General features: G+C 64.1%; 117 protein-coding genes (2 of these 117 running past the window's edge). 68 read left to right on the top strand and 49 right to left on the bottom strand.

Annotation, left to right across the window (positions count from 1 at the left end; all coding sequences use genetic code 11):
* On the bottom strand, window positions 1-683 hold the beginning of the coding sequence (locus SLT36_RS01690; protein ID WP_432285537.1) for an autotransporter-associated beta strand repeat-containing protein. The gene continues 8,977 nt to the left of window position 1, outside the view; 683 of the gene's 9,660 nt are visible here — the first part of the coding sequence; its start codon is at window positions 681-683; its stop codon lies off the left edge, out of view.
* Between the two features lie 300 nt (window positions 684-983).
* Entirely contained in the window at window positions 984-1,826 is an 843-nt protein-coding gene (locus SLT36_RS01685) for a hypothetical protein (protein ID WP_432285536.1), read from the bottom strand.
* Between the two features lie 364 nt (window positions 1,827-2,190).
* Between SLT36_RS01685 and SLT36_RS01680 the strand changes: the two genes are divergently transcribed.
* The 4 genes from SLT36_RS01680 (at window position 2,191) to SLT36_RS01665 (ending at window position 9,008) form a co-directional block, all read left to right on the top strand.
* A complete protein-coding gene (locus tag SLT36_RS01680) occupies window positions 2,191-3,357 on the top strand; it encodes an efflux RND transporter periplasmic adaptor subunit (protein WP_432285534.1) in 1,167 nt (388 codons plus the stop codon).
* The gene (locus tag SLT36_RS01675; protein WP_432285532.1) at window positions 3,354-6,437 is read left to right on the top strand and encodes an efflux RND transporter permease subunit; all 3,084 of its coding nucleotides are present in this window, start codon (window positions 3,354-3,356) and stop codon (window positions 6,435-6,437) included. The genes SLT36_RS01680 and SLT36_RS01675 overlap by 4 nt, the downstream gene beginning before the upstream one ends.
* A 227-nt stretch (window positions 6,438-6,664) precedes the next feature.
* Window positions 6,665-7,726 (top strand): GNAT family N-acetyltransferase, encoded by a 1,062-nt coding sequence (locus tag SLT36_RS01670; protein ID WP_432285531.1) that lies wholly within the window; start codon window positions 6,665-6,667, stop codon window positions 7,724-7,726.
* Between the two features lie 151 nt (window positions 7,727-7,877).
* Window positions 7,878-9,008 carry a glycoside hydrolase family 3 protein gene (locus SLT36_RS01665; RefSeq protein ID WP_432285529.1) on the top strand — a complete coding sequence of 377 codons (1,131 nt, stop codon included), beginning with the start codon at window positions 7,878-7,880 and terminating at the stop codon, window positions 9,006-9,008.
* A 15-nt stretch (window positions 9,009-9,023) separates the two neighbouring features.
* Here SLT36_RS01665 and SLT36_RS01660 read toward each other — a convergent pair whose 3' ends face one another.
* Window positions 9,024-9,995 (bottom strand): bile acid:sodium symporter family protein, encoded by a 972-nt coding sequence (locus tag SLT36_RS01660; protein WP_432288212.1) that lies wholly within the window; start codon window positions 9,993-9,995, stop codon window positions 9,024-9,026.
* Between the two features lie 152 nt (window positions 9,996-10,147).
* Here SLT36_RS01660 and SLT36_RS01655 point away from each other — a divergent pair, with 152 nt between their 5' ends.
* Together SLT36_RS01655 and SLT36_RS01650 are read left to right on the top strand one after the other, a co-directional pair.
* Window positions 10,148-11,044, top strand: a complete 897-nt coding sequence (locus SLT36_RS01655; protein ID WP_067955049.1) for a LysR substrate-binding domain-containing protein — start codon at window positions 10,148-10,150, stop codon at window positions 11,042-11,044.
* Window positions 11,045-11,119: 75 nt separating this feature from the next.
* Window positions 11,120-12,367, top strand: a complete 1,248-nt coding sequence (locus SLT36_RS01650) for a flavin-dependent oxidoreductase (RefSeq protein WP_432285528.1) — start codon at window positions 11,120-11,122, stop codon at window positions 12,365-12,367.
* A 700-nt stretch (window positions 12,368-13,067) separates the two neighbouring features.
* Here SLT36_RS01650 and SLT36_RS01645 read toward each other — a convergent pair.
* Complete coding sequence (locus SLT36_RS01645; RefSeq protein WP_432285527.1) at window positions 13,068-13,250, bottom strand: hypothetical protein; 183 nt, start codon at window positions 13,248-13,250, stop codon at window positions 13,068-13,070.
* 236 nt (window positions 13,251-13,486) lie between these two features.
* On the opposite strand from SLT36_RS01645, the gene SLT36_RS01640 reads away from it, so the two are divergent.
* Window positions 13,487-14,125 (top strand): class I SAM-dependent methyltransferase, encoded by a 639-nt coding sequence (locus tag SLT36_RS01640; RefSeq protein WP_432285526.1) that lies wholly within the window; start codon window positions 13,487-13,489, stop codon window positions 14,123-14,125.
* A gap of 22 nt (window positions 14,126-14,147) precedes the next feature.
* Here the strand turns inward: SLT36_RS01640 and maiA are convergent, their stop codons facing one another.
* Window positions 14,148-14,789 (bottom strand): maleylacetoacetate isomerase, encoded by a 642-nt coding sequence (gene maiA, locus SLT36_RS01635; protein WP_432285525.1) that lies wholly within the window; start codon window positions 14,787-14,789, stop codon window positions 14,148-14,150.
* Between the two features lie 11 nt (window positions 14,790-14,800).
* Window positions 14,801-15,169, bottom strand: a complete 369-nt coding sequence (locus SLT36_RS01630; protein WP_432285524.1) for a hypothetical protein — start codon at window positions 15,167-15,169, stop codon at window positions 14,801-14,803.
* Between the two features lie 210 nt (window positions 15,170-15,379).
* Here SLT36_RS01630 and SLT36_RS01625 point away from each other — a divergent pair, with 210 nt between their 5' ends.
* Window positions 15,380-15,931: a MarR family winged helix-turn-helix transcriptional regulator gene (locus SLT36_RS01625; protein WP_432285523.1), complete on the top strand. Its 552-nt coding sequence runs from the start codon at window positions 15,380-15,382 to the stop codon at window positions 15,929-15,931.
* A gap of 28 nt (window positions 15,932-15,959) precedes the next feature.
* On the opposite strand, the gene SLT36_RS01620 is transcribed toward SLT36_RS01625, so the two are convergent.
* The 7 genes from SLT36_RS01620 to SLT36_RS01590 form a co-directional block, all read right to left on the bottom strand.
* Window positions 15,960-16,961: an ABC transporter ATP-binding protein gene (locus SLT36_RS01620; protein ID WP_432285522.1), complete on the bottom strand. Its 1,002-nt coding sequence runs from the start codon at window positions 16,959-16,961 to the stop codon at window positions 15,960-15,962.
* A 13-nt stretch (window positions 16,962-16,974) separates the two neighbouring features.
* Entirely contained in the window at window positions 16,975-18,003 is a 1,029-nt protein-coding gene (locus SLT36_RS01615; protein WP_432285520.1) for an ABC transporter ATP-binding protein, read from the bottom strand.
* Window positions 18,000-19,013, bottom strand: a complete 1,014-nt coding sequence (locus SLT36_RS01610) for an ABC transporter permease (protein WP_432285519.1) — start codon at window positions 19,011-19,013, stop codon at window positions 18,000-18,002. The genes SLT36_RS01615 and SLT36_RS01610 overlap by 4 nt, the downstream gene beginning before the upstream one ends.
* Before the next feature lie 13 nt (window positions 19,014-19,026).
* The gene (locus SLT36_RS01605) at window positions 19,027-19,947 is read right to left on the bottom strand and encodes an ABC transporter permease (protein ID WP_432285518.1); all 921 of its coding nucleotides are present in this window, start codon (window positions 19,945-19,947) and stop codon (window positions 19,027-19,029) included.
* 99 nt (window positions 19,948-20,046) lie between these two features.
* Complete coding sequence (locus SLT36_RS01600) at window positions 20,047-21,531, bottom strand: ABC transporter substrate-binding protein (RefSeq protein WP_432285517.1); 1,485 nt, start codon at window positions 21,529-21,531, stop codon at window positions 20,047-20,049.
* Between the two features lie 665 nt (window positions 21,532-22,196).
* Window positions 22,197-23,567, bottom strand: a complete 1,371-nt coding sequence (locus SLT36_RS01595; RefSeq protein WP_432285516.1) for an amidase — start codon at window positions 23,565-23,567, stop codon at window positions 22,197-22,199.
* Entirely contained in the window at window positions 23,564-23,728 is a 165-nt protein-coding gene (locus SLT36_RS01590; RefSeq protein WP_432285515.1) for a hypothetical protein, read from the bottom strand. Before SLT36_RS01590 ends, SLT36_RS01595 begins: the two co-directional genes overlap by 4 nt.
* A 115-nt stretch (window positions 23,729-23,843) precedes the next feature.
* Here SLT36_RS01590 and SLT36_RS01585 point away from each other — a divergent pair, with 115 nt between their 5' ends.
* Window positions 23,844-25,103, top strand: coding sequence for an NAD(P)/FAD-dependent oxidoreductase (locus SLT36_RS01585; protein WP_432285514.1), 1,260 nt, complete (start codon window positions 23,844-23,846; stop codon window positions 25,101-25,103).
* A 116-nt stretch (window positions 25,104-25,219) separates the two neighbouring features.
* Here the strand turns inward: SLT36_RS01585 and SLT36_RS01580 are convergent, their stop codons facing one another.
* Both SLT36_RS01580 and SLT36_RS01575 read right to left on the bottom strand, forming a co-directional pair.
* Entirely contained in the window at window positions 25,220-25,984 is a 765-nt protein-coding gene (locus SLT36_RS01580; RefSeq protein WP_432285512.1) for an SDR family NAD(P)-dependent oxidoreductase, read from the bottom strand.
* A 47-nt stretch (window positions 25,985-26,031) separates the two neighbouring features.
* On the bottom strand, window positions 26,032-27,504 hold the full coding sequence (locus SLT36_RS01575; RefSeq protein ID WP_432285511.1) for a gamma-glutamyltransferase family protein: 1,473 nt from the start codon (window positions 27,502-27,504) through the stop codon (window positions 26,032-26,034).
* Between the two features lie 170 nt (window positions 27,505-27,674).
* On the opposite strand from SLT36_RS01575, the gene SLT36_RS01570 reads away from it, so the two are divergent.
* The 7 genes from SLT36_RS01570 (at window position 27,675) to SLT36_RS01540 (ending at window position 32,674) form a co-directional block, all read left to right on the top strand.
* The gene (locus SLT36_RS01570) at window positions 27,675-28,433 is read left to right on the top strand and encodes a TenA family transcriptional regulator (RefSeq protein WP_154384526.1); all 759 of its coding nucleotides are present in this window, start codon (window positions 27,675-27,677) and stop codon (window positions 28,431-28,433) included.
* Window positions 28,434-28,442: 9 nt separating this feature from the next.
* Window positions 28,443-28,751: a 2Fe-2S iron-sulfur cluster-binding protein gene (locus SLT36_RS01565; RefSeq protein WP_432285510.1), complete on the top strand. Its 309-nt coding sequence runs from the start codon at window positions 28,443-28,445 to the stop codon at window positions 28,749-28,751.
* Between the two features lie 104 nt (window positions 28,752-28,855).
* Complete coding sequence (locus tag SLT36_RS01560; RefSeq protein WP_432285509.1) at window positions 28,856-29,155, top strand: ferredoxin; 300 nt, start codon at window positions 28,856-28,858, stop codon at window positions 29,153-29,155.
* Between the two features lie 24 nt (window positions 29,156-29,179).
* A complete protein-coding gene (locus SLT36_RS01555; protein ID WP_067955016.1) occupies window positions 29,180-29,473 on the top strand; it encodes a 2Fe-2S iron-sulfur cluster-binding protein in 294 nt (97 codons plus the stop codon).
* Window positions 29,474-29,545: 72 nt separating this feature from the next.
* On the top strand, window positions 29,546-31,000 hold the full coding sequence (locus SLT36_RS01550; RefSeq protein WP_432285508.1) for an aldehyde dehydrogenase family protein: 1,455 nt from the start codon (window positions 29,546-29,548) through the stop codon (window positions 30,998-31,000).
* Window position 31,001: 1 nt separating this feature from the next.
* Entirely contained in the window at window positions 31,002-31,757 is a 756-nt protein-coding gene (locus tag SLT36_RS01545) for a sulfite exporter TauE/SafE family protein (RefSeq protein WP_432285507.1), read from the top strand.
* Window positions 31,754-32,674, top strand: a complete 921-nt coding sequence (locus SLT36_RS01540) for an ornithine cyclodeaminase family protein (protein WP_432285506.1) — start codon at window positions 31,754-31,756, stop codon at window positions 32,672-32,674. The genes SLT36_RS01545 and SLT36_RS01540 overlap by 4 nt, the downstream gene beginning before the upstream one ends.
* Before the next feature lie 74 nt (window positions 32,675-32,748).
* Here SLT36_RS01540 and SLT36_RS01535 read toward each other — a convergent pair whose 3' ends face one another.
* From SLT36_RS01535 to SLT36_RS01505, 7 genes are all read right to left on the bottom strand, one after another.
* Complete coding sequence (locus tag SLT36_RS01535; protein ID WP_432285505.1) at window positions 32,749-33,018, bottom strand: YjhX family toxin; 270 nt, start codon at window positions 33,016-33,018, stop codon at window positions 32,749-32,751.
* Between the two features lie 222 nt (window positions 33,019-33,240).
* Window positions 33,241-33,546 (bottom strand): hypothetical protein, encoded by a 306-nt coding sequence (locus SLT36_RS01530; protein WP_432285504.1) that lies wholly within the window; start codon window positions 33,544-33,546, stop codon window positions 33,241-33,243.
* 50 nt (window positions 33,547-33,596) lie between these two features.
* A complete protein-coding gene (locus SLT36_RS01525) occupies window positions 33,597-33,941 on the bottom strand; it encodes a hypothetical protein (RefSeq protein WP_432285503.1) in 345 nt (114 codons plus the stop codon).
* Window positions 33,942-34,145: 204 nt separating this feature from the next.
* Window positions 34,146-34,385 carry a hypothetical protein gene (locus SLT36_RS01520; protein WP_432285502.1) on the bottom strand — a complete coding sequence of 80 codons (240 nt, stop codon included), beginning with the start codon at window positions 34,383-34,385 and terminating at the stop codon, window positions 34,146-34,148.
* Between the two features lie 109 nt (window positions 34,386-34,494).
* On the bottom strand, window positions 34,495-36,003 hold the full coding sequence (locus tag SLT36_RS01515; protein ID WP_432285500.1) for a S8 family serine peptidase: 1,509 nt from the start codon (window positions 36,001-36,003) through the stop codon (window positions 34,495-34,497).
* Window positions 36,000-36,662, bottom strand: a complete 663-nt coding sequence (locus SLT36_RS01510; RefSeq protein WP_432285499.1) for an anti-sigma factor — start codon at window positions 36,660-36,662, stop codon at window positions 36,000-36,002. Before SLT36_RS01510 ends, SLT36_RS01515 begins: the two co-directional genes overlap by 4 nt.
* On the bottom strand, window positions 36,659-37,231 hold the full coding sequence (locus tag SLT36_RS01505) for a sigma-70 family RNA polymerase sigma factor (RefSeq protein WP_310320267.1): 573 nt from the start codon (window positions 37,229-37,231) through the stop codon (window positions 36,659-36,661). The genes SLT36_RS01510 and SLT36_RS01505 overlap by 4 nt, the downstream gene beginning before the upstream one ends.
* A 223-nt stretch (window positions 37,232-37,454) precedes the next feature.
* Between SLT36_RS01505 and SLT36_RS01500 the strand changes: the two genes are divergently transcribed.
* The 5 genes from SLT36_RS01500 to SLT36_RS01480 all read left to right on the top strand — a co-directional run bounded on the left by SLT36_RS01500 (window position 37,455) and on the right by SLT36_RS01480 (window position 42,129).
* Window positions 37,455-38,183, top strand: coding sequence for a TenA family transcriptional regulator (locus SLT36_RS01500; protein ID WP_432285498.1), 729 nt, complete (start codon window positions 37,455-37,457; stop codon window positions 38,181-38,183).
* A gap of 89 nt (window positions 38,184-38,272) precedes the next feature.
* A complete protein-coding gene (locus SLT36_RS01495; protein ID WP_432285496.1) occupies window positions 38,273-38,752 on the top strand; it encodes a GlcG/HbpS family heme-binding protein in 480 nt (159 codons plus the stop codon).
* 42 nt (window positions 38,753-38,794) lie between these two features.
* On the top strand, window positions 38,795-39,808 hold the full coding sequence (locus SLT36_RS01490; protein ID WP_432285494.1) for a 2Fe-2S iron-sulfur cluster-binding protein: 1,014 nt from the start codon (window positions 38,795-38,797) through the stop codon (window positions 39,806-39,808).
* Between the two features lie 29 nt (window positions 39,809-39,837).
* Complete coding sequence (locus tag SLT36_RS01485; RefSeq protein WP_432285492.1) at window positions 39,838-41,394, top strand: carboxylesterase/lipase family protein; 1,557 nt, start codon at window positions 39,838-39,840, stop codon at window positions 41,392-41,394.
* Between the two features lie 93 nt (window positions 41,395-41,487).
* Complete coding sequence (locus tag SLT36_RS01480) at window positions 41,488-42,129, top strand: GntR family transcriptional regulator (RefSeq protein ID WP_432285490.1); 642 nt, start codon at window positions 41,488-41,490, stop codon at window positions 42,127-42,129.
* Window positions 42,130-42,140: 11 nt separating this feature from the next.
* Here the strand turns inward: SLT36_RS01480 and SLT36_RS01475 are convergent, their stop codons facing one another.
* Window positions 42,141-43,160, bottom strand: a complete 1,020-nt coding sequence (locus SLT36_RS01475) for a LacI family DNA-binding transcriptional regulator (RefSeq protein WP_432285489.1) — start codon at window positions 43,158-43,160, stop codon at window positions 42,141-42,143.
* 356 nt (window positions 43,161-43,516) lie between these two features.
* Between SLT36_RS01475 and SLT36_RS01470 the strand changes: the two genes are divergently transcribed.
* The 5 genes from SLT36_RS01470 to SLT36_RS01450 all read left to right on the top strand — a co-directional run bounded on the left by SLT36_RS01470 (window position 43,517) and on the right by SLT36_RS01450 (window position 50,069).
* On the top strand, window positions 43,517-44,872 hold the full coding sequence (locus SLT36_RS01470) for an ABC transporter substrate-binding protein (protein WP_263005365.1): 1,356 nt from the start codon (window positions 43,517-43,519) through the stop codon (window positions 44,870-44,872).
* Window positions 44,873-45,085: 213 nt separating this feature from the next.
* Window positions 45,086-46,102 carry a carbohydrate ABC transporter permease gene (locus SLT36_RS01465; RefSeq protein WP_067965784.1) on the top strand — a complete coding sequence of 339 codons (1,017 nt, stop codon included), beginning with the start codon at window positions 45,086-45,088 and terminating at the stop codon, window positions 46,100-46,102.
* A gap of 1 nt (window position 46,103) precedes the next feature.
* Window positions 46,104-47,258, top strand: a complete 1,155-nt coding sequence (locus tag SLT36_RS01460) for a carbohydrate ABC transporter permease (protein WP_432285487.1) — start codon at window positions 46,104-46,106, stop codon at window positions 47,256-47,258.
* 17 nt (window positions 47,259-47,275) lie between these two features.
* A complete protein-coding gene (locus SLT36_RS01455) occupies window positions 47,276-48,928 on the top strand; it encodes an alpha-glucosidase (RefSeq protein WP_432285485.1) in 1,653 nt (550 codons plus the stop codon).
* Between the two features lie 28 nt (window positions 48,929-48,956).
* Window positions 48,957-50,069 carry an ABC transporter ATP-binding protein gene (locus SLT36_RS01450; protein ID WP_432285483.1) on the top strand — a complete coding sequence of 371 codons (1,113 nt, stop codon included), beginning with the start codon at window positions 48,957-48,959 and terminating at the stop codon, window positions 50,067-50,069.
* Window positions 50,070-50,198: 129 nt separating this feature from the next.
* Here SLT36_RS01450 and SLT36_RS01445 read toward each other — a convergent pair whose 3' ends face one another.
* From SLT36_RS01445 to SLT36_RS01430, 4 genes are all read right to left on the bottom strand, one after another.
* A complete protein-coding gene (locus SLT36_RS01445; protein WP_432285481.1) occupies window positions 50,199-51,041 on the bottom strand; it encodes a metal ABC transporter permease in 843 nt (280 codons plus the stop codon).
* 238 nt (window positions 51,042-51,279) lie between these two features.
* Window positions 51,280-52,140, bottom strand: coding sequence for a metal ABC transporter permease (locus SLT36_RS01440; protein ID WP_432285479.1), 861 nt, complete (start codon window positions 52,138-52,140; stop codon window positions 51,280-51,282).
* On the bottom strand, window positions 52,137-53,048 hold the full coding sequence (locus SLT36_RS01435; RefSeq protein WP_432285477.1) for a manganese/iron ABC transporter ATP-binding protein: 912 nt from the start codon (window positions 53,046-53,048) through the stop codon (window positions 52,137-52,139). Before SLT36_RS01435 ends, SLT36_RS01440 begins: the two co-directional genes overlap by 4 nt.
* A complete protein-coding gene (locus SLT36_RS01430; RefSeq protein WP_432288211.1) occupies window positions 53,045-53,857 on the bottom strand; it encodes a metal ABC transporter substrate-binding protein in 813 nt (270 codons plus the stop codon). Before SLT36_RS01430 ends, SLT36_RS01435 begins: the two co-directional genes overlap by 4 nt.
* A gap of 690 nt (window positions 53,858-54,547) precedes the next feature.
* Between SLT36_RS01430 and SLT36_RS01425 the strand changes: the two genes are divergently transcribed.
* On the top strand, window positions 54,548-54,988 hold the full coding sequence (locus SLT36_RS01425; RefSeq protein WP_067954969.1) for a Fur family transcriptional regulator: 441 nt from the start codon (window positions 54,548-54,550) through the stop codon (window positions 54,986-54,988).
* A gap of 134 nt (window positions 54,989-55,122) precedes the next feature.
* On the top strand, window positions 55,123-56,541 hold the full coding sequence (gene gndA / locus SLT36_RS01420; protein WP_432285475.1) for an NADP-dependent phosphogluconate dehydrogenase: 1,419 nt from the start codon (window positions 55,123-55,125) through the stop codon (window positions 56,539-56,541).
* Between the two features lie 126 nt (window positions 56,542-56,667).
* Here gndA and SLT36_RS01415 read toward each other — a convergent pair whose 3' ends face one another.
* On the bottom strand, window positions 56,668-57,756 hold the full coding sequence (locus tag SLT36_RS01415) for a LacI family transcriptional regulator (RefSeq protein WP_432285473.1): 1,089 nt from the start codon (window positions 57,754-57,756) through the stop codon (window positions 56,668-56,670).
* A gap of 357 nt (window positions 57,757-58,113) precedes the next feature.
* Between SLT36_RS01415 and SLT36_RS01410 the strand changes: the two genes are divergently transcribed.
* From SLT36_RS01410 to SLT36_RS01375, 8 genes are all read left to right on the top strand, one after another.
* Complete coding sequence (locus tag SLT36_RS01410; protein WP_432285471.1) at window positions 58,114-59,352, top strand: ABC transporter substrate-binding protein; 1,239 nt, start codon at window positions 58,114-58,116, stop codon at window positions 59,350-59,352.
* Between the two features lie 128 nt (window positions 59,353-59,480).
* Complete coding sequence (locus SLT36_RS01405; protein ID WP_432285469.1) at window positions 59,481-60,383, top strand: carbohydrate ABC transporter permease; 903 nt, start codon at window positions 59,481-59,483, stop codon at window positions 60,381-60,383.
* Entirely contained in the window at window positions 60,376-61,329 is a 954-nt protein-coding gene (locus SLT36_RS01400; RefSeq protein ID WP_432285468.1) for a carbohydrate ABC transporter permease, read from the top strand. Before SLT36_RS01405 ends, SLT36_RS01400 begins: the two co-directional genes overlap by 8 nt.
* A gap of 4 nt (window positions 61,330-61,333) precedes the next feature.
* A complete protein-coding gene (locus SLT36_RS01395) occupies window positions 61,334-62,413 on the top strand; it encodes an ABC transporter ATP-binding protein (protein ID WP_432285466.1) in 1,080 nt (359 codons plus the stop codon).
* Window positions 62,414-62,442: 29 nt separating this feature from the next.
* The gene (locus SLT36_RS01390; RefSeq protein ID WP_432285465.1) at window positions 62,443-63,186 is read left to right on the top strand and encodes a sugar phosphate isomerase/epimerase family protein; all 744 of its coding nucleotides are present in this window, start codon (window positions 62,443-62,445) and stop codon (window positions 63,184-63,186) included.
* A 12-nt stretch (window positions 63,187-63,198) separates the two neighbouring features.
* Window positions 63,199-64,341, top strand: a complete 1,143-nt coding sequence (locus tag SLT36_RS01385) for a Gfo/Idh/MocA family protein (protein WP_432285464.1) — start codon at window positions 63,199-63,201, stop codon at window positions 64,339-64,341.
* Window positions 64,342-64,398: 57 nt separating this feature from the next.
* Window positions 64,399-65,451, top strand: coding sequence for an L-glyceraldehyde 3-phosphate reductase (gene mgrA, locus SLT36_RS01380; RefSeq protein WP_432285463.1), 1,053 nt, complete (start codon window positions 64,399-64,401; stop codon window positions 65,449-65,451).
* Between the two features lie 176 nt (window positions 65,452-65,627).
* Window positions 65,628-66,041, top strand: coding sequence for a Fur family transcriptional regulator (locus SLT36_RS01375; protein ID WP_115733516.1), 414 nt, complete (start codon window positions 65,628-65,630; stop codon window positions 66,039-66,041).
* A gap of 6 nt (window positions 66,042-66,047) precedes the next feature.
* Here the strand turns inward: SLT36_RS01375 and SLT36_RS01370 are convergent, their stop codons facing one another.
* The 4 genes from SLT36_RS01370 to SLT36_RS01355 all read right to left on the bottom strand — a co-directional run bounded on the left by SLT36_RS01370 (window position 66,048) and on the right by SLT36_RS01355 (window position 70,765).
* A complete protein-coding gene (locus SLT36_RS01370) occupies window positions 66,048-66,677 on the bottom strand; it encodes a LysE family translocator (RefSeq protein ID WP_432288209.1) in 630 nt (209 codons plus the stop codon).
* Window position 66,678: 1 nt separating this feature from the next.
* Window positions 66,679-69,660: a DNA polymerase I gene (polA, locus tag SLT36_RS01365; RefSeq protein WP_432285462.1), complete on the bottom strand. Its 2,982-nt coding sequence runs from the start codon at window positions 69,658-69,660 to the stop codon at window positions 66,679-66,681.
* A 121-nt stretch (window positions 69,661-69,781) separates the two neighbouring features.
* On the bottom strand, window positions 69,782-70,213 hold the full coding sequence (locus tag SLT36_RS01360; RefSeq protein WP_432285460.1) for a GNAT family N-acetyltransferase: 432 nt from the start codon (window positions 70,211-70,213) through the stop codon (window positions 69,782-69,784).
* 165 nt (window positions 70,214-70,378) lie between these two features.
* Window positions 70,379-70,765, bottom strand: coding sequence for a winged helix-turn-helix transcriptional regulator (locus tag SLT36_RS01355; protein WP_432285458.1), 387 nt, complete (start codon window positions 70,763-70,765; stop codon window positions 70,379-70,381).
* Window positions 70,766-70,936: 171 nt separating this feature from the next.
* On the opposite strand from SLT36_RS01355, the gene gstA reads away from it, so the two are divergent.
* From gstA to SLT36_RS01290, 13 genes are all read left to right on the top strand, one after another.
* Window positions 70,937-71,542, top strand: a complete 606-nt coding sequence (gene gstA, locus SLT36_RS01350) for a glutathione transferase GstA (RefSeq protein WP_154384550.1) — start codon at window positions 70,937-70,939, stop codon at window positions 71,540-71,542.
* Window positions 71,539-71,931: a nuclear transport factor 2 family protein gene (locus SLT36_RS01345; RefSeq protein ID WP_432285456.1), complete on the top strand. Its 393-nt coding sequence runs from the start codon at window positions 71,539-71,541 to the stop codon at window positions 71,929-71,931. The genes gstA and SLT36_RS01345 overlap by 4 nt, the downstream gene beginning before the upstream one ends.
* A gap of 24 nt (window positions 71,932-71,955) precedes the next feature.
* Window positions 71,956-72,165, top strand: coding sequence for a tautomerase family protein (locus SLT36_RS01340; RefSeq protein WP_154384551.1), 210 nt, complete (start codon window positions 71,956-71,958; stop codon window positions 72,163-72,165).
* Window positions 72,166-72,510: 345 nt separating this feature from the next.
* Window positions 72,511-73,899 carry a M20/M25/M40 family metallo-hydrolase gene (locus SLT36_RS01335; RefSeq protein WP_263005354.1) on the top strand — a complete coding sequence of 463 codons (1,389 nt, stop codon included), beginning with the start codon at window positions 72,511-72,513 and terminating at the stop codon, window positions 73,897-73,899.
* A 76-nt stretch (window positions 73,900-73,975) separates the two neighbouring features.
* Window positions 73,976-74,593 carry a ribonuclease D gene (locus SLT36_RS01330; protein ID WP_432285455.1) on the top strand — a complete coding sequence of 206 codons (618 nt, stop codon included), beginning with the start codon at window positions 73,976-73,978 and terminating at the stop codon, window positions 74,591-74,593.
* 146 nt (window positions 74,594-74,739) lie between these two features.
* Entirely contained in the window at window positions 74,740-75,039 is a 300-nt protein-coding gene (locus SLT36_RS01325) for a hypothetical protein (protein WP_067954928.1), read from the top strand.
* 83 nt (window positions 75,040-75,122) lie between these two features.
* Window positions 75,123-75,377, top strand: a complete 255-nt coding sequence (locus SLT36_RS01320; protein WP_432285454.1) for a hypothetical protein — start codon at window positions 75,123-75,125, stop codon at window positions 75,375-75,377.
* Between the two features lie 36 nt (window positions 75,378-75,413).
* A complete protein-coding gene (locus SLT36_RS01315; RefSeq protein WP_432285452.1) occupies window positions 75,414-75,614 on the top strand; it encodes a hypothetical protein in 201 nt (66 codons plus the stop codon).
* Between the two features lie 189 nt (window positions 75,615-75,803).
* Window positions 75,804-76,037: a hypothetical protein gene (locus tag SLT36_RS01310; protein ID WP_432285450.1), complete on the top strand. Its 234-nt coding sequence runs from the start codon at window positions 75,804-75,806 to the stop codon at window positions 76,035-76,037.
* A 174-nt stretch (window positions 76,038-76,211) separates the two neighbouring features.
* On the top strand, window positions 76,212-78,455 hold the full coding sequence (locus tag SLT36_RS01305; protein ID WP_432285449.1) for a transglycosylase domain-containing protein: 2,244 nt from the start codon (window positions 76,212-76,214) through the stop codon (window positions 78,453-78,455).
* 203 nt (window positions 78,456-78,658) lie between these two features.
* Window positions 78,659-79,612, top strand: a complete 954-nt coding sequence (locus tag SLT36_RS01300) for a hypothetical protein (protein ID WP_432285448.1) — start codon at window positions 78,659-78,661, stop codon at window positions 79,610-79,612.
* A gap of 142 nt (window positions 79,613-79,754) precedes the next feature.
* Window positions 79,755-80,300, top strand: coding sequence for a DUF2865 domain-containing protein (locus SLT36_RS01295; RefSeq protein ID WP_432285446.1), 546 nt, complete (start codon window positions 79,755-79,757; stop codon window positions 80,298-80,300).
* A gap of 227 nt (window positions 80,301-80,527) precedes the next feature.
* The gene (locus SLT36_RS01290; protein ID WP_432285445.1) at window positions 80,528-81,388 is read left to right on the top strand and encodes a hypothetical protein; all 861 of its coding nucleotides are present in this window, start codon (window positions 80,528-80,530) and stop codon (window positions 81,386-81,388) included.
* A gap of 88 nt (window positions 81,389-81,476) precedes the next feature.
* Here SLT36_RS01290 and SLT36_RS01285 read toward each other — a convergent pair whose 3' ends face one another.
* Both SLT36_RS01285 and SLT36_RS01280 read right to left on the bottom strand, forming a co-directional pair.
* Window positions 81,477-83,288: a cation:proton antiporter gene (locus tag SLT36_RS01285; RefSeq protein WP_432285443.1), complete on the bottom strand. Its 1,812-nt coding sequence runs from the start codon at window positions 83,286-83,288 to the stop codon at window positions 81,477-81,479.
* Window positions 83,289-83,480: 192 nt separating this feature from the next.
* A complete protein-coding gene (locus SLT36_RS01280) occupies window positions 83,481-83,930 on the bottom strand; it encodes a host attachment protein (RefSeq protein ID WP_432285441.1) in 450 nt (149 codons plus the stop codon).
* A 422-nt stretch (window positions 83,931-84,352) separates the two neighbouring features.
* Here SLT36_RS01280 and cysG point away from each other — a divergent pair, with 422 nt between their 5' ends.
* The 5 genes from cysG to SLT36_RS01255 are packed head-to-tail and all read left to right on the top strand — an operon-like array spanning window position 84,353 to window position 89,079.
* Window positions 84,353-85,804 carry a siroheme synthase CysG gene (gene cysG, locus SLT36_RS01275; RefSeq protein WP_432288208.1) on the top strand — a complete coding sequence of 484 codons (1,452 nt, stop codon included), beginning with the start codon at window positions 84,353-84,355 and terminating at the stop codon, window positions 85,802-85,804.
* Window positions 85,801-86,106 (top strand): DUF2849 domain-containing protein, encoded by a 306-nt coding sequence (locus SLT36_RS01270; RefSeq protein ID WP_432285439.1) that lies wholly within the window; start codon window positions 85,801-85,803, stop codon window positions 86,104-86,106. Before cysG ends, SLT36_RS01270 begins: the two co-directional genes overlap by 4 nt.
* A gap of 20 nt (window positions 86,107-86,126) precedes the next feature.
* Window positions 86,127-87,797 carry a nitrite/sulfite reductase gene (locus tag SLT36_RS01265; protein ID WP_432285438.1) on the top strand — a complete coding sequence of 557 codons (1,671 nt, stop codon included), beginning with the start codon at window positions 86,127-86,129 and terminating at the stop codon, window positions 87,795-87,797.
* Entirely contained in the window at window positions 87,772-88,530 is a 759-nt protein-coding gene (locus tag SLT36_RS01260; RefSeq protein WP_432285437.1) for a phosphoadenylyl-sulfate reductase, read from the top strand. The genes SLT36_RS01265 and SLT36_RS01260 overlap by 26 nt, the downstream gene beginning before the upstream one ends.
* Before the next feature lie 12 nt (window positions 88,531-88,542).
* Window positions 88,543-89,079, top strand: coding sequence for a DUF934 domain-containing protein (locus SLT36_RS01255; RefSeq protein ID WP_067954902.1), 537 nt, complete (start codon window positions 88,543-88,545; stop codon window positions 89,077-89,079).
* A gap of 55 nt (window positions 89,080-89,134) precedes the next feature.
* On the opposite strand, the gene SLT36_RS01250 is transcribed toward SLT36_RS01255, so the two are convergent.
* Entirely contained in the window at window positions 89,135-89,344 is a 210-nt protein-coding gene (locus SLT36_RS01250; RefSeq protein WP_115729627.1) for a hypothetical protein, read from the bottom strand.
* Between the two features lie 255 nt (window positions 89,345-89,599).
* Here SLT36_RS01250 and grpE point away from each other — a divergent pair, with 255 nt between their 5' ends.
* From grpE to SLT36_RS01230, 4 genes are all read left to right on the top strand, one after another.
* Window positions 89,600-90,232 (top strand): nucleotide exchange factor GrpE, encoded by a 633-nt coding sequence (gene grpE, locus SLT36_RS01245; RefSeq protein ID WP_432285436.1) that lies wholly within the window; start codon window positions 89,600-89,602, stop codon window positions 90,230-90,232.
* Between the two features lie 118 nt (window positions 90,233-90,350).
* Window positions 90,351-90,983: a trimeric intracellular cation channel family protein gene (locus SLT36_RS01240; RefSeq protein ID WP_432285434.1), complete on the top strand. Its 633-nt coding sequence runs from the start codon at window positions 90,351-90,353 to the stop codon at window positions 90,981-90,983.
* Between the two features lie 69 nt (window positions 90,984-91,052).
* Complete coding sequence (locus SLT36_RS01235; protein ID WP_432285433.1) at window positions 91,053-92,405, top strand: NAD(P)/FAD-dependent oxidoreductase; 1,353 nt, start codon at window positions 91,053-91,055, stop codon at window positions 92,403-92,405.
* 161 nt (window positions 92,406-92,566) lie between these two features.
* Window positions 92,567-92,761: a hypothetical protein gene (locus SLT36_RS01230; protein WP_432285432.1), complete on the top strand. Its 195-nt coding sequence runs from the start codon at window positions 92,567-92,569 to the stop codon at window positions 92,759-92,761.
* A gap of 26 nt (window positions 92,762-92,787) precedes the next feature.
* Here the strand turns inward: SLT36_RS01230 and SLT36_RS01225 are convergent, their stop codons facing one another.
* The 8 genes from SLT36_RS01225 to SLT36_RS01190 all read right to left on the bottom strand — a co-directional run bounded on the left by SLT36_RS01225 (window position 92,788) and on the right by SLT36_RS01190 (window position 100,648).
* Window positions 92,788-93,267 carry an SRPBCC family protein gene (locus SLT36_RS01225; protein WP_432285431.1) on the bottom strand — a complete coding sequence of 160 codons (480 nt, stop codon included), beginning with the start codon at window positions 93,265-93,267 and terminating at the stop codon, window positions 92,788-92,790.
* Between the two features lie 20 nt (window positions 93,268-93,287).
* Complete coding sequence (locus SLT36_RS01220) at window positions 93,288-93,641, bottom strand: MmcQ/YjbR family DNA-binding protein (RefSeq protein WP_432285429.1); 354 nt, start codon at window positions 93,639-93,641, stop codon at window positions 93,288-93,290.
* A gap of 4 nt (window positions 93,642-93,645) precedes the next feature.
* On the bottom strand, window positions 93,646-94,476 hold the full coding sequence (locus SLT36_RS01215; RefSeq protein ID WP_246787043.1) for a GNAT family N-acetyltransferase: 831 nt from the start codon (window positions 94,474-94,476) through the stop codon (window positions 93,646-93,648).
* A 201-nt stretch (window positions 94,477-94,677) separates the two neighbouring features.
* Window positions 94,678-96,969 carry an ATP-binding protein gene (locus tag SLT36_RS01210; RefSeq protein ID WP_432285428.1) on the bottom strand — a complete coding sequence of 764 codons (2,292 nt, stop codon included), beginning with the start codon at window positions 96,967-96,969 and terminating at the stop codon, window positions 94,678-94,680.
* Between the two features lie 101 nt (window positions 96,970-97,070).
* Window positions 97,071-97,778: an SH3 domain-containing protein gene (locus SLT36_RS01205; protein ID WP_432285426.1), complete on the bottom strand. Its 708-nt coding sequence runs from the start codon at window positions 97,776-97,778 to the stop codon at window positions 97,071-97,073.
* Between the two features lie 318 nt (window positions 97,779-98,096).
* Window positions 98,097-98,588: a signal peptidase II gene (lspA, locus tag SLT36_RS01200; protein ID WP_432285424.1), complete on the bottom strand. Its 492-nt coding sequence runs from the start codon at window positions 98,586-98,588 to the stop codon at window positions 98,097-98,099.
* Window positions 98,589-98,705: 117 nt separating this feature from the next.
* The gene (locus SLT36_RS01195; RefSeq protein WP_432285422.1) at window positions 98,706-99,542 is read right to left on the bottom strand and encodes a TrmH family RNA methyltransferase; all 837 of its coding nucleotides are present in this window, start codon (window positions 99,540-99,542) and stop codon (window positions 98,706-98,708) included.
* Complete coding sequence (locus SLT36_RS01190) at window positions 99,539-100,648, bottom strand: class I SAM-dependent methyltransferase (protein WP_432285420.1); 1,110 nt, start codon at window positions 100,646-100,648, stop codon at window positions 99,539-99,541. Before SLT36_RS01190 ends, SLT36_RS01195 begins: the two co-directional genes overlap by 4 nt.
* Window positions 100,649-100,790: 142 nt before the next feature.
* Here SLT36_RS01190 and SLT36_RS01185 point away from each other — a divergent pair, with 142 nt between their 5' ends.
* From SLT36_RS01185 to SLT36_RS01170, 4 genes are all read left to right on the top strand, one after another.
* Complete coding sequence (locus tag SLT36_RS01185; RefSeq protein WP_432285418.1) at window positions 100,791-101,483, top strand: helix-turn-helix transcriptional regulator; 693 nt, start codon at window positions 100,791-100,793, stop codon at window positions 101,481-101,483.
* 66 nt (window positions 101,484-101,549) lie between these two features.
* On the top strand, window positions 101,550-101,927 hold the full coding sequence (locus tag SLT36_RS01180; RefSeq protein WP_432285416.1) for a VOC family protein: 378 nt from the start codon (window positions 101,550-101,552) through the stop codon (window positions 101,925-101,927).
* Between the two features lie 2 nt (window positions 101,928-101,929).
* The gene (locus SLT36_RS01175) at window positions 101,930-102,094 is read left to right on the top strand and encodes an EVE domain-containing protein (protein ID WP_432285414.1); all 165 of its coding nucleotides are present in this window, start codon (window positions 101,930-101,932) and stop codon (window positions 102,092-102,094) included.
* 33 nt (window positions 102,095-102,127) lie between these two features.
* Window positions 102,128-102,373, top strand: coding sequence for a hypothetical protein (locus tag SLT36_RS01170; RefSeq protein ID WP_432285413.1), 246 nt, complete (start codon window positions 102,128-102,130; stop codon window positions 102,371-102,373).
* Here SLT36_RS01170 and SLT36_RS01165 read toward each other — a convergent pair.
* From SLT36_RS01165 to sppA, 4 genes are read right to left on the bottom strand one after another with little or no spacing between them, the layout of a single operon-like run.
* The gene (locus SLT36_RS01165; RefSeq protein WP_432285411.1) at window positions 102,357-103,328 is read right to left on the bottom strand and encodes an ornithine cyclodeaminase family protein; all 972 of its coding nucleotides are present in this window, start codon (window positions 103,326-103,328) and stop codon (window positions 102,357-102,359) included. The genes SLT36_RS01170 and SLT36_RS01165 overlap by 17 nt on opposite strands.
* A gap of 36 nt (window positions 103,329-103,364) precedes the next feature.
* The gene (locus SLT36_RS01160; RefSeq protein WP_067954871.1) at window positions 103,365-103,694 is read right to left on the bottom strand and encodes a LapA family protein; all 330 of its coding nucleotides are present in this window, start codon (window positions 103,692-103,694) and stop codon (window positions 103,365-103,367) included.
* Between the two features lie 44 nt (window positions 103,695-103,738).
* On the bottom strand, window positions 103,739-104,023 hold the full coding sequence (locus SLT36_RS01155; RefSeq protein ID WP_055981346.1) for an integration host factor subunit beta: 285 nt from the start codon (window positions 104,021-104,023) through the stop codon (window positions 103,739-103,741).
* Window positions 104,024-104,065: 42 nt separating this feature from the next.
* On the bottom strand, window positions 104,066-105,040 hold the full coding sequence (gene sppA, locus SLT36_RS01150; protein ID WP_432285409.1) for a signal peptide peptidase SppA: 975 nt from the start codon (window positions 105,038-105,040) through the stop codon (window positions 104,066-104,068).
* 267 nt (window positions 105,041-105,307) lie between these two features.
* On the opposite strand from sppA, the gene lptC reads away from it, so the two are divergent.
* The 6 genes from lptC (at window position 105,308) to ptsN (ending at window position 110,516) form a co-directional block, all read left to right on the top strand.
* On the top strand, window positions 105,308-106,027 hold the full coding sequence (gene lptC / locus SLT36_RS01145) for an LPS export ABC transporter periplasmic protein LptC (protein ID WP_432285408.1): 720 nt from the start codon (window positions 105,308-105,310) through the stop codon (window positions 106,025-106,027).
* Window positions 106,028-106,067: 40 nt separating this feature from the next.
* Complete coding sequence (locus SLT36_RS01140; protein WP_172582912.1) at window positions 106,068-106,577, top strand: LptA/OstA family protein; 510 nt, start codon at window positions 106,068-106,070, stop codon at window positions 106,575-106,577.
* Window positions 106,578-107,399 (top strand): LPS export ABC transporter ATP-binding protein, encoded by an 822-nt coding sequence (lptB, locus tag SLT36_RS01135; RefSeq protein ID WP_192319076.1) that lies wholly within the window; start codon window positions 106,578-106,580, stop codon window positions 107,397-107,399. It abuts the gene before it with no gap.
* Window positions 107,400-107,589: 190 nt separating this feature from the next.
* Window positions 107,590-109,122, top strand: a complete 1,533-nt coding sequence (rpoN, locus tag SLT36_RS01130) for an RNA polymerase factor sigma-54 (RefSeq protein WP_432285406.1) — start codon at window positions 107,590-107,592, stop codon at window positions 109,120-109,122.
* A gap of 280 nt (window positions 109,123-109,402) precedes the next feature.
* A complete protein-coding gene (gene hpf / locus SLT36_RS01125) occupies window positions 109,403-109,987 on the top strand; it encodes a ribosome hibernation-promoting factor, HPF/YfiA family (RefSeq protein ID WP_067954861.1) in 585 nt (194 codons plus the stop codon).
* A gap of 64 nt (window positions 109,988-110,051) precedes the next feature.
* Complete coding sequence (gene ptsN / locus SLT36_RS01120) at window positions 110,052-110,516, top strand: PTS IIA-like nitrogen regulatory protein PtsN (protein ID WP_067954859.1); 465 nt, start codon at window positions 110,052-110,054, stop codon at window positions 110,514-110,516.
* Between the two features lie 93 nt (window positions 110,517-110,609).
* Here ptsN and SLT36_RS01115 read toward each other — a convergent pair whose 3' ends face one another.
* Both SLT36_RS01115 and SLT36_RS01110 read right to left on the bottom strand, forming a co-directional pair.
* The gene (locus tag SLT36_RS01115) at window positions 110,610-110,867 is read right to left on the bottom strand and encodes a DUF1150 family protein (protein WP_067954857.1); all 258 of its coding nucleotides are present in this window, start codon (window positions 110,865-110,867) and stop codon (window positions 110,610-110,612) included.
* A 62-nt stretch (window positions 110,868-110,929) separates the two neighbouring features.
* On the bottom strand, window positions 110,930-111,323 hold the 3' portion of the coding sequence (locus SLT36_RS01110; RefSeq protein WP_109575873.1) for an Hsp20 family protein. The gene runs 32 nt beyond the window's last position; 394 of the gene's 426 nt are visible here — the last part of the coding sequence; the start codon falls outside the window, past its right edge; it ends in the stop codon at window positions 110,930-110,932.

The following is a 111,323-nucleotide window of genomic DNA, read 5'->3' as shown; positions in this document are numbered from 1 at the left end:
GCCCCGTTAGGGTCGGTGACCGAGATGCCGTGGCCACCCTGGCCACCGGCGCCCATGTCGCTGGCCTGAAGCGTTGCGCCATTGGCTCTGGCTTCGCCACCGTTGCCACCGAGCCCGCCATAGACAAAGACCCCGGCTCCGACGGTCAGGGTTGTGGTCCCGCTGTTGCCGCCAATGATGACGCCGCTGCCACCACCGCCAGCGCCACCGCCGCCGGCAAGCGACGTGTTACCGGAGAATACTCTGCCGCCGCCACCATCGCCGCCGCGACTGCCGCGGGTATCCTGGGTGAGTGTGATCGGTCCACCGCCGCTGGTCTTCAGACCTGCGCCGCCGCCACCGCCACCACCACCGCCGCCAGCGCCGATGAATACGGAACCGGCGCCGCCACCGCCGCTGTCTGCGGCTCCGCCGGCGCCGCCGCCACGGCCGCTTGTTCTACCGTCTTCACCGTTGCCGCCAGAGGGCTGGCCATTGCCGGACAGGCCGCCACCACCACCGGTGCCGCCCCTCTCCATCTGCGACGGCGGTCCGGGTATGTATGCGCTGCCGTTGCCGCCATTGCTGCCGTCTACGCCAAATGTCTGTGCCGATGCCGGCGTTGCGGGGACGAGTACCAGCGGCGCAACGAGCGCGGTGCAGGTCAAGAGCGCGGCGCGGTAGATGCTATGCCGGGACGGCACGGAGCGATCCCTGGCTGCATGCTGCGCTGCTTCATTTCGGCCGCGAATGCTGTTCACGTGGTCTTCCCCGTCTCGCGGACGCAAACCGGCGACCGGCGGCGCACAAAGGCTCCGCCGGCGCCGCGACAGGTGTTGTCGGCGCAGTTCACATCAGCTGCTAAGTTCAGCTCCGGCGCCCGCCCAGAAACCCCAAGCGCCGGATGAACGGGACCCTATGCCCGCCGAAAAAAGGGGTCAATTGTTAGAGACTGACTATTATTGGGGGGAATTTCGGCCGTTATTGCAGGCGTTTAGCCGATTTTAGGGGGCGAGGCTGGCCTCATACGCCGCGTCGATGACGGCGAGCTTGGCGGCCTGCGCCGCAGCGATTTCGCCAAGGAACCCCCTGGATACCCACATCACCGAACTGCCGCGTTTGCCGCGCCAGCCGATGCTGCCCAAGGCCTCCGCTTCACGCAACTTGCGGGCGAGATGCGACCGCGAAAGTTGCAGCCACAGGCTTATTTTGGCAATGGAAGTGATGCTTGTCGACAGCTGTTCGGCACCGCTGCTGGCGTCTTCCAGCCCGACGATCAGCCGTTCCATGATGATGCCGCCATTGTTGAGCCAGGTGAACAACGAGAACGTGTTGGCCGGCTCGCGGATGGCCCGCGAGGACAACAGCCCTTCGCAGATCAGCGGCTCGATGCGGGCCATGCCGTCCGAAGTCGCCAGGTAGGTGGCGAGGCGCTGGCCGCCGTCGAGGCCGTCGAGCGTTGCCAGATGCACCATGATCCAGCCGTGTATGGCATCGAACGTCGATTGCGACGGACGCACCGGTCGTGCACGGCGGTCGTCGCTCTCGCGGCAATATTCGATGTAGCCGTAGTTGAGCAGTTCCTTGAGGAAGGCGTCGGCGGTGTTGCGGCTCGCCACCGCGTAAGCCTGCGTCATGTCGAGGAAGCGCGACGTCAGCAGCCCTGGCTCGCCGGCGTCCCGATTGAAGTAGACGGCGAAGCCGATATGGCCCATCAGCCAGCGTTGCTGGGTGGCGAATATGGAGGACTGTCGGGGATTGGCCTCGTAGGCGATCAGCAATGCCTGCGACTGCCGCCGGATCAGCTCCTGCAGCGCGGGGTGGCTGGCGATTTCGTCCGCAGTCATCGGCAAGAATCGGCCCTCGAACTGTTCGTTATATCCACGCATCGCCCCTGATCTGTCCAGCCCCATCGAAGTAGTCCGGCATGCTCGCCATGAAGTCATCTGGCTAGCTCGTATTGGTGCAAATCTAACTCGGCAAATGACCTTTCGACTGGTCGCGCCGCGGGAATTTCAAGCTGTCGATGCAAAAACGGCAGGCCGTCGAAGGGACGACAGATTGCTGCAATGGTGTTCTGTCATTTGGTTGATCATGAATACGGGCCTGGCCCAAATATTAGATTGATCAATCGAATAATGGTACGCTGGCTTGGAGGATGCCGGCGGAAGCCGTTCTTCGGAGACATCTGACTGTGGAAAGTTTGAACCAATGACGCACTACCTTCACCGCCGGGTGCGGATCGCGGCGGTTGCCGCGGCGCTGCTGGCAAGCGCGGTCCTGCCCGCCGAGGCCGATACGACCGCCAATGCCGCCGTGCAGGGCGAAACAGCCAAGCGCCTGGTGTCGACCTTCGTCGTTGCCAGCGACATGACCGAGTGGACGCTGTCCTTCACCGGCGTGCTTGCGGCCCGAGAGGAAGTCGCTGTCGGTGCGCCGTTGCAGGAACAGCGCATATCAAGCGTTGAGGTCGAGGTCGGCGATCGGGTAGAAGCCGGCCAGATCCTGGTCAGGCTCGATACGGCGATGCGCGTAAACCAGCTGCATGAAAGCGAGGGACGTCTTGCGCGAGCCAATGCGGCGCTGGCCCAGCAGCAGGCCAAGGCGGCTCAGGCGCTGGCGGCCCTGCAGCGCGCGATGCCGCTCAGGCAGTCGGGGGCCCTTTCCGCCCAGGGTTACGCCGACCGTGCCTCGACCGAGGCTGTCGAGCGCGAGGGTGTCGCTCTCGCCCAGGCAGAGGTCGACCAGGCAGAGGCCCAACTCACCGAGTCCCGCCGGCTGGTCGAGCGCAATGTCGTGGTGGCACCCGTTGCGGGCGTCGTGTCCGAACGCCACGCCAATGCCGGCGCGCTGACCGGCGGGGAACCGCTGATCAGGCTGATCCGCGACGGCGAGGTCGAGCTGGCCGCGGAGATCCCGGAACGCGAGCTGCCGCGCTTGGCCGTTGGCCAGTCCGCCTCGGTCACCCTGCCGGGCGTCGAAGGCAAGATCCCGGGCAAAGTCCGGCTGATCTCGCCGAAGATCGACCGCGAAACCCGCCTCGGCGTGGCGCGCGTTGCCTTCAAGACGGACAGCGCTTTGTTCCCCGGCGCCTTCGCCCGCGCCGCCATCGTCGTGGACAGGCGCAAGGCGATCGTCATCGCCGACTCGGCACTGGTCTATGGCGGCAAGGACAAGACATCAGTCTTCGTGGTCGAGGACGGAAAGGTCGACCTCAGGCCGGTCCAGACCGGCATGCGCAACAACGGCAGGCTGGAGATCCGGGCCGGCCTCAAGGACGGCGACGTCGTCGTCGCCAAATCCGGTGCCTCGCTGCGCGACGGTGATGAGGTGGCTACCACCGACATCGGCGCCAAGACCGGAAGCATCAGGCCATGATCAGCAACATTTCCGCCTGGGCGATCCGCAAGCCGGTGCCCACAATCGTGCTGTTCGTGGTGGCGACGCTGGCCGGCATCGCTGCCTTCATGCGTCTGCCGGTCAATGCCAACCCCAGCCTGTCGTTTCCGATCGTCACCGTTGCGGTGACGCAGCCGAGCGCTGCGCCCGCCGAGATGGAGAGCCAGATCACCCGCCGCGTCGAGGGATCGATTTCCGGCCTCGCCGGCGTCAAGAACATCCGCTCTACGATCAAGGACGGCGTGTCGACGACGACGGTCGAGTTCAAGATCGGCGTCGATCCCGACCGGGCGACCAACGACGTTCGCGAGTCGGTCGGCCAGATCCGCTCCGACCTGCCGCAGTCGATCCAGGAGCCGATCATCTCGCGCGTCGACGTCGAGGGCGGCGCCATTCTCTACTTCACCATGCAGTCGCCCAACATGTCGGCGCTCGATGCGTCATGGTTCGTCGAGGACATGGTCAGCCGCGAGCTTCTTGCCGTGCCGGGCGTCCAGAAGGTCGAGCGTTTCGGCGGCGTCAACCGCGAGATCACCGTCTCGCTCGACCCCGACAGGCTGCTTGCACTCGGCGTCACCGCTGACCAGGTCAACACGGCGCTGCGCGGCATCAACGTCAACGTGCCGGGCGGACGCGGCGAGGTCGGCGACCGCGAGCAGTCGATCCGCACGCTCGGAAGCGTCACCTCGTTCGACCAACTGCTCAACCTCTCGGTGTCGCTGCCGAGCAAGCGCTGGGTCCAGCTCAGCGACATCGCTACCATCACCGACGGACCGACCGAAGCGCGCGGCTTCGCCCGTTACAATGGCGACGCCGTCGTCGGCTTCTCGGTCTATCGCGCCAAGGGCTACAGCGACACTGCCGTTGCCGACGCGGTGACCAAACGGCTTGGCGAGATCACTGCGCGGACATCGGACGTCGCCTTCGTCGAGGTGATCTCCAACGTCGAATACACACTGGAAAGCTACAATGCCGCGGTGACCGCGCTGCTCGAGGGCGCCGGTCTGACCGTGCTGGTGGTGTTCCTGTTCCTGCGCAACTGGCGCGCCACGCTGATCGCCGCAGTTGCCATGCCGCTGTCGATCCTGCCCACCTTCGCCGTCATGGACCTGCTCGGCTACACGCTGAACGGCGTCAGCCTGCTGGCGTTGACGCTGGTCATCGGCATCCTCGTTGACGACGCCATCGTCGAGATCGAGAATATCGAGCGCCATGTCGACATGGGCAAGCGGCCCTACCTCGCCTCGATCGAGGCGGCCGACGCGATCGGCCTTGCGGTGGTCGCCACGACCCTGACCATCGTTGCCGTGTTTGCGCCGGTCAGCTTCATCGGCGGCGCCGTCGGCCAGTATTTCCGGCAGTTCGGCATCACCGTCGCTGTTGCTGTGATGATCTCGCTGGTCGTCGCGCGCCTGCTGACGCCGTTGATGGCGGCCTATCTGCTGCAGCCGAAAGGGGCCGGTCATCACGCCGCCGAACCGTCGCGGCTGTCGCGCCGCTATCTCGCGCTTCTCGGCTGGACGCTCGATCATCGCAAGACGACCTTTGCGCTGGTCTTCGCATTCTTTGCCGGCTCGGTGGTCCTTTTGTCGCAGCTTTCGACCGGCTTCGTGCCCGGCACGGACAGCAATGTCTCCGACGCCAGCATCACGCTGCCGCCGGGCACCAGGCTCGACGAGACGACGCGCGTCTCCGACCACATCGTCAAGCAGTTGCTGCAGCGCCAGGAGGTGGCGAGCGTCCTGGCCATCACCGGCGACGTCAACAGGGTGTCGCTGATCATCAGGCTGAAGCCGCGCGGCGAAAGGCAGCTCTCCCGCAAGGAGTTCGAGCTCTCCGTGTTGCCCATCCTGGCCGGCGTGCCTGACATCCAGTTCAGCTTTGCCAGCGACTCGGGCGGCAAGGAGCTGTCCATCTTCCTCGCCGGCAACAATCCGGAGGAGCTGAACCTGGCCGCGCGTCAGCTCGAGGACGAGATGCGCAAGCTGCCGCAGCTGGTCAACGTGCTCTCCAACCAGCCCCCAGCAGCGCCGGAACTTCTGGTCAGGCCGCGAATGGACGAGGCGGCACGCCTCGGCGTATCGGTGGTCTCGCTCGGCACCGTGGCGCGCATCGCCACGCTTGGCGAAACCGACGCCAACTCGGCGCAGTTCAATCTCGGCGACCGGCTGGTGCCGATCCGCGTGCTGCTCGACAAGTCGGCGCGAGGCGACCTCGAGACATTGCTCAACCTCAGGGTCGGCACCGATAGTGGCGCCGTGGTGCCGCTGACCTCGGTGGCCGACATCGACTTCAGCGCCGAGGAAGGCAAGGTCGAACGGCTCGACCGCAAGCGCATGGTGGCCGTCGAGGCCAATCTGAACGGGGTGACGATCGGCGACGCGATGGCGGCCGTCGAGGCGCTGCCGCTGCTCAAGAACCTTCCCGCCAGTGTCCAGCACGTGAAGTACGGCGCCTCGGAAGAAATGGGCGAGATGTTCCGCGGCTTCGCGCTGGCGCTGGTGGCGGGCATTTTGATGGTGATGGCCGTGCTGGTGCTGCTGTTCAGGAACTTCCTGCAGCCTGTCACCATCCTGGTCGCCTTGCCTCTGTCGCTGGGCGGCGCGGCGCTGGCTTTGCTGCTCTATGGCGCGGCGCTAGACCTGTCGTCGACGATCGGCATCCTGATGCTGATGGGAATCGTCTGCAAGAACTCGATCCTGCTCGTCGACTACGCCATCGACTGTCGAGCCCAGGGCATGGAGCGCCGAGAGGCGCTGATGCAGGCGGGCATGACCCGTGCCCGGCCGATCATCATGACGACGATCGCCATGGTCGCCGGCATGGTGCCGGCGGCGGCCGGCATCGGTGCAGACGCCAGCTTCCGTGCGCCGATGGCGGTCGCGGTGATCGGCGGCCTGATCACCTCGACGCTGCTCAGCCTCGTCGTCGTACCGGTCATGTTCACCTCGATGGACGACCTCAATGCCTGGTTCGCCCGCCGCCTCAAGCGGCTGACGTCGGTGACCGAGGCGGATCGGGCCGAAGGCGAGCTGATCGCCGAACGGGCGAGGGGCTGACAGGCCTGAGATTTGCGGGAGGCTGGCTGCCGGTCTCTTGCCCCAAGAGTTTCCAGCGTGGCGGCGGCGAGCCGTCACGTTTCATTTCAAAACGACGGAGAGACAGATGACAGCGACCTTTTACGCGACAGAACGGGCAGGTGGCCGGGACAAGCCGGCCGCCGCCTTTGAAACCATCGATCTTTGTGCCCGCGCTGAGGCGCGTGGCCGACCAAGGACATATGCCTATGTACAAACTCGACCCGGCACGGTTTGCCGTCGCCGAACCTCTGCTTGATCGTCTTACTGCCACACACGCCAGCATCGAGGCGGTGGCCTCCGGCGTGCTTGATGGCGATATCTGGGTGGACGATCCGACCCGGCCCAGGGTGGCGCTGCTTTGCGAAGGTGGCGACGGCTACTATCTCGCCGGCGACGTCGACCACCAGCCGTCCTATGCGGCCTTGAAACGGACGATCCCGCATACCGCCAATCTGATCCCCGACCGCGTGGAATGGGGTGAGGTGCTGGCCGACATCTGGGACAATCCATATGCCCGGCTGCATCGCCGCAAGGCCTTTCGGCATATCGGCGGAATGGGGAACGTTGGACGGCAGTTGCCCGACGGCTTCGAGCTCGCGCTCGTCGACCAGACACTGCTCGACCGCGGTGTATCAATCGATATCGAGACGGTCACCGACCACCTCGAAAGCTGGACCTCGCCCGACCTCTTCCTGCAGCACGCCATCGGCCATTGCGTCATCCATGACGGCACTGTTGTCAGCCATTGCATGGCCGACAGCGTGGTGGGCGACCGCTGCGAGCTCGGCGTCGGCACCGAGGAGGCCTATCGCGGACGCGGGTTCGGCGCGCTGGTGACCCGCCAGACCGTCGCCCGTTGCCTCGATCGCGGCATCCGGCGGATTGGCTGGCATTGTCATGCCTCGAACGCTGCCTCGATGCGGATCGCCGAAACAAACGGCCTTGTCGAGGCGACAACCTATGTGGCGTTCAGCTCGACCTTTCCGGCCGAGAATGTCGGCGACCTGCCAGCCGAGGAGTGCCTGGACTGGGCTCGTCACTACGCGGCGGCCAGCGACGACATCTCCTGGTACGCCTTCCATGCCGCGGGTTCGTTCGCACTTGCCGGTGACCTCGATCGCGCCCTGGTCCATCTCGGGCGGCTGGTCGACGGCGACTGGGAGGGGCAGCCGGAATGGCTGGAGAGCTACTGGACCTTCACCGCGCTGCGCGGCCACCCCGAATTGCCTGACATCGTCGCCAGGCAGTCACGGAAGTTCGGGGACTAACGTAAACTGACGTTCCCGGCACGCCGCCTCGCATCTTTTGCGGGGCGGCGGATCCGAAAGCGATTCCGAATCCTTCGCTCATGTTCTAAGGACTTGTTTGCATCGGTCTGCCACATGATGGCAGCGGACAGCGGTGGAGTGTGGCACGGCAATGGATCTCTCATTCGATCTCGGGCGCGGTCCTGCGTCCTATGGACACCGGTTTCTGATCGGCCTGCAGCCCGGCCATGTGCTCGGCGACAAGGACAAGCGGCTGCTGTCGTTGCTCAGGCCTGCCGGCGTCGTGCTGTTCCGCGCCAACTTCCTGCCCGACGCGCCTTATGAAGATTGGCTCGACAACCACGCCAGGCTGCTGTCGGACGTGCGCGAATACATCGAACGCGACGAGGTGATCGTCTCGATCGACCATGAGGGTGGCGGCGTGCTGCGTCCGCCGGCGCCGATCACCGCCTTTGCCTATGCGCGTGAGTGGCCGAAGCAGGCCGCCGACGTCGGCAAGGCGATGGGCGTCGAATTGCGCTCGCTCGGCTTCAACGTCAATTTCGCGCCCGTCGTCGACGTCAATTCCAACCCGGCCAATCCCGTCATCGGCCAGCGCTCGTTCGGCACGACGCCTGACGATGTGGTGCCGGCTGCCAGGGCGTTTCTAGATGCGATGCAGGCCGAAGGCGTGCTCGGTTGCCCCAAGCATTTCCCCGGCCATGGCGATACGGCGGTGGATTCGCACTATTCGCTGCCGGTCATCGACGTCGACCCCAGAACGTTCCGCAGCCGCGAGCTCGAGGCGTTCCGTCATTTCAACGATGCGCAGACGCGCATGATCATGACCGCACACATCGTCATCTCGCAGATCGACCCGGGTGTTCCGGCGACGATGTCGAAGGTGATCCTGCAGGACATCCTGCGCAAGGAACTCGGCTACAATGGCGTCGTCGTCAGCGACGATCTCGGCATGAAGGCGATCTCCGATCGGCTCGACAAGCCCGAGACGACCATCCGCATCATCAATGCCGGTTGCGACCTTTTGTGCATGTGCGCCTACTGGGCCGACACCGAGATCATCACGCGCATGATCGACTATATGGCGGCTGGCCTGAAGGCAGGCGAGATCAAGGAGCGCGCGCTCGAACAGTCGTTCACCCGCGTTGCCGGCCTGCTAAAGGACCTGCCCAGCCACAAGGTCGAGCGCCTCGGTGAGGAGACTTTCGAGCAGCACGCCTCGGTCGCCCCGCTGCGCGCCCGCTCGCTGCCGGCCAACCACGGCGGCGCCACCAAGATCTAGATCTTTTCAGCGCGGCTACTGCGCCGCGCCCTGGGCCTCGGCGATCGTCGCACGCTCGGCAGCGGTGCGTTCGGCGTAGCGCCGTGCCATCCAGGCGCAGACCATTAACTGGAGCTGGTGATAGAGCATCAGCGGCAACACGATCGCGCCGATCTCCTGGCCGGCGAAGATGACGTTGGCCATCGGTACGCCCGAGGCCAGGCTCTTGTGCGAACCGCAGAAGGCGACGGTGATTTCGTCCTGTCGTGAGAAGCCGAGGAAACGGCTGGCGGAGATCGTTACCGCCAGCACCGTCGACAACAGAAAGGCCGCGATCAGCAGCAGCACGACCAGCGACTGCAGCGGCAGCTGTTGCCACAGGCCCGCGACCATCGCCTTGGAGAAGGCGAGATAGATCACCATCAGGATCGAGCCGCGGTCGACGACAGTCACCAACCATTTGTGCCGGCCGAGCCAGCCGGCAAGCCAGGGCTGGACGAGCTGGCCGGCGATGAAGGGCGCCAGAAGCTGCAGCATGATGCCTTCGATCGCCGACAGCGACACGCCGCCGCCGCCGGTCTTGGCAAACAGCAGCCCGACCAGAAGCGGCGTCAGGAACATGCCGATGATGTTTGAGGCCGAGGCCGAGCACACCGCGGCCGGCACGTTGCCGCCGGCAAGGGCGGTGAAGGCGATGGACGACTGCACGGTCGACGGCAGCACGCACAAAAACAGTACGCCCGCATAGAGCGCTGCCGGCAGCACCGTCGGCACCAGCAGGCCGAGCCCAAGCCCGATGATCGGGAACAGCACGAAGGTGGTCGAGAACACCAGAAGGTGCAGTCGCCAATGTGTCATGCCGGCAATCACCGTCGCCCGCGACAGCCGCGCGCCGTGGAGGAAGAACAGCAGTGCGATGGCGATGTTGGTCGCGGTGCCGAAATGGCCGGCGAAGCTGCCCTGTGCCGGCAGAAGCGATGCCAGCACGATGCAGGTGATCATCAGCATGATGAAGGTGTCGGGACGAAAACGTGCGAACAAGGCGTGTGATCCCTTGGCAATGAGCTAATTTTGTATACAGTATGCCAAATGCCGGTGGCATTGTGAATGGCGCATACAGGAATGACGCTCATTTCGTTTCGTGAACACAGGGAGGGATCATGTTCGATCCGATACTCCTCCAGACCTTCGTAGCGGTTGCCGGCTCGCGCAGCTTCACCGGGGCGGCGGTGCATCTGCGCCTCGGCCAGTCGACGGTAAGCCAGCACATCCGGCGGCTCGAAGTCAGCGTCGGCCGGCGGCTTCTCGTCCGCGACACCCATTCGGTGATGCTGACGCCGGACGGCGAAGCGATGCTCGGTTTCGCCCGCTCGATCCTCGACGCCAACGAACGTGCCCGCAGCTATCTGCAGGGGGCCAGGCTCAGCGGCCGCATCCGCTTTGGTGCCTCCGAGGATTTCGTCACCACGCGCCTGGCCGACGTGCTGCACAAGTTCACCGAGCGCCACCCGTCGGTCGAGCTCGAGCTGACGGTGGCGCTGTCGAGCACGCTGTTCGACTTGCTTGACGAAGGTGCGCTCGACCTCGTCATCGCCAAACGCCGCGTCGGGCTCAACCAGCAGCGCGAGGCGCGCAGCGGTGTTGCCGTGCGCACCGAGCGGCTGGTCTGGGCGGCGCGCGATCCGTCGGTCGTCGAAGCCGGCAAACCCTTGCCGCTGATCCTGTTCTCGCGTCCCGGCATCACCCGCGTCGCGGCGATCGAGGCGCTCGACCGCAAGGGCATCCCCTGGCGCATCGTCTGCACCAGCGGCAGCCTGAGCGGCTTGCAGGCAGCGGCGCGCGCCGGGCTCGGCATCATGGTTCAGCCGCGCAGCATGGTGTCGTCGGGGCTGATGGTGCTGCCGACCAGCCCGCAACTGCCACAGCTCGAGGAAGTCGAGTTCATCCTGACCAGCGCCGCCAACGAGCCGACGGGTGTTGCCGCAGCACTTGCGAAGGAAATCCTCGACCGCAACGCCCGCCAGGAATTCGAGCTGCCGTTCCGCGAGGCGGTCTAGGCCGGGCACTCGGCGGGTCACACCTTTCGAGCGAGAAAATAGTCAGTATACTGCTTAAATTGATCGGAGAGCCATATGGACGTGATGATCATCGGCGCAGGCATCGGCGGGCTGACATTGGCCCTGATGCTGCACAAGGCGGGCATTGCCTTCCGCGTCTACGAAAGCGCGCAGGAGATCAGGCCGATCGGCGTCGGCATCTCGATCCTGCCGCATGCCAGCCGCGAGTTGACCGAGCTCGGCCTGCAGCCAACACTCGCCGAAGCGGCGGTCACGGCGCGCGAATCCTGCTTCTTCAACCGCTTCGGCCAGCTGATCTACAAGGAACCGGTCGGTACATTTGCCGGCTATGATTACCCGCAGTTCCAGATCCATCGCGGCGACCTGCAGCAAATCCTCTACGCAGCACTCGTCGAGAGGGCCGGCCCGGATTGCGTCGTCACCGGCTGGAAATGCATCGATGTCGAACAAACGGCGGATGCGGCGGTCGCCCGTTTCGTCGACGGCTACACCGGCGAAGACCGGCCCGTTCAGCGCGGTGCCGCCATCGTCGGCTGCGACGGTATCCACTCCGTCGTGCGCCGCAAGCTGGTGCCGGACGATGGCGGCCCGATCTATTCCGGCGTCAACATGTGGCGCGGCACGACCTGGTGGAAACCCTTCCTCGGCGGTGCCAGCTACGTCCGCGCCGGCTGGCTGACGCATGGCAAGATGGTCATCTACCCGATCCGCAACACGCTCGACGCTGACGGTCGCCAGCTGATCAACTGGGTCGCCGAGATCGAGACGCCTGATTATCACCAGCAGGACTGGAACCGCCGCGGCCGGCTCGACGACTTCATTCATGCCTTCGCCGACTGGAGCTTCGATTTCCTCGATGTGCCCGGCCTGATCCGAGGTGCCGAGGCGATCCTCGAATATCCGATGGTCGACAAGGATCCGCTCGCCCGATGGAGCTTTGGCCGGCTGACGCTGCTCGGCGATGCCGCCCACCCGATGTATCCGCGCGGCTCCAACGGTGCCGGCCAGGCGATCCTTGATGCGCGTGCGCTTGCCGACTGCTTTGCATCGGGGGGCGATGTCGCGGCTGTGCTCAAGGCCTATGAGGGTAAGCGGCTGCAGGCGACCGCGACTGTCGTGCGCACCAACCGCTCCACTCCGCCCGACGTCATCCTCAAGGAGGTCTATGAGCGCACCGGGGACCGCCCTTTCGCGCGGCTCGATGACGTCATCACCCAGGACGAACTGGCAGCACTATCGAACAGCTACAAAAAGGTCGCCGGCTACGACAAGGCAACGGTGGCCGAGCGGCGACGGGCATAGGGGGTGGGCGCGCTCAGGCCAGATAGCCGACTATTCTGGTCCTGCCGTCACGCAGCTCGATCGAAAATCTGCCGATCGGGCCGAGCAGGTCCGTAAGGTCGGCATCGAATTCCATCCATACAATGGACCGAAGTTCGACTGGCCCGAATTCGATGGTGTCGATGTAAGGCCAAGGGCAGCTTAGTCCAGGTGGATCTGTCGGACATCGGCGGCATCGATGAATTGAACCGTCATGCATCTCACATCCTTGCGCGTGGCGCGCACTGCGGCAATCAGTTTCCGCCACTTGGTCTCTGACATGAAGGCGCGCGAGAAGGTGGCTCTTGCCAAACGGCCGGTGGCACCCGGGTCTAGGATTTCCGGTCTTTTCATGGCCCGCAGCGTGACCCCAGGATTTGACCCGTTGCAACAGGCCGAGACTTGCGGTTGTTGAGTGGAGCGGTTGAACCGGGAGCAATGCAGACCTTGTCAGGCGCGGCTGTCATGCATCTTTCATGGCTGATCGAGAACAAGACGGTTTTGCCGAAGCTCCTCCGCGCCAGGGCGTGGGCCTATTGGCGCCAATATTGGTAAATTGCTTTGCCGCCTTATCATCTGGTGACGTAGGGTGTTCTTCATGAACCATGGCATCTCGGCAGCTTTGACGCTTGCACTACTACTTTGCGCATTTCCCGGCCGCTCGGCGGCGGCTGAACGCCCCTCAAGCAACGATTTGCTGCGACAGGGATACCAGCCCGTTGCCGCAGGCCGGCTGACGATGAAGCGGATTTTTGTCGTCGTGCCACGGTGGACGGGCTTCACAACTCTGGATGATCAGATCGTATCGATGGCGGGAGAAGGCAAGGTTCCCGAAGGTGAGCTTGAAGCCATATTGGGCCGCCATGGCGCTTTCCTGAGGGTGGCGCGGGGCACGGAAGAATATGTCTGTGTTCTCTATAAGACTGATACGTGCCACCGCGTAAGAAGTGGAGATAGATAAAGGAGTGCGTGCGTTGCGCTTCTGCCTCTCGCAATGTTGCTGCAAGACTCTCCGGTTATTCGTCACTGCGACATGCCATTTCGATTGGATCGTGGTTTCGACATTGTCCCGGTTCGTATGACCGTGAAGGAGCATCCTGGATGAGCATTGCGAGCGACGCCCGCTTCTGGGACCGGTCTTCACGCAGATATGCCAAGGCGGCGGTGGCCGACCAAAGCGGCTACGCCCGCACGCTGGACCGGACGCGCGGGCTGCTGCGGGCCGGCGACCAGGTGCTGGAACTCGGCTGCGGCACCGGATCAACGGCCATGCTGCTGGCTGGCGACGTGAAAACCTATCTGGCGACGGATTTCTCGCCGGCGATGATCGCGATCGCTGAGGAAAAGCGCCTGGTGTGCCCCATCAAAGGGCTCGATTTCCTGACCGCGACGGCGGAGGCGCCTGAACTCGGGTCCGGCCAGTTCGAGGTGGTTCTCGGTTTCAACTATCTGCATCTGGTGCGCGACCTGCCCGGCACCTTGCGGCGCATCCGCACGCTGCTGGCCAGCGACGGTCTGTTCGTCTCCAAGACGCCGTGCCTCGGCGACATGAACCCGCTGATCCGGCTGGCGCTGTTGCCAGTCATGCGTGCCACAGGATTTGCGCCGCATGCCGGTGCCTTCAGTACAGAAGAACTGGTCCGGATGATTTCTGCCGCGGGCTTCGAGGTCGTCGCGACCGAAAACCACGCGACAAAGGGCAACGACAACAGGCCCTATATCGTCGCGCGCAAGCGCTGACCGGGACGGCCGCGCTGACGTTTCAAAACGCGTCCGGCTGAAGGCTTGGATGTGCCTCGGCGAAAGCGGGCAGGGCGGCAGCGGCGCCCGCGATCTCGACCGACAGCGGGAATGCGGAAAGGTCGCAGTCGAAGCGGCGGGCATTGGCCACTTGCGGCACCAGGCAGATGTCGGCGATGGTGATCGTGTCACCAAGGCAATAGCGGCCATGCCGGCAGCCGGCGCGAAGTGTCGCCTCGAACGACCTGAAGCCTTCCTCGATCCAGTGCCGGTACCATTCGTTGCTGTCGTCGTCGGACAGCTGCCAGCGCGCCTTCAGGTACTTCAGCACGCGCACATTGTTGAGCGGGTGGATGTCGCAGCCGATGACCTGGGCGAGGCCCCTGACATAAGCGCGCCCGGCGGGGTCAGTGGGCAGCAGCGGCGGCTCGGGGTGGGTTTCGTCGAGATATTCTAGCACGGCGAGGCTTTGAGCGAAGACCTGGCCGTCGTCCACAAGCGCCGGCACCAGGCCCTGCGGGTTGAGCGCCATATAGTCGGCGGTGCGGTGATCCATCCTGGGCAGGCTGATGAAGCGGGGTTCCCAGTCGAGCCCCTTGAGCGCGAGCGCGATGCGCAGCCGGTACGATGTCGACGACCTGAAGAAGGTGTAGAGCGTGCGCATCGCCCCGGCATTCAGTGCGACGCAGCGTTGAGAATCTCGTCGGGCGTCGACGAGACGACCTCGACATATTTCGGCACGAACTTTCGCCCCTCGATCAGGCCGACAAAGGCCGGCTTGATGTCTTCTGCCAGCACCTTGCGGATCTTGGCGTGTTCGACGATGTCGGACCACTCGGCGATGAGGAAGAAGCGCTGCGGATCCTCGGTGTCGCGGCACAGGACACCGTCCTTCACCTGGGCCCAGGATTTGTGCATCGGATTGCCGTCCGAATAGTCGAATTCCTCGAACAGCTGGACGAATTCGTCTTCGCGTCCGACTTCCACGCGGAAGTCGTAGATGTGAAGGAAGTTGCCTTTCGTGGCCAGCGGTTCCTGCGCCATGCTGCTCTCCTTTTCCGGTGTTCCCAATAATCATCAGTATACTTCCTTTTATTGCGTGCGCAAGGCGCAACGCCTTGCCAGGCAAAGGTTCCGGAGCGGCGGGCGTCCCGCGATTGCCGTTTCGAGGGCCGGAAGTATGCGGTGGTACCGCTCTTTCCCGCCAGTCCGGCAAGGGATAGAGATGTGCAGTGACAGGCAAGGGGAATGAGCGTGGCCAAGTCGGTTAGGACGGACGGGACGCAGAAGAAAAAAGCAACGGCCGCCGCGCCCAATCCCGAACTGCAGCAGCTCATCGAGCGGCTGCCGCTGTGGAAGCGGCCGGGCTATCTCATCCGCCGGCTGCACCAGGTCCACTACGCCCTGTTCTTCGAGGAGTGCGAGGGTTTCGGCATTACGCCGGTGCAATACGGGCTGCTGACCATCCTTTCGGGCAATCCCGATTCCGACCAGATCTCACTTGCCCAGGCGCTCGGCATCGACCGCACCAACGTCGCCGACGTGCTGTCGCGGCTGGCCCAGCGCGGTCTGGTCGAGCGCACCCGCAGCACCGAGGACAAGCGCATGGTGCTGGCGCGCCTGACCGGCGAGGGCGAGAAGCTGGTGGCGGCGATGCACCCGGCAATGAGCCGCGCTCAGGACAGGCTGCTCGATACGCTCGGCGACAAGCAACGCGAAGCCTTCCTGGCAACGTTGATCAGGCTGCTCGAGGCCAACAACAAATACGGCCGGGCAGCGCTTGCCACCGGCAAGTTCGGCGACTGACCGGCAGTCGCCGGCTTGCCCGAAAGGTCTACCTGTTCCAGCAGGCGACGAGATGGCCCGGCGACCGCGCCGACAGCTTCGGCGCTTCCTTGTGGCATTGGTCTGTCGCCAGCGGGCAGCGTGTCGAGAAGCGGCAGCCGGCTGGCGGGTTGACCAGATCGGGGATCTCGCCGCCATAGACGATGCGCTTGCGCTGGCGCTGCGTGCGCGGGTCCGGCACCGGCACCGCCGACAGCAGCGCCTCGGTATAGGGGTGGATCGGATGGTCGTAGAGATCGTCGCGATCGGCGATCTCGACCATGCGCCCGGCATAGAGGATCGCCACGCGATGCGAGATGTGGCGCACCACCGAGAGGTCGTGGGCGATGAACAGGTAGCTCAGCCCCAACTCACGCTGCAGGTCCTGCATCAGGTTCACCACCTGCGCCCGCACCGAGACGTCGAGCGCCGACACCGGCTCGTCGGCGACGATGAACTCGGGCTGCAACGCCAGCGCCCGGGCAATGCCGATGCGCTGACGCTGCCCCCCGGAAAAGGCGTGCGGAAATCGGTCATGCGCGTCCGCCGGCAGACCGACGATGCGCAGCAATTCGGTGATGCGGTCGCGGGCTTCGTCGACATGGCGGATCAGCCCGTGCACCAGGAGCGGCTCCGCGACGAGGTCGATCACCCGCATGCGCGGGTTGAGGCTGGCATAAGGATCCTGGAACACCAACTGCATGTTGCGACGGAGCTTGCGCAGCGCCTCGCCCTTGGTATGGGTGATGTCGTTGCCCTGGAAGACGATCTTGCCCGACGAGGCCGTGATGCGCCGGAGCACGGCGCGGCCCGTCGTGGTCTTGCCGGAGCCGGATTCGCCGACAAGTCCGAGCGTCTCGCCCGGGTGGAGGTCGAAGGAGATATCTTCCAGCGCCTTGAACGCCTTGGGGCGCCCCCAGAAGCCCTGAGCACCTGTTTCATAGGTGACGTCGAGGCCCTGCACGCTGAGCAGTGGTGGTGCTGGCGGCTGGGCTGGCACGGGGTTGAGCATCGAAAAATTCCTGTCAGGGGAAGGTGGGCGACATCAGCGGCGTTGCCCAGGCCGGTACCGACGGCTGCCAGCAGGCGGCCTCGGCGTCCGGGCGGATATGTTCGAGCTTGGGCGCCTTGCGGCAGGCCTCGCCCGAGAGCGGACAGCGCTGCTGGAACGAGCAACCCTCCGGCGGCGTCACCAGGTTCGGGGGCGTGCCCTCGATCGAGACCAGGCGGTCGGACACCTCGTCGAGCCGCGGAGTCGAGCGCAACAGCCCTTGCGTGTAGGGATGCGCCGGGCGCTCGAACACGTCTTCGGCCAGTCCGGTCTCGATGATCTGCCCGGCATACATCACCGCCACGCGATGGCAGAGGCCGGCGACGACACCGAGGTCGTGGGTGATCAGCACCACCGACAGGCCGAGCGATTGCTGCAGCTCAGCGAGCAGTTCGAGGATCTGCGCCTGTATCGTGACGTCGAGCGCCGTCGTCGGCTCGTCGGCGATCAACAGCTCAGGCTCGCAGGCAATCGCCATGGCGATCATCACACGCTGGCGCATGCCGCCTGAAAACTCGTGCGGATAGTGGTCGAGCCGACGCCTGGGGGCGCTGATGCCGACCGCGGCAAGCAGCTCTTCGGCGCGGTTGCGGGCCTGGGCGCGCGTCATGCCGAGATGCCGCTCCAGCACCTCACCGATCTGGGTACCGATCTTGAGCACCGGGTTGAGCGAGGTCATCGGGTCCTGGAAGACCATCGCCACTTCCTTGCCCCTGATGTCGCGGGCGTAGCGCTCGCCATCGGGGCCGAGCAGCGAACGGCCTTTCCATCTGATGTCGCCCGAAGCGATGCGGCCGGGCAGGTCGATCAACCCCATCACAGCTTGCGCGGTGACGCTCTTGCCCGAGCCGGATTCACCGACAACGCCGAGTGTCTCGCCGCGGCCGATCGACAGGGTCACGCCGCGCAGGCCCTGGACCAGCCCACGCCTGGTGTCGAACTCGACCTTCAGCTTTTCGACTTCGAGCAGCGGCGTGCCTGTGCTGTTGGCGCTGACATTCATGAGCGGCCTCCCTGGCTTTTGGCTTCCGGGCTTCGGGCTTGCGGGCAGCGGCGGGCCTGCCGGGCGGCCTGCTTGGCGCGCTGGTAGGCGAAGCGCTTCTCGCGCTCCTGCGGGTCGGTGGTGACACGCACCCAACTGGCGAACAGGTTCACCGCCAGCACGGTCGTGGCGATCGACAGGCCGGGGAAGGTGATCAGCCACCAGGCGACAAAGATGTAGTCGCGGCCATTGGCGACATCGAGGCCCCAGCTCGTCGCCGGCGGCTGCACGCCGAGGCCGAGGAAGGACAGAGCCGCTTCCGCCAGCACGATGTTGGTGAATTCGAGGATGCCGAGCGTTAGAAGCGGCGAGGTCAGGTTGGGCAGGATGTGGCGGAAGATGACGCGCGAGGTCTTGCAGCCGATCATTTCGGCTGCCTCGACATAGGGCGTCTGCCGGACCGACAGCACGATGCCGCGGACGACGCGGGCATAGACCATCCAGTTGGTGACGACGAGTACGATGATCATGGTCGTCATGCTCGGGCCGATGACCGAGATGACCAGCAGGATGAGCAGCAGGCCGGGGAATGCCACCTGCACGTCGACGATGCGCATGATGATCGAGTCGGTGCGGCCGCCCCTGAAGCCGGCCCACAGGCCGAGCACGACGCCGAAGCTGCCGGCGAACAGCACCACAAGCACCCCGACCAACAGCGAGGCGCGGGCGCCGTAGATGACGCGCGAAAGCACGTCGCGGCCGAGATGGTCGGTGCCGAAGATGTGTTCCCAACTGCCCTTTGGCAGCCAGGCCGGCGGCTTGAGACGCGAGATCACCGACTGGGCGGCCGGATCGTAGGGCGCCAGCAGCGGCGCGAAGATCGCCATCAGCAAAAGGGCGACGATGACGGCAAAGCCGAGCGTGCCGAGCTTGTCCTGCCAGAGCTCACGGCCGAACTCGTCGAGCCTGCTCAGCAGCGTCGGACGTTGCGCGGCGTTGCGGGCGGTTGCGACTGGCGTCGTCACAGGCATGGGGATAGCCATCTCAAGCCAACCTTATCCGTGGGTCGATGAGTTTGTAGATGACATCGAGGCCGACATTGATGACCACGATCAGCACGGCGACGGTGAAGACGATGGCCTGGAGCAGGAACAGGTCGCTCTTCTGGATCGCCTGCATTGCCGTCAGCCCGAGGCCGGGCCAGGCAAACACCGTCTCGACAACGACAGTGTAGCCGGCCAGTGCGCTGATCAGCTCCCAGCCGGCCAGCGTCACGAATGGAACCAGCGTGTTGCGCATCGCATGCACCATCACCACGCGCTTGAAATGCAGGCCTTTGGCGCGGGCGGTGCGGACATATTGCTGGTTCAGCTCGTCGATCATCGACGAGCGCACCAGCATCACCAGCCGGGCCAGCGAGGGCAGGGCCAGCGTGATTGCCGGCAGAATGTAGTAGCGCGCGCCGCCCATGCCCGATGTCGGCAGCCAGCCGAGGGTGACGGCGAAGAACACGATCATCAAAAGCCCGAACCAGAATTGCGGTAGGGACAGGCCGAACAGGCCGACGAAGACAGTCGTCCGGTCGACCCAGCCACCGGGCCGGAGCGCGGCGGTGGCGCCGAGCGGCAGCGACAACAGGATCGCCAGGCCGAGGCCGGCGCCGATCAGCTTCAGCGTGTTGGGCAGGCGTTCGAGCACCACGTCGAGGGCCGGCCGGCGCTGCCAAAGGCTGTCGCCGAAATCGAGGCGGGCCATGTCGCTGACGAAATCGACGAATTGCGTGGCAATGGGCCGGTCGAGGCCGATCTGCTGGGCAAAGGCCGCGCGCTGGGCGTCGGTCGCCGACAGCGGCAGCATCACCTTGACCGGATCGCCGACCATGCGCGTGGCGATGAAAACGATCACGGTCACGCCGATCACGACAAGGAGACCTTGTCCAATCCGGCGGAGTAGAAAACCACCCATAGTCCTCTCCATTGGCTGGAGCCGGCCCTCCCTTTCTGAGCCGGCTCCAGAATTGTTGCGGTTCGCTTATGTTTTTGTTCGAACCCGCAATTGTGCTCGTTATTCCGTGACCTTCATCTCCTTGACCAGGAGCTTGGAGTCGACGCGAGGCTGCCATTCCAGGCGCTTGGAGAAGCCGTAGATGTCCTGCTGGTTGAGCAGCGGGACGAGATAGGACAGATCGTACGACTTCTTGGTGATGGCGTCATACATGGCCTGGCGCTTCTCGATGTCGGTCTCGGTCCTGGCGGCGCTGATCTGGTCCGACATTTCCTGGTCGCTGTTGGACGCGGAACTCGCCTTGCTTTGTAGCACGGCGGTCATTTCACGGTCGACGTCGAGCAGCTCGTTGGAGTTCGACAGGAAGATCGCATCCGGCCGTGTGTTCTTGTCGAACAACTGGTTCAGGTACTCACCGAAGTCCTCGATCTTGATGTCGACGTTGAGGCCCGCGTCCTTCCAGTAGGCGCCGACGGCCTCGATCAGTTCGCGGTCCTTGAGCCAGCGCCCGGCCTCGCCGACGAGCTTGATGGTCTTGCCTTCGGCGCCTGCTTCCTTGATCAGCGCCCTGGCCTTGTCCACGTCGAAGACATAGTCGGGCAGCGACTTGTTGTAGCCGAACGCCTTGGGGTTGACGACCTGGCCCTTGGCCGGTGTGGCGTAGCCGCCGAACAGGCTCTCGGCCAGCGCCTTGCGGTCGACCGAAATGTTCATCGCTTCGCGGACACGCGGATCCTTGGTCACCTCGTTGTCGGTCGAGACGATCATCAGGCTGGTTTCGAGGCCGCTGACGGCCGCGAATTTCGGCGCCTGCTGGGCGAACTCCGGCAGAAGGTTGGTGATGACATCAAGCTCGCCCGCCATCAGGCCGGAAAGGCGCGTGCCGGATTCGCCTACGAAACGATATGTCACCTTGTCGATCGACGCGGCATCGCCCCAATAGTCGGCGTTCTTCTCCAGCACGATGTCCTGGCCGCGGTTCCAACTGGTGAACTTATATGGGCCGGTGCCGACCGGCGCCTCGGCGAACTTGGCGTCCGCCGCATAGGTCGCCGGGATCATCTTCATCCAGTACATGCGCGAGGGCAGGATCGGATCCGGACCGGAGGTGATGATGCGCACGGTCAGGTCGTCCACCTTCTCGGCACCGGTGATGGTGCCGAAATAGGCGGCTTGCTCCGACTTAAGCGCCGGATCGATGACGCGTTTGACGCTGTTGACGACGGCATCCGCGTTGAACGCCTCGCCATTGTGGAACTTGATGTCGGGCCTGAGCTTGAACTCCCAGGTCTTGGCGTCGACCGGCGTCGGCGCCGCGGCCGCAAGGCCGGCGATGAGCTCGCCGTCCGGCGTGCGCGCCATCAGCGTCTCATAGACATTGTCGTTGATCGCGCGCTCGCCGCCGTCGTCGCGCACCTGCGGGTCGAGCGTCGACGGCTCCGAACCGATCGCGATGGTGATGTCGGCGGCCAGCGCCGACAGCGGGGAAAAAGCCATGATTGCCGCCACGGCGGCGCTGCTTGTCAGTCTCGTCAGTACGTTCATTGGTCCACCCATTCGCCAAAGACAACAAAATCGACCTGATGCGCGCAGTCTTGTGCTGCGTTGATAGTGTGGGCCGCCACATCCCTCGGCCAGAAGAGTGGATTGTATGCAATCGACTGTCAAGCGATTGTTGATCAACTTTGCTGACGATGCCGGGTCGAGTTTCTGAAATTCGCCAGACGGCAACATAAATTATTGAAAATGCACAAAATTTAGAACGTGATTGCTGAAATTTCGCTCACGAATATCACGCAAGAAATCGGCCCAGTGGTTCTTTTTGGCAATTTCTTGCATATAGTATACCAAAAATGACAACAGCAAGAAGGACGACGGCGTTCCTCTGCCTTTCCCGGCGGTCACGACTGCGGAAAATACATCGCGACGACAGCTACGGCTGCGCTGGTGTTGGACGACAAGAGTGCAAATTGCGCCAGCCTGTTGGTGCAGCGGGAGACGTTATCCTGTTTGGCTGATCTCCACCGCGGCATGAGATTGCTGGGCAATACTCGTTTCGAACAAGGAACTGCTTGTACGTTCTGTTATCGCGTTTCTCGCTGGCAGCGATGTTGAACTGCTGCCCGCGCCTTTAGTGTTACGCGGGCAGCAGGCGGGCTCGACTGTTGCGGTGGTTAAAGAAGTGGGCCGCCAGATCGGCGGGGCTGGCGTCAGCTGAAATAGCGCGGTGGCAGCCTGACCAGATCGCCGTCGAGGCGCTCGAACATGGCGGCGATGTCGAAGATGCGGCTTTCGGTCCCGCTTGCCCCGACGATCTGCAGCCCTAGAGGCATGCTATTGCCGGCCTTGCCGAAAGGGAAGGCCAGCGCCGGGTGGCCGGTCAGGTTGGCCAGGATGTTGGGGATAGGCTCCTCGAGGAAGTAGAACTTGTCGACTGTCCTGAGCGGTCCCGCCGGTGCGAGTGCGCCAGGCAAAAGCATGGCGTCGACAGTGGCGAGGCTGGCGTCGACCCGTCTGCGCAGCACGTCGCGCAACGTCCGTGCCGCGACGACGTCGGCGGCGGCAAGACTTTCACCAACCAGCGCGCGACCGCGAAACATTTCGCCGAAGGCGGAGAAATTGCCGCGAACCTCGGCGCCGTAATGTGCCGCGATCTCAGCCATCATCACCACAGCGCCCGGTGCATGGAAGGTTTCGAGCGGCGGCAGGTCGAGTTCGACGATCTTGCCGCCGTTGGCAGCGAAAAGCTCGAGCGCGTTGCGCATTGCCGTTACCACTTCGGCCCGCAGGCTGGCGCCCAGCCCCCAGCCATCAGGTGATACACCGAGGCGCATGCCGGCAAATGACGGCGCGTCGCAGGCAGGCATCGGCCCGATTTCGTGCGCCGCCATCACGGCATAGAGCCTGCGGCAGTCGTCGACACGCGCGGCGATCGGCCCGCAATGGTCCATAGAATGGGCCAGCGCATCGATGCCGTCCACGGGAACGACGCCGAAGCCCGGCTTGAAGCCGACCATGCCGCACATCGTCGCCGGCAGGCGGATCGAGCCGGCGGTGTCGGTCGCCACCGATCCCAGGCACAGCCCACCGGCGACAGTGACGCCCGACCCGCTCGACGAGCCGCCCGGAAACATCTCCTGACACCATGGGTTCCGCGCTGGCGGAAACGGCAGGTCGAAGGACGGTCCGCCGAAGGCCAGTTCATGGCAATTGGCCTTGCCGATGATGATCGCCCCGGCATCGCTGAGCCGGCGCACGACAGGCGCATCCTGCGTCGGCCTGCGGCCGAGCCGCGAATGCGAGGCGCCGGTGTTGGGCATGCCGGCAACCGCGACTATGTCCTTGACCGAGATCGGCACGCCCGCAAGCGGGCCGACAATCTCGCCGGCCGCGAGGCGCGCGTCGAGACGCCGTGCCTGCGAAAGTGCTGCCTCGTCGGCGACATGGACGTAACCCGAAAGCTCGCCATCAAAACGCGCGATGCGGTCGAGGAAATAGCCCGTTACCTCGACGGCGGCGATCTCGCGGCGGGTCACTGTGGTGGCAAGTTCCGCGATGGAAAGCTGTTCCAGCCTGCTCATTGTTTGTCCTCTCGCTCCTGCGTGCGGGCCAGCTCTGTGACGCGCCTGGCTAGCCTGTCGAGCACTGTTATGCCGCGCGCGAAATCGGCGGCTTCCGCAGCACTTGCCTCGGGCGGCAGCGCGATCTCTTGGGAGGGAGCAGGCGGGGTCACGTCGCGCATGTTTCGTCCGGTGCTGAGAGATAGGAATTGATCAGTATACGTCTGTTGTGCATTGTTGGAAGAGCGGGGTTGGAATCGGCCGGTATCGAACCAACCGGGGCATCGGGTGGGCAGCGTGAAGCAGAATGAAAAGCCGTTCGACGTGGTGGTTGTCGGCGGCGGCATCGTCGGGTTGTCGGTGGCGCTCGAAGCGCAGTCGCGCGGTCTCAGCGTCGCCGTCATCGATCCTGATATTGCCGAGGCCCAGGCATCCTTCGGCAATGCCGGCGTGCTCAGCCGTGGCTCGATCTTCCCGATGGCCGCACCCGGTATCCGCGCGCGCTTGCCGCGTTATGCGCTTGGCCGCGACATCGCCGTGCGTGCCCGCCTGCGCTCGCTGCCGCATCTCGCACCCTGGCTGGTGCGCTTCCTGCTTGCCGCCGAGGAGGGCGCATGGCGCCGCACTGCGGCGGCACTCAACCCGATGGTCGCCGAGGCGTTCGACCGCCATGTCGCGCTGGCCGATCTCGTCGGCGGCCGCCATCTGATCAAGCGCAATGGTTGGCTCCGCCTCTATCGTAGCGCCGAGGCATTCGCCGGCAGTGTCCTGGAGCAGGCGGTCCTGAAAGAGAACGGCGTCCGTATCGACTGCCTCGGCGAGGATGAGATCCGCCAGCTCGAGCCGCATCTCGCCCGCCGTTTCAGCAATGGCATCTTCTTTCCCGACACCGGTTCCGTCGAAAGCCCCGGCGACCTTGTCGAGCTCTACCGGCAGGCGGCAGAAGGCCGGGGCGCGGTCCTTGTCGCCGGCAAGGCGGAAGCCATCCTCGAAGCCGGCGAGACCATGGCGGTCATGGTCGCTGGCCGGAGGATCGAAGGCCGCCATGTCGTGCTCGCCGCCGGTGCCCGTTCGGCGATGCTTGCCCGCACGCTCGGCTACCGTTTTCCGCTTGCGGCCGAGCGCGGCTACCATCGCCATTTTGCTCTTGCCGAGGGCGTTGAGCTGCGCCGCCCGGTCTATGATGCTGCCGGTGGCTACGTGCTGTCGCCGATGAACGGCAGCGTGCGCCTGCTCACCGGTGTCGAGCTGGCGCGGCAGGACGATCCGCCAAATCATGCCCAGATCGACGGCGTCGAACCCGATGCGCGAAAGACGCTTTCCTTCACCACGCTGGTCGACGGCAAGACCTGGCTCGGCAGCCGGCCGTCGACGCCGGACGGGCTGCCGGTCATCGGCCGCGCCACCCGCCATCCCAGGCTGATCTTCGCCTTTGGCCACGGCCATATCGGCTTCGCCAACGGCCCGATGACAGGTGCCGTCGTCGCCAGCCTGCTCCACGACGAGCAGCCACCGGTGCCGGTTGCCGCCTTCGCGCCTTCGCGTTTCGGCGGCTAAAGCGTTTCCGCTATTCTTCGAAATGCGGAAGCGCTCCACCTTCTTGTTTTTGCGCAATTCCGGACGGAAAACCGCGGCACATTTTTTCTGGAATTGCGCGAGGCGACGGGGCGCGGTCACGGCAGCGTCAACCCGCCGTCGACATGCAGCGACTGGCCGGTGATCTGCCTGGCGTCGCGCGACAGCAAGAACAGGATCGCCGCCGCCACGTCGGCCGGTTCGGTCAGCCGGCCGGTAGGCGTCACGGCGATCGCCTTTTCCAGTGCCGAGGTCGTCGCCGCGAAATGGCCGGTCGGATCCTTGCGGGTGAAGCCCGGCACGACGCAATTGACCGTCACGCCCTTCGGCGCAAGTTGCACGGCCATCGATTTCGCCAGCGCCTCGAGCGCGCCCTTTGCGGCAGACGTCGCCGGAAAATGGATCTCGGCGGTGCCGAAGATGTGAGCGACAAACGAGCTGACCACCACCACGCGCCCGCAGGCCGAGGCGACGAGGTCGTCCATCGCTGCATTGACGAGACGGAGCAATGCCGTCGGCATCGTCTCGAACGCCTGGGCCAGATCGTCTGGCCCGACCTCGCCGAGCGTCGAGCGCGTCGCCTGGGCGGCGTTGGAAACAATCTGGTCGACGCGGCCGAAGCGGGCGCGGGCGGCAGCAATCATTGCTGCCGGCACAACGGGATCGGCGAGATCGCCGAGCACGATCTCGGTCGCAGCACCCGATGCCCGGCAGGTCTCGGCGACGCTCTCCAGCCCCTCGGCATTCTTGCGTGTGTGCAGCACCAGGCCAATGCCAGGGGTTGCCAGCCGGCGGGCGGTTTCGGCGCCAATGCCGCTGCCGGCACCGGTGATGAGCACGATGCGATCGAATGGTATGGTCAAACCCTTGTCCCCAAAGCTGTTGAGATTGATGTTTGCAGGTGCTCGGCTCAGGCGCCTAGTGCCACGCCGTCCTTGCGCTTGTCCGATCCGCCGAGCAGGCTGCCGTCTTCGTCGCGCACGACGAATTGCGCACCGCCGAAATCGCTGCGGCCGGCCAGTTCGCCGGCACCTTCCGGATCGCTGTAGCCTGCGTCGCGCAGCGTCCTGACGATCGCATCCGGCGTGCCCGGTTCGATCGCCAGTGCCATATCGCCCTCCAACCGCCAGCGCGGGGCATCGATGGCTGGCTGCAGTTTCTCACCCCAGGCGGCCAGACGGACCATCATCTGGACGTGGCCCTGCGGCTGCATGGCGCCGCCTACAACGCCGAAGCCGGCATGGAAGCGGCCGTCCTTCAGCGTCGCCGCCGGGATTACCGTGTGGTAGGGCCGCTTCGACGGCCCCGGCCCGTTGATGTGGCCCGGTTCGGAAAAGCCCAAGCCCCGATTCTGCAGCACGAAGCCGCAGCCGGGCACGGCGATGCCGGAGCCGAAACGCTTGAAGATGCTGCTCATCAACGTCACCGTCAGGCCATCCTTGTCGACAACAACTGTGCAGACCGTGTTGCCCGAGGGATCGGCGACGATTTTCTTGGCCTTGGCCATGGCGCGGCCGACTGCTTCGACCATGGCACGCGTGGTCGTCGGATCATCCCGGTCTAGCGGCAAGGCATCGAGCTCCTCCAGCGCGTCGAGCACGGCCATGCCGTGGGTGTTGGGCGGGCATTCGAGCACGGTCAGGCCACGGAACTTTCGTTCGAGCGGCAGCACGAAATCGCCGCGATGGTTGGCGAAATCCTCAGCCGTCAGCAGCCCGCCCCTGGTCTGGTTCGCTGCCGCTGCCTGGCGGGCCGGGGTACCGAGATAGAAGGCATCCGGCCCATCGGCGGCGATTGCCCGCAACATTGCCGCCAGCTCGGGATTGGCGAAGCGTTCGCCTTCGCGCGGCGTGCTGCCGGCGCTGTAGAGTTTTGCTGCAACCGGGTCGAGCTTGATCACCGGCTCGAACACTGCCCATTCGCGCGCGGTGATCGGCAGGACGGCAAAACCGCCGGCGGCAAGCGCGATGGCTGGAGCGATCAATTGGGCAAAGGGCAGGCGGCCAAAGCGGGCATGCAGGTCGAACCATCCGCGCACCGCGCCGGGCACGGTGACCGACAGTCCGTGTCGTTCGGGGATGCGCCGGTTCGGCAGTTTTTCCAACGCCTCGACCGACAATGCGGCCGGCGAGCGGCCGGTGCCATTGTAGCTGATGGCATGGCCGTCTGGTTCAACCAGCATCGCCAGAAGGTCGCCACCGATGCCTGTCGCCATTGGCTCGACGACGCCGAGGATTGCATCCGCGGCGATGGCCGCGTCGACCGCGGTGCCGCCTGCGGCCAGCATGTCCTGGGCGGCGCGGGCGGCGAGCGGGTGCCCGGTCGCCACCATCGCGGTTTCGCTGCGAACGCCTGCGTTGCCGTGTGTCTCGGAGCTGTCCATCGCTGTCGTTCCAATCCTGGTTCAGGCCTTCGATCATCGCCCTTGCAACATACTGTATGCGTCATGTCGCGGTGACCACCTGCACGACAGTAGAATGCGACTTGCGCCGATGTCAATTTGGTATACAGTATTCTAAATCGAGTTTGACCTATCGACGACAGGGGAACCGCATGACCAAGCCGATGAACCCGGACGAATTTCGCACCGCGCTGGAAAACGCCATCAAGGGCAAGAGCGCCAACAAGTCGCCATTCAGCCTCGCCTGGGCCAGCGGCAAGCTGAGCCGCGACCATCTCTCGCGCTGGGCCGAGAACCACTATCATTATGTCGGGCCGTTCGCGGATTACCTCGGCTACATCTATTCCCGCATGCCCGAGCAGTATGTCGAGGCCAAGGATTTCCTGCTCGCCAACATGTATGAGGAAGAGATCGGCGGCGACCGCCACACCGACCTGCTGATCCGCTTCGGCGAAGCATGCGGCACATCCAGGGAGCGCATGACCGACCCGGAGAACATGTCGCCGACGACACGCGGCCTGCAGAGCTGGTGTTATGCGGTGGCGATGCGTGAGGATCCGATCGTTGCCGTTGCCGGACTGGTGGTCGGCCTCGAATCCCAGGTGCCGTCGATCTATCGCAAGCAGACGCCGACGCTGCGCGACAGTTACGGCTTCAGCGACGAGGAGGTCGAGTTCTTCGACCTGCACATCGTGTCCGACGAAATCCATGGTGAACGCGGCTACCAGATCGTGCTCGAGCATGCGCGTACGGTCGAGATGCAGGAACGCTGCCTCAAGATCTGCGAGGTCGGCGCCCAGATGCGCCTGCTCTACACCACGGCCCTCTACAACGACTATGTCGCCGAGGATGTGAAGCTCGGCCGCGTTGCGCCGATGGAACCCGAACTCGCCGGCATCGGCGGGGTTTGAGGCACGCACATGCCGACAGTCGTGATCCATAGCAAGGGTGAGGCCTTCTCAGGCGAGGTCAAGGAGGACACCAACCTCGTCGTCCGCGCCGGCATCAAGCAGTTTCCCTATCCGCACCTCGCCTACAAATGCGGCATGGGAAAATGCGGCACCTGCGCCAGCCGCATCCTTGCCGGCGCCGAGCACCTGCCGCCGCCCAACTGGAAGGAAAAGAAGCAGCTCGGCGACAAGCTCGACGAAGGCTTCCGGCTCGTCTGTCAGCTGTGGATCAAGAACGACATCGAACTCCGCCAGGAAAAGGTGACGGAGCAGGCTTAGCAGCCGATTTCTCGTCGCGCCGGAAGGCGCGGCGCTTCCCAGACAATTTTGCCGGCAACGCTTCGGTGGTGTCGACGTGACCAGCAATCAGCATGAGGTGGACTATGTATGTGGTTCTGACGACCAAGCCCGGCGAGTTCCGGACCGAGATGAGCCCCGGCGTGCAGCCGGTCGAGACCTATGACTACATCTTCTACGGCCGCAAGCGCGCCAGCTTCACCATCGCCAGGCTGACCGACCAGGACCAGACGCGCATCCGCATCGTCGAGGACGAGCCGCCGCAGATCGAGAACAATGTGCCGTGCAAGCTGTTCGAGAAATTCGACACGGTCGAGGACGCCCGCCACGAACTCAAGACGCTCACCACCTACGGCAGCATGGACATCCAGCTCAAGCTGGTCTGACCGGTCAACAGCATCGAGCGCGCGATGATCAACATCACCTTCATCACCAACGACAACAAGCAGGTGTCCGCGCCCGAAAACAGCAATCTGCTGCGCGTGTCGCTGCGCGAGAAGGGCGGCATCCCCTTCAAATGCGGCGGCGGGCTGTGCGGCACCTGCAAGTGCCGGATCGAGACCGGCATCGAGAACACCGATGCCGTCAAGCCCAAGGAACGCAACCACCTGACTTCAGACGATCTTGCCGCCGGTTTCCGCATGGCCTGCCAGACCTTCGTGCTCGGCGATGTCGCCGTCTCCTGGGTGCCAAAAGGACGCTGAGCAGGGTGCGCCGAGGCGCATTCTCGCAGCGAACGGCCGCCGAAGCAAACGACCTCCGAAAGCAAACGACCAATGACAGAGCGACACCTGAACTACATCGCCGGCGAGTGGCAGCCAGCTTTTGCCGGCGCCACCTTCGAGGACCGCAATCCCGCCGACGAGCGTGACCTCATCGGCCTGTTCCCGGATTCCGATGCCGCCGACGTCGCTGCCGCCATCTCAGGCGTCTCGGCCGCCTGGCCGGCCTGGGCGGCGCAGTCGCCAGAGGTTCGCGCCGACGTCTTGTTTCGCGCCGCCGACATCATGGCCCGACGCGCCGACGAGATTGCCGCCGAACTGACCCGCGAGGAAGGCAAGACGCTCAACGAGGCGCGCAACGAGGCCCGGCGCATCGCCGCCAATTTCCGTCTTTATGCCGGCGAAGCGCTGCGCCTCAATGGCGAGACCTATCCGAGCGAGAGCGCTCAGCTGGTGCTGTCCGTGCGCCAGCCGGTCGGCGTGGTCGCCGTCATCACGCCGTGGAACTTCCCGCTGTCGATGGCCGCGCGCAAGCTCGGCCCGGCGCTGGCCGCCGGCAATGGCGTCGTTTTCAAGCCGTCCGAAATCACGCCTTTGATGGGCCAGCGCCTGGTCGAGGTGCTGCTCGAAGCCGGCCTGCCGCCGAAGCTTGTGGCGCTCGTCCAGGGCAAGGGCGCCAAGGTCGGCCAGGCGATCACCGCAGGCGCCGGTGTCGACGCGCTGACCTTTACCGGCTCCTATGCGGTCGGCAGGCAGATCGCGGCGTCGCTCTCCACCGACACCCGCGTCCAGCTCGAAATGGGCGGCAAGAACGCGACTGTCGTTCTGGCCGACGCCGGCATCGACAGGGCCGTCGCCACCATCGAGCGCGGCGCCTTCGGGCTCACCGGCCAGGCCTGCACCGGCACCAGCCGCGTGCTCGTCGCCCGCCCGCTTTATGCCGAACTGGTGGCGCGGCTCGAAAAATCGGCTTCCGCCATCAAGGTCGGCCCAGGCACGGCAGACGGCGTGCAGATGGGGCCGCTTGCCACCCGCGTGCAATATGACAAGGTGCTCGCCTATGTCGGCATCGCCCGCGAGGAGGGCGGACGCGTCGTCGGTGGCGATGCGCTGCGCGAGGCCGACTCGAACCTGGCGCATGGCTATTTCGTCCGGCCCGCCGTCGTCTCCGACCTGCCGGAGACCAGCCGTCTGTGGCGTGAGGAGATTTTTGGGCCGGTCGTCGCGGTGCGCCCGATCGACAGCCTCGACGAGGCGATCAAGCTGGCCGACGACACCGAATACGGCCTCGCCGTGTCGCTGGTGACGGGTGATCTGCCGTCGGTGCTGCGCTTCGCCCGCGAGACCCAGCACGGCATCGTCAAGGTCAACAGTCCGACAACCGGTGTGTCGCTCAACGCGCCTTTCGGCGGCCTCAAGCATTCGAGCAATCAGGCGGCCAAGGAGCAGGGCGGGGCCAACGTCATGGACTTCTACAGCCGCATCAAGAGTATCTATCTTGGGGCCTGACATGCTCCAGTCCCTGACTGAGCTGATGCCTGGCGATTTCGTGCCGGGCCATCTCGTCGGCATGGGCGCCATGGTCTTCATCGCAGCCCTGCTGCAGGGCATCGGCGGTCTCGGCTTTGCCATGGTCTCGGCGCCGCTCGCGGTGCTGTTCTTTCCCGAGATGGCGCCCGGGCCGCTGCTGGTGTTGGGCGCTGGACTGGCGCTGCTCGGCCTGCTCCGCGATTCCGATGCCGTCGACTGGCCGAGCGTGACGACGTTGATGGCCGGACGTGCCGGCGGCACGCTGCTTGCCGGCGCCACGCTCGCCGCCCTGCCGACCAATGCATTCTCGATCGTCTTTGCGCTGTTGATCCTCGCCGGTGTCGGCCTCAGCTTCGCCGGCTGGAAGGTCAGGGCATCTCACCCCAACATGGCGATCGCCGGCCTCGCCTCCGGCCTGATGGGCACAATCACTTCGTCCGGTGCGCCGCCCTTCGCCATAGTCATGCAATATGTGCCGCCGCGCCAGATGCGGGCGACCATCAGCTGCGTCTTCTTTGCCGGCGCCATCCTGTCGCTATTGATGTTGGCATATGTCGACCGTTTCACCCTGCCGCATCTCTGGCTTGGCATCCTGCTGTTCCCGCTGATGCTCGGTGGCTTCTTCATCTCCGGCCGCTTCCACCGCTATTTTTCGCCGCGTGGCGTGCGTTTGCTGCTGCTCACCATGTCCGGCCTCGGCGCGCTCGGCATCCTCGCGAGGACGGTCGTCCCATGAGCCTGCCCCACATATCAGACGAGCTGGTCGAGGCTGCCGTCTCCGCCGCCGAGGCGCGCGAGGTGCTGGCCGATGCCTTTCTGCGTTTCGGCCGCGAGGAGGCGGCGATGCAGGCGCGCATCCGCAGCGAGGCCGGCGGCGTCAAGCTGTCGACCCTGGGCGCGGTCATCCCCGGACAGGAGGTGGTCGGCGCCAAGGTCTACACCACCATCAAAGGTCAGTTTTCCTTCATCATCCTCCTGTTCTCCTCGGTCGACGGCCGCGCGCTCGCCACCTTCGATGCCGGCGCCATCACCAGGCTCCGGACCGCCGGCTGCTCGGTCATATCGGCCCAGCACCTCGCCAGGCCGGAGGCCTCGACGCTCTCCGTCTTCGGCTCCGGGCCGCTCGGACGGGCCCATGCGGTGCAGATGGCGGAGGCCTTCCCGCTCCAGCGCGTGCTGCTTGTCAGCCGCTCGTTCGATCCTGCATTGGCGGTAGAACTTGAAGCCGCCTGCGGTATCCCCACGCGACTGGCCACGGCCGAACAGGCGGCCGCGGAAGCCGACATCCTTGTCACCGCCTCGCGTTCGCCATCCGCGCTGTTTTCGGGCGACCTGCTCAAATCAGGCTGTTTCATCGCCGCCGTCGGCTCGAGCCTGCCCAACACCCGCGAGCTCGACGACCGGGCGATGGCCCGTGCCTCGCTTGTGACAGTCGAATGGCGCGAGCAGAGCCAACGCGAGGCCGGCGACCTCGTGCTCGCCGACCCCACGGCCTTGCCCCAATCCAAGATCGTCGAACTCGGCGAGATCCTCGCCGGCAAGGCGCGCGGCCGCACCAGCGAGGACGAAATCACCATCTACAAGTCAGTCGGTGTCGGCCTGCAGGACGTTGCGCTGGCAGGCCTTGCCTACAGGCGGATCGTCGGCGGCTAGAGCCCAGCAACCGTGCGGTGGCTTCGGCGCGGCCATCCACGCCTCTGCAATCGCTGCACCGCGTTGCTTACGTCCTAGCCACCCTTCTTCGCCGCCTGACGTGCCTGCTGCAGGCTGACCACGCCTTCCCGTGAGATGGTGTAGTTGCCGCCGTTGCGGGAGACCACCAGACGCTTCGCCTTCAGCACCTTGAATTCGGCGAGGCCGGCGCCCTCGAGCGACCAACCTTCCCGGGTGACGAACGACGCCTCCAGTGGTCGGTTTCTGGTGTCTTTTTCCAGGATGATGGTGCCGCCAAACGACAGCACTTCGAGCGCTTTGCGCTCCTTCTTCGAGATATTCATGATGTTGTGAGTCCGCAGTCCCGGCGCCAATGCACCGGGCGTCATCCACCATGGCGAGCGAAGAGCTCACCGGTTTGGCTGAACACGGCCCCGGTCCACGCGATGCGCGAAGCGGGGCTTTAGCGGGACTCAAAAGAACAGGTCATGATGGCGCGGAGCTATAGGGCAGATTGCGGCATGCTTAAGGCGTGAACTTCGGTCACGCACAACGGGCGCGCTTCTCTACTGGCTCTTGAAGCAGCGAAGTTCGACTTCGTTACGATAGTCCTCGACCGCACGCTGCTGCATCGGCGCGGTCGAAAATCTCGGATGCTCGTAGGCGGCGAGGATTTCATCCCGCGTGCCGGCTCCGGGGGCCTTCTCCAGGTGCAACTGGCTACTCAGCGGAAAGCCGGCCTGCCGGGCCGTCATGACGGTGGCGGCCCATGAACCCCGGAGATGGCAAAGCTGGTCGGGGCTATGGTTGTTGGAGGTCGCCTGCGCGGGAAATGGCGCCACCAGCAGCATGGCAAGAACTGTTCTGCGCATTAGCGGGCAAGTCTCCTGTTGTAGCGCGCATCTCGGCACGTCTGGCGCGATCAGCGTCCCTGGAGGATGCGGATCACCTTGCTGCTGTCGGCAGTGGGCGAGTCGAGGTTGACGTAGTCCTGGTAGGTAATGCGTCCGCTGGTGAGGCCATTGAACATGCGCTTGCAGAACGTCGAGGCGTAGTTCTTCGGTTCGATGTTGAACAGCGCCGCCATCTCGGCCTTTTCCTTGGCCGAGCGGGCATTCTCGTCCTTGATGCAACTGACCAAGACCTCACGCTTTAGCGCAGGGCTGCCATTGAGGGCCGTCTGCAAGTTCTTGTATTCGCCTTGCGACATGGTGGTGCAGCCCGCAACGATTGCGGAAAGGCCAAGCAAGGCTAACTTACGGATCATGTCGTGCGTCCAGACGTGAAAATTGATTGGGCAATAAGTCAGAGCAAGTCGCGTACTGCAACAGGTAAAGCGGGGTCGTCAACTGTCAGTTGAAAATAAAAGCTTACGGCAAAGTGGCAGCGTATTTGTTTAGACTCGCCTTTATTAGGGGTAAATTGAGGATCTATGCTCCGCAGCTCCGTGTCTGGCCGTGTCAGGATGCAATCACCAGCCCAGTTGGGTTCCGCAGACGATCAGATAACATTCGGCATAGCGCTTGTATTCCCGCGTGCCATATGCCGGGAGCGTGTCGCTGTCATGATAGCTGTTGACCAGGCTGGCACATTGGGCCGCCTTGAACGGTGGCCAGGAGCTGACGGCCACCGCTTCCGGCGACGCCAAGGTCATCGCGGCGATCATGAAGCATCCAAGGCTGGCCGCTGCCAAAAGCTGAACGTTGCGCACGAAGGCAATCAATAAATGCCGGAGATCATCTCTGCAACATCAGCGCGATGCTATTGTAAAAAGAGGAAAACGACGTCTTCTGCTAAGCGAGGGCAGTGCTGACACCGCGTTACTCCTTCGCTGCTTCCGCCGCCTTCGTATTGATCAGGCCGAAGCCGAAATCGGTGTCGCGGCCCTTGTCGCCAAGGTCGGTGGCCGTGGCAGCCAGCGCCTTTTCGATCGAGTCGGCTGAGCGCTTCGGCTCGGCGTGCAACAGGTTGGCAATCGCGCCGCTGACGACGGCCGCGGCAAATGACGTGCCGGTGACCAGGTCGGTGCCGCCGCCGACGGGCGCCATCAGGTCGACGCCGGGCGCCGAGATATAGACATAGGGCCCGCGATTGGCCTGCTTCATGATCGCGTCCTTGGCGTCGGTGGCCGTTACCGCGATCACGCCCTTGTAGGCGGCAGGGTAGCCATAGGGTGCGCCCGGGCCGTTGTTGCCGGCGGCGGCGACCAGGATCATGCCGCGTGCCCGCGCCCCACGGCTCGCCTGTTCCAAAAGCGCATTCTTGGGGCCGACGAAGCTCATATTGACGATCTGGACGTTCTGCTCGGCGGCCCAGTCGAGGGCGTTGAGGATGATTTCCATCGTCGACTTGCCGCCTTCGAAGGCGCGGGCGTGGAAGATCTTCGAACCTGGCGCCATGCCCTTGAAGTCGCCGGTGCCTGATATCAGCCCGGCCACCGACGTAGCGTGGTCACGCGCGGTGACGGCAACGCCCGGCATGGCGTCGAAGCTCTTGGCGATGGCGCCCTTAAGCGCCGGGTGGGTTTCGTCGATGGCCGTATCGATGACTGCGACATTGACGTTCTCGCCATTCGCCGCCGCCTCGTCGAGCGAGATGCGCTGGAAGGCGAAGCTGGGTGCCGCCGCTGCCTGCTGCAGTTCGTAGATGTGGTTGGGCTCGCGCTCGCTGGTACGGCCGTCGCCGGCGAGCTGCGCTAACACCACGCCGACCGGACGGCCGTCGGGAATGCCGAAGCGTACGAGGCTGGTGCCGAGCAGCGTCGACTGGCGCTGCGAGCGGATTTCCAGGCCATAGGCGGCCGCCAGCGCCTGGGCGTCGGCGGCATCGCCGGCAACCGTCACCAACACCTCGTCAGGCACGAAGTTGCCCGAGATGGCGCGCGGTGCTGCGGTGATGGCGGGGCCGGGCGGCGTCGCATCGGCTGCAGGAGGCGTCGGCGGCGGAGATCCGGCCTGCCCGCCGCCGGAAGCAGAAGCGCCGCCTGCGGGATCGCGCAGCGGGTTGGGTGTCGGCACCGGCGTCGCCGGCTGGCCGCCCGAGGCGACACCGGGAAAATCGCCGGGATTGGGGAACAGGTCGACGATCAGCTCGGGCAGCCCGACGGCGCCGGGCAGGCCGCTGCTGCCCGAGGGGCCTCCTGGGGTGGAACCGCCGGGCGCCGGGCCACCCGGCTGCAGGCAATTGGCGTTGCCGGCTGCCGTTGTCTGATTAAGGCAGTCGAGCTGTTGCGGCGTCAGGCTGGGGTCGTTGGTCTGGGCGAAAACAGGCGTGGCGGCGAACACCGCCGCCGCCAGCACGAGCCGTGCAATTCGCCCTGACGTGGTCATCCAGCCGGTTTCCTTCCTGCCGTCACCGTGTCCGCGAAGGGTGCCGCCGCAATGACGCCGACGATGCGGTCATAGTCGGCGACCGTCTCGGACGGGATGGCGATGCGGAACACGCCACTCGCTGTCGGGCCGTCGATGATCGAGGCGCCATTGTCGCCGAGCAGGGTGGCGATGTCGGCCATCCTGGCGTCCGGCTTGAAGGTCACCAGCGCGAAGGGCAGCTTCGTCTGGTCCTCGCCGGTGCCGGCGACTTGGACGTCGTTGCCGCGGCTGCCCGGTTCGAGCACCGACTGGACCATGACCAGTGCCAGCAGTGCGGCCGCAGCACCCCAGGCGACGCCGACCGGCAGGCCCATGAAACGCTCCCAGACCCGCGACAGCAGCGACTGTGCCTGGGGCTCGCGCATCGGCCCGGCTTCGGCGTCGAGCAGCTTGGAGAAGCGGCTCAGCGCATCGGCGGGCGGGCGGATCGCCTCGTTGGCGGCCATCGTGCCGGAAAATTCGGCTTCGGCGGCTTCGAGGGCGGCGGGTGCCTCGGGATCGCTGGCCAGCCAGTCTTCCACGGCTGCCAGTTCGGACCCTTCGAGCGTGCCGTTCAGGTAGAAGGGCAGCAGCGTTTCGATCTCGTCGCGGCGCGACATCTTCTCGGCAGCGCTCATGGCCACCCCCTGTCATATCCGGCAGCCTTCAAGGCTTCGCCGAGCTTCTTGCGGGCATAGAACATCCGCGTCTTTACGGTGGCGACAGGAATGTCGAGCACCTCGCCAATCTCGGTGACCGACTTGCCATGGTAATAGGCAAGGTCGATGACCGTGCGATGCTCGTCGGCGAGCGTGTCGACAAGGCGGCGCAGGGCCGCACCCTTGTCCTGCTTCATCGTCGCTACTTCGGGTGTGTCGTTGTCGTCGGGCACTGCAGCCGCATCGTCGTCGTCAAGCCACTCTTCCTTGCGCTTGCGCAGCGACGACAGCGCCTTGAAGCGCGCTATGCCGAGCAGCCAGGTCGAGACTTCCGAACGGCCTTCGAATTTCGGCGCCTGGCGCCACAATTCGAGAAACACTTCATTGGCTACGTCATCCGCCATTGCTTCCGACCCCGTCTGGCGCGCCACGAAACGGTAGACCCGTGCGTGGTGCCGCGTGAACAGGAGCCGCAAAGCGGCGCGGTCGCCGTTTGCGACGCGGCTCACGAGATCACGATCGGACATCGGGTCAGATGCGATGTTCATGGCCGGTGCTACCGCCGGGCTCCTGTCTGCTTGGTCGTTGTTGGCCGCAAAAAGGTTCACCGGAATGTTTCGGATGCAGGAAAGCTAGCGGAACTTCCGCGGCATGGCCAGTCCGGCGCGACACACTACCCCAGAGTATCCCTTACCGCCCCTTGCGCTCAGGTCGTTTTGGTATACAGTATTCCAAAATGACCCGCAGTCGACACCTCAAGGGGAACAGTGAATGACCGTTGCAATGAACCCGGACGAGTTCCGCACCGCGCTCGAAAACGCCATCAAGGGCAAGAGCGCCAACAAGTCGCCATTCAGCGTCGGCTGGGCCAGCGGCAAGCTCAGCCGCGGCCATCTCGCCCGCTGGGCCGAGAACCATTACCACTATGTCGGGCCGTTCGCGGACTACCTCGGATACATCTACGCCCGCATGCCGGAGGGCTATGTCGAGGCCAAGGATTTCCTGCTCGCCAACATGTATGAGGAAGAGATCGGCGGCGACCGCCACACCGATCTGCTCGTTCGTTTCGGTGAGGCCTGCGGCACGTCGGGCGACAGGATGCGCGACCCCGACAATATGTCGCCGACGACCCGTGCCCTGCAGAGCTGGTGTTATGCGGTGGCGATGCGCGAAGACCCGATCGTAGCTGTTGCCGGCCTCGTCGTCGGCCTGGAATCCCAGGTGCCGTCGATCTATCGCAAGCAGACGCCGACGCTGCGCGACAAATATGGCTTTACCGACGAGGAGGTCGAGTTTTTCGACCTGCACATCGTCTCCGACGAGATCCATGGCGAGCGCGGCTACCAGATCGTGCTGGAGCATGCCCGCACCGTCGAGATGCAGCAGCGCTGCCTCAAGATCTGCGAGGTCGGCGCCCAGATGCGGCTGCTCTACACCACCGCGCTTTACAACGACTATGTCGCGGCCGAACTGCCGCTCGACGAGCTGCTCGCCGCCTGATCCCGCCACAGTGGGAGCGCGCGGGGCGGCCACGCCGCGTGCGTTCCCTCGGTGGGCCAAAATATCAACAATTGCCGGACGATAGCGACGTGAAACAGGTCCTGAAACTCGAACTCGAAGAAGCCCGCGTGATGGTGGCTGCGGCGGTCGCCAAGGCGCTGGAACTCAACGTTCCCGAAACTGTCTGCATCGCTGATGACGGCGGCTATCCGATCGCGCTGGAACGCATGAATGGCGCGCGCGTCACCGGCCCGCAGATCGCCTGGAACAAGGCCTTCACCGCCGCCGGCCACAAGCGCTCGACGCATCTGTTCACCACCCCGCCCAACGGCCCGGCGCTGCCCGGCAACGAGGCCTTCGGCATCCAGCTCAGCTTCGAGGGCCGCTTCGCCGCCTTCGTCGGCGGATTTCCCGTCGTGGTCGACGGCGAGGTCGTCGGCGGCGTCGGCCTCAGCGGTGGCAATGGCGAGCAGGACATCGCCTGCGGGGTCGCGGCACTCGCAGCACTTGCGGCGCTGCTCGAGCCCAAAGGGCACAAGGTGATGGTTCAGGCCGACATCAAGAAGTGACCGAAGCGGCTGCGCCGCATCCCAACCGTAGTGGAGACATGGATGGACCATGTTGTGCGCGTCCTCGAAACCGAGGACCAGTTTACCGTTGCCGCGGAGGAATCCGTGTTGATGGCGGCGATCCGCCAGGGCGTCCAGCTGCTGCATGACTGCACCGAGGGCGGCTGCGGCACCTGCCGTATCAGGCTGATGGAAGGCTGCGTCCGCTATGAGGAATACCCGCTGGCGCTGTCCCCGGAGGACGAGGAAGAGGGCTTCGCCCTTGCCTGCCAGGCGCGGCCGGAGAGCGACCTGCTGATCTCGACCGAACGGCCGATGGAGCCGTGCTCCGATCCAGAACGGTATACCGCGACCATCCAGTCTGTCCGCAATGTCGGCCGCGACGTCGTGCAACTGACGCTTGCGCTTCCCGGCGCGGACGAGCTTGTCTATCGGCCCGGCCAATATCTCAACGTGCTGCTCGGCGACGGCAACAAGCGCAGCTTTTCGATGGCTTCGGTCCCCAACGGCAAGACCGTCGATCTGCACATCCGACGCGTACGTGACGGTCACTTCACCGCGGGCCAGTTGCCGCGGCTCGGCCCCGGCGACAGGCTCGACGTCGAGCTGCCGCATGGACTGTTCTGCTGCCGCAAGGAGAATTTCCGTCCGTTGCTGATGGTGGCGACGGGCACGGGGCTGGCGCCGATCAAGAGCATCCTGGAATCGCTGATGGACGATCCCGACTGCCCGCCGGTATCGCTCTATTGGGGCATGCGTACCGAGGAGGACCTCTATCTGCATGACGAGATCCAGTCCTGGGCCGAGCGTCTGTGCGACTTCCAGTATGTGCCGGTGCTGTCGCGGCCCGGCCCGGGCTGGCAAGGGCGGCAAGGCTATGTCCAGGAGGTCGCCGCCGAGGACATCGGCGATTTTTCCGAGCACGCGATCTACATGTGCGGCTCGCCCAAGATGATTTCGAGCGCCAGGAAACTGTTCGTCGACAACGGCGCCAATCCCGGCTTCATCTACGCCGACGCCTTCAATTTCCAGCACACGCTCGTGCCGGCCGAGTAGCGGCGAACGGCTTGTAGGGCGAGGGCAGCATGGAAATCGCAGTCGAAACGCCCGCCGGCAGCCTCGCCGGGCAACGGCATGACGGCGTCGACCGGTTCCTCGGCATTCCCTATGCGGCGGCGCCCGTCGGTGCTCTGCGGTTGCGGTCGCCAAGGCCAGTGCCTGGTTGGGCCGGCATACGGCGTGTCGACCACATCGGTCCGGCGGCACCGCAGCATCTCGCCGGCAGCCAGACCTGGCTCAACGAGCCGATCGCCAGCATGGACGAGGACTGCCTGACGCTGAATGTCTGGGCGCCTGCCGATGCCTGCGATGCGCCTGTCATGGTCTGGTTCCATGGCGGGGCGACGCGTAATGGCCATGGCGGCGCTGCCGCCTGTGACGGTTTTCGCCTCGCCCGCGAACACGGCATCGTCGTCGTCACCGTCAACTACCGTCTCGGCCCGCTGGGTGGCCTTGCCCATCCCGAACTCACCGACCCCGAAACCGGCACATGCGCCAACTGGGGCATGCAGGACAAGATCGCGAGCCTGCGCTGGCTGCGCGACAGCATCGCCGGCTTCGGCGGCGATCCGCGCAAGGTGACGATAGCTGGCCAATCCTCTGGCGCCACCAATGTCGTGCTGATCGCGCAGAACCCGGACTGTGAGGGGCTGTTTTGCGGTGTCATCGCCCAAAGCCCTCCGCTGTTCCAACCACCGATGTTCGTCGGGCTCGACGATGCCGCCGAATACACCGAGGCGGTGGCTGCGGCACTGGGCACCTCGGTCGCCGGCCTGCGCGATCTCGACGGTTCCGACCTCGTCCGCCGCGAAGCTGCGCTGCTGCGCGATGTCGACTTCGCCAGACGGTTTCCCCGGCCGCGCACCGCGCCGACGCTCGATGGCAGGCTGGTGCATGCCTGGCCGCATGACGGGGTGCTCGCCGACGTGCCGCTGCTGATCGGCTTCACCCGCGACGAGGCCAGGTTCTGGTACGACCTCGCTCTGCCCGACGGCACCAGGCTTTCGGCACTGACGCCGCCCGAACCGGGTGCGCCATTCGAAGCGGCGCTGGCGCGGCTGATTGCGCTGCATTACCCGTTCGAGCCCACGCCTTCGCCTGCGGCGACCTTCGCCGCCTATGGCTTTGCCATGCCGGATGCCGGCTCCGCCGCGATCTGGCTCGCCATCTACTCCGACCTCGTCTTCCGCGCGCCGATCTTGCGCTATGCAATGCGCCATGCGCGTCGCGGCTCGCCCGCTTTCCTCTACGATTTCGCCTGGCCCCTCGCGGTCACCGGCGGCACGCCGCACGCCGCCTGCGTACCGTTCGTCTTCGGCACCCACCGCCATCCGCATCTTGCTTCCAAGATCGGTGCCGATACGGCCGAAGCCGTAGCCAACGCCACGATGGCCGCCTGGGCGGCGTTCGTTCGCACGCCGGCAACGTCAGCTCTTGATTGGCCTGCGCTCAACTCCGAGTTGCCACCTGCCGCCGCGACGGCAATGACCATCGACATCGACGGTATGCTGTTTGGGCCACTCCATGGCGCAATCCGGCTCGCATCGTGGCCGGCAATGCAGCAGTTGGGTGGTGCGGATTGAATATTGTACTCCAAAGCCCGGACGCTATATCATCTGGCCCAAGGCGTTGCTTCCGCAGGTTGATTCGACCCTTGCCACAGGAAGTGTAAGACCATGACCGTCGTACTCGGGGAAATCCACGCTCCGCTCACCAAGCTGATCACCGCCGCCTTGCGCGAGCGTATCGTCAGCGGCGAAATCGGCGTCGGCGAAAGGCTGGTCGAGGGCCGCCTTTCCGAGGAGATGGGCGTGTCGCGCATGCCGGTGCGCGAGGCGCTGCGCGAGCTCGCCGCCGAAGGCATCGTCACCATCGAGCCGCGACGCGGCGCTTCGGTCACTGTGTTCAGCGAGGAGCAGAAGCGCGAGCTGGTCGAGGTTCGCGCCACGCTCGAGGCGCTCAACGCCAAGCTCGCGGCCAAGCGCCACGACCCCGAACAGATCGCCGCGCTGCAACGCATCCTCGACGACGGCGCCAAGCTTGCCGACACCGAGGATCCGGTGCTGCTGTCGCGCCAGAACACCGAGTTCCACGAGGCGTTGGCAACCGTCGCCGCCAATTCCGTGCTGCAGGATATGGTCCGCTCGCTGCGCGACCGCACGGTGATGCTGTTTGCGCCGATCAGCAAGCGCCGTGGCCGCCAGAACTGGGAAGAACATGCCGGCATCCTGCGCGCGGTGATTGCCGGTGACAGCGAACTCGCAGCCCTGCTGGCCGCCCGCCACGTCTACAACGCCGCCGAGATGCCGCAGGAATAGCCTGCGCGTCCCTATCTGACGCCCGAAATGGACCCGCGGACCACCAGGTCGACCGGCCAGACCTCGCCGCGCGCGCCGTCTTCCAGCCCGGAGATGCGCGCCGCCAGCCTTTCGGCGACGCGGGCGCCGGCGGCGCGGATCGACGAGCGTGTCGTCGTCAGCGGCACCGAAAAATGCTCCGGCTTCAGCCAGTGGAACACGTCGTCGTGGCTGACCAGCGAGAGATCCCGTGGCATCGAGAGATTGAGGTCGCGCGCCGCGCGTACGATGCCAAGCGCCATCAGCAGGCTGGAGCAGACGATCGCCGTCGGCGCCTCCGGTCCTTCGAGCAACCGACGCGCGGCGCGATAGCCGTTTTCCTCGGTCATGATCTCCGAACGGATGTTTTTGGGCTCCAGCACCAGCCCGCTCTCGGCCAGCGCTCGCCTCACGCCGCGCTCGCGGAAGATGGCGAAGGTCTGGGTGTCGTCGCCATTGATCAGCGCCACCCGCTTGTGACCGAGCTGGACGAGCAGCCGCGTCGCGTCATGAAAGGCGCCTTCATTGTCGATGTCGATGAACGGATAGTCGAAATCGAGGCCTTCGCTGCGGCCATGCACGATGTAGGGAATGCCGAGTTGGTGGGCAAGCGCCACGCGCTTGTCGGCATTGTAGGGCGCCGAGATATAGAGCGCGTCGACCTGCTTGTTGGCGACGATGCGCCGGTAAGTGGTTTCTTCGTCCTGGGCATCCGCCGGGCTCAGCACAAGATCGAGTTCGTGGCCGCGGGCATAGTCGCCGAGGCCGGAGAGAAATTCGACGAAATGCGGATCGATATCGACCGAGGCTCCTGTGGGCATGACATAGCCGATCATGCCGGCCTTGCCGGTCGCCAGCCGGCGCGCGCTCGGGTTCGGCCGGTAGCCGTGGCGCTTGGCGGCATCGGCAACACGCCGACGCGTCTCCTCGCTGACCTCGGGATAGCCGTTCAGCGCACGGCTCACCGTCGTCTGCGAGAGTTCGAGCATCAGCGACAATTGCTTGAGGTTCACCTCGGCTCCGATTTCCAAAGCGCTTTCAATCGGGCTTCCTCCCGATGTCGGGCGAAGCAGCTGCGCGTTGCCGGCAAGAATAGCTGCCGAATTGCTTGCTTTGAAGCGAAATCTACTCGCGCGGCACCTAAAAAGCATGCTGCAGCGCACACTGCTATCAAATTTAAATCGATTAGTTGCGCGAGCCCCTTGACTCCTGACAATTCCGGTGGCGTGATGCGGCAATCCAAAGCGCTTTGAAATGCCGTTGCGTGAAGCAGTTGCAGCTCATGCAAGTCTGGGGCACAGTTCGGGGCGGTGCAGGCGGGCGGAATGGAGGTTCCGTCCGGAGTTTTCGATCCACTGGGAGGAAGACCATGAGGAAGACCCTGTTGCTGGGCGTGGCTTTTGCCGCCGTCGCCCTGAGCGCGCCCGCGTCGGCGGAGCTGAAGTTCAAGCCGGGCGAGGACGCCCGTTTCACCTGGGCAAATTTCGACGAACTCAAGAAGGTCGACCTGAAGGGCGAGACGCTCTCGATCTTCGGGCCATGGCGCGGTGAAGACGAGGCGCTGGCCCGTTCGGTGCTCGACTATTTCAGTGAGGCCACCGGTGCCACGATCAACTACTCGTCGTCCGAGAACTACGAACAGCAGATCGTCATCGACACCCAGGCCGGCAGCCCGCCCAACATCGCCATCCTGCCGCAGCCCGGCCTGATCCAGGATCTGGCCTCCAAGGGCCTGCTGACGCCGCTCGACGAGGGCACTGCCAATTTCGTCAAGGAGAACTACGGCGCCGGCCAGTCCTGGGTCGATCTTGGCACCTACAAGGACAAGGACGGCAAGCCCGGCTTTTACGGCTTCCCCTTCAAGGCCGACCTGAAGTCGCTGGTCTGGTACGTGCCGGAGAATTTCGAGGAAGCCGGTTATGAGGTGCCCAAGACCTGGGAAGAGATGCAGGCGCTGACCGACAAGATCGTCGCCGATGGCGGCGTGCCGTGGTGCATCGGTCTGGGTTCGGGTGGCGCCACCGGCTGGCCGGCCACCGACTGGGTTGAAGACATCATGCTGCGTACCCAGGCGCCCGACGTCTATGACAAGTGGACCCGCAACGAGATCCCGTTCAACGATCCGGCCGTCGTCAACGCGCTCGACATCTTCGCCAAGATCGCCACCAACGATAAATATGTCGATGGCGGCAAGGCGGCCGTTGCCGCGACCGACTTCCGCGACAGCCCGAAGGGCCTCTTTGCGGTGCCGCCGAAGTGCTACATGCACCGCCAGGCGTCGTTCATCTCGTCCTTCTTCCCTGAAGGCACCAAGCTCGGTGAGGATGCCGACTTCTTCTACCTGCCGCCCGTCGCTGCCAAGCCCGAGCTCGGCAATCCCGTACTCGGCGGCGGCACGCTGTTCACCATCGCCAAGGACTCCAAGGCCGCGCGTGCCTTCATCGACTTCCTGAAGATGCCGCTCGCCCACGAGATCTGGATGGCGCAGTCGGGCTTCCTGACCCCGCTCAAGACGGCGAACAAGGAAGCCTATGGCAACGAAGCGCTGAAGAAGCAGGGCGACATCCTGGTCAATGCCTCGACCTTCCGCTTCGACGGTTCCGACCTGATGCCGGGCAAGATCGGCGCAGGCGCCTTCTGGACCGGCATGATCGACCTCGTCGGCGGCAAGCCCGCAGCCGATGTCGCAGCCGACATCCAGAAGAGCTGGGACGCGATCAAGTAAGCGTTCAAGCTAGTCCCCTCGCCTTGCCGCTTCGCGGACGGCCTTCCCCTCGTCGGGGAGGCACCGGCGGCCCCGACCCGGTCCCCCCTCCCGCCGGAGAGGTGCCCCGGCGTGTCGCGGAGAGCGGGTGAGGGGACTTCCTTTCAAGTCTGCGCGAACAAGTCCGTTGAAAAGGGCCCGTTGAAAAGGGCCGGTTGAAAGGGAATGATTCCCATGACGGCACAGATACTTTCGGCCATTTTCACCATCATCGTCGGCGTCGGCGGTTGCGTCGTCTATTACTGGGGCGCCAACAAGATCCTCGACGCGGTCTTTCCCTCGCGCGGCGTTTCCGGCGCTGCCGCCGTCGACAATCTGCGCCGCCAGGGCCTGATCCGGCCATGGCTGTTCGTCGGCCCGGCGATGCTGATCGTCACCGTCTATCTCGTCTATCCGGTGATCGAGACGCTAAGGCTCTCCTTCATGGACCGCGGCGGCGAAAACTTCGTCGGCCTCGCCAACTACAGCTGGGCCTTCGGCGACCGCGAGTTCCGCAATTCGATCTTCAACAATCTGCTCTGGCTCGCCGTCGTGCCGGCCGCCTGCACCTTCTTCGGCCTGATCATCGCCGTGCTCACCGACAAGATCTGGTGGGGCAACATCGCCAAAAGCCTGGTCTTCCTGCCGCTCGCCATTTCGTTTGTCGGCGCCAGCGTCATCTGGAAGTTCGTCTATGAGTACCGGGCTGAGGGCCAGACCCAGATCGGCATCCTGAACGCCGCCGTGCAGTATCTCGGTGGCAATCCGCAGGTGTGGATCTCGACGCCGTTCTGGAACAACTTCTTCCTGATGGTCATCCTGATCTGGATCCAGACCGGCTTTGCCATGGTCATCCTGTCGTCTGCCCTGCGCGGCATTCCCGAGGAGACCATCGAGGCCGCCGTCATCGACGGCGCCAACCCGTTCCAGATTTTCTGGAAGATCATGGTGCCGCAGATCTGGGGCACGATCGCGGTCGTCTGGACCACCATCACCATCCTGGTGCTGAAGGTCTTCGACATCGTCCTGACCATGACCAACGGCCAGTGGAACAGCCAGGTGCTGGCCAATCTGATGTTCGACTGGATGTTCCGCGGTGGCGGCGACTTCGGCCGCGGTGCGGCGATTGCCGTCATCATCATGCTCGCCGTCGTGCCGATCATGATCTGGAACATCCGCCAGGCCAATCGCGAAGGTGGGGGAGGGCACTGACATGGCCGCTTCAAGCGGAAGATCCTTCATCGGCCGCTTCGGCGTCCACATCGCGGTTCTCGTCTTCGTCGCCATCTGGACCATTCCGACGCTCGGCATCCTGATCAGCTCGCTGCGCGACAAGGACCAACTCATCGTCTCGGGCTGGTGGACGGCGCTGTCGACCTCGTCGCAGACCGAAGCCGGCCGCACCGACGCCGCCGACAAGCAGGTCGAGAAGGACGGCAAGTTCCTGATCATGGGCAATCTGTTCGGTGCCGGTGACGCCCGCACCGTGACCGCCTTCGGCACCAAGGCGCAGCAGCCGACGCAGTTCGAGGCAGGTGCTGCCGCCGACCTCGGCGAGGGCGTGACGCTTCAGGTCAATGACGACGGCTCCTACGTGATGTCGTCGCCCAAGGCCTTCGAGATCACCCGTGGCCAGCGTGTCTATTTCTCGGCCTCGGCGCCGCCACGCTTCACCACGGACAACTACCGTACAGTGCTGTTTTCGGAAGGCATCGGACGCTCCTTCATCAATTCGCTGACGGTCACCATTCCGGCGACGATCATTCCGATTCTGATCGCCGCCTATGCTGCCTATGCGCTTGCCTGGATGCGTTTTCCCGGCCGCGCGCTGCTGATCGCCGTCATCATCGGTCTGCTCGTCGTGCCGCTGCAGATGTCCCTCATTCCGCTGCTCAAGCTCTACAATGGCGTCGGCCTGTTCTTCGGCGTGCCTGCCAAGACCTATCTCGGCATATGGCTGGCGCATACAGGCTTCGGCTTGCCCTTCGCCATCTATCTGCTGCGCAGCTACATTGCCGGCCTGCCGCGCGAGATCATGGAATCGGCGCGTATTGACGGCGCCAGCGACTTCGAGATCTTCGTCAAGATCGTGCTGCCGCTGTCCTTTCCGGTGCTCGCCTCCTTCGCCATCTTCCAGTTTCTCTGGGTCTGGAACGATCTGCTGGTGGCGATGGTCTTCCTTGGCTCGGGCTCCGACCAGCTGGTGCTGACCGGCAAGCTCAACGCCCTGCTCGGCTCGCGCGGAGGCGACTGGGAAATCCTCACCACCTCGGCCTTCGTCACCATCATCGTGCCGCTGATCGTGTTCTTCTCGCTTCAACGTTATTTCGTCCGCGGCCTGCTCGCGGGCTCAGTCAAGGGAGGCTAGCTCAGATGCAAGCCGCAATGCGCAAGTTCGAAAACCCTGAAACCGCTGTCGATCGCGACTGGTGGCGCGGGGCGGTGATCTACCAGATCTACCCCCGCAGCTATCAGGATTCGAACGGCGACGGCATCGGCGACCTCAGAGGCATCATCGACCGGCTGCCGCACATCGCCTCCCTCGGTGCGGATGCCGTCTGGATCTCGCCCTTCTTCAAGTCGCCGATGAAGGATTTCGGCTACGACATTTCGGACTATCTCGACATCGACCCGATGTTCGGCACGCTCGCCGACTTCGACGCGATGATCGCAGAAGCCCACCGCCTCGGCCTCAAGGTGATGATCGACGGGGTCATCTCGCACACCTCCGATCTGCACGCCTGGTTCAAGGAAAGTCGCGCCAGCCGCGACAACCCCAGGGCGGATTGGTACGTGTGGGCCGACGCCAAGCCCGATGGCAGCCCGCCCAACAACTGGCTGTCGATCTTCGGCGGCTCTGCGTGGCAGTGGGACACCAGGCGCATGCAGTATTACCTGCACAACTTCCTCGCCGAGCAGCCCGACCTCAACTTCCACAACCGCGACGTCCAGGACGCGCTGCTCGACGTGACCCGCTTCTGGCTCGACCGTGGCGTCGACGGTTTTCGTCTCGACACCATCAATTTCTACTTCCACTCGGCAGGCCTCGAGGACAATCCGGCGCTGCCGCCGGAACAGCGCAACGACCAGACGGCACCCGCGGTAAACCCCTACAATTTCCAGGACCACATCTACGACAAGAGCCGGCCGGAGAATCTTGAATTCCTCGCCCGTTTCCGCGCCGTGCTCGACGAATATCCGGCGGCTGCGGCCGTCGGCGAAGTCGGCGATTCCCAGCGCGGTCTCGAGGTCGTGGCGTCCTACACCGCCGGCGGCGACAAGGTGCAGATGTGCTACGCCTTCGACTTCCTGGCGCCGGAAAAGATCTCGGCCGCCAAGGTGCGCACGGTGCTCGAAGATTTCGGCAAGGCGGCCAGCGACGGTTGGTCGTGCTGGGCCTTCTCCAACCACGACGTCGTCCGCCACGCCTCGCGCTGGGGCATGGGCGAGGCCGACCGCACCGCCTATCTCAAGGTGATCTCGGCGCTTCTGATGTCGCTGCGTGGTTCGGTCTGCATCTATCAGGGCGAGGAGCTTGGCCTGACTGAGGCGAGCCTCACCTTCGAGGACCTGCAGGACCCTTACGGCATCCGCTTCTGGCCCGAGTTCAAGGGCCGCGACGGCTGTCGCACGCCAATGGTGTGGAATAAGGACGCCGTCAATGGCGGCTTCTCCAAGGCGAAGCCCTGGCTGCCGGTGCCCGCGGATCATCTGGCCAAGGCTGTCGACACCCAGGAGGGTGATGCTGCCTCGCTGCTTGAGCACTACCGGCGCTTCCTGGCCTTCCGCCGTTCACATCCGGCGCTCGCCAAGGGCGAGATCGCCTTCCTCAAGGCAGAAGACGACGTCGTCGCCTTCACCCGTCGCGAAGGCAACGAGGAGGTCGTCTGCGTCTTCAATCTTGGCAGCGGGCCGGCTAACATCGACCTTGGAGGTCGTGGTCTGCAGCCCTTGCCGGGGCATGGGCTCGATGGAAATGCCAACGCAGGCGCAGTCCGGCTCGGTGGCTACGGCGCCTGGTTCGGGCGCTTCGTCTGACTGCAAATTAAGGTACTGGGAGGAAACCATGGCCGATCTAACGCTCAGGGACGTCAAGAAGTCATACGGCAATCTCAACATTCTTCATGGCATCGACCTCGACATCAAGTCGGGCGAGTTCATCGTTTTCGTCGGCCCTTCGGGCTGCGGGAAGTCGACGCTGTTGCGTTCGATCGCAGGCCTGGAGGAGATCACCGGCGGTGAACTGCACATCGCCGGCGAGAAGGTCAACGACGTGCCGCCGTCCAAGCGCGGCATCGCCATGGTGTTCCAGTCCTACGCGCTCTATCCGCACATGACCGTCTACGACAACATGGCCTTCGGCATGAAGATCGCTGGCGAGAGCAAGGCCGAGATCGACAAGCGGGTGCGCGCGGCAGCCGAAATCCTGCAGCTGACCAAATATCTCGACCGCCTGCCCAAGGCGATGTCCGGCGGCCAGCGTCAGCGTGTCGCCATCGGCCGCGCCATCGTGCGCAACCCGAAGGTCTTCCTCTTCGACGAGCCGCTGTCCAACCTGGATGCCGCCTTGCGCGTCGCCACCCGCATCGAGATTGCCAAGCTCAAGGAATCGATGCCCAACACAACGATGATCTACGTCACCCACGACCAGGTCGAGGCGATGACGCTGGCCGACCGGATCGTCGTGCTCAAGGACGGCCGCATCGAGCAGGTGGGTTCGCCGATGGAGCTCTACAAGCATCCCGGCAATCTGTTCGTCGCCCAGTTCATCGGCTCGCCGGCGATGAACATCGTTGCCGGTACCATCGAAAGGACGGGCGAGACGAGCCTTGTCAGCCATGTCGGTGGCCACAAGAGCTCTGTTCCGGTGGCGACGCCCTCTGAGGCCCAGGGCAAGCCAGTCAGCTTCGGCGTGCGACCCGAGGATCTCTATGTTGCGACCGGTGACGACTACCTGTTCGAGGGGCTCGTCGATTATGTCGAGCAGCTCGGCGAGGTCCAACTGGTCTATGTCGACATCGGTCGCGCGGACCAGCCGCTGGTGGCCAAGCTGCCCGGCAATGTCGAGGTCAAGCGCGGTGCCAAGATTCGGCTCGCCGCCAGTCCCGACGAACTGCATATCTTCGACAGTGGGGGTCATTCCTTTGCCCGCCGCCGGCTGACGGCTGCAGCTGCGTAAACGCCTTACCGTCCCCTTTGCGGGGAGGGTGACCCAAAAAGGCCGAGTGTGGGTGAGCGTGGGAACGCCTACGCCCGAACCCACTCGGCTCTGTTGCTCGGCCCTCCCCACAAGGGGAAGGTATGCTGTTCACTCTACCGTCGCCTGTTTCTGCCTGATCGCCGTCCGCCGCTTGGAGACAAAGAACGCCGCGACGAATGTCAGGCTCATCAGCAGCACGATGGTTGGCGCCGGCGCGCTGTCGATGAAGAAGCTGAGATAGACGCCCGACAACGAGCAAGACACCGCCACCAGCACTGACACCATAAGCATGCGCTCGAAGCGGTCGGTGAGCAGGTAGGCGATTGCGCCGGGGGCGATCAGCATGGCAATGGCGATGATGATGCCGACGGCCTTCAGCGCGCCGACGATGGTCAAAGACAGGATGGTCAGAAGTCCATAGTGCAGCAGCTTGACCGGCAGGCCGATGGCCTGCGCGTGCTGTGGGTCGAAGGCATGCAGCAACAGGTCGCGGCGGAAGAAGCCGATGGCACCTGTTGCCACCAGCGCGATGGCTGCCGTCTGGCCGACATCGCTCCAGCTCACGCCGAGCATGTCGCCGAACAGGATATGGTCGAGATGCACGTCGGTCTGGATCTTCGTGTAGAGCACGATGCCGAGGCCAAACATGCCGGAGAAGACGATGCCCATGACGGTGTCTTCCTTGATCCGGCTGTTCTGCTTGAGATAGCCGGTCGCCAGCGCGCAGGTCATGCCGGCGGCAAAGGCGCCGACCGCCAGCGGCAGGCCGGCGATGTAGGCCAGCACCACGCCCGGCAACACCGCATGGCTGATGGCGTCACCCATCAGCGACCAGCCCTTGAGCACCAGGAAGCAAGACAACAGTGCCATTGGCACCGCAACCAAAAGCGAGATGGCGAAAGCCTGCTGCATGAACGGGAAGGCGAAGGGCAGGGCGAGGGTTTCGATCATGGCTGCACCGCATAGGTCGGCGCGCCACGCCACCCCCCTCTGGCCTGCCGGCTATCTCCCCCGCAAGGGGGGAGATTGGTCTCGTCCTCTACGGCGCTCAGTCCTGCAGCGTCGTAAGGACAGGATAAGCCTCGCGACGTTGATGATTGGGCAAGGCGCCGATGCAGGCCTGATCTCCCGCCTTGCGGGGGAGATGGCGGGCACGCCAGAGGGGGGTGGAAAGGAATGAGACCGATCATCATATCCCAGCCTCCAGTTCCAGCCGCGCTCGTCGCCGCGCTGCAAGCAATCCGTGCTTGGGTGCGAAGACGAAGGCGACCAGGAAGATCAGCGTCTGCGCCACCACGATGATGCCGCCGGTCGCGCCGTCCAGAAAGTAGCTGGCATAGGCGCCGACAAAGCTGGTCACGCTGCCGATCGCCACGCTGATGACGATCAACCGGGGAAACCGGTCGGTGAGCAGATAGGCCGTCGCCCCCGGCGTCACCACCATGGCGATGACCAGGAAGGCGCCCACTGTCTGCAAAGCCGCCACCGTCGAGGCTGACAGCAACATGAAAAACAGCACCTTGAGCAAATCAGGGTTCAGCCCGATCGAGCGCGCGTGGTTCTCATCGAAGAAGGCGACCATCAGGTCTTTCCATTTGGCGAGCAGGATCGCCAGCGAAATGCCGCCGATCAGGACAAGCTGCAACGTGTCGGAAGGCGTCACCGCCAGGATGTTGCCGAGCACGATGGTCTGGATGTTTACCGAGGCCGGCGACAGCGAGATCATGAACAGGCCAAGCCCGAAGAAGGAGGTGAAGATCAGCCCGATGATGGCGTCCTCCTTCAGCTTGGTGCGCTGGTTGAGAAACAGCATGGCCCCCGCCGCCAGCCCGCCCGACAGGAACGCGCCGAGCGCGAAGGGCAGGCCGAGCATGTAGGCGCCGGCGACGCCTGGGACAATCGAATGCGAAAGCGCGTCGCCAATCAGCGACCAGCCCTTGAGCATCAAATAGGCCGACAGGAAAGCGCAGACGCCGCCGACGAGTGCAGACACCCACATGGCGTTGAGCATGTAGCCGTAGCCGAACGGCTCGATCAGCGTGGAGATCATTTCCGGCGCCCACCCGATTTGTCGGCGCCGTCATTGCCGTTTCCGTCGCCATAGATGACGAATGGTCGCTCGTCGTCGGTCAGCACCGTCACCTGCCGCGTATCGGCATCGTCATGCAGTTCGGAGCCGCCGAGGATGAACTGGCGCAGCACGCCGCCGAAGGCCTTTTCGAGATTGGCCTTGGTGAAGGTTTCAGAAGTCGGCCCGGCCGCCAGCACCGTCCGGTTGATCAGGACGGCGCGGTCGCAGAAGCGTGGCACGGAACCCAGATTGTGGGTCGACACCAGCATCACCCGGCCTTCGTCGCGCAGGCCCTGCAAAAGCGCGATGATCGCTTCCTCGGTGCGCACGTCGACGCCGGTGAAGGGTTCGTCGAGCAGGATCAGTTCGCCCTCCTGCGCCAGCGCGCGTGCCAGGAAGACGCGCTTCTTCTGCCCTCCGGAGAGCTCGCCGATCTGGCGCTTGCGGAAGTCGGCCATGCCGACGCGTTCGAGCGCTGCGTCCACCGCCTCGCGGTCGATGGCGCGCGTCATGCGGAGGAAATTCATGTGGCCATAGCGGCCCATCATGACGACGTCCTCGACTAGGACGGGAAAATTCCAGTCGACTTCCTCGCTCTGCGGCACATAGGCGACGAGGTTTTTTCTCAGTGCTTCGCGTGCCGGCTGGCCTAAAATCTCGACGCTGCCTGACGCCAGCGGCACGAAGCCCATGATCGATTTGAACAGGGTCGACTTGCCCGAGCCGTTGACGCCGACGAGCGCGGTGATGGTGCCGCGCGGAATGGCGAATGAGGCGTTGCGCAAGGCGGTGTGGCCGTTGCGGTAGGTCACCGAGATATTGGCGACTTTGAGCCCGTCGCCCGGGGCGGCCTCCGCCTGGGGCCGCCCTTTCATGGGTGCAGTCATTGGGTCAGTCCCTTGACGATGGTCTGAGTGGTGACGCTCAACAGGTCGAGATAGGTCGGCACCGGGCCGCTCTCATCGCTCAGCGAGTCGACATACAGCACGCCGCCATATTTTGCCCCGGTCTCCCGTGCGACTTGCTCGGCAGGCTTCGACGACACGGTGCTTTCGCTGAACACGGCCGGAATGCTGTTGGCCTTGACGAGATCGATCACCTTGCGCACCTGCTGGGGAGTACCTTGCTGGTCGGCATTGATCGGCCAAAGATAGACCTCCTTCAGCCCGAAGTCGCGCGCCAGGTAGGAGAAGGCGCCTTCACTGGTGGCGAGCCAGCGGCGCTCGGCAGGGATGGTCTCGATGGCCTTGTGAATGGGCGCCACCGTCGCCTTGATCTTCTCGGCATAGGCGGCGGCGTTCCTGGCGTAGACCTCGGCGTTTTCAGGGTCTTTCTCGGCGAAGGCCTTGCGAATGTTCTCGACATAGATCAGCGCCGCCTCTGGAGACATCCAGGCATGCGGGTTGGGCTTGCCGGTATAGGGGCCCTCGGCGATGCCCATCGGCACAACGCCATCGGAGACGACGGCCTGGCTGACGCCGTCGAGGTTTTCGAAGAACTTCTGGAACCACAGCTCGAGGTTCAGGCCGTTCCACAAGACGAGGTCGGCCTTCTGGGCGCGCAGGATGTCGCCCGGCGTCGGCTGGTAGTTGTGAATCTCGGCATTGGGCTTGGTGATCGATTCCACCTCGGCTGCGTCGCCGGCGACGTTGCGGGCGATGTCGGCGATCACGGTAAAGGTGGTCACCACCTTCATCTTGCCGCCCGCCGCGCTGTCCTGAGAGCAGGCCGAAAGCCCGAGCGCCGCCGCAAGCAGAGCGATGGCGGCGAAGGTGGTGCGAAGTGCTGTCATGGAAATCCCGTTTCAGAATGCCGCACCGAAGGGGCGGCAGCTACGGTGCCTTACCTAATGGCAGTTGGTGCGCCTGTCAATGCAATTGCAAATCGTTTGCAAGTAGAGGTGTGACTATCGCCTGCTGAACCTTCCGAAGTGGCCTTGTTGCGCGGGCGACGGCAATCAGGATGGTCGATGCGTGGATAGCTTGTTGACGCTTTTAGCTTCTTCTTAGCTCCTACAGATCGGCTATGCCGCGATCCGTCACACCCTCCCGCTCTGCCCTGCCGGGCATCTCCCCCCACATGGGGGGAGATCAGGCCTGCATCGCCGCCTCGGCCGATCGCCAGCGTCGCCAACATCTCAGGGCCTTTTGATGCAACGTGGCAGAATAAGCGCCCCCGGCGACGAGACTAATCTCCCTCCTTGTGGGCGAGATGGCCGGCAGGCCCGAGGGGGCGAAGGATCGCGGCGGGGAGGGGGTGGCTTCGTAAAGCGCGGGCCGTCTTCCACTTGCTCCCACGCGGGGGACACGCATCGCCCCACTTCACCTGGGGATGAACGGCGACATAATCTTTTGCAACTGAGTGTCATCTGGCACATAGTCGCGCCATGACGAAGACGCCTGTGAAACATGCCCCCAAGAAGCCGGACTACGAGAAAGCGCTGCGCAAGGCGGGCATCCGCATCACGCGGCCGCGCAAGATCATCCTTGGCATTCTGGGTGAAACTGAGGACCATCCCGACGCGCTGGAGATCTTCCGCCGCGCCGAACAGGTCGACAAGAGCATCTCGCTTTCGACAGTCTACCGCACCATGAAGTTGCTCGAGGAGATGGGGGCCATTCACCGCCATGCCTTCGAGGGCGGGCCATCGCGCTTCGAGCAGGCCGGCGGCGATCACCACGATCATCTCATCGACATGGACACCGGCGACGTCATCGAATTCCGTTCCGATCGCATCGAGCAGCTGCAGCAGGAAATCGCCCGCCAGCTCGGCTACGACATCGTCCATCACCGGCTCGAGCTCTACGGCCGCCGCCGCAAGGATTGATGACGCAAGGTCAGGCCACGACGAGTTGATCGTCCGGCGACAAGGCGCGTCGGGCGGCGAGTTGACCTCGGCAAAAGCGCGGTCAATCATGCCGCGTCTTCGACGACAGCAATCAGCAGACAGGACCAGCGACCATGGAAAAAGCCGAAATCGGACTGATCGGATTGGGCACGATGGGCTCGAACCTGGCGCTGAACATCGCCGAAAAAGGCCATCGTATCGCCGTCTTCAACCGCACTCCGGCCCGCACGCAGGCGTTTGTCGAATCGGCAGGCGCCTTGCGCGACATGGTCGTGCCCTGCGGCTCGATCGAGGAACTGGCCGCCGCCATCCGCCCGCCGCGACCGGTCATCATCATGGTGCTGGCCGGCGATCCGGTCGACCAGCAGATCGCAGCCCTGCGCCCGGTTCTGGCCGCCAACGACATCATCATCGATGCCGGCAACGCCAATTTCCGCGACACGATGCGCCGCTTCAAGGAGCTCGACGGCTCGGGCCTGACCTTCATCGGCATGGGCGTTTCGGGCGGCGAGGAGGGTGCGCGTCACGGCCCCTCGATCATGGTCGGCGGCACGCCCGAATCCTATGCCCGCGTCGAGGACGTGCTGACCGCGATTTCGGCCAAGTACAAGGGCGAGCCCTGCGCCGCCTGGCTCGGGCCGAACGGCGCCGGCCATTTCGTCAAGACCATCCACAACGGCATCGAATATGCCGACATGCAGATGATCGCCGAGATCTACGGCATCCTGCGCGACGGGCTGTCGATGACGCCGAAGCAGATCGCGCCGGTCTTTGCCGGCTGGAACAAGGGCCGGCTCGAATCCTACCTGATCGAAATCACCGCATCGGTGCTCGAAGCCGACGACCCCAGGACCGGAAAGCCGGTGGTCGATATCATCCTCGACCGCGCCGGCCAGAAGGGCACCGGCAAGTGGTCGGTGATCGAGGCACAGCAGCTTGGCATCCCGGCGACAGCCATCGAAGCGGCGGTCGCGGCACGCGTGCTGTCATCGATGAAGGATGAACGGCTGGCGGCGGAAAAGGCCTACGGCGCCAACACGCTGAAATTCGCCGGCAACAAGGACGAGGTACTCGGCGATTTCGAGCTTGCACTGTTTGCCGGCAAGATTGCTGCCTATGCGCAAGGCTTCGCCGTGATGGCCGGCGCGTCGAAGGAATTCGGCTGGAACCTGCCGATGCCGACCATCGCCAAGATCTGGCGCGCCGGTTGCATCATCCGTTCGCAGTTCCTCGACACCATCGCCGAAGCTTTCGGCAAGGCCGATCCGTCGACCAATCTTTTGATGGTGCCGGCCTTTGTCGAGATCATGGGCAAGGCGCATCCGTCGCTGCGCCGCATCGTCGCCCGCGCCGCCGAGTCCGGGCTGCCGGTGCCGGCGCTGTCGTCGGCGCTGGCCTATTTCGACGGCTATCGCCAGGGTCGCGGCTCGACCGATCTCACCCAGGCGCAACGCGATTTCTTCGGCGCTCACGGCTTCGAGCGTATCGACGAGCCGGGCGCGCACCACGGGCCGTGGGGTAGCGGCAGTTAACGTCCTCAGGGAAGTGTCGGGCAGCGCTGCCCCTCATCCGCCCGCCGACAGCGTCTCCCGGTGAATGGGGAAACGGGAAGCTGCCGCGACGCGGCCCCCTCGCCACGTATACGGGGAGAGGGCTGCTCAGGTGGTGCCGTCTTTTCCTGATCCGGGTGTCTCGTAGGCCTCGACCGCCTTGGGCTTGCTGAGGCTCTGCAGGGCACCGATGTCGCGCCCGGCGATGCGGCCGAGCACGGCGCGGGCGAGTTCGGCGCCCGCCAGCCGCACGTCTTCGTTGACGACATAGAGCTGCGGCCTGAGCAGATGCAGCAGTTTTGACGATTGCTTGGAAACGATGTCGACGTCGTGGCCGATCCGGAAGCGGGCCTCCTCGATGCCGGCGACCAGCGCGAAGGTGCCGGCCCCCGCGCCGCTGACGAAGGCATCTGGACGGTTGGGTCGGCGCATCAGCTCGACGGTCTGCTTGCGGATGTCCTCGATGGAATGGTCGACGGTGGCCATAGGGAACGGCACTTCGCTCAATCCGTGTTCCATCAGGGCGTCAGCGAAGCCGTCGCGCATGTGGTGGTAGTAGCTGAGGTTCGAGGGCGGGGCGAGCAGCGCCAGGCGCTTGCGCCCTAGGGCTGCGAGCTTCTTCACCGCCTCGATTGAATAGGCATGGTTGTCGAAATCGTGGAACGCATGGTCGATGCCCATATGGGTGCGGCCATGGGTGGCAAAAGGCATGCCGCGCTCGGTCATGTAACGCACACGTTTGTCGTCGGGTTCGGTGCGCGAGATGATGACGCCGTCGGCCGACGCCGTCTCGACGACATAACGCACCGGCTCCAGCGGATCGTTGTTGCGCGAATAGGGTGTCACCACCAGGTGATAGGGTGTCTGCGCCAGCGCCTCGGAGATGCCGTAGATGAGGTCCGAGACGAAGCCGCCGACCTGCTCCTCGGTGTCGAGCACCAGGCTGATGACATTGGTCTTGCCGGTGCGCAGGCGCACGCCGGCGCGGTTTGGCCGGTAACCGATCTGGCGGGCGACGAGCTGCACGCGCTGCCTGGTCGCCGCGCCGATTTCGGGGGCGTCCTTGAGCGCGCGCGACACGGTCGTGACGCCGAGGCCGGTCATGAAGGCGATGGTCTTCAGCGTCGGCGGGTTGGCCTCGCCACCAGCGGCCTGGTCGGCATTTTCATCCGGCGGTGTCTTGTCGTTCATGCCCATTGCCCCACCGTGATCCCTGCTTGGCGCATATCGCATTTGCATGATGGACCTGACAAGCGCTTTCCTGCAAGAAGTGTAACGTTTCAGATTGTGCTAATTCACGGTGTTTTTGGAGAGCCCCCACGGTCGCCGGCTCAGGCGTGACCGTGCGCTGCAAAATGACTGTCGACTGTTGATTCATCTGCATGATTTGCTTGGAAATGCTGCATTGCGGTGCGATTTTCCAGCGCAAACATGGCTGCTGCTTCTCCTGGCTTTAGTTCGGCTCGCGAAGAAAATATCGCACACCCATTGCAGCGACCAAAAACTTCGCCTAACGTCCATACCTGTAACGTTTCAGATTCAGGGAGGAGTACGATGCGTTATAGGCTGACGACAGCTGCATTCGCAGCGAGCGTCGTGTTTGGGGCTGCAGGTTCAGCCTCCGCGACCGATCTCGAAGTAACGCACTGGTGGACCTCCGGCGGCGAGGCGGCGGCAGTTGCCGAACTCGCCAAGGCCTTCGATGCCACCGGCAACAAATGGGTCGACGGCGCCATCGCCGGTTCTGGTGACATCGCTCGCCCGATCATGATCGGGCGCATCACCGGCGGCGATCCGATGGGCGCAACCCAGTTCAATCATGGCCGCCAGGCGGAAGAACTCGTCCAAGCTGGATTGATGCGCGATTTCACCGAACTGGCACAGAAGGAGGGCTGGACAACGTTCATCCACCCCAAGAGCCTGCTCGACGGCTGCACGCTGGACGGCAAGATCTACTGCGTGCCGGTCAACATCCATTCGCAGCAGTGGCTATGGCTGTCCAACAAGGCCTTTGCCGACGCCGGCGTGGCGGTACCGAAGAACTGGGACGAGTTCGTCGCAGCGGCCCCGGCGCTGGAAAAGGCCGGCATCGTGCCGCTTGCCATCGGCCAGCAGCCCTGGCAGACGACGCTTGCCTTCCAGGTCATCCTCGTCGCACTTGCCGGTCCGGAAACGTTCCAGAAAGTGTTCGGCGACAAGGACGCGACTTTGGCTGCCGGCCCCGAAATGGCCAAGGTCTTCGCCGCCGCCGACCAGGCGCGCCAGATGTCGGCCAAGTCCAACGTTCAGGAGTGGAACCAGGCGACAAGCATGGTCATCAACGGCAAGGCCGGCGGGCAGATCATGGGTGACTGGGCCCAGGGCGAGTTCCAGGTCGCCGGCCAGGTTGCCGGCAAGGACTACACCTGCCTGCCCGGCCTTGGCGTCAACGAGATCATCTCGACCGGCGGCGATGCCTTCTACTTCCCCAAGCAGACCGATCCCGAGAAGGCCAAGGCACAGGAGGCACTTGCCTCGGTGATGCTGTCGCCGGCGACCCAGGTTGCCTTCAACCTCAAGAAGGGCTCGCTGCCGGTACGTGGCGACGTCGACCTCAACGCCGCCAACGACTGCATGAAGAAGGGGCTGGAGATCCTCGCCAAGGGCAACATCATTCCGGCGCCCGACCAGTTGATGTCGGCCGATGGCGTGACCCAGGTCAACGACCTGTTCGTCGAGTTCTTCGCCAACAAGGAGCTTTCGGCAACCGAAGCACAGAAGCGCTTCGCCGAAATCATCGCCGCTGCGGACTAGGGTGGGGCTTCCGGGCTTCCCGACCCGCGCCTTGCCTGAGATGCTGCAGTCATGTCCAGCGGCGTTCTGCCGGCCCCGGCTCGCACCGGGACCGGCAGATTGCCGACGATCCGGATGGGTGCCGACCGATGACACCGATACATGCGGGCCGACCGTTCAGCCTGTTCCGCAACCTGAACGCCAAGATCGCCTCGATCCCGATGATCCTGACCGCGCTGGTCATTTTCGTCGGCGGCACGGCGTGGACAGTGTTCTACTCTTTCACCAACTCCAAGCTTTTGCCGCGCGCGAACTTCGTCGGCTTCGACCAGTACGAGCGCCTGTGGGCGACGCCACGCTGGCTTGTGGCGGTCGAGAACCTCGCCATCTACGGCATCTGCACCCTGGTCTTCTCGCTGCTCATCGGTTTCGTGCTGGCCGCGCTGATGGATCAGAAGATCCGTTTCGAAAACACCTTTCGCACCATCTTCCTCTATCCCTTTGCGCTGTCCTTCATCGTTACCGGGCTGGCGTGGCAGTGGATTCTCAATCCGAACTTCGGCATCCAGCAGGTGGTGCGGAACCTCGGCTGGGAGAGCTTCACCTTCGACCCGCTCTACAATGCCGACATCGTCATCTACGGCATCCTGATTGCCGGGCTGTGGCAAGGCACGGGGCTGATCATGTGTCTGATGCTGGCAGGCCTGCGCGGCATCGACGGCGACATCTGGAAGGCGGCGCGCGTCGATGGCATCCCGACCTGGAAGACCTATATCTTCATCGTCATCCCGATGATGCGGCCGGTGCTTGTGACCACGTTGGTGATCATCGCCAGCGGCATCGTCAAGGTCTACGACCTTGTCGTCGCCCAGACCAGCGGCGGGCCCGGCATCGCTTCCGAAGTGCCGGCCAAATACGTCTACAACTACATGTTCCTGGCGCAGAATCTGGGGCAGGGCTTCGCCGCCTCGACAATGATGCTGCTGTCGGTCGTCATCGTCATCGTGCCCTGGGCCTATCTCGAATTCGGCAGGAGACGCCGCCATGGCTGAGCAGCTTCTGCGCGCCGCCCCCGAACTTGCCGTGGCAAACATCTCGCCGGTCCGCTCACGCGCGCTGTCGGGACCGCGTGGCCCCAGGCCGCGCCGCCGTTTCTCCCGCCGCAACATCTTCATCTACGGCACGCTGGCGCTTGTCGCCGTCTACTACCTGCTGCCGCTCTATGTGATGGTGGTGACGTCGCTGAAGGGCATGCCCGAAATCCGGCTCGGCAACATCTTCGCGCCGCCGGTCGAGATTACCTTCGAGCCATGGATCAAGGCATGGTCTACGGCCTGCACCGGGCTCAACTGCGACGGGCTTTCACGCGGTTTCTGGAACTCGGTGATGATCACCGTGCCGTCGGTGTTCCTGTCGATATCAATCGCCTCGATCAATGGCTACGCGCTGGCCAACTGGCGCTTCAAGGGCGCCGAGGTGTTTTTCACCGTGCTCGTCGTCGGCGCCTTCATTCCCTACCAGGTGATGCTCTATCCGATCGTCATCGTGCTGCGTGAGATCGGCCTCTATGGCTCGCTGTGGGGCCTGGTGCTGGTGCACACCATCTTCGGCATGCCGATCCTGACGCTGTTATTTCGCAACTACTTCGCCTCGCTGCCGGAGGAGCTGTTCAAGGCGGCTCGTGTCGACGGTGCCGGCTTCTGGACGATCTATCTCAGGATCATGCTGCCGATGTCGTTGCCGATCTTCGTGGTGGCAATCATCCTGCAGGTCACCGGCATCTGGAACGACTTCCTGTTCGGCGTCGTCTACACCAAGCCCGACACCTATCCGATGACGGTCCAGCTCAACAACATCGTCAACGCCGTACAGGGCGTGAAGGAGTACAACGTCAACATGGCAGCCACCCTGCTGACCGGACTGGTCCCGCTCGTCATCTACTTCATTTCAGGCAAGCTTTTCGTCCGCGGCATCGCCGCCGGCGCAGTGAAGGGGTGAGGCGATGACAAGTGTCCAGGTCAGGGACGTTTCGCTCAGCTTCGGCGCCTATGACGTGCTCAAGGAGCTAAACCTCGACGTGCCCGAGGGCGAGTTCCTGGTGTTGCTCGGCCCTTCCGGCTGCGGCAAGTCCACGCTGCTCAACTGCATAGCCGGCCTGCTCGACGTGTCCGAAGGGCAGATCTTCATCAAGGGCAAGAACGTCACCTGGGAGGAGCCCAAGGATCGCGGCATCGGCATGGTCTTCCAGTCCTATGCGCTCTATCCGCAGATGACGGTGGAGGGAAACCTGTCCTTCGGCCTGAAGACGGCAGGCATGGCGAAGGACGAGATCGCAAGGCGTATCGCCCGCGCAGCCGAGATCCTGCAGATCGAGCCGCTGCTCCAGCGCAAGCCGGCGGCGCTGTCGGGCGGGCAGCGCCAGCGCGTGGCGATCGGCCGGGCGCTGGTGCGTGATGTCGACGTGTTCCTGTTTGATGAGCCACTGTCCAACCTCGACGCCAAACTGCGCTCGGAGCTGCGCGTCGAAATCAAGCGGCTGCACCAGAAACTCGCCAACACCATGATCTACGTCACCCACGACCAGATCGAGGCGATGACGCTGGCCGACCGCATCGCCGTCATGAAGGGCGGCGTGATCCAGCAACTCGACGCGCCGCAGGTGATCTACAACAAACCGGTCAATCGCTTCGTCGCCGGCTTCCTCGGCTCGCCCGGCATGAACTTTCTCGACGGCGAGGTCGAGGGCGATGCGCCGACATTCGTCGCGACAGGCACAAAGATACCGCTCGGCCGCTACGGTTTTGGCGACGCGGCTAAGCCCGGCAAGGCGGTGTTCGGCGTGCGGCCGGAGCACATTGCCACGGGCGATGCCGCTGCTACCATGCCCTTTCAAGCGGACGCCAGGGTCGAGCTGGTCGAACCGATGGGTTCGGACACGCTGGTCTGGACGAAGCTTGGCGGCCAGAGTTTCGCCTTCCGCGTCGAGGCCGAACGCCATCCGGCGTCGGGCGATCAGCTACGCATCGGCTTCGATCCAGCGCGCGCCTCGCTGTTCGACGGCCAGAGCGGCAGCCGCCTGTGAAATCCCCTCCCAAGCAAACGGACAGAACCATGGACTGGTCATTCCAACTCTACAGCGCCCGCAACTTTCAACCCTGGCAGAATGTGCTCAAGACGCTCGGCGCCCTCGGTTACGCCCAAGTCGAGGGCTTTGGCGCCGTCTACGAAGAGCCCGCAACGCTCCGCGCCGAGCTCGACAAGAACGGTCTGGCCATGCCGAGCGGCCATTTCGGCATCGATCTTCTGGAGCAGGAGTTCGCCAAGGCGGCAGGCATCGCCAGGACGCTCGGCATGAAGCTGATCGCCTGCCCGTGGCTCGAGCCGGTGGACCGGCCGACCGACGCCGAAGGCTGGCGGGCATTCGGCAGGCGTCTTGCCGCCATTGGCGCGAAGGCCAAAGATGCAGGCTTCGACTTTGCTTGGCACAACCATGACTTCGAGTTCGTGCCGGTTGGTGGCGTGGTGCCGCAACGCCTGATCCTGGAAGCCGCACCCGAAATCGGCTGGGAGATGGATGTCGCCTGGGTGATCCGCGGCGGCTCCGACCCGCTGCACTGGATCGAGGAGTTCGGCCCGCGCATACTGGCTGTCCACGTCAAGGACATCGCGCCTCAAGGGTTGGCGACTGATGAGGACGGCTGGTCCGACGTCGGACACGGCACGGTCGACTGGGCTGGGTTGGTGACGGCTTTGCGTAAGAACACACCGGCAAAGTATTTTGTCATGGAACACGACAATCCGGCCGATTTCGAGCGCTTCGCAAGCCGCTCGATCGCAGCCGCCAAGACCTTCTAGGGGGAGCAGCATATGGCAAGGAAACTCGGCGTCGGGGTGATCGGCTGCGGTAACATCTCGAAGACCTACTTCGAGCATGCGCCTGAATTCAAAGGCATCGAGATGCGTGCCTGCGCCGACATCAACATGGATGCGGCCAAGGCACGGGCGAAGGAATTCAAGCTGCGCGCCGAAACGGTCGAAGGGCTTTTGGCATCTGACGACATCGACATCGTCGTCAATCTGACCATTCCGGCGGTGCACTACGAGGTGTCGAGGCAGGCAATCGAGGCCGGAAAGCACGTCTATTCGGAAAAGCCCTTTGTGCTCGCCATCAAGGACGGGCTCGACCTCAAGAAGCGCGCCGACAAGAAGGGCGTGCGCATCGGCTCGGCGCCCGACACCTTCCTCGGCGGCTCACATCAACTGGCGCGGCACTTGATCGACACCGGCAAGCTCGGCAGGATCACCTCGGGCACCTGCCACGTGATGAGCCATGGCATGGAGCACTGGCATCCCAACCCCGACTTCTTCTTCCAGCCCGGCGGTGGGCCGATCCTCGATCTCGGGCCGTATTACATCGCCAATCTGGTCCAGTTGATCGGGCCGGTTGCCCGCGTGGCTGCACTATCGTCGATCCCGGCGAAGGAGCGAACCATCTTGTCGAAACCCCGCGCCGGCGAAAAGATCCCGGTGACGACACCGACGACGATCCTTGCGCTGATGGAGTTCGAGAACGGCGCTGTCTTTACCTTCAATGCCAGCTGGGATGTCTGGAACAGCGGCCATGCGCCGATGGAGCTTTATGGCGAGCAGGGCACCATCCACATGCCGGACCCCAATTTCTTCGGCGGTGATCTCAGCTACACCAGGGGCGAAAAGCCTGTGAAGACGCTGCCGAAATGGGACCACCCCTTCTCGGTTGCCAACGAGAAGCATCCGCACGGCATGATGGCCAATTACCGCACGGCGGGTCTCGCCGACATGGCGTTGGCAATCATGCAGGGCAGGCCGCATCGCTGTTCGCTGGAACTCGCCAACCACGTCATCGACATCATGACCGGTATCCTCAAGTCAGGCGAGACGAAGAAGTTCGTCGAGATGCAGACGACATGCGAGCGTCCCGCACCGCTCGGCCCGGCTGCTGCAAGGGGGCTGCTGGCACCGTCGAAATAGGCTAAGAGAGGGGAACGGCCTATTGGCCGATTCCCCTTTCCATTCGAGGACAGCATCATGACCTGGCAGCCGGCTGCGAACCGTTACGAAAACATGGTCTACAATCGCTGCGGCAAGTCGGGGCTCAAGCTGCCGGCGATCTCGCTCGGCCTGTGGCACAATTTCGGCGAGGACACGCCGCACAAGACCAAGCGCGCCATCTGCCAGAAGGCTTTCGACCTCGGCATCACCCACTTCGACCTTGCCAACAATTATGGCCCGCCGCCCGGCTCGGCCGAGACCGCCTTCGGCGACATCCTGCGCACCGACTTTGCCGGTCTCCGCGACGAGATGATCATTTCGACCAAGGCCGGTTACGACATGTGGCCCGGTCCCTACGGCGAGTGGGGCAGTCGCAAATATGTGCTGGCGAGCCTCGACCAGAGCCTGAAGCGCATGGGCCTCGACTATGTCGACATCTTCTATTCGCACCGCTTCGACCCGGACACTCCGCTCGAGGAGACGATGGGTGCGCTCGACCATGCCGTGCGCTCCGGCAAGGCGCTTTACGCGGGCATCTCGTCCTACAACGCCCAGCGCACCCGCGAGGCTGCCGACATCCTGAAGCGCCTGGGCACGCCCTGCCTGATCCATCAGCCGAGCTATTCGCTGATCAATCGCTGGGTCGAGGATGACGGCCTGCTCGACGCGCTCGACGGGTTGGGCATCGGCTCGATCGTGTTCTCGCCTCTGGCGCAGGGCATGCTGACGGGCAAATATCTCGGCGGCGTGCCGGAAGGCAGCCGCGCATCGCAGGGCAAGTCGCTACGTCCGGCCTTCCTCAACGACAAGAACCTCGCCAACATCCGCGCGCTGAACGGCATTGCCGAACGCCGCGGCCAGACGCTGGCGCAGATGGCGCTGGCCTGGGTGCTGCGTGGCGGCCGGGTGACCTCGGCGCTGATCGGTGCCAGCCGTCCCGAGCAGGTCGAGGATTGTGTCGGCGCGCTGAAGAACGCAACCTTCACCGATGCGGAACTGGCCGAGATCGACACCTATGCCCGCGAGGCCGACATCAACCTGTGGGCCCGCTCGTCCGAGCGCGAAGGGCCGGCGCGGCAGAAGAAATAAGCTGGTGCTCTGAAGGTTCGAAACATGCAGGCGGCGGGCGTTCCCGCCGTTTGCTTTTGGGGCAGATTGTCTTTGCCGGCCGGACGCGCTAGCAAAACCCTTGTCCAGTCGCCATCTTAGGCGGTGGATTGTTCCGTCCGGGCATCGGCCCGGCCGAGGAAGGTGAAAGCGGAAAGATGGCGGCGCGGGTTACGCTGACGAAGAACCAACAGAAGGTTCTGGAGAAACTCGAAGTGGCGACTGGACCGCTCAGCGCCTACACGCTGCTCGACCAGTTGCGCGACGAGGGTTTTCGCGCGCCGCTGCAGGTCTATCGCGCCCTTGAAGCGCTGATGAAGGACGGGTTCGTCCATCGCCTCGAAAGCCTGAATGCCTTCGTCGCCTGCTCCGAGCCGCACGACCACAGCCATCACAACCACCGCATGACGGCCTTTGCCATCTGCGACACCTGTGGCCAGGTGACCGAGATCTCGGATGAGACGATCGGCAAGCAGCTCGATCACTGGGTTGGATCGACCGGCTTTGTCGCCAAGAAGGCAGTCATCGAGTTCCGCGGCACTTGCGCCAAATGTGCTGCGATCGCCGCCTGAACCAGCTTAGCGTGCCGTCGCAAACGCGAACCAGACGGCCACGGCCGCCAGCAGCGCCGACAGGAACTTTCGCGCGACCTTCTCAATCCGTGGATTGTTGAGCAAGGGCTCGAGCGTCCCTGCCAGTGCCACGATCAATGCATGGATGATGGTCGCGACCGCGACATAGATGGCGGTCAGCGTGAGCGTCTGCGACAGCACCGGCTTGTCGGCGATGATGAAGGTCGGCAGCACAGCGACATAGAACACCGCCGCCTTCGGGTTCAGAAGGTTGGTTACCAGCCCGCGGGTGAAATGGCGCCGGTCGGCATCGTTGCCTTCGGATACCACGTCGCCCGGACCGCGCCAGCCTTCATAGGCGAGAAAGAGCAGGAACAATACGCCGGCCCAGCGCAGGCCCTCGTAGAGCAGGTGCGATGACTGGATCAATTCGGTGACGCCAAGTGCCGCGACCACGCCGATGGTGGCGAGACCGAGCGCGATGCCGGCCACCGTGGCGAAGCCGGCGCGGCGGCCTTCGCCAGCCGACACCAGTGCCAGATAGGTCATGTTTGGCCCCGGTGTCAGCTCGATGATGACAGCGGTCAGGGAAAAGGAAAGCAACGTCGGCAGGTCAGATGCCGCCGCGAACTCCATCTCAGTGCGCTTCGTCCCAGCTGTCGGCGGCGTTGGCGTCGACATGCAGCGGCACCGACATCGACGCGGCCGGCATGGCCGCGTTCTCCATCACGTGCCGAACTACAGGGATCGTCGCTGCAACCTCATTCTCGACAGTTTCGAAGATCAGTTCATCATGCACCTGCAGCAGCATGCGCGCCGACAGCTTGGCCGCGATCAGTGCGTCGTCCATGCGGATCATCGCCCGGCGGATGATGTCGGCTGCGGTGCCTTGCAGGCGGGCGTTGATCGAGGCGCGTTCATTGAAGGCGCGTACCGACGGGTTCGACGAGCGGATTTCGGGATAGTGGATGCGGCGGCCGAAGATGGTCTCGACATAGCCGTTGTCACGGCAGAACGCCTTGGTCTCGTCCATATAGGCGCGGATGCCGGGGAAGCGCTCGAAATACTTCTTGATGTAGTCGGAGGCTTCCTCGCGCGGGATCGCCAGCTGATTGGCGAGGCCGAAGGCCGAGATGCCGTAGATGATGCCGAAGTTGATTGCCTTGGCGCGGCGGCGCACTTCCGACGGCATGCCCTCGACCGGCACCGAGAACATTTCGGATGCCGTCATGGCATGGATGTCGACGCCGTCGGCGAAAGCCTGCTTGAGCTGGGCAATGTCGGCGACATGGGCGAGCACGCGCAGCTCGATCTGGCTGTAGTCGGCCGAGATCAGCTTGTTGCCCTTGTCGGCGATGAAGGCGGTGCGGATCTTGCGGCCTTCGGCGGTGCGGATCGGAATGTTCTGCAGGTTGGGATCCGACGACGACAGCCGGCCGGTGGTGGTGGCGGCGAGCGCGTAGGAGGTGTGGACGCGTTTGGTCTCGGGGTTGATGAAACCGGGCAGGGCGTCGGTATAGGTCGATTTCAGCTTGGTCAGCTGGCGCCAGTCAACGATCTTGCGCGGCAGCTCGTGGCCTTCGGCGGCAAGATCCTCGAGCACCTGCGCCGAGGTCGACCACTGGCCGGTCTTGGTCTTGGTGCCGCCGGGCAGGCCCATGCGGCCGAACAGGATGTCGCCGAGCTGCTTGGGCGATCCGATGTTGAAGCGCTCGCCGGCAAGCGTGTTGATCTCGTCTTCAAGCCGCGCGGCACCCTGGGCGAGCTCGCCCGACAGCCGCGACAGGATCTGCCTGTCGACCGAGATGCCGCGCTGCTCCATCTCGGCCAACACCGGTACCAGCGGGCGCTCCAGCCGCTCGTAGACCGAGGTCAGCCCCTTGGCGGCGAGGCGTGGCTTCAGCACGCGCCACAAGCGCAGTGTCACGTCGGCATCCTCGGCGGCATAGGCGGTCGCCTTGTCGATGTCGACCTGGTCGAAGCCGACGAAGTTCTTTCCCGAGCCGGCGATGTCCTTGAAGGCGATCGGCGTGTGGCCGAGCCATTTTTCCGACAGCGGGTCCATGCCGTGGCCGCCATTGGTGCCGCCGTCGAGCACGTAGGACAACAGCATCGTGTCGTCGAACGGACTGATGTCGACGCCGTGGCGGTTCATCACCACCAGGTCGTATTTCAGGTTCTGCGCGATCTTCAGCACCGAACCGTCTTCGAGTAGCGGCTTGAGAGTGGCTAGGGCGTCGCGCACCGGAATCTGGTTCTCGACCAGGCCACCGCCGAGCAGGTCGCCGCGTCCGCTCTTATGGGCGAGCGGCACATAGGCGGCGCGTCCCGGTGCGGTGGCGAAAGAAATGCCGACGAGCTCGGCCTGCATCGGATCGAGCGAGCTGGTCTCGGTGTCGAATGCCATGACGCCGGCCTCGGTCGCTTCAGCCACCCAGGCCTTCAGTGTCGCGAGGTCACGGATGGTGACATAGGCGGCGTGGTCGAATTTTTCCGAGACTGCGGCTGCAGCGATCTTGTTGGCGAGGTCGGTAGGCGTGTCGAGCGCGGTGCCGCTGTCGGCAGGGGCGGACGGGGGCACTGCGGCAGAGGTGCTGCCGCCGTTCGCACGCGCGGCGGGACCTGCGGCGGGTGCCGCTGCAGGTGTTGCGCCCGCCCCGACGTCCGGTCCATGCGCGTCGGCGCCCCATTGCACTGATACCGGCACGGCCTCGATCTCGCCCGCCTCGGTGCCCGTGGCCTCGGCGACGCGGCGCGTCAGCGAGGTGAATTCCATCGTCTTGAGGAAGCCGATCAGCTTCGGCCCGTTGGGCGGCTGCAGCACGAAATCTTCGAGCCCGTCGGTCACCGGCACATCGATCTTGAGCCGCACCAGCTCGCGCGAAATGCGCGCCTTTTCGGTGTTGTCGATGATCGACTGGCGGCGCTTGTCCTGCTTGATCTCGGAGGCGCGGGCGAGAAGCGTGTCGAGGTCGCCGAACTGTTCGAGCAATTGTGCTGCCGTCTTTGGGCCGATGCCGGGAACGCCCGGCACGTTGTCGACCGAGTCGCCGGTCAGCGCCTGCAGGTCGATCATCTTCTCCGGTGGCACGCCCCACTTCTCGATGACCTCGGGAATGTTGATCTGCCGATCCTTCATCGGGTCGTACATCGACACGCTGGGACCGACGAGCTGCATCAGGTCCTTGTCGGACGAGACGATGGTGGTGTCGCCGCCTGCCTCGCAGGCGAGCCTGGCGTAGGTTGCGATCAGGTCGTCGGCCTCGAAGCCCTCCATCTCGATGCAGGGCAGGTCGAAAGCTTTTGTCGCCTGGCGGATCAGGCCGAATTGCGGGATCAGGTCTTCTGGCGGCGCCGAGCGGTTGGCCTTGTATTCAGGATAGAGCTCGTTGCGGAAGGTCTTGGACGAATAGTCGAAGATGACGGCGAAATGGGTCGGCACGACGCCGGCTTCGGTGTTGCGCGCGTCGAGCATCAGCTTCCACAACATGTTGCAGAAACCGGACACCGCGCCGACCGGCAGGCCGTCTGACTTGCGGGTCAGCGGCGGCAGCGCGTGATAGGCGCGGAAGATGTAGCCGGAGCCGTCGACTAGGAAGAGATGATCGCCTTTTTTCATGGCGATACGGGTAGCTTGGCACAGCGCGGCTGTCCATGGTCAAGCGGGCTTTGCCGCCGTCTACTGACAAGTCGTTGATGCGTGCCCGACAGCACGCATCTCTGCGTCGCAGTCTAGCAGTTCAGAGCGGCGCAAAGCGCTTCGAAATGGTCTCGGCATCCTCGCGATAGTCGGTAAAGCCAATGCCTCCGTAATAAGCCTGGCCGCCGGTGTTTTCCTTGCGGATGGTTGCGTCGATGAAGCTGACACCCGCTTTTTTCGCAGCTTCCACCGTGTTGGCAAACAACGCCCTTCCGGCGCCCCGCTTGTGCGCGTGCGGATCGACGAAGGTTGCGATGACACCCCAGTCGGGGGGCAGCCGATCGCCCGGCCAGTCGGGGTCGGACCAGTCGAGCGACTGGAACCCCAGCACCTGCTCGCCCTCCAGCGCCACGAAGCAGCTGATTCCGAGTTTCGGCGAGATGAAGTAGTCGATGATGCGCTGGTCATCGAACTTCTCGCGATGCGCCGTGGTTCCGCCGATGTCGATGATTTCGTTCAGGATTCGGGCCATGGCGCTGGCGTCTTGAGGCAGGGCGGCTCGGACATGCACGGGCATGGACTGTTCATTCCGGAGTTGGATTGGCTAATTTGCCTAAGACTAGGCGGGCAGCATCCTTGTGCAAAGGGGCGGGGCCTCGACAACTGATATTCGCCGCCAGCCCAGACCGTGTCCATGTCAGGAGGCTGGCATCGCCATGTCGTCGGACTGGCCATGGGCGGCCTGGCGCTGCTTGATCTTGTGCCCGATCGCGACGATGGCCGCGATCGCCGGCTGGAACTCGGTGCCGAGGTCGGTCAGCCCGTATTCCACCGAGGGCGGCGACGTCGGCATCACGCGGCGCCACAAAACGCCTTTGGCCTCGAGATCGCGCAGCCGTCCGGTCAGCACCTTTGCCGAAATAGCTGGGATATCGTGGCGCAGCTCGCCGAAGCGGCGCGGGCCGGCGCAGAGGTACCAGATGATGTTGGGTGTCCAGGCGCCGCCGAGCAGCGACATGCATTCGCTGAGCGGACAGGCCTCGGGCGGCTCGGGAGCGCGGTTTCTGCGAAGTTTCAGCGCCATGGCTCGAGCACCTCAGGAATCGTCGGGTTACTGCGGCGAAACTGCCGTTACCGCCTGGATACCCGAGAATGGAGATCACCTCAAGTTACCTGGTATCCAGAGATAACTATTATCTGTTAGCCCTTCGCCTGCCAACATGACCTTAACGTTTCAGGCGCAAGGAGACCTCACTTGAAGCTCTATTACACACCCGGCTTCTGCTCGCTTTCACCGCACATCGTGCTGCACGAATTGGGCGGGCAGTTCGACGTAGAGCGTGTCGACGTCGAGACCAAGACGACCGAAACTGGGGCGGATTTCCGTGCCATCAATCCCAAGGGCTATGTGCCGGCGCTTCGGCTCGGCGATGGCGAGGTGCTGACCGAGGGCGCAGCGATTGTCCAATATCTCGCCGACAGCAACGGCGCGCGGCGCCTGGCGCCGGAACCGGGCACGCTTGCCCGTGCGCGGCTGCAGGAACAGCTGAACTTCATAGCATCCGAACTGCACAAGGCATTCGGGCCGCTGTTTCACGGAGCCACCGGCGAAGCCAAAGACGCGGCGGAAGCGAATGTCGGCAATCGCCTCGACCATATGGAAAGGCAGTTCGCCGATGGCCGTGCCTACCTGCTCGGCGACCATTTCTCGGTTGCCGATGCCTATCTGTTTGTCGTCGCCAGATGGACCGGCCCAACAGGGATCGGCCTTGCACGCTGGCCACGCCTGTCGGCCTTCGTCGAGCGCGTGCATCAGCGCCCGTCCGTTGTTGCCGCGATGGCCGCCGAGGGCCTGGCATGACCGCCGCCGGCCACGCCACGGCCTATGCCGAAGTCGCCGATGCGCTCACGGACTATTTCGACGGGCTCTATTTCAGCGACACCAAGCGGCTGTCGAGGATCTTCCATCCACAGGCGGTCTACGCCTGCGCGACGGAAGGCGAGCTGCTGCGGCTGACCATGGCGGAGTACTTCCCCATCGTCGACAAGCGGCCCTCGCCGGCGACCCGGTCGCAGACGCGCAGCGATCGCATCGTTTCGATCGAATTCGCCGGTCCGGTGACGGCCTTCGCCAAGCTCAACTGCGCCATCGGCCCGAAACATTTCACCGACTTCCTGACGTTGGTGAAGCTCGATGGCCGTTGGCAGATCATATCAAAGGTTTTTCACTTCGACCTGCAGTCGAAGTGAGCCGCCGGGAACGGGAGCAGAAGAATGCCCTACGTCAATATCAAGATTACCCGTGAAGGCGTGACGCCGGAGCAGAAAGCCGCCCTGATCAAGGGCACAACCGATCTTCTCGTCGACGTTCTCGACAAGGATCCGACGACGACGTTCGTGGTAATAAATGAAGTCGATTTGGAGGATTGGGGCGTCGGCGGAATGCCTGTCGAACAGTACCGTCGCGCGCGCGGCAAGGGCTGAGCAGGGCTGCGGTCCGATCACGCGCATGTTACAAAAGTGTAATCTTCGTGCCCTTGAATCGCCACGTTCAAAGGAACAAATGTAGGGCATCGGCAGTTTTTGCCGAAGTCCGGTCTCAGGCCCGTCCCCCGCCTATCCGGACCCTGCGGCAGCCTCATCCCCCTCTCCGGGCTGCCGCACCGTTTAAGAATGTGCCGCCGTGGCTCCCCCCTCCACCACGGCGGCACTTTTTTGTCCGCTTGCCAGAGAGCTTTCGCAGCGTTGACCGCTGGCCCAATCCTGCCGCCTTTTCGTTTTCACATCGGCCCACTAGGTTGCGCGCCAGAAGAATCGAAAGGCACCCCAATGTCCGTTGTCGCACCCGTTCTCGATCGCCTCGACAAGAATCTCGACCAGAGCCTGGAGCGCCTGTTCGAGCTGCTCCGCCTCAAGTCGATCTCCACCGACCCGGCCTTCGCAGGCGACTGCCGCAAGGCCGCCGAATGGCTGGTCGCCGACCTCAAGACCATCGGCTTCGACGCCAGCGTGCGCGACACGCCAGGTCATCCGATGGTGGTCGCCCATCACGACGGCCCCGCCGGCTCGCCGCATGTACTGTTCTACGGCCACTACGACGTGCAGCCGGTCGACCCGCTTAACCTCTGGGAAGACGATCCTTTCGATCCCAAGATCAAGGAGATCGCAGGCGGCATCAAGGTCATCACCGGCCGCGGTTCGTCCGACGACAAGGGACAGCTGATGTTGTTCGTCGAGGCCTGCCGCGCCTGGAAAGAGGTGCATGGCGGTCTCCCATGCAGGATCACGCTTCTGTTCGAGGGCGAGGAGGAGTCAGGCTCACCCTCGCTCAAGCCGTTCCTCGAGGCCAATGCCGAGGAACTGAAGGCCGACTTCGCCATGGTCTGCGACACCGGCATGTGGGATCGCCAGACGCCCGCCATCTGCGTCGGCCTGCGCGGCCTCGTCGGCGAGGAGGTGATCGTCAAGGCCGCCGACCGCGACCTGCATTCGGGTGAATATGGCGGTGCCGCCGCCAATCCGGTGCGCATCCTGTCCAAGGTGCTGGCAGCCATCCATGACGACAATGGCAGCGTCACCATTCCCGGCTTTTATGACGGCGTCGAGGAGACGCCCTCGCAGGTGCTGAAGTCGTGGGAAACGCTCGGCGAGACGGCGGAAAACTTCCTCGGCGAGATCGGTCTGTCGATCCCTTCGGGCGAGAAGGGCCGGTCGATCCTCGAGCTGGTCTGGGCCCGTCCGACCGCCGAGTTCAACGGCATATCAGGCGGCTACACCGGCAAGGGCTTCAAGACCGTCATCGCCGCCGAAGCGTCGGCCAAGGTGTCGTTCCGCCTCGTGCACAAGCAGAACCCCGACAAGATCCGTGCCGCCTTCCGCGACTTCGTGAAGGCGCGCATTCCGGCCGATTGCAGCGTCGAGTTCCACGAGCATGGCGCCGGGCCGGCAATCCAGCTGTCCTACGACTCGCCGTTCCTGGCAAAGGCCAAGGATGCGCTGTCGGACGAGTGGCCCAAGCCGGCGGTGATGCTCGCCATGGGTGGCTCGATCCCGATCGTCGGCGATTTCCAGAGCTTCCTCGGCATGGAGTCTTTGCTTGTTGGTTTCGCTTTGCCTGACGACCGCATCCACTCGCCGAACGAGAAATACGATCTGGCCTCGTTCCACAAGGGCCAGCGCTCCTGGGCGCGTATTCTTGAGGCGCTGACGCGCAAGTGAGCCAGAAACCGAGGTTTCTATTGATTTTTCCTCCGATCGCGGCAACTGAGTTGCCAAGCCGCGATCGGAGACACGCATGACCATCCGCTTTCACAAGCACGACCTTCCCGACCTCCAGCACTACGACGTCGATGCCGTTGCCATCGACACCGAGACGCTGGGCCTGAACCCGCATCGCGACCGCCTTTGCGTCGTCCAGATTTCGCCGGGCGACGGCACCGCCGACGTCATCCAGATCGCGCCAGGCCAGAAGAAGGCGCCGAACCTCACAGCGCTGCTCAAGAACCGCAAGGTGACCAAGCTGTTCCATTTCGGCCGCTTCGACATCGCCGTGCTCTACAATGCCTTCGGCGTGATGGCCGAGCCGGTGTTCTGCACCAAGATTGCCTCACGCCTGGTCCGCACCTACACTGACCGCCACGGTCTCAAGGACATCTGCAACGAGCTTTTGGGCGTGTCGCTGTCGAAGCAGCAGCAGTCGTCGGACTGGGCCGCCGAGACGCTGTCGCCGGAGCAGCTCGAATACGCCGCATCCGACGTGCTCTACCTGCATCGCTTGCGCGATGTGTTGGCCAGCCGGCTGGAGCGCGATGGCCGCACCAGGGAGGCCGAGGCCTGCTTCCGCTTCCTGCCCACCCGCGCCAAACTCGATCTGATGGGCTGGGACGAAGAAGACATCTTCGCCCACAGCTGAGTTTCTAAGGTCCTGATATGGTGAATGATCCAGCCTGGTGGTCGTTTCAGGCGGCCGGGCTGGCGAGTTGCCTGTGATGCTCTTCGAGGGAACAACAGCCCGCCTGAGCCGTTTGGGGTGCGTACCAGATGAAAGGACGCATCCGAATGGCTTCCACCCGTGAAGAAATCCAGGCCGACCTCGAAGAACAGGTGTCTCAGCTGACCAAGCAGGTCGCGTCGCTGACAAAGGCGATGTCCAAGCGCGGTTCCGCAGCCCTTGCCGACAGCCGTGAAAGCGCTTCCGAGCTTTACGAAGGTTTGTACGACCGCTTCACCGATGCCTTGCCGGCGATGCGCAAGCAGGCGCGCGTGGCGCAGAAAACCGCTCAGGACAATCCGATGACGACGGCGCTCGTCGGTGTCGCCGTATTCGGCCTTGTCGCTGCCCTGCTCAGCCGTCGCTGACTTTTGCCGCCGCGTGGCTTTACCGGGCCGCGCGGTCGTCTATCGTTGGCCAGCAATCCGCCAGCAGCAATCGAGAGACCCAGATGAGCGCCAAACTGCCGATCGCTTACGCACCTACCGATGGCTCCAAGGTTACGGTCTACTGGACCGACCGCGACGGCCAGGAAAATGAATCGGTTGCGCAGTACCGCTCGCTGGACCGCCTGAAGGCATCAGGCGGGCAATGGGACGACAGCGACGCTGGCTGGTGGGCCTATGTCGACAGCGACACCCAGAAACGCATCAGCCCGCATTCCTGGGCGGCCAAGGCAGGCGGCAGCGACGAAGACGACGAATAGGCGTATGATCGGGTCCGCCAGCCAGGGAGCTTAGCCATGGCCGAAAAACCCGATCGCAACGAACATCAGTTCATGGTGGCGGCCGTCGAGGCCGCTGGGGATGATACGCTGGACGGTGTCGCCGTGACGCTCGTCGATGCCCGCGGCGGCCGTGTTCGCCTGCATATGGACACCGACATCGCCGAGATGCTGCGGGAGCGGATTTCGGCTGCCCTCAACAAGACGATCGGACCGTAAGCAGCGGCAAGCGCTGCTTTCCAGGCCGTCCTCCATCCGTTCCAGCGCCGCGCGATCATCGGCGCGGATGCGCTGACTTTCGGCAAGATCCAGGGCCGCGCAAATAATCGCTAATCTCCTTTGAACCATTTCCCCTCCTGCTGCGACCCAGTCTCGTGAGGTGGGAAATTCATTTCAAAGGAGAGAACCATGAGTGCATTCCGCAACATCATCCTGGCCGTCGTCGCCGCTTCGGCGGTGACCGCGTGTCAGTCGACCGAAATCCGCCGCTGCGAATGGAAGCCGAAGGATCCGCGCTACCTGCAGAGCAGCAATTGCTGCAACAAGAACGATCCGTCGAGCCCCTGCTACAAGGGCAGCGACAAGCCCGACCGCCCCGACAAGCCGAACGACCCGCGTCCGAACGATCCGATCCCGGGTTGATCGCCCTTGCGTGCGTGGCAGCCGCCGTTCGGATGAACGGCGGTTTTGCCGTTTTGCAGGGCAACAGCCATGCTTTGCCCACAGGCTGCGGCATTGGTTGTTTAATGCCTCCTTAAATCGCCGCATTTACTGTCCAACCGGAACGCCATTGGCATGGGGGCCGGACAAACAGGTATGGCGAACCGGAACGACAGACGCATCGAGCCCAGCTTCGATGGACCGCGCAATGATGCGGAGGACGACGTCTTTTCGGTGCGCGAGGAGGACCGCGTCGTGCCCAGCCGCCGCAAACAGCCCGCCAAGCGCAAAGCATCCAAGGCCCGCGCGCCTGAACGCGGCCGCAGCCGCTCGCGCAAGCCGAAGCGCGGCCTGTTCGGCATCTTCGGCCGCCTTGTCTACTGGTGCTTCGTCCTCGCCATCTGGGGCGGCATCGCCGCCGCCGGCATCGTCGTCTACTACGGCGCCAAGATGCCCAGTGCCACCACCTGGGCCATTCCCGACCGCTCGCCCAACATCAAGATCGTCGGCGTCGACGGCCAGCTTGTCGCCAATCGCGGCATGACCGGTGGCGAGGCCGTCGGCCTGCACCAGATGTCGCCCTACATCCCGCAAGCCGTGATCGCGATCGAGGACAAGCGCTTCTATTCGCATTTCGGCTTCGACCCGATCGGCCTGGCGCGTGCCGTGTCGACGCGGTTCCTCAATGGCCGCTTCACCCAGGGCGGCTCGACGCTGACCCAGCAGCTGGCCAAGAACCTGTTCCTGAAGCCCGACCGCACCTTGGAGCGCAAGGTCCAGGAAGTGCTCCTGGCGATGTGGTTGGAGCAGAAGCACACCAAGGACCAGATCCTTGAGATGTATCTCAACCGGGTGTTTTTCGGCTCCGGTTCTTATGGCGTGGAAGCCGCCTCGCGGCGCTATTTCGGCAAGTCCTCGCGCGACGTGACATTGGCCGAGGCGGCACTTCTGGCCGGCCTGCTCAAGGCGCCGTCGCGCCTGTCGCCGGCACGCGATCCCAAGGCTGCGGGCGACCGCGCCCAACTGGTCCTTTCTGCCATGCGCGACCAGGGCATGATCGGCGACAAGGAACTTGCCAACGCAATGAATGCGCCGGCGACCCGTGTCGCCTCGTTCTGGACCGGTTCGGAAAACTACGTCGCCGACCGCGTCATGCAGGAGTTGCCCGAGCTCATCGGCGAAGTGCAGTCGGACATCGTCGTCGACACGACAGTCGACATGACGCTGCAGGAGATTGCCGAAAAATCGATCCGGCGGCTCGTCGACGAGAACGGCCAGAAGCTGAATGTCAGCCAGGGCGCGCTGGTGTCGATCGACAATACCGGTGCCGTGCGCGCCATGGTCGGCGGCTACGACTATGCCACCAGCCAGTTCGACCGCGCCTCCGAGGCGCGGCGCCAACCGGGCTCGGCGTTCAAGCCCTTCGTCTATATGGCGGCACTCGAGCAGGGCCGCACGCCCGACAGCATGCGCAATGACGCGCCGATCAAGATCGGCAAGTGGACGCCGGAAAACTACAACGGCAAATATTATGGCCGGGTGACGCTGAAGACCGCACTGGCGAAATCGCTGAACTCGGTGGCGGCACAGCTTGCCATGGAAGTCGGCCCCAACGCCGTCGTCGAGGCGGCGCATCGCATGGGCATCGAATCCGAACTGCAGCCCAATGTCTCGATCTCGCTCGGCACATCCGAGGTGACCCCGCTCGAGCTGACCGCTGCCTACGTGCCTTTCGCCAATGGTGGCTACCGACCCGAGGTGCACATAATCCGCCGCGTCACCACCACCGAAGGCAAGGTTCTTTACGAGAACACGGCTGGAGGCGGCCCGCGCGTCATCAGTCCCGAAGTCGTCGGCATGATGAATGCGATGATGACCGGCGCGGTCGAGGAGGGCACCGCCAAGAAGGCGGCCTTTGCCTGGCCGGCGGCCGGCAAGACCGGCACCAGCCAGAACTCGCGCGATGCCTGGTTCGTCGGCTTCACCGCCAACCTGACCACCGGCGTGTGGTTCGGCAATGACGACGGCAAGCCGATGAAGAAGGTCACCGGCGGCGCGCTTCCGGCGCTGGCCTGGCATGAATTCATGGTTGCCGCCCATGAGGGCGTACCGATGGCGGCGCTTCCTGGCTCGTGGACACCGGGCAGCGGGGCACCTGACGTCGCCGTAGACGACCAGCCGGCCCAGCAAATGGACGAGAACACCTTCCCGCCGGCACCGAAGCCGGCCAAGCAGCAGGTCGGCGCCGTCAACATCCGGCAGGACCAACCCACAGCCTCGATCGGCCGACCCGTGCCCCCCGCAGATGTTGGCGGCGGCCGCCCGGTTCCTCCCGGCGAAGTCGGCGGTCCGACCCAGCGCCGTGAGACGTCGATCCTGGACGTGCTTCTGGGGAACTAGGCACTCCAAATCCCTGATGATCTGCTTATGTCTGTGACGTTCGCAACAGCCGTGCGCGGATGTCTGTCGGTCACGATGCTTTCCGGAAATATCTCCGACGATTGTTGTTGACTATCGGTCAAGTATTCATTTGATGTTATGAGTCTTCAGAATATCGAATATTTCATGGGGCTGTTATGACGATATTGCTCCGAGTTCTCCGTATGGCATTTTGCGCCGTCATGGGGATCGTGATCTTTGCCGCATTGTTTGAGTTCGTAGACGCACTGCCTGTCGCAAATGGCTTCCCATTACACGCGCTGTGGTGGGGCGTTGTATTTCGTGCGCCAGCGTACGTCTTCTTTGGTGCTGCGCCATTGCTTTTCATGCTCACCATCATGGAACTGCGCGGTGTGCAAAAGCAGTGGCCCTACTTTCTCGTCTGGATAGCCGGAGGGCTGTTCCTGGGGCGAGCAAACTTGCTGGCTGCGGCGGTTTCGGCGGCGGCCGCAGGCTACTTTTACTGGCTGTCGGCCGGTAAGTCGGCGGGCGACCGGATTTCGGCTTGGCGTGAACAAAGGAGTCAGCCGGGGTTCAAGCCCGGAACCTATGTCGCTTACGCAGTCGTTGCCTATTTTGCTGCCCAAGCCGTGAGCTACAGCTACTATGGAGGAAAACTGCTGTGGGTAAGCTACGTAAGCGAACCCGGCTTGGGAACGCCGCCCGTGCCTTCGCGGAAGATGTCCGCAGCTCGGAAGGTGGCGTTGATGGATTTTCCCGACGTGGCATCCTGCCTGTCGAGGAACGCCGATAAGGCCTCCCCAAATTACCTTGAGCAGATGGATTGGGATCGCATCAACAACGTGAGTGAGGCCGAGGTCTGCATGTTCAGGCTTCTTGCTTCCTACAAAAACATTTCGCATGCAACGAAATGGTTCGAAGCCCAAGGCTTCACCGTGCCCAAGTCGTTCAGCAGCGCACGTCCAAACATCAGTTATGACGGCACACAGCATGTTCATGGCTCCTACTCTATCCGCAAGAATGGTCCGAAATTTCCGACACGCGGGGTATTTCGACGGCTGTTTGGTTCGATCCCCTATGGAATGAATTCGGCTTCGACTTGGAGCAAGGACGGGACTCAACTCCTCCGGGTCGATATCTCACTCAACATACTTTGACTGCCGAAACCACTCGCCGCAGCCTCACGGGGCGGCTCGCTCGCTGCGAGCTGTCGCCGTCGAGCGCGAAATCCAGGCCGCACCGCGCCGAGGCAACGGCGCTGCGATCAGGGCGCGTATGTCGGCATTGGGCTGCAGCCAGATGGTGCGCGCAGACCGGCGCAAGTCGGACAGGCCCCTGTCATATGCCGGGCAGGCGATGCTCTACTGCGTGCGGCTCAAGGACGGGTACTATTTTCCGGCGCCCAACGCCCAGTTCGTCAATGCCGGCCACTACGACAACACGCTCGATCGTTGCCGCTACATCTGCAACGACAAGGCTATGGACGTCTACGAGCTCGACGACATCGGTCGTGAAACCGAGGAGATGGCTTCGGTGGGGACGCGCCAGTCCTACAGGGACCTGCCGTCTGCTTTCGCTTATCGCGAAATGGCCGATTCCCACGGCTGCGACCTGCCACGCTATATCGCCGCGCCGGCGAGATGCGGGCGGGCGGACGGTAATCCCAAAGAATATGGGGGCGGCGGTGATCCCGCTGCCGCAAGCCAAGCCCGAACTGTTTCTCGACGGTACCGTCACCGATTTCGTACTCGAAGCGCTGGCGACGACGCGCAAGGTCCGCATCGTCGGGGTGCCGTTCCTGCTGAATTAGAGGAGGGCCGGTTCGCTTCAGCCTTTTCGCGCTGAGTCGTCATCTCTGCGCGCTTGGCGTCGCCAAGATGTCTGCCCCGGAGGTCCGCAAGGGGGTAGCTTGGAGCGGGCAAGGGCGCGCCGGTCTGACCGCCTGTTGCTGCAATGTATCACTGTCGCCGGAAAACCAGCCAGGGTTGTGCTTGGTCGGGTTCTGTTACCTTTTCCTTGCGTAAATTAGCGATATGAAATGCTGCATCGCATTTTTTGACGAGGGGCTATCCATGAAGAAACTGCTCGCTGCCGCCGGGCTCGTCGTGCTCGCGACGCCGGCTTTCGCCGCCGACCCGACGCAACCGGTCGAGGAAACCGTCCGCCAGGTCTCCGGCTACGGCCAGATCTATGGCGGCGGGTTGTGGATCAGCGAATTCTCCGACGAGACCCTGTGGGCAGCCGGTGGTGCGGCGCGCATCAACGTGCCATTTGCCGATCGCTGGAACGCCCAGGGCGACTTTACGGTCGATGCCGTCGGCCAGGACGGCGAGAGCCTCCACGGCGTCGGCGGTGCCGCGCACCTGTTCTGGCGCGACCCGGCTTCCTATGCCTTTGGTGGTTTCGTCCAGGCCAACACCTATGGCTCCTCTAGCGGCCTTGACGCGGATATCTGGGACTGGAAGGTCGGTCCCGAGGCTCAGGCCTATTTCGGCAACATGACGCTCTACGCGCAGGCCTACTACGGTGGCCTGGAAGCCGATTTCTTGCCCTTCGATGTCGACCTCATGGGCATTCGCGGCGTGGTTCGCTACTTCGCACAGGACAATCTGCGCTTCGACGGCGAGCTTGGCTTCCATCGCACCCATTTGAGCGTCGGTGGCGATTCGGCTGACTTTGACACCATCGCCGCTGCGCTGCAGGCCACCTACCGTTTCGACGGTACGCCGTGGTCGGTATTTGGGCGCTATCAGTATGAGAACATCTCGTTCTCGGAGGGCGGCCCGGGTACGGATAGCCTCGACTCGCACAAGCTGATGGTTGGGCTCCGCGCCAGCTTCGGCAGCACCACGCTCATCGATGAAGATCGCAACGGCGCGACGATGGACACCTATCAGCCTAACTTTATTATGCCGCTCCCCTTCGGAGGCTGATGCTGCATAGGCCGCCAAACCAACCAACAAAAAAGGCCGCGCGATTGCGCGGCCATTTTTTGTCTTGGAGAAACTGGGTTCGACCGGTTCAGGCTGCCGCCGGCGGGGCGTCGGGCTCCGGATCGCTGGTAGGCGGCCTCGCCGAACCATCCAGGACCTGTTCGACGATGCCGCGGGCGATCTCGCGCTCGCCCATGATCACCTTGTCGGCGCCGAGCCCGGTCAGGTGCTCGACCTCGGCGTCGGAATGGGCACGAGCGATGATCAGCATGCCGGGGTTGGCGGCCTTGGCCTTGAGCACGATCTGGCCGGCCTCGAAGGCATTGGGAATGGCCAGGATCAGACGCCTGGCGCCGGCAGCATTGGCCGCGCCGAACACCTCGCCCTTGACCGCGTTGCCGGCGACAGTCTCGACGCCTTCTGCCATCAGCCTGGCGATGGTCTTGTCCGAGTCCTCGATGACCAGGAAAGGCAGGCCGGCGTCCTTGAGCGACTGGCCGACGAGCGAGCCGACGCGGCCGTAGCCGATCAGGATGGTGTGGTCGGTGAGTTTGGTCGGCGGCGGGACGTCATCGTCGACCGTGGTTGCCGCCACCTGGGTTGTCGTGGCAACTTCACCGGGCTCCGTGGCCGGGCCGATCGGCACGACTTCGACAGCCTCCGGTACCTTGCCCGAGCGCTTCTCCAGCCACGGCTTCAGCCGCCCGACGCCTGCAAAGACCACCGGATTGAGCACGATCGACAGGATGGCGCCGGCAAGGATCAGGTCGCGGCCCTTTTCGGGTAACAGGCCCAGCCCGACGCCGAGTTCGGCGAGGATGAACGAGAACTCGCCGATCTGCGCCAGGCTCGCCGAGATGATCAGCGCGGTGGCGACCGGATAGCCGAAGGCAATCACGATCAGGAAGGCGGCGACCGACTTGCCGATGATGATGATGAACAGCGTGGCGAGGATCGGCCAGGTGTTGCTGAACAGGCTGGTCGGGTCGAACAACATGCCGACCGAAACGAAGAACAGCACCGAAAACGCGTCGCGCAGCGGCAGGGTTTCCTCCGCCGCCTGATGGCTGAGCTCGGATTCGCTCATGATCATGCCGGCGAAGAATGCGCCCAGCGCCAGCGACACGCCGAACAGCTTGGCGGCCCCGAAGGCGACGCCGAGCGCGATCGCCAGCACCGACAGGCGGAAGAGTTCGCGCGAGCCGGTGTGGGCGACGTAGTGCAGAACCCACGGGATGACCCGGCGGCCGACGACCATCATGACCACGACGAAGGCCGCGACCTTGGCCAACGTCAGGCCGATGACGCCCCAGACGCCGAAATCGAAGCGCAGGGCAAGGATGTTGGGAGCCTCGGTCGTCTGAGCTTCGCCGCCAAGTACGCCGGCAAGCGCGGGCAGCAGCACCAGCGCCAGCACCATCGCCAGATCTTCGACGATCAGCCAGCCGACGGCGATGCGGCCGCGTTCGGTCTCGATCATCCGCCGCTCCTGCAGCGCGCGCAAAAGCACGACGGTAGAGGCGACCGAGAGCGCCAGGCCGAAGACGAGGCCGGCGCCAAGCGACCAGCCGAGCATCCAGGCAAGGCCGGCGCCAAGTGCTGTAGCAAAGGCAATCTGGACGATTGCGCCGGGCACCGCAATGGCGCGGACGGAGAGCAGGTCCTTGAGCGAGAAATGCAGGCCAACGCCGAACATCAGCAGGATGACGCCGATCTCGGCGAGCTCTAGCGCCAGCTCCTGGTCGGCGACGAAGCCGGGCGTGTTCGGCCCGACCAGCACGCCGGCGATCAGATAGCCGACGAGCGGCGGAACCTTGAAGCGATTGGCGAGCGCGCCGAAGATGAATGCCAGCCCCAGACCGGCGACGATGGTTGCGATGAGGGGCGTGTCATGCGGCATTGTCCCGGCGGCACCTTTCGAAAATGAGCATTGTTTTGGGGTGCAGCGGCGAAATCCGCTGCATTTCCAATATGGTGGACGCAGGCTCGCATGCGCAACCCTAAGCGGCCAAGAAACTTGGCCGATATCAAGAAAAGTGCCGGCAATCGCTGCCGGCACGCAAGGAACTGGATTTCTGAACGACGGCGGGGATCAGGCCGCCATCAGGATGGTCTCGATGTCGCTGACGCTGTGATTGGTCAGCGTCTTGGCGACCTCCGCCGCAACGCGCTCGTCGACCTCCTTGTGCAGCTTCTTGCGCAACTCGCCGAGCACCAGCGGCGGTGCCACCAGGATGATCTCGCGGAAATCGCCGGCATGGGCGAATGTGTACAGCCGGGCAGCGATCTCGTCGGCGAAGCGCTCCTTGGCGATACGGTGCCAGTCGGTGTCGTCGACGGCGCTGCGGTGGATGGAGGGCCCGTCGCTGTAGCGGCCGGGACGATCGCTGCCCTGTTCGCGCGTCGGCGGGTTGTCCTGCTCCATCTCGCGCACGACCTCGAGGTTGGGGTATTTGGTGTCGCCCCGGTTCTTCAGGAACAGCGCCTTTTCGCCATCCGCTACCAGCACCCAGATGCCGTGCTTCAGTTTGAGCTGGGTCATGTCGTGCTCCTTCTGCTGTCAGCCCCTTTTGCGGAACGTCGACGGTTGATGGATGTTCCGGACAAGTGGCAAATCGAGGAATGAGCGCCGTCACGCTTAATTCTACTAACTTAGTAGAAATTAGGAAAAACGCATCCGGGCGGCTTTTCGGTTCGGGTACCGCGTCTCGGCACAAGTGGGGCATCGCCAACCCTTGTAACTCCGGCGATTTCAAGGGCTGCGGGCTGTCAGCCTGACATTTGCGGGCATTGTCGCAGGCGTAGCTCGGAAACATGTGCGTCGACCAGCAGTTGGAATAATTTTCTCTTGGGCCATCAGGGCGGGCAAAAGCGATTGCCTCCCTTCTCGGCGCGCGCGAGTGCATTTCTTCTGCAGCGCAGCAAGGGCGGCTAAAAATGGCAGACATTCCGGAACCCTGCGTCATGACCCCAGCCGCCGCCAAGCTCAACGCATTCCCGATCTTCCTCAAGGTCGAAGGCGAAGCCGTGGTCATCGTCGGCGGTGGCGACGAGGCGCTGGCAAAGGCCCGTTTGCTTACCCAGTCGAGCGCCGAAATCCGCATCATCGCCGACCATGTCGAGCCGCATCTGCGCGACTGGATCGCCGCCAACGGCGCGACCCGCATCCATGCGCTTTATGACGCCTCGCTGATCGAGCGCGCCGTGATGGTGTTCGCTGCGACCGGCGACGAGGCGCTCGACCGCCGCATCTCTGTCGATGCGCGTGAACTGGGCATTCCGGTCAACGCCGTCGACCGTCCCGAGCTCTGCGATTTCTTTACCCCCGCTCTGGTCAATCGTGCGCCGGTCGCCGTTGCCATCGGCACCGAAGGGGCAGGGCCTGTCCTGGCCCAGATGATCCGCGCCCGCGTCGACCGCATGCTGTCGCCGCAGCTCGGCGCGTTGGCGACGCTTGGCGCCGGCTTCCGCGACGCCGTCGAACGCCTGCTGCCCAGGGGCAATGTCCGCCGCAGCTTCTGGCGCGAATTCTTCGAAGGTGCGCCGGCGCGTGCGCTCGACAACGGCCAGCTTGCCGAGGCTTATGACGCGGCGACCGAGCTTTTGCTGCAGAAAGGCACGGTCAAGGGTCACGTTGCGCTCGTCGGCGCCGGTCCCGGCGCCGAGGATCTTCTGACGCTGCGCGCCCACCGCCTTTTGATGGAAGCCGACGTCATCGTCCATGACGCGCTGGTTCCCGAGGCTGTGATCTCGATGGGCCGTCGCGATGCCGAGCGCCTGCCGGTCGGCAAGCGCAAGGGCTGCCACTCCAAGACCCAATCCGAGATCAATGACCTGCTCGTCGAGCTGGCTTTGGCCGGCAAGCGCGTCGTCCGCCTCAAGTCGGGCGACCCGCTGGTGTTCGGCCGGGCCGGCGAGGAAATGCAGGCGATGCGCGATGCCGGCGTGTCTTACGAGGTCGTGCCGGGCGTTACCTCGGCCTTCGCCGCCGCCGCCGACTTCGAATTGCCGCTGACGCTGCGCGGCGTCACCTCCTCGATGGTGTTCACGACAGGCCACGACCTCAAGGGCGGTTCGCTGCCCGACTGGGCCAAACTCGCCATCTCAGGCGCGACGGTCGCCGTCTATATGGGCCGCTCGGTCGCCGCCGACGTCGCCGGCCGCCTGATCGACGCCGGGCTGTCGCCCGATACGGCGGTGGCCGTCGTCGAGAACGCCAGCCTGAAGAACCGCCGCCGCTTTCACGGCACGCTCGCCGACCTGCCGTCGCTCGAAACGCGCAGCGATCTCGACGGCCCGGTCATGACGATCATCGGCGATGCGGTCGCCGGCGCCAATTTTGAACTTTCCGAGCCGCTCGCGGCACACAGGCACGAACAGGCCGCCCGCGCGGCGCTCGAAGGAAGCAGGGCATGAAAATCCTTACCGCCAACAGGCTGACCGACGGCGAGGCCGTGTGGTTCGCGGCCGACGGTACCTGGGCAGAGACAATCGATGTCGCCGAGACCGTCGGCGACAAGGTCGGCGAAGCTCGCCTGGAGGCGATCGGCAAGGCCGCCTACGACAACAACGAAGTCGTTGACGTCAACCTCATCGACGTCAGCGTCGTCAACGGTGCGATCCAGCCGCTCAGGCTGCGCGAGGTCATCCGCGCCGCTGGTCCCAGCAATCGCCTCGACCTTGGCAAGCAAGCCCGGCCCGCCGCCGGCGCCGCCTGAACACAGACCGGAAGACGACCATGTACCGTTACGACGAGTTCGACCATGATTTCGTGAAGGCCCGCGTCGCCGATTTCAGCGACCAGGTCGAGCGTCGCCTTGCCGGCGAGATCACCGAGGATCAGTTCCGGCCGCTGCGCCTGATGAACGGCGTCTATCTCCAGCTGCACGCCTACATGCTGCGCATCGCCGTGCCTTACGGCACGCTGAGCTCAAAGCAGATGCGCATGCTGGGCCACATCGCCCGCAAATACGACAAGGGCTACGGCCACTTCACCACGCGCCAGAACATCCAGTTCAACTGGCCCGCACTGTCGGATATTCCGGCGATCCTCGCCGACCTCGCTTCGGTCGAGATGCACGCCATCCAGACCTCGGGCAATTGCATCCGCAATGTCACGGCCGATCACTTCGCTGGTGCTGCCGCCGACGAGGCTGCCGACCCGCGTCCCTATGCCGAGATCCTGCGGCAGTGGTCGTCGGTGCATCCGGAGTTCTCGTATCTGCCGCGCAAGTTCAAGATCGCAGTCACGGGTGCCGAGCGCGACCGCGCCGCCATCCAGACCCACGACATCGGCCTGCATCTGAAGAAGAACGACAAGGGCGAGCTCGGCTTCGCCGTCTATATCGGTGGCGGCCAGGGCCGCACGCCGATGGTAGCCAAGAAAATCCGCGACTTCCTGCCTGAAGAGCACCTCTTGTCCTACACCACCGCGATCCTGCGCGTGTACAATTTGCACGGCCGTCGCGACAACAAGTACAAGGCGCGCATCAAGATCTTGGTCCATGAGACCGGCGTCGACGAAATCATCCGCCAGGTCGAGCATGAGTGGCAGGCGCTGAAGGATGGCGAGCTCAGGCTGCCCGAGGCCGATGTCGCCGCGATCCAGTCCTATTTCGCGCCGCCGGCGCTGACTGAACGCCCGGAAGGCGACGAGGCGGTCAAGCTGGCACGGCTCGATTCCAGGAGTTTTGGCGACTGGGTCGACCAGAACGTCTTCACCCACCGCAACCCCGACTACGCCGCCGTGACGATCTCGCTCAAGGGCATCGGCGAAGTGCCGGGCGACGCCACCGACAGCCAGATGGAAGCGGTGGCCGACATCGCCGAAAAGTATGGCTTCGACGAAATCCGCGTCAGCCACGAGCAGAACCTGATCCTGCCGCACGTCGCTCGCGCCGACCTCAAGGCGGTCTATGACGCGCTGGTGGCGATCGAGCTCGCGACGTCGAACTCCAACCTGATCAGCGACATCATCGCTTGCCCGGGCCTCGACTATTGCGCCCTGGCCAACGCCCGATCGATCCCGGTGGCTCAGGAAATCTCCAGGCGTTTTGCCTCGCTGGAACGCCAGCGCGACATCGGCGAGCTGAAGCTCAAGATCTCCGGCTGCATCAATGCCTGCGGCCACCACCATGTCGGCCATATCGGTATCCTCGGCGTCGAGAAGAAGGGCGCGGAACTCTACCAGGTGACGCTCGGCGGCTCGGCCGACGAGCACACCTCGGTCGGCGAGATCATTGGCCGCGGCTTCGGCCCGGAAGAGATCACCGACGCCATCGAGACGATCGTCGAGACCTATCTCGGCATCCGCCTCGACCGTTCGGAAAAGTTCCTCGACGCCTATCGCCGTGTCGGCCCAGCGCCGTTCAAGGAGGCGCTTTATGCTAGCGAAGCCAAGGCAGCCTGACGCCGGGACCGAAGCGCAGGTTCTCGCAGAGGCTGCGGCGCTCGATGCGCTCTACGGGCACCTGTCACCCGTCGAGGTCATCGCGCGCGCTGCCACCGAGCGCTTTGTCGGCGAGATTGCGGCCGTGTCGTCCTTCGGGGCGGATTCTGCCGTGCTGCTGCACATGATCGCCGAAGTCGACCGCAAGCTGCCGGTGATCTTTCTCGACACCGGCAAGCACTTCGGCGAGACGCTCGACTATCGCGATGCACTGGCCGCCGATTTTGGCCTGACCGACATTCGCATCATCACGCCCGACGAGGCAACACTTGCCCGCATCGATCCGACCGGCAATCTGCACCAGACGAGCACCGACGCCTGCTGCGACGTGCGCAAGGTCGAGCCGATGGCGCGCGGCGTCGAGCCTTTCCGGGCCTGGTTCACCGGCCGCAAGCGCTTCCAGGCCGCCACGCGCGCGGCCCTGCCGGTGTTCGAGCAGGTTGGCCCGCGCTTCCGCATCAACCCGCTGGCGCGCTGGACCACTTCCGACCTCGCCGACTACATGCGCAAGCATGCGTTGCGCGAGAACCCGCTGGTCGCCTATGGTTACCTTTCGATCGGCTGCTTTCCCTGCACGCAGATCGTCAAACCGGGCGAGGACGCGCGCAGCGGACGCTGGGCCGGACAGGCCAAGACCGAATGCGGCATCCATCTTTCGGGTCTCGAACAGTCGCTGACCGACGCATCACTTTAGGAATTCTTCTTCATGACCGAAGCGACACCGGCGCCGCGCCTCTGGACACCAGAAGGCTTCAGGGACGATGGCTGGACCCATGCCGAGGATGCGAGCGCGCTTTCCGGCAACAGCCGGGTGATCCTGCCGCTTCAGGCCTTTCTCGAGCTTTCGGCCGAACAGCGCGAAGCCGCAAAGGAACGTCTCGGTGTGCTGCTTCAGCCCGGCGACCAGCTCGAGGAGATCATCGACCATCTCGCCCACTTGTCGCTGGTGGCGCTTGCCTTTCCGGCCTTCAACGACGGCCGGTCCTTCTCCAAGGCCGAATTGCTGCGCAGCCGCCACGACTTCGAAGGTGTGGTGCGCGCCACCGGCCAGGTGCTGATCGATCAGTTGCCGCACATGTTGCGCGTCGGCTTCAACGAATTCGAGGTGTCGCACCCAGTGCTGTTGAAACGGCTCGAGGCCGGCCAGGTCGGCGGCTTGCCGCTCTACTACCAACCGACCGCCAAGCCGGCGGCAACGCCTGGGGAAGGCGCGAAGTATTCCTGGCGCCGCAGCGCGACCTGAGCGCCGCAGAGCGACGGGAAAAAGTCTGGAACCCTGGACTGAAGTGCGCAGCGCGCTAGCTTCTGCCAAGCATCTTGCGAAGCGGCTTGTCATGCTCGGCGGCATCGAGCCTGTCGAGCAGGCGGCGCAGCTTCTTGGGCAGCTGTTCGTCTGCCTGGAAGGCAGGCAGCGCTTCCAGGACGCGCAGATTGCTTTCGGACGCAAGCTCTCGCCTGATGTTCGTTGCGACCTTGGCTGCTGTCTTGGTGATGCGTGCGCTGGACATGATTGAAACCTGTGTTCGCGGGCAAAACTCCCGCCAGATGCAAATGGTTCCCAGATTGCTTGCCCGCCGCAGACATGGTCGGCTTGTATGGTAAAACTTGAATTAACATTGAATGGCTGGCGCTGGCCGGACTGAAGATAAGGGCGCGCCAAAGGCGCGGCATCCGGTCCCGGTGGCCCTTGCCCCTTGATTTTTGGCACCCAAACCTCGATATCGGGCGCAACTTAGAACGTGTCCAAACAACGGGAAATGGCGATGAGCGATCAGGCAAAAGACGAACGCGTGCTCGACGAAGCCGCGACTGCCGAGGCCCAGGCCGACAAGATCGAAGGCAGCGTCGAAGGTGATTATGAAGCCCTCGTGCGGCTGCTGAAGGAAAACGAAGAGCTGAAGGACCGCGCCCTGCGCGCCGCTGCCGAGATGGAGAACCTGCGTCGCCGTACCGCGCGCGACGTGCAGGATGCTCGTGCCTATTCGGTCGCGAATTTCGCCCGCGACATGCTGTCGGTGTCCGACAACCTGCGCCGCGCCATCGAAGCGGTTTCGGACGAGGCGAAGACTGCGGGCGGTGCTGGCCTGGCCAGCCTGATCGAAGGCGTCGAGGTGACCGAGCGGTCGATGCTGTCGGCGCTCGAGCGCCACGGCGTGCGCAAGCTCGACCCTCTGGGTGAGAAGTTCGATCCGAACTTTCACCAGGCGATGTTCGAAGTGCCGAACCCCGACGTCGCCGCCAACACCGTCGTGCATGTCGCCCAATCCGGCTACACCATCGGCGACCGCGTTCTGCGCCCGGCCATGGTCGGCATAGCCAAGGGCGGCCCCAAGCATGTCGCCGATGCTCCGGCCGAGCCCGGCCCGGTCAACGAACAGGCTGAAAAAGACGCCTGAGACGCGAATAGCGAATAGGGAGTAGCGAATAGGGAATTCATCGCTACAGTGACCCCAAAACGGGGGCTGCTGTGTTCTTTTCCTATTCGCCACTCACCGCTCCCTATTCGCTCGTTCCATGAACCCTCTGCTCTACCTCGACTATGCCGGGGTGGCGGTGTTTGCCGCCACAGGTGCGCTTGCCGCCTCGCGCAAGGAACTCGACGTCATCGGCTTCCTGTTCCTGGCGAGCTTTACCGGCATCGGCGGAGGCACCGTTCGCGACGTCATCCTCGGCCTGCCGGTTTTCTGGGTGATCAATCCTGCCTATGTGCTGGTCTGTGCTTCGGTTGCGGTGCTGGTCTTCTTCACCGCCCATCTTGTCGAATCCCGCTACAAGCTGCTGCTCTGGCTCGATGCGCTCGGCATGGCCGCCTATGCCGCCATCGGCGCGGCCAAGGGGCTGGAGGCCACGGGGTCGCCGACCGTCGCCATCATTATGGGCATGCTGACAGCCACGTTCGGCGGCATCCTGCGTGATCTGCTTGCGGGCGAGCCGTCGGTGCTGCTGAAGCCCGAGATCTATGTTTCCGCGGCGATGACGGGCGCCGCCATCTACACGCTTGCCGAACTGGCGGAATTGCCGATTGAGTTGTCGACCGTCGTTGCCTTCGTCGCGGCCTTCATGGTGCGTGGCGGTGCGCTGAGATTCGGCTGGACCTTTCCCGCCTATCGCAGCCGTCCCGGCCGCCGCCCGGAAGATATTCCCTGAGAAAGCTGGCTCTATACCTGTCCACGGCGCCGGTTCTACTATGTGCCGACGAAGCACAGGACAGATTCGATGCAGCATCGCGTGGTGGTCGTGGGCGCCGGCTTCGGCGGGCTTGAGGTCGTCAAGGGGCTGGCAGGCGCAGCAGTCAGCATCACCTTCATCGACCGGCGCAACCATCACCTGTTCCAGCCTCTGCTCTACCAGGTAGCGACGGCTTCACTGGCCACCTCCGAGATCGCCTGGCCGATCCGTTCGCTGGTCTGGAACAGGCCGGAGGTGACAACAATCCTGGCCAGCGTCACCGGCGTTGATGCCGAACGGCGCCACGTTCTGCTCGAAGGTGGCGAGACGGTGCCCTATGACAGCCTGGTGCTGGCGACAGGGGCGCGGCACGCATATTTCGGTCACGACGAGTGGGAGCCCTTTGCGCTCGGCCTGAAGACGCTCGAGGACGCAACGACCATCCGCCGCCGCATCCTGGTGGCGTTCGAACGCGCCGAACGGGAGACAGATCCGGAAAAGCAGGCGGCACTGCTGACCTTCGTCATCGTCGGTGCCGGCCCCACCGGGGTGGAAATGGCCGGAACGATCGCCGAACTGGCGCGGGACACGCTGCCGCGCGATTTCCGCAACATCGACACCGGCAAGGCGCGGGTGGTGCTGATCGAGGCCGGTCCGCGGGTCCTTGGCGGGTTCCCCGACGACCTTTCCGAATATGCGTTGCGCTCGCTGCGCAAGCTCGGCATCGAGGTCGAACTCGGTCGCGCCGTCTCCGACTGCAACGCCGACAGCGTCACCTATGGCGACACCAGGCTGGCGACGAAGACCATCATCTGGGCCGCCGGTGTTCGCGCATCGCCCGCCGCCGAATGGCTCGGTGCCCCGGCCGACAGGGCCGGCCGTCTCCAGGTCATGCCCGACCTGACGGTGCCCGGCCACGGCGAGATCTTCGCCGTCGGCGACACGGTGACGGTGAACGGGCCGGACGGGAGGCCGGCGCCCGGCATCGCTCCCGCCGCCAAGCAGCAGGGCCAGCACGTGGCCTCCAGCATCAAGGCGCGGCTGCGCGGCGACGCCGGGCCGCGGCCGTTCCGCTACCGCCACCAGGGTAGCCTGGCGCAGATCGGCAAGCGACGCGCGGTCATCGATTTCGGATGGATCAAGCTGAAAGGGGCGCTGGCGTGGTGGTTGTGGGGCATCGCCCATATCTACTTCCTCATCGGCTCGCGGGCGCGGCTGAGCGTCGCCATCAACTGGTTGTGGATTCACGCCCGCAACCAGCGCGGCGCCCGGCTGATCACCCAGGGCGAGGCGCAGATCGACGCGAGCGGCGTTGCCGCCGACGACGAGCTGGCAACCGCCGACGCGTTGCACCAGTCCCCTGCGGCGGACGCCATGCATGCGCCGCCCACGCCTCAATGAGCGCCTTCGCCGGAGCGCCGCTGGCATGACCGGGCAGAACCAGCCGCGCCGCCTCATAGCTATCTTGTCGTCGCACTGCCCATCGCCTTGTTCGGGCTGATGCCAGCGAACGAGTATACGGCTTGGGGCGGGGCCGGCATCGACTGCGACGGCCCTGCCCGGTGCTGCTCTTCGGCGTTCTCGGATTGGCGATCTATGGCGCGGGCGCGGTGCTCAACGGCAGGCAGTTCAGAAAACCGTTGCGGCTGCTGGTCGCCGGGACCTGCATGCTGGTCTGCCTGGCGCTGATGGCCAACGTCGCCGACGCCGTCAGGGAGCAGCGGGTCAACGATCTCGCTTCCGATACCTGCGGCTGATCAGATGCCTCGCGCGACTGGCGCCCTTAGCGCGCTTCGACGAAGGCCGCGAGGTTTTCAAGCGACGAGGCGATGCCCTCGCGATGGTCGTCCTCGCTGATGCCCGGGGGCACGTTTTCGCAGCTGACGGTGACCCGTGTGCCGCCTTCGACCGGTTCCAGTGTCGTCACGATCCGCATGGTCCCGGCAAAGGACGGGTCGTCCGATTCGAATTCGACGAGCTCGATGACGCGGCGGCCAGGCACTAGTTCGGCAAACCGGCCCTCGAAGACATCGGCATTGTCGGTGGCCTTGCCGTGCCCATGCTCGTCTTCATAGATGAAGGCCATGCGAAAGGTGCCGCCCTCGCGCGCGTCGAAGGCCAGGACTTCGCCGCGCATGCCCTGTGGCGGACGCCAGCTCGCCACGGCTTGCGGCTCGATCAGCGCCCGGTAGATGATGTCGGGCGCGGCCTTGATGAGGCGCGATCCCGTGTCCGTCCGTCCGTGCTCACCAGCGCCTGCCATCTGCGCCTCGTCCCTGTTCGTCAGCCGGCTGCTTGCCGCGCCTTGAGCAGGCTCTTCGGTGCCTGCCTCAACCATGCGTGTTCGAGCCTTGTCCTCAGCTGATCGGCTGGAATGTCGTGGATGCGCACCAGGAACACCGGCCAGCCCTTGTAGTGGGCGGTCTCGAAATAGAGATGCGGATCGGCCTCCATCAGCATCTCCTTTTCCTCGAGCGCGCACACCACCGCCACCGTGTCGGCATCCTTGACACGGCAGAGGAATTTCTTGCGGACGAGAAGCGACGGCGTGCCGTAGGAGGTGCCTTCGACCACCTCAGCCAGTCCTTCGGCCGCAGCCAGCAGCTTGTCGAAGGCAGGCCGGAGATCGTCGGTCATCGCACTAGGCGGCGAAGCGCTGGGTTTCGCCGCCGTAATAGTTGATGTAGCGGGCGCCGATTTCCTTGACCGGCATGACGATGAAGACGTCGGTCGTGCCGAAGTCGTGGTCGATGACGCAGCCGTCGCCGATCTTGGCGCCAACGCGCAGATAACCCTTGATCAGCGGCGGCATCGCAGCGATCGCCGACTTGGCGTTGACTGCTTCGATCGGCATCAGGTCCATGGCGCAATAGCGTCCGGCAACTGCCCGCACGTCCCAGTCTGCGCTGGTGCGGCAGTGATGGGCGAGATAGGTCAGCGCCTCGGCATGCGCTGCAGGCACAGTGCCGTGGAACGATGCGCAACCGGTCATGACGTCGATGTCGTAGCGGTTCAGATAGGCCCAGATGCCTTGCCACAGTGCCTCGATGGTGCGCTTGGAGCGGTATTCGGGCAGCACGCAGGAACGGCCGAGTTCGAGGAAGCGCTGGCCGGGATGGCGGGCGATGAGCTTGTTCAGCTCAAACTCGTCGTCGGAGTAGAAGCCGCCGGCCGCCGTTGCGCGCTCCTGGCGCAGCAGGCGATAGGTGCCGACGATTCGGCGATGCTCGGGGCCATTGATCGAGGTATCGAAGACCAGCAGGTGATCGCAAATGTCGTCGAACCGGTCGGCGTCGCGCCGCTCGATCGAGTGCAGCGCCTGCTTCCTGGCACCGAGTTCGTCGAAGAATACGCGGTAACGCACTTCCTGGGCGGCGGCGATTTCCGCCTCGTCCCGGGCGAGGCGAACCTCAAGCGTCCCGATCCGTCCGAGCGGCGTCCCTGGCAGTAAAGGTTTGGAAGGCACTGTCACCTTGGCGCCGTTGGCTTTCTGAGTGTCACTGTCCGGCAAGGCTGTATGCACGGGTGATTCTCCTTCGAGCCATCCCTCCTGGCGCGGGGATACGGTGTCGGTGCTACAGGATTGTGACAGTATCGTGATCAACCTGTCGCGGCAAGTCTGGGCGGGCAAGCAACGTCGGGTAGCCGGCTAGGAAAATCACCGTGATTTAGTTCAGGCGGCGGCCCGCTGCTCGACGAGATTGATCAGGACATCGGGGTCGAGCGGCTTGGTGACGAAGCCGCTGGCGCCATGGGCGAGCACCGCGTGGCGGGTTTTTTCCTGGCTGTCGGCGGACAGCACCATGATCGGCACGGCAGCCAGGCCATGCTGCTCCTCATGCCTGCGAATGGCCGAAATCGCGTCCAATCCGTCCATCACGGGCATATGCATGTCCATCAGCACGACATCGTAGCGCCGCTTGCGGCTGGCGCCCGTCATCGCTTCGACGGCGGCCTTGCCATTATTGACGACGTCGACGCGATGGCCTGCTTTCACCAGCACGGCGCGGGCGAGCATGGCATTGATGTCGTTGTCCTCGGCGATCAGCACCGACAGGCCGCGAAGCTGCGAATGATTCGCGGGCTTGGCCGCAGCGCGACGGCTGGCAAGCTGCGGCTTGCCCGGCACCACGCCCTGATTCGCCAGAAGTATCCGCAGCAGCGTCTCGCCGCGAACCGGCCGGGCCAGGAAGGTGGCATAACCGCTGGCGCGCAGTTCGCCGAGCAGTCCGCGGTCGGTCGGCGCGATCAACGTGATCGCCTCGCTGGCGGAGAAACCGGTTTCGCGCAATTGCTTGAGCAGACGGCCGTCATTGTCCTCGAGCGCGGCGTCGACCAGCAGCGCGTTGCAGCCTTCGGCGAATGCGGCGGCCTGTTCGGGCGTCACCGCAACGTCGGCGCGGCCGCCATGCGCACGAATGGTTTCGGCCAGTGCTTCTGCCTCGGTGGTGTTTTTTGACAGGATGACGGCACATCGGCCGGCCAGGGCATCGGCATCGGTCTGGGGCGTATCGGTTGCGCCAAAAGCCGGCAGTTCGAAGGCGAATTCCGAGCCTTCGCCGGGTTGGCTGGTGACGGTGATCGTGCCGCCCATGGCGGTGACCAGCCGTCTGGAGATGGCGAGCCCGAGCCCGGCGCCCCCATGTGAACGTGTCGAGGTTCCGTCGGCCTGCTCGAACTCCTCGAAGATGCGCTCGACGTCTTCGGCGCGCAGGCCCGGGCCGGTATCGCTCACGGTGAAGCGAATGTTGCCGGGATGATCGTCGCCGGTTCGTGCGACGCTGAGGCGGACGCCGCCGGCGTCGGTGAACTTGATGGCATTGCCGATCAGGTTGAGCAGCACCTGGCGAACGCGGCCGGGGTCGGCCGAGATCATCTGCGGCACGTTGGGCGCGACATGGCAGCCGAGCCCGATGCCCTTGGCGAAGGCACGCGCGGCCAGCAGCTCGATGACATTGTCGGCGATTTCGCGCGGCGACATCGGTTGCGGCTCGGGATCGAATCGGCCCGCCTCGATCTTGGAGTAGTCGAGCAGGTCCTCGATCAGCGCCAGAAGCGCGCTGGCCGAGGTCGAGACGGCGCCGACATAGGTGCGCTGCTCGGGCGACAGTTCGGTGTCGTGCAGAAGCTTGGCCATGCCCATGATACCGTTCATCGGCGTGCGGATCTCGTGGCTTACGGTTGCCAGGAAGCGCGACTTCGCCTGGCTGGCATATTCGGCGCGCTCGCGGGCGCCGATAAGGGCGGCTTCGGCGCGCTTGCGGGCGGTGATGTCGCGGGCGATGGCCCGGTGCGACACTGCGTTGCTGGCCTTGTCGCGCACCGAAAGCTCGATCCACGAGAACCAGCGCACGACGCCGTTGGAGCGGATGCCGACATCGGTAGAGCTCAGGCATTCGCCGTCTGAGAAGGCGGCGTCCGGCACCACGCCGACATCGACGCCGAGTTCGGCAAGTGTGCGGCCGGCGAGATCGCGCGGGTCCTGGCCGATGAGTCCTGCGAACACCTTGTTGGCATAGACGATGCGACCGTCGCGGTCGCGATGGACGACAAGATCGCCAAGCGCGTCGATGAGGCCGCGGAAGCGCTCTTCGCTTTCCTGCAGCTCCCACATCCGGTCGGCGAGGGTCTCGATCTCGGCTCGGTTGCGCGAAGCGTTCTCGGTGATCTCTTCCGCGGCCCGTGCGCGCTCGCCCAGGCTGCGCGACAACAGCACCATGCCGGCGAGGCCGATGGCAAACAGGCTGGCGCTGATGAAAACAGGCGCGCCGGTCAGATGCGCGAGGCCCGACAGCACCAGCACCGCGACGATGATCGCGAAATAGAGGCCGCGCGGCGGTTCCTTCGGCAAAGCCGGGGCAAGCGGTGGCGGCGTGATGATACGGCGGTGCGACTGGGCGTCGGTGTCGGCGATGGCCGCACCTTGCGTCGTCTTTTCTCCCGTCGTGCCAGATTCCGTCATCATGGCGGAAGCCTAGCACCGAGAGCTTAGGGAAGATTTTGGCAGATAGATCGAATTTTAGCGGTCGTGCTCTTTAGCAATAGGACGGCCGGGAAATACTGCGATTACTGGACGTAGCTCTTGTAAACGTAGCCGCGCTTGCCGTTGAAAACGATTTCGCACCATTGGGTGCAGGAAACCAGTTCGACTGAGGTCTTTGCCGGAATGACGCCAAGCACCGCGCCGCCTTTTTGCGGTTTGGCGCGCATGTTGACCGAGCGCTTGATGACGGCAGCCTTGCCGCCCTCGCTGGCCTCGGCAGGCTTCGCTTCGGCTTCGATCGCCTTGACTGCTGCGGTTTCGGCCGGATCGGTCTTGGCGTTGGTGTCGGTCAGCGCCAGTGCCGCCGTCTCGGTCGGGTCCTTGGCGATAACCTTTTCGGCGCCGGGAATGGCCGGCATGGCTTCGAGCGGTTGGGTTGCGCCCGCCTTGACCACCTGCGCCCATCGCGGGTCGGCGGCCAAGGGCATGTCGGAGGCTTCCTCGGCGGCAGCATCCGAAACGATGATCGAGCTGGCAGCGGAAGCGACGCGGCTCTTGCGGCCGGTTGGCTCGGCGATGATGGTGGTGATCTTTTCCTTGGATGGCTCGGTCTCGACCTGCCTGGCTTCCTGCACGGTGTCGGCCGAGTTCTGGCCCATATGAGGCACGATGAAGAGGGCGGAGACGGCGGTGACGCTCATCAGGGCGGTCATTGCCAATACACCGCAAACCAGGCCGCGGTTCGGCGCGTTCTCGCGCCAGGAAGCCGGCTCGGCTTTCATAAACATCATCGCGGAGCGCGGCTGATTGGCTGCGCCCAACCCGAAGGGCATTTTCACTAGCAACTCTCCACTCAGGCCCCAAGCGCTCGGAATAGCGAGCTCCCCCACCTGTCGTTTTGACCCGCAAATCTACGCCGCGTAGCCGCCAGACAGTTCAGTCGGTACCTTTCGGCCCGTCCACCAAACGCACCATGATGAGCGATTGTGGCAGACCTTGGACCCGATTGCGACCTTAGTGAAAAAAATCTTAACCGCTTAGTCAAGTCTGTGGGTAAGCTGCGGATGACCTCACGGCTCTGTCACATATTGTATTGTGACTTGATCGACCTATTTGTCGGCCGCCTTGGGTTCGCTGCGGCCGCGCCGCCAGGCGATGAATTCATCCAGCACCACCAGCGCTGCACCCACCGAAATGAACACATCCGCCAGGTTGAAGATGGCAAAAGACCACACCGGCGTGTGGAACAATATGTAGTCGATGACGTGGCCGTAGACGGTGCGGTCGATGAGGTTTCCCAGTGCGCCGCCGACGATCAGCGCAAAGCCGAAGCGCGAGATCACCTGCGCCGGCGTGGTCTTGATGGCGAGGAAGGTGACGAAGGCGACGACGACAGTCGTCAGCACGATCAGGCCGGTGTCGCCGACATTGGAGAACATCGAGAACGCGATGCCGGTGTTGTAGGTGCGATAGAGCGCCAGGAACGGCAGCAGGTCGACCTTGTCGTGCATGACGAGATTGGCCTCGACGAGCACCTTGATCCATTGGTCGAGTGCCACGGCGAGAGCTGCGACGATCCCGTAGACTGCAACTGGCTTCAACAGCGGCCTCCTTCAGCGCCGCGTGCCCTCCTGGGTACGCATGGGACGCCGTAACAGTTTTGTTTCGTGCATGATCCTTTCCAAAAAACGAAAATGATTTTTGGAAAGGATCATGCACTAAAGCTTCAGCGCGCCGCGCCGGATTTCGAACAGCATGACGCCGGTAGCGACAGCCAGATTGAGCGAATCGGCGCGGCCCGCCTGCGGGATGCGCAAAAGCTTGTCGCAGGCATCGGCGAGATTGTCGGGAAGGCCCTGCTGCTCGTTGCCCATCATCAACAGCACCGGGCGGTTGCCAAAATCGACGGACCGGTAATCGACGGCGCCCTTGAGATGCGTGCCGGCGACGGTGCCGGGGAAGTTCTTGCGCCATTCGAGGAAGGCATCCGGATGCGTCTTGGCAACAGGCACGGCGAAGATCGAGCCCATTGTCGCGCGCACGGTTTCGAGCGAGAAAGGGTCGGTGGTGTCGCCGACCAGGATGACGCCCTTGGCGCCAACCGCATCGGCGGTGCGGATGACGGTGCCGAGATTGCCGGGATCGCGCACCCGGTCGAGCGCCACCCAGACGTCGTTGCCTTTCGGCCTGATGTCCTTGAGCGGCACGAAACGCTGGCTGAACACGCCGACAACCGCTTGCGGATTGTCGCGGCGGGTGATCGCCGTCAGCACTTTTTCCGAGACTTCGAGCACGTCGCCGCCCAGAGCCACGGTGCGCGCGGCGATCTTTTCGACTGCCTGGTTGCCGAGCGCCGACTTGGCGAAGATCAAAGTCTTGATCGTCCATCCGAGGTCGAGCGCGTCGATCACCAGCTTCAGGCCTTCGGCCAAAAAGGCGTTCTGCTGGTCGCGGAATTTCTTCAGCGAGAGCGCCTTGATGTCCTTGACCAGCGGGTTGGCCAGGCTGGTCACTTCCTTGACGCGGCCAGGGGCTCCGGTGCGGTGTTCGCTCATTTGGCCACCCAGCGTGAGAACAGCGATGTCGAAAGCGCCCGTCCTGCCGACTTCTCGCGGATGACGAGCTCGCCCGATTCGATGGTGCCGCCCATGCCGGCGAAGGTATCGCGCATCAGGGCATGGATGGCGAAGAACGAGGCGCGGATCGAATAGGCGGTAAGCACCACCGCCAGCGGCTTCGGCGTCAGGATCGAGCGGCAGATGTCGGTCATCGCCGGCAGGCTCTCGAACAGCTGCCACACCTCACCCTTGGGACCGCGGCCATAGGCCGGCGGATCGAACAGTATGATGTCGTAGCGGCTGCCGCGGCGCTCCTCGCGCTCGACGAACTTCATCGCATCCTCGCAGATCCAGCGGATCGGCTTGCTGGAAAGGCCTGCCATTTCCTGGTTCTCGCGGGCCCAGCCGATGGCCTTCTTCGAGGCGTCGACATGGGTCACTTCGGCGCCGGCACGCGCCGCGACCAGCGAGGCAAGGCCGGTGTAGCCGAACAAATTGAGCACCTTGACCGGGCGTTTGGCGTCTTCGATCAACCGGGCCATGTGGTCCCAGTGCGTCGCCTGTTCGGGAAAGACGCCGACATGGCGGAACGAGGTGAAACGGCCCTGGTAGGACAGGCCGTCATGACGCATCGGCCATGTTTCGCCGAGCGGCGCCTTCGGAAAGCGCCAGCGGCCCATGCCTTCTTCGTCAGTGTCGCCGGTGAAGACGGCGTCGGCGCGGTCCCAGTCCTTCGCCGGCAGCGCGCGCTGCCAGATCGCCTGTCCCTCGGGGCGGACGATGCGGTAGGGGCCGTATTGTTCGAGCTTCTGGCCGTTGCCGCTGTCGAGCAGCGCGTAGTCATCGTTCGGCGCAACCTCGAGGATCAGCGGCAGGCGTTCGGCCGGCAGTGCGCCTTCGCGGCGCGCAAGCTTGCGCGGTTCCGATTTTAGCTCGGCTTGATGCTTCGGTTCTGCCTGATGGTCCTGGCTCAGGGTTGCGCGTTGCTCCGGCTTGCGCTCTGGCTGCCGCGCGGTGCGGTCGCGCATCTGTGCGGGGGCAGCGCCGCCCTTGCGGGGCGGCTGCGGGCGGCTGTCGCGGCGTTTGTCGCGCGGATGCTTCAAGGAACGGCGTCTCCGGATGGTTGGCCGCTTTTGACACAGGCCACGGTACACCGCAACCGGACGGGCGGTCGCGGGCGTCTCGCAGCCGCCTTCCGGCGCCGCCGTCTGCGCTCTATCGTGCTGTCAAAGCCGCCCGAGAATCATGTCGCGCTCCGAACGCCTGCTCGACCTCATCCAGATCCTGCGCCGCCACCGCCGGCCGGTGAGCGGCTTGACGCTTGCCGGCGAGCTGGACGTGTCGATCCGCACGCTCTACCGCGACATCGCTACCCTGCAGGGCCAGGGGGCGCCGATCGAGGGCGAACCGGGACTGGGGTATGTGCTGAAGCCCGGCTTCATGCTGCCGCCGCTGATGTTCACCGACGAGGAGATCGAGGCGATCGTGCTCGGCTCGCGCTGGGTGGCGAAGCAGCCGGACACAAGGCTGTCTGCGGCCGCCACCGATGCGCTCGCCAAGATCGCTGCCGTGCTGCCCGACGATTTGCGCGAGGAGCTCGACGCCACGGCCCTTCTGGTTGGCCCGAGCGCCGAGGCGACACGCGAGGGCGCTGATCTCGGCATCATCCGCCGGGCGATCCGCGCCGAGCGCAAGCTGGAGATGACCTATCAGGACGCTTCGGGCACCGGCTCGCGGCGCATCGTCTGGCCCTTTGCGCTCGGCTTCTTCGACAAGGTCCGCGTCATGGTGGCGTGGTGCGAGATGCGCCAGGATTTTCGCCACTTTCGCGCCGACCGCATTTCGGAACTCGCCGCGACCGACGCTCGCTACCCGCGCCGCCGCGCCGCCATGCTGAAGGAATGGCGGGCGACGCTCGACACAACAAGGAAGCTTTGAACGCCACTGCCAGAATCTGACAGTGGTGCTGGCTAGGGTTCTCCACATCCAACAAGGAGAACAGCGATGCGCAGCCCCAACTTCATCATTCTTTACGTCGACAAGCCGGAAGCCAGCGGTGCCTTCTATGCCAAGCTGCTCGGCCGCCAGCCGGTGGAGACGTCACCGACCTTTGTCATGTTCGTGCTCGACAACGGTTTCAAGCTCGGCTTGTGGTCGCGCCACGCCGCCCTGCCGGCGGCGTCCGCAGCGGGTGGCGGAGCGGAACTGGTGCTTGCCGTGGAATCGCCCGGGGCGGTTGACGCGACCCATTCAGACTGGGCGGGGCGTGGACTCAACATCCTGCAGGCGCCAACCGACATGGATTTCGGCCGCACCTTCGTCGCGCTCGACCCTGACAATCATCGCTTGCGCGTCTACTGCCTCGACGAAGCGGCGGTGTAGCTATGGGCACGGGCAATTGGCTGGCCGTCGCCTCGGCCGAGCATGTGCGTATCGGCAGGGCCAGCGGCTTCATGCAGGTCTGCCATGGCAAGGCAGGCCCACTGCGCCGGATCGGTGCCGGAGACGGGGTGGTCTATTATTCGCCGGCGAACGTCATGGGCGGTTAGGACTGGCTGAAATCCTTCACCGCAATTGGTTGGGTGCGGGCGGGCGACGCCTATCGGTTCGACATGGGCGGCGGCTTCGCGCCTTCCCGCAAGGATGTTGATTGGGCGGCGGCACGGGAGGTACCGGTAGCGGCGCTTGCCGGCCAACTCGACTTCACCGCCATGCCCAATTGGGGCTACCAGCTGCGTTTCGGTCTCTGCCCGCTGTCCGCGCACGACTTCCGCCTGATTGCGGAAGCCATGGAGGCACACGAAGTGGAGCTCAGGCCTTCGGCTTGAGCGACTTGTAAACGGCGATGCCGGCGGCGAGATCTTCCAGAGCGGCACCGACCGATTTGAACAGGGTGATCTCGTCCGCCGACTGGCGGGCGGGCTTCTGGTCGCGGGCGAGTTCATGCAGGTCGGCGACGATGGCGTCGGCCGTAAGCACGCCTGCTGCGATCGGCTGGACGATGTCGCCGGCTTCCTTGGTGGCGCCGGCGCGGGTGTCGACATAGACACGCGCCTTGGCGATCGCGTCGTCATCGGCCTCACGCATGCCGGGCGTGAAACCGCCGACGAGATCGACATGGGCGCCGGGCGCGAGCCTGGCACCCTTGACCAGCGGCGTGGTCGAGATCGTGCCGGCGGTGATGATGTCGGCCCAGCCGAGTTCAGCATCGAGGTCGGAGACGGCAGTCGCCTCAAAACCCTCGTCGCGCAGCGAGGCAGCAAGCGTTTGGGCGTTGGCCAGCGTCCGGTTCCAGACGCGAATCTCTTTGATCGGCCGCACCGCTGCATGTGCCCGTGCCAGGAACCTGCACTGGGCGCCGGCACCGATGACCAGCAGCTTCGAGGCGTCCTCGCGCGCCAAGTAGGACGCGGCGAGTGCCGAAGCGCAGGCGGTGCGCCATTGGGTCAGGCGCGGGCCGTCCATAAGCGCCTGCGGCTCGCCGGTGATCCCATCGAGCAGCAGGTAGAGCCCGACGACTGCCGGCTTGGCGATGTCGTTGTTGTCGGGCGAGACCGTGACGATCTTGACGCCGATATGCCCGTCGGCCCCCGCACCCGCGGCCTTGAAGTCAGTCCAGGCCGGCATCAGCAGCAAGGTCGAATCGGTGCCCTTGGCGCGCTCCACAGTGTGGTGATGGCGCACGGGCTGCACCGCACCCTCGCGAAAGGCCGTACGCAAAGTCTCGACCAATCCCGGAAAGGTCAAGGCGCGGTCGATGTCATCGGCCGAAAAGTGCAGCATGAAGTTCTCCCTGAAAGGTGGTCGCGCCCAAGCGGATCAGTTGGGGCGCGGCAGGGCCGGGCCCTGGGCAACCGGCGGCCGCTGGGCGGCTGCCTGGCGAAGGCTTTCGGCCTCGAGGCCGCGCTGGCGAGCGATCTTGCGAAAGCGGCCCTGCTTGAACCAGGTCACGGCACCGCCGAGAATCACCCCGAGCGCCAGTGCAACGAACAGCAGCACGAACAACGGTGCCTGGATGGTCAACGCCGGATTGCCTGGATTGAATGGGTCGAGCGTGAACGCAGTCGGTGCGCGATTGGCCACGGCAAGCGCGATCAGCACGATCGCCACCGGCACGAAGACAACGATGAGCATGAAGCGGTTGAACATGTATTTTCCCGTTTAAAGCCCCGCCGCCGCAGCCGCCTGGCGGTCTATTTGGCCGAGTTCAGCCGCTCGCGCAGCTCCTTGCCGGTCTTGAAGAAGGGCACCCACTTTTCCTCAACCTCGACGGATTCGCCGGTGCGCGGGTTGCGGCCGGTGCGGGCAGGGCGGTTCTTGACCGAAAAAGCGCCGAATCCGCGCAGCTCGACGCGGTTTCCGTCGGCAAGGGCATCGGTGATTTCGTCGAAAATGGCGCTGACGATGTTCTCGACATCCCGCAAGAACAGATGCGGATTGCGTGTGGCAATGATTTGCACCAGTTCAGACTTGATCATGTGCTCGGTCCCCGTCGAGATGGTGATGATTTTATTTGTTTTTCAGCCGCCTGAGACAGCTTTTTCAGCCTGCCAGAGCGACAGCATACCGTCAAGGAACAAGCGGTCGGCGCCGATTTCCTTGAGCAATTCCGACGAGACGTCGCCCATGCCGAGTGCGTGGCCAAGGGCCTGGGCAATCGAGCTTGGCAGGAGGAAGCTGCCGGTGCGGGCCGGCTTCCATTCGATGACCTCGAGCTTGGCGTCGACGCCCTTGGTGCCGAGCCAGGCGATCGCCTGGTCCTCGCCGCCGACCTCGTCGATAAGCTTGTTGGCGAGTGCCTGGCGTCCGGTCCATACCGAGCCGTCGGCAAGGGCGGTGGCCTCGGCCTTCGACATCGAGCGGCGTTCAGCGACGATACCGACGAACCAGTCGTAGCTGTCGAGGATCATGTTGCGCATCATGGCGCGCTCTTCGTCGGTCGTCGGGTTGAATGGATTGGGCTCCGCCTTCAGCGGCGACGACTTGATCTCCTCGAGCTTGACGCCAAGCTTGTCCATCAGCCCGGTCAGGTCGGGAAACTGCACAAGGACGCCGATCGAGCCGACGATGGACGATTTGCGCGCCACGATATGGTCCGATGCCGAGGCGATCATGTAGCCGGCGGATGCGGCAAGCGTGCCGACCTGGGCAACGACAGGCTTTTCTGCCGCGATCTTGCGCACGGCGTCGTAGATCGCCTCGCCGCCGGCGGTGGTGCCGCCGGGCGAATCGATCGACAGGATCACGCCCTTGACGGAGGCCGACTTGCGGACCTCGTCGAGGCGGCGCAGCAGGTCCTCGTCCTCGGTGATCGTGCCTTCGATGCGGATCTTGGCGATATGGCTGGCGGTCACGCCCGGAATGCGCTCGCCGGCCAGCCATGTCGACATGCCGACGACGGCGAAGGCTGCGATGAGAAACGCTGCGACCCGCCAAAAGGTCAGCTTGCGTCGCAAGCGGCGTCGGTCGATCAGATCGTCGGCTTTCATGGACATGGCGTGCCTCGCATGCTGTGCAGGCTAGCGCTTTTAAAGCAACGCTTTGGCGAGAGCCACAGCTTTCCTGCCGCAGCTGACGTTGCGGGAGTTGGGATTTGTAAGCTAAATAGCCATATTGGGGTTTGCATCCAGGCAGCCGGACGCGGGGCAGCAGTGCGTTCGGTCGCAACTCTTTGACCTTATGGTCATATTTTCGTGGCTTTCATCCGCTTCACCGTGCGGGCCTGAAGGGCGGCTTGGACAGTTTGAAGAAGGACATTGCAGTTGGCGCGACCAATCGAGACGAGTGGCGGCGGAGGCGGCGTCGCGACTGACACCGCAATTGCGCTTGCGACTTCGCGCGCCGATGCTTTCGACCTCGCAGCGCGTCATTCGCGCCGCGTCCGTTTCCTCAAGCGCGCTTTGCCGTTGGCGGCGCTCACGCTGGCGGCACTGTTCGGCGGCTACACCTACCTTGCCGCACCGCCGTCGCTGAAGGTCAAGGCGGAAGGTGCCGCCTTCTCCGAAGGCAAGCTGGTGATGGCCAAGCCCCAACTCAGCGGATTCACCCGCGACAACCTGCCTTATTCGATGACCGCCGACCGTGCCGTGCAGGATCCGGCCAACCAGGGCGTCGTCGAATTGCTCGGCATCGATGCCAAGCTGCCGATCTCGGCCGAGAACGTCGCCCAGGTCGATGCGACGCGCGGCGTCTACGATCGCGAGGGCAATACGCTCAATCTGACCGAGCAAGTAATCGTAAAGACCAGCGACGGTATGGTCGCCAAGCTCAAATCGGCGTATCTCGACATGGGCAGTGGCGCGATGAAGTCTGACGAACCGGTTGAAATAAGCCTTGACGGTTCAAAGATCACGTCCGATTCGATGTCCATGCTCGAAAACGGCAAGGTTGTCGTGTTCGAGAAAAAGGTACGCGTGGACATCGATCCCGCGCGAATGAAGGCGGCGCAGAATGGCAGCGGAGGCGGGAGTGCGGCAAATTAGGTCTTGGCGGTCATTGGCCGCGTTAACATGCGCGGGCGTGATGCTGTGCACCGCCGGCGCTTTTGCGCAGGATAGCCAGAGCAGGCTTTCTGGTCTCAAGCTCTCGGGCGACCAGCCGATCCAGATCGAGAGCGACAAGCTCGAGGTCCGCGAATCGGAGAATCTCGCGATCTTCACCGGCAATGTCAGCGTCACCCAGGGCCCGACTGTCATGAAGTCGGGCAAGATGACCGTCTATTACGCCAAGGATGGCGGCTCGGCCGCCACCGGCTCGGCCAACATCGACAGGCTTGAAGTCGACGACAAGGTCTATGTGAAGTCCGACAAGCAGGTGGCCACCGGCGACCGCGGCACCTTCGACATGAAGACCGAGGTGCTGGTGATGTCCGGCAAGGAAGTCGTGCTGTCCGAAGGCGACAACGTGCTGGTCGGCTGCAAGCTCACCGTGCAGATGAAGACCGGGCTTGCCCAGGTCGACGGCTGCAACAAGGGCACCAAGGGCAATGGTCGCGTCATGATGTCGATCACACCGGGGTCGCAGAAGAAATAAATGACTGAGGCATCCTCGCTGTTGTCGCGTCTGAAGCCTGGCTCGGCGCAAAAACTTGCCGCGCCCGCGACAACAGGCAGTGCCAAGAACGGTAAGTTCAAGGGCACGCTGATCGCCAAGGGGCTGACCAAAGCCTACAAGGGCCGGCAGGTGGTTTCGGGCGTGACGCTCGGCGTCCGCGCCGGCGAGGCCGTCGGCCTGCTCGGCCCCAACGGCGCCGGCAAGACGACCTGCTTCTACATGGTTACGGGGCTCGTTCCAGTCGACCAGGGCACGATCGAGATCGACGGCTTCGACGTCACGGCCATGCCGATGTACCGCCGTGCCCGTCTCGGCATCGGCTACCTGCCGCAGGAAGCCTCGATCTTCCGTGGCCTGTCGGTCGAAAACAACATCCGCGCCATTCTCGAAGTGGTGGAGAAGAGCCGCAAGGAGCGCGAGAAGTCGCTCGATGCGCTGCTCGAGGAGTTCCACATCAGCCATCTCCGGAAGTCGCCGGCGATCGCCTTGTCGGGCGGCGAGCGGCGCCGCCTCGAGATCGCGCGCGCCTTGGCGAGCCGGCCCAACTACATGCTGCTCGACGAGCCTTTCGCCGGTATCGACCCGATCGCCGTCGCCGACATCCAGCAGCTCGTCCGACACCTGACCAAGCGCGGCATCGGCGTTCTGATCACCGACCACAACGTCCGCGAGACGCTGGGCCTGATCGACCGTGCCTACATCATCCATGCCGGCGAGGTGCTGACCCATGGCCGCGCCGACGAGGTCGTCGCCAATCCCGACGTCCGCCGTCTCTATCTCGGCGAGGGCTTCACCCTCTAGGGCTGCCCGCCAGCGCGCAACGTGCCGGCGAAATGCGCAGCCTTCCTTCACCATTGCCGGGCAATGTGCCGGCAATGGTGCTGGCCAATAGCCAATCTGCTTGACATGCAAAAGCCGGGCCAGTTTTATCGCGACTGGCGAGCGCGCCGGTTTTCGGCTGCGCAGGATCGGGATCGGACCACTTCGAGCAATGGCGCTGTCGGCGAAACTACAGCTACGGCAGTCCCAATCGCTGGTGATGACTCCACAGCTGATGCAGTCGATCAGGCTGCTGCAGTTCACCCATACCGAGCTTGAACGTTTCATCGACGACGAGATCGAGCGCAATCCGCTGCTCGAACGGGCAGAAGTGCCTGACGACGCGCCGGCTGACCAGTTCCCCAAAATCGAGACCCAGGGCGAGGCCAGCGCGGCCGGCGAGGACTGGTTCGAAGGCGAGGCCGGCTGGAGTTCCGAGGCGATCTCCGAAAAACTCGACACCTCGCTCGAAAACCTGTTCCCCGATGACCCTGGTGCCGTCGAGCGCATGGGACCCGACCTTGCCATGCAGTGGAAGTCGGCGTCTTCCGGCTCCGGTTCCGGCGGCGGCTCCGAAGGCTTCGACATGGAGGACATGGCGGCGGCCGCCGTCACCTTGCGCGACCATGTCGGTGAGCAGATATCCTTCGCCTTCACCGACCCGGTGGAGCGGCTCGTTGCCTCCGAATTGAGCGATTGGCTCGACGAAGCGGGCTATTTCCGCGGCGAAGTCGACGAGATCGCGGCGCGCTTCGGTGTCGACGAGGCCTTCGTGCTGAGGGTCCTTGCCGATTGCCAGGCTTTCGATCCGGCCGGCCTGTTTGCCGGCGACCTGGCAGAATGCCTGCGCATCCAGCTCATCCGCCGCGACCGGCTCGATCCGGCGATGGCAGCGTTGATCGACAATCTCGACCTTCTCGCAAAACGCGACTTCCAGAGCCTGAAGCGCATCTGCGGCGTCGACGAGGAGGATCTGCTCGCCATGCTGGCTGAGATCCGCGCGCTCGATCCCAGGCCCGGCGGAGCCTTTGTCGGCGGCTCAGCCGATACCATCGTGCCCGACGTCGAGGTGCGCCAGGCCGCCGACGGCAGCTGGGCGGTTGAGCTCAATCCCGACACCCTGCCACGCGTGCTGGTCGACCAGGTGTATTTCGCCCAGGTCACCGGTCGCACCAAGGACGCGGCTGAACGCAACTTCCTCAGCGAGTGCCTGCAGAACGCCAACTGGCTGACCCGTAGCCTCGACCAGCGCGCCAAGACCATTCTCAAGGTCGCCTCGGAGATCGTGCGCCAGCAGGATGCCTTCCTGGTCCACGGCGTGCGCCATCTCAGGCCGCTCAACCTGCGCACCGTGGCCGATGCCATCGGCATGCACGAATCGACCGTCAGCCGCGTCACAGCCAACAAGTACATGCTGACGACGCGTGGCGTGTTCGAGCTGCGCTACTTCTTCACCGCCTCGATCGCCTCGGCGGAAGGTGGCGACGCGCATTCGTCGGAGGCGGTGCGCGACCGTATTCGCCAGATGATCGAGGAAGAGCAGGCCTCCGACGTGCTGTCCGACGATGCCATTGTGGATATCCTCAGGAAAAGTGGCGTCGACATCGCCCGACGTACGGTCGCCAAGTACCGGGAAGGCATGAACATCGCCTCGTCGGTGCAGCGCAGGCGTGAAAAACGCGCGCTGGCAGGTGCCGCCGGCTAGGCCGAAAGGCGCGGAATTCAGGCCTCTCCCGCGCTTGATTGACAATCCCTAATGAAGTGTCTAGAAGCCCGCCCGCATGAAGAGGGCTCAGCCCACCAAGGAAAGATGCGGCACAGGATGGCTTGTGACACGAGCCTGCGGCTGCCGGCGGGTGGCCCAAGATCAGCCGACAAGTTCGGACTTAAAATTGGTGTGACAGGCGAGCCAACGCTTGTTTGCATCTGCCACGGGTATAAACTCGGACCGGTTTGAAGTCTGAACAGAAAAGGTCAGTTTTCAGATGAGCCTGCGCATATCAGGAAAACACATGGACGTCGGCGATGCGTTTCGTACGCGCATTGAGGGACGTATCGGCGAAGCGATCGGCAAGTATTTCGATCGCGGCTTCTCCGGGCACGTCAACGTCGTGAAGGCCGGCTCGCGCTACACCGCCGATTGTGTGGTACGGCTCGATTCGGGCATGTCGTTGCAAGCGACCGGTGACGCACAGGAACCGACTGCCGCGTTCGACGCGGCGGCCGACAAGCTCGAGACTCGCCTGAGGCGTTACAAGCGCCGGCTGAAGTCGCACAATCTGGGCGCCGGCAACGGTGAATTGACCGATGTCGCCTATTCGGTGGTCGCAGCGCTCGTCGATGACGACGAGGATGTGCCCGAAGATTTCGCGCCCGCCATCGTTGCCGAGTCGACGATGGTTCTGAAGACGATGTCGGTTGCATCGGCCGTCATCGAACTCGACACCAAGGATAGCCCTGTTGTGGTCTTCCGCAATGCCGGCAATGAGCACCTCAACATCGTCTACCGCCGGTCTGATGGAAACATCGGCTGGATAGATCCCTCGACCGCAAAGGTCGCCCAGGGATAGTAGCCGCCACCGCATGTGGGGTTTTGGGGCAATGCGGCGGTGAGCACAGCAAGGGAATTTCAGCATGGATCTGAGTGATCTGATCGAGGCTCCGGCAATCATGCCGGCCTTGAAGGCGAATTCGAAGAAGCAGCTTCTGCAACTTCTCGCCGAAAGGGCCGCATCGATTTCCGGTATCCCCGAGCGGGAGGTGTTCGACACCATCCTTCAGCGCGAGCGTCTTGGCTCGACGGGTGTCGGCAATGGCATCGCCATCCCGCATGGAAAGCTCGCAGGCGTAAAGCGCATCACCGGCGTTTTTGCACGTCTGGAAACGCCCGTCGATTTCGAGGCGCTGGACGACCAGCCGGTCGATCTGGTCTTTCTGCTGCTGGCCCCCGAAGGGGCGGGAGCCGACCATCTCAAGGCACTGTCGCGCATTGCACGCGTGCTGCGCGACGCCGATACGGTGGCCAAGATTCGCGGCACGCGTGATGCGGCGGCGATCCACGCATTGCTGTCGGAAACGCCGGCTTCGCACGCCGCCTGATTTCGATTTTTCGGAAAAGCTTGGGAAGGGCCGCATCTTGCGGCCCTTTGCCGTTTCGCCATCCTGTCGCCGGCCGAAAGGGCGGGCTACAGGTTAGTGGATGGCTACGGTCGTCAGGTCGTTTTCCATCGCACCCGCAAGCGCGCGGTCACGGGCATCGGACAACAGGATCGGTTCGCCGGTCGCGGCAAACAACGCCCACAACTCGAGGCCGGGATCGATCTCGGTCAGGCCTGGGAAACGGCCGCGCAAATCGTCGCTGGATACCTTCCTGAGATAGGCGACGGAGCCTTCGCCGAGATGGGCGAGCTCGCCCGTGGTCATCGTGTGTCTCTGGGCAGTATTGGGCATTGTAGCCTCCTTCTAGCCAGGATGCCGTATTGGCCATCCCGCATGAGAGCCATCGGCAGTGCTTAGTCTGCTACCGATATGTTTATTTTCCGTACCAGTCGCTCGGCTTCCGGCCGGTCGAGATCAACCGAGAGCAGACCGTTCTTCAGGTCGGCCGCAATCACCCGCATCCCGTCTGCCAGCACGAAGCAGCGTTGGAACTGCCGTGAGGCGATACCGCGATGCAGGAACTCGCGCTCCTTGTCGTCGCTCTGTCGGCCACGCACGATGAGCTGGTTCTCCTCGACGGTGACTTCGAGATCGTTTTCGGCGAAACCGGCCACCGCAAGCGTGATCCGCAGCCTCTCGCCCCGTTCGTCGGCATCCCTGATGCGTTCGATGTTGTAGGGCGGGTAGCTGTCGCCCGACTTGGCAAGGCGCTCCAGCGTCTTTTCCATCGTGTCGAAGCCCAGGAGA

The sequence above is a fragment of the Aminobacter sp. BA135 genome, from assembly GCF_050859125.1.
Lineage (GTDB): Bacteria > Pseudomonadota > Alphaproteobacteria > Rhizobiales > Rhizobiaceae > Aminobacter > Aminobacter ciceronei.
This window is presented reverse-complemented; position numbering and strand designations above follow the sequence as displayed.

Coding starts and splice junctions, on each gene's coding strand:
- SLT36_RS01685 (WP_432285536.1), bottom strand. CDS start 1,826: ATGACTGCGGACGAAATCGCCAGCCACCCCGCGCTGCAGGAGCTGATC.
- SLT36_RS01680 (WP_432285534.1), top strand. CDS start 2,191: ATGACGCACTACCTTCACCGCCGGGTGCGGATCGCGGCGGTTGCCGCG.
- SLT36_RS01675 (WP_432285532.1), top strand. CDS start 3,354: ATGATCAGCAACATTTCCGCCTGGGCGATCCGCAAGCCGGTGCCCACA.
- SLT36_RS01670 (WP_432285531.1), top strand. CDS start 6,665: ATGTACAAACTCGACCCGGCACGGTTTGCCGTCGCCGAACCTCTGCTT.
- SLT36_RS01665 (WP_432285529.1), top strand. CDS start 7,878: ATGGATCTCTCATTCGATCTCGGGCGCGGTCCTGCGTCCTATGGACAC.
- SLT36_RS01660 (WP_432288212.1), bottom strand. CDS start 9,995: ATGCTGATGATCACCTGCATCGTGCTGGCATCGCTTCTGCCGGCACAG.
- SLT36_RS01655 (WP_067955049.1), top strand. CDS start 10,148: ATGTTCGATCCGATACTCCTCCAGACCTTCGTAGCGGTTGCCGGCTCG.
- SLT36_RS01650 (WP_432285528.1), top strand. CDS start 11,120: ATGGACGTGATGATCATCGGCGCAGGCATCGGCGGGCTGACATTGGCC.
- SLT36_RS01645 (WP_432285527.1), bottom strand. CDS start 13,250: ATGGCGGCCCAATATGGCTTCAAGCTCACCTTCGGGAACCTTGCCTTC.
- SLT36_RS01640 (WP_432285526.1), top strand. CDS start 13,487: ATGAGCATTGCGAGCGACGCCCGCTTCTGGGACCGGTCTTCACGCAGA.
- maiA (WP_432285525.1), bottom strand. CDS start 14,789: ATGCGCACGCTCTACACCTTCTTCAGGTCGTCGACATCGTACCGGCTG.
- SLT36_RS01630 (WP_432285524.1), bottom strand. CDS start 15,169: ATGGCGCAGGAACCGCTGGCCACGAAAGGCAACTTCCTTCACATCTAC.
- SLT36_RS01620 (WP_432285522.1), bottom strand. CDS start 16,961: ATGCTCAACCCCGTGCCAGCCCAGCCGCCAGCACCACCACTGCTCAGC.
- SLT36_RS01615 (WP_432285520.1), bottom strand. CDS start 18,003: ATGAATGTCAGCGCCAACAGCACAGGCACGCCGCTGCTCGAAGTCGAA.
- SLT36_RS01610 (WP_432285519.1), bottom strand. CDS start 19,013: ATGCCTGTGACGACGCCAGTCGCAACCGCCCGCAACGCCGCGCAACGT.
- SLT36_RS01605 (WP_432285518.1), bottom strand. CDS start 19,947: ATGGGTGGTTTTCTACTCCGCCGGATTGGACAAGGTCTCCTTGTCGTG.
- SLT36_RS01600 (WP_432285517.1), bottom strand. CDS start 21,531: ATGAACGTACTGACGAGACTGACAAGCAGCGCCGCCGTGGCGGCAATC.
- SLT36_RS01595 (WP_432285516.1), bottom strand. CDS start 23,567: ATGAGCAGGCTGGAACAGCTTTCCATCGCGGAACTTGCCACCACAGTG.
- SLT36_RS01590 (WP_432285515.1), bottom strand. CDS start 23,728: ATGCGCGACGTGACCCCGCCTGCTCCCTCCCAAGAGATCGCGCTGCCG.
- SLT36_RS01575 (WP_432285511.1), bottom strand. CDS start 27,504: ATGGACAGCTCCGAGACACACGGCAACGCAGGCGTTCGCAGCGAAACC.
- SLT36_RS01570 (WP_154384526.1), top strand. CDS start 27,675: ATGACCAAGCCGATGAACCCGGACGAATTTCGCACCGCGCTGGAAAAC.
- SLT36_RS01565 (WP_432285510.1), top strand. CDS start 28,443: ATGCCGACAGTCGTGATCCATAGCAAGGGTGAGGCCTTCTCAGGCGAG.
- SLT36_RS01560 (WP_432285509.1), top strand. CDS start 28,856: ATGTATGTGGTTCTGACGACCAAGCCCGGCGAGTTCCGGACCGAGATG.
- SLT36_RS01555 (WP_067955016.1), top strand. CDS start 29,180: ATGATCAACATCACCTTCATCACCAACGACAACAAGCAGGTGTCCGCG.
- SLT36_RS01550 (WP_432285508.1), top strand. CDS start 29,546: ATGACAGAGCGACACCTGAACTACATCGCCGGCGAGTGGCAGCCAGCT.
- SLT36_RS01545 (WP_432285507.1), top strand. CDS start 31,002: ATGCTCCAGTCCCTGACTGAGCTGATGCCTGGCGATTTCGTGCCGGGC.
- SLT36_RS01540 (WP_432285506.1), top strand. CDS start 31,754: ATGAGCCTGCCCCACATATCAGACGAGCTGGTCGAGGCTGCCGTCTCC.
- SLT36_RS01535 (WP_432285505.1), bottom strand. CDS start 33,018: ATGAATATCTCGAAGAAGGAGCGCAAAGCGCTCGAAGTGCTGTCGTTT.
- SLT36_RS01530 (WP_432285504.1), bottom strand. CDS start 33,546: ATGCGCAGAACAGTTCTTGCCATGCTGCTGGTGGCGCCATTTCCCGCG.
- SLT36_RS01525 (WP_432285503.1), bottom strand. CDS start 33,941: ATGATCCGTAAGTTAGCCTTGCTTGGCCTTTCCGCAATCGTTGCGGGC.
- SLT36_RS01515 (WP_432285500.1), bottom strand. CDS start 36,003: ATGACCACGTCAGGGCGAATTGCACGGCTCGTGCTGGCGGCGGCGGTG.
- SLT36_RS01510 (WP_432285499.1), bottom strand. CDS start 36,662: ATGAGCGCTGCCGAGAAGATGTCGCGCCGCGACGAGATCGAAACGCTG.
- SLT36_RS01505 (WP_310320267.1), bottom strand. CDS start 37,231: ATGAACATCGCATCTGACCCGATGTCCGATCGTGATCTCGTGAGCCGC.
- SLT36_RS01500 (WP_432285498.1), top strand. CDS start 37,455: ATGACCGTTGCAATGAACCCGGACGAGTTCCGCACCGCGCTCGAAAAC.
- SLT36_RS01490 (WP_432285494.1), top strand. CDS start 38,795: ATGGACCATGTTGTGCGCGTCCTCGAAACCGAGGACCAGTTTACCGTT.
- SLT36_RS01485 (WP_432285492.1), top strand. CDS start 39,838: ATGGAAATCGCAGTCGAAACGCCCGCCGGCAGCCTCGCCGGGCAACGG.
- SLT36_RS01480 (WP_432285490.1), top strand. CDS start 41,488: ATGACCGTCGTACTCGGGGAAATCCACGCTCCGCTCACCAAGCTGATC.
- SLT36_RS01470 (WP_263005365.1), top strand. CDS start 43,517: ATGAGGAAGACCCTGTTGCTGGGCGTGGCTTTTGCCGCCGTCGCCCTG.
- SLT36_RS01465 (WP_067965784.1), top strand. CDS start 45,086: ATGACGGCACAGATACTTTCGGCCATTTTCACCATCATCGTCGGCGTC.
- SLT36_RS01460 (WP_432285487.1), top strand. CDS start 46,104: ATGGCCGCTTCAAGCGGAAGATCCTTCATCGGCCGCTTCGGCGTCCAC.
- SLT36_RS01455 (WP_432285485.1), top strand. CDS start 47,276: ATGCGCAAGTTCGAAAACCCTGAAACCGCTGTCGATCGCGACTGGTGG.
- SLT36_RS01450 (WP_432285483.1), top strand. CDS start 48,957: ATGGCCGATCTAACGCTCAGGGACGTCAAGAAGTCATACGGCAATCTC.
- SLT36_RS01445 (WP_432285481.1), bottom strand. CDS start 51,041: ATGATCGAAACCCTCGCCCTGCCCTTCGCCTTCCCGTTCATGCAGCAG.
- SLT36_RS01440 (WP_432285479.1), bottom strand. CDS start 52,140: ATGATCTCCACGCTGATCGAGCCGTTCGGCTACGGCTACATGCTCAAC.
- SLT36_RS01435 (WP_432285477.1), bottom strand. CDS start 53,048: ATGACTGCACCCATGAAAGGGCGGCCCCAGGCGGAGGCCGCCCCGGGC.
- SLT36_RS01430 (WP_432288211.1), bottom strand. CDS start 53,857: ATGAAGGTGGTGACCACCTTTACCGTGATCGCCGACATCGCCCGCAAC.
- SLT36_RS01425 (WP_067954969.1), top strand. CDS start 54,548: ATGACGAAGACGCCTGTGAAACATGCCCCCAAGAAGCCGGACTACGAG.
- gndA (WP_432285475.1), top strand. CDS start 55,123: ATGGAAAAAGCCGAAATCGGACTGATCGGATTGGGCACGATGGGCTCG.
- SLT36_RS01415 (WP_432285473.1), bottom strand. CDS start 57,756: ATGGGCATGAACGACAAGACACCGCCGGATGAAAATGCCGACCAGGCC.
- SLT36_RS01410 (WP_432285471.1), top strand. CDS start 58,114: ATGCGTTATAGGCTGACGACAGCTGCATTCGCAGCGAGCGTCGTGTTT.
- SLT36_RS01405 (WP_432285469.1), top strand. CDS start 59,481: ATGACACCGATACATGCGGGCCGACCGTTCAGCCTGTTCCGCAACCTG.
- SLT36_RS01400 (WP_432285468.1), top strand. CDS start 60,376: ATGGCTGAGCAGCTTCTGCGCGCCGCCCCCGAACTTGCCGTGGCAAAC.
- SLT36_RS01395 (WP_432285466.1), top strand. CDS start 61,334: ATGACAAGTGTCCAGGTCAGGGACGTTTCGCTCAGCTTCGGCGCCTAT.
- SLT36_RS01390 (WP_432285465.1), top strand. CDS start 62,443: ATGGACTGGTCATTCCAACTCTACAGCGCCCGCAACTTTCAACCCTGG.
- SLT36_RS01385 (WP_432285464.1), top strand. CDS start 63,199: ATGGCAAGGAAACTCGGCGTCGGGGTGATCGGCTGCGGTAACATCTCG.
- mgrA (WP_432285463.1), top strand. CDS start 64,399: ATGACCTGGCAGCCGGCTGCGAACCGTTACGAAAACATGGTCTACAAT.
- SLT36_RS01375 (WP_115733516.1), top strand. CDS start 65,628: ATGGCGGCGCGGGTTACGCTGACGAAGAACCAACAGAAGGTTCTGGAG.
- SLT36_RS01370 (WP_432288209.1), bottom strand. CDS start 66,677: ATGGAGTTCGCGGCGGCATCTGACCTGCCGACGTTGCTTTCCTTTTCC.
- polA (WP_432285462.1), bottom strand. CDS start 69,660: ATGAAAAAAGGCGATCATCTCTTCCTAGTCGACGGCTCCGGCTACATC.
- SLT36_RS01360 (WP_432285460.1), bottom strand. CDS start 70,213: ATGGCCCGAATCCTGAACGAAATCATCGACATCGGCGGAACCACGGCG.
- SLT36_RS01355 (WP_432285458.1), bottom strand. CDS start 70,765: ATGGCGCTGAAACTTCGCAGAAACCGCGCTCCCGAGCCGCCCGAGGCC.
- SLT36_RS01345 (WP_432285456.1), top strand. CDS start 71,539: ATGACCGCCGCCGGCCACGCCACGGCCTATGCCGAAGTCGCCGATGCG.
- SLT36_RS01340 (WP_154384551.1), top strand. CDS start 71,956: ATGCCCTACGTCAATATCAAGATTACCCGTGAAGGCGTGACGCCGGAG.
- SLT36_RS01335 (WP_263005354.1), top strand. CDS start 72,511: ATGTCCGTTGTCGCACCCGTTCTCGATCGCCTCGACAAGAATCTCGAC.
- SLT36_RS01330 (WP_432285455.1), top strand. CDS start 73,976: ATGACCATCCGCTTTCACAAGCACGACCTTCCCGACCTCCAGCACTAC.
- SLT36_RS01325 (WP_067954928.1), top strand. CDS start 74,740: ATGGCTTCCACCCGTGAAGAAATCCAGGCCGACCTCGAAGAACAGGTG.
- SLT36_RS01320 (WP_432285454.1), top strand. CDS start 75,123: ATGAGCGCCAAACTGCCGATCGCTTACGCACCTACCGATGGCTCCAAG.
- SLT36_RS01315 (WP_432285452.1), top strand. CDS start 75,414: ATGGCCGAAAAACCCGATCGCAACGAACATCAGTTCATGGTGGCGGCC.
- SLT36_RS01310 (WP_432285450.1), top strand. CDS start 75,804: ATGAGTGCATTCCGCAACATCATCCTGGCCGTCGTCGCCGCTTCGGCG.
- SLT36_RS01305 (WP_432285449.1), top strand. CDS start 76,212: ATGGCGAACCGGAACGACAGACGCATCGAGCCCAGCTTCGATGGACCG.
- SLT36_RS01300 (WP_432285448.1), top strand. CDS start 78,659: ATGGCATTTTGCGCCGTCATGGGGATCGTGATCTTTGCCGCATTGTTT.
- SLT36_RS01295 (WP_432285446.1), top strand. CDS start 79,755: ATGGTGCGCGCAGACCGGCGCAAGTCGGACAGGCCCCTGTCATATGCC.
- SLT36_RS01290 (WP_432285445.1), top strand. CDS start 80,528: ATGAAGAAACTGCTCGCTGCCGCCGGGCTCGTCGTGCTCGCGACGCCG.
- SLT36_RS01285 (WP_432285443.1), bottom strand. CDS start 83,288: ATGCCGCATGACACGCCCCTCATCGCAACCATCGTCGCCGGTCTGGGG.
- SLT36_RS01280 (WP_432285441.1), bottom strand. CDS start 83,930: ATGACCCAGCTCAAACTGAAGCACGGCATCTGGGTGCTGGTAGCGGAT.
- cysG (WP_432288208.1), top strand. CDS start 84,353: ATGACCCCAGCCGCCGCCAAGCTCAACGCATTCCCGATCTTCCTCAAG.
- SLT36_RS01270 (WP_432285439.1), top strand. CDS start 85,801: ATGAAAATCCTTACCGCCAACAGGCTGACCGACGGCGAGGCCGTGTGG.
- SLT36_RS01265 (WP_432285438.1), top strand. CDS start 86,127: ATGTACCGTTACGACGAGTTCGACCATGATTTCGTGAAGGCCCGCGTC.
- SLT36_RS01260 (WP_432285437.1), top strand. CDS start 87,772: ATGCTAGCGAAGCCAAGGCAGCCTGACGCCGGGACCGAAGCGCAGGTT.
- SLT36_RS01255 (WP_067954902.1), top strand. CDS start 88,543: ATGACCGAAGCGACACCGGCGCCGCGCCTCTGGACACCAGAAGGCTTC.
- SLT36_RS01250 (WP_115729627.1), bottom strand. CDS start 89,344: ATGTCCAGCGCACGCATCACCAAGACAGCAGCCAAGGTCGCAACGAAC.
- grpE (WP_432285436.1), top strand. CDS start 89,600: ATGAGCGATCAGGCAAAAGACGAACGCGTGCTCGACGAAGCCGCGACT.
- SLT36_RS01240 (WP_432285434.1), top strand. CDS start 90,351: ATGAACCCTCTGCTCTACCTCGACTATGCCGGGGTGGCGGTGTTTGCC.
- SLT36_RS01235 (WP_432285433.1), top strand. CDS start 91,053: ATGCAGCATCGCGTGGTGGTCGTGGGCGCCGGCTTCGGCGGGCTTGAG.
- SLT36_RS01225 (WP_432285431.1), bottom strand. CDS start 93,267: ATGGCAGGCGCTGGTGAGCACGGACGGACGGACACGGGATCGCGCCTC.
- SLT36_RS01220 (WP_432285429.1), bottom strand. CDS start 93,641: ATGACCGACGATCTCCGGCCTGCCTTCGACAAGCTGCTGGCTGCGGCC.
- SLT36_RS01210 (WP_432285428.1), bottom strand. CDS start 96,969: ATGATGACGGAATCTGGCACGACGGGAGAAAAGACGACGCAAGGTGCG.
- SLT36_RS01205 (WP_432285426.1), bottom strand. CDS start 97,778: ATGATGTTTATGAAAGCCGAGCCGGCTTCCTGGCGCGAGAACGCGCCG.
- SLT36_RS01195 (WP_432285422.1), bottom strand. CDS start 99,542: ATGAGCGAACACCGCACCGGAGCCCCTGGCCGCGTCAAGGAAGTGACC.
- SLT36_RS01185 (WP_432285418.1), top strand. CDS start 100,791: ATGTCGCGCTCCGAACGCCTGCTCGACCTCATCCAGATCCTGCGCCGC.
- SLT36_RS01180 (WP_432285416.1), top strand. CDS start 101,550: ATGCGCAGCCCCAACTTCATCATTCTTTACGTCGACAAGCCGGAAGCC.
- SLT36_RS01175 (WP_432285414.1), top strand. CDS start 101,930: ATGGGCACGGGCAATTGGCTGGCCGTCGCCTCGGCCGAGCATGTGCGT.
- SLT36_RS01165 (WP_432285411.1), bottom strand. CDS start 103,328: ATGCTGCACTTTTCGGCCGATGACATCGACCGCGCCTTGACCTTTCCG.
- SLT36_RS01160 (WP_067954871.1), bottom strand. CDS start 103,694: ATGTTCAACCGCTTCATGCTCATCGTTGTCTTCGTGCCGGTGGCGATC.
- SLT36_RS01155 (WP_055981346.1), bottom strand. CDS start 104,023: ATGATCAAGTCTGAACTGGTGCAAATCATTGCCACACGCAATCCGCAT.
- sppA (WP_432285409.1), bottom strand. CDS start 105,040: ATGTCCATGAAAGCCGACGATCTGATCGACCGACGCCGCTTGCGACGC.
- SLT36_RS01140 (WP_172582912.1), top strand. CDS start 106,068: ATGCTGTGCACCGCCGGCGCTTTTGCGCAGGATAGCCAGAGCAGGCTT.
- lptB (WP_192319076.1), top strand. CDS start 106,578: ATGACTGAGGCATCCTCGCTGTTGTCGCGTCTGAAGCCTGGCTCGGCG.
- rpoN (WP_432285406.1), top strand. CDS start 107,590: ATGGCGCTGTCGGCGAAACTACAGCTACGGCAGTCCCAATCGCTGGTG.
- hpf (WP_067954861.1), top strand. CDS start 109,403: ATGAGCCTGCGCATATCAGGAAAACACATGGACGTCGGCGATGCGTTT.
- ptsN (WP_067954859.1), top strand. CDS start 110,052: ATGGATCTGAGTGATCTGATCGAGGCTCCGGCAATCATGCCGGCCTTG.
- SLT36_RS01115 (WP_067954857.1), bottom strand. CDS start 110,867: ATGCCCAATACTGCCCAGAGACACACGATGACCACGGGCGAGCTCGCC.